This window comes from Shewanella phaeophyticola (assembly GCF_025398315.1).
GTDB classification, from domain to species: domain Bacteria; phylum Pseudomonadota; class Gammaproteobacteria; order Enterobacterales; family Shewanellaceae; genus Shewanella; species Shewanella phaeophyticola.
Genome location: NZ_JAODOQ010000001.1, coordinates 3575625 through 3690967 on the forward strand (window position 1 = coordinate 3575625; position 115343 = coordinate 3690967).

The 115343-nt window shown below is 42.6% G+C and carries 90 protein-coding genes and 21 pseudogenes (1 of these 111 only partly in view); 46 read left to right on the forward strand and 65 right to left on the reverse strand.

The window, feature by feature from the left end:
- Window positions 1-327: 327 nt before the first annotated feature.
- The 4 genes from N4T56_RS16570 to uvrD all read right to left on the reverse strand — a co-directional run bounded on the left by N4T56_RS16570 (window position 328) and on the right by uvrD (window position 5594).
- Complete coding sequence (locus N4T56_RS16570) at window positions 328-1347, reverse strand: hypothetical protein (RefSeq protein ID WP_261733994.1); 1020 nt, start codon at window positions 1345-1347, stop codon at window positions 328-330.
- Between the two features lie 204 nt (window positions 1348-1551).
- Complete coding sequence (locus N4T56_RS16575) at window positions 1552-2481, reverse strand: alpha/beta hydrolase (RefSeq protein WP_261733995.1); 930 nt, start codon at window positions 2479-2481, stop codon at window positions 1552-1554.
- A 33-nt stretch (window positions 2482-2514) separates the two neighbouring features.
- Window positions 2515-3336: a 4-hydroxybenzoate octaprenyltransferase gene (gene ubiA / locus N4T56_RS16580; RefSeq protein ID WP_261733996.1), complete on the reverse strand. Its 822-nt coding sequence runs from the start codon at window positions 3334-3336 to the stop codon at window positions 2515-2517.
- A gap of 74 nt (window positions 3337-3410) precedes the next feature.
- On the reverse strand, window positions 3411-5594 hold the full coding sequence (uvrD, locus tag N4T56_RS16585) for a DNA helicase II (RefSeq protein ID WP_261733997.1): 2184 nt from the start codon (window positions 5592-5594) through the stop codon (window positions 3411-3413).
- A 199-nt stretch (window positions 5595-5793) separates the two neighbouring features.
- On the opposite strand from uvrD, the gene N4T56_RS16590 reads away from it, so the two are divergent.
- A complete protein-coding gene (locus N4T56_RS16590; protein WP_261733998.1) occupies window positions 5794-6672 on the forward strand; it encodes a LysR family transcriptional regulator in 879 nt (292 codons plus the stop codon).
- 60 nt (window positions 6673-6732) lie between these two features.
- On the opposite strand, the gene N4T56_RS16595 is transcribed toward N4T56_RS16590, so the two are convergent.
- The 3 genes and pseudogenes from N4T56_RS16595 to N4T56_RS16605 all read right to left on the reverse strand — a co-directional run bounded on the left by N4T56_RS16595 (window position 6733) and on the right by N4T56_RS16605 (window position 9126).
- Window positions 6733-7686 (reverse strand): SPFH domain-containing protein, encoded by a 954-nt coding sequence (locus N4T56_RS16595; RefSeq protein WP_261733999.1) that lies wholly within the window; start codon window positions 7684-7686, stop codon window positions 6733-6735.
- Window positions 7686-8615: an SPFH domain-containing protein gene (locus tag N4T56_RS16600; RefSeq protein WP_188918226.1), complete on the reverse strand. Its 930-nt coding sequence runs from the start codon at window positions 8613-8615 to the stop codon at window positions 7686-7688. The genes N4T56_RS16595 and N4T56_RS16600 overlap by 1 nt, the downstream gene beginning before the upstream one ends.
- Window positions 8616-8665: 50 nt before the next feature.
- Window positions 8666-9126, reverse strand: a pseudogene (locus N4T56_RS16605) (NfeD family protein).
- Between the two features lie 375 nt (window positions 9127-9501).
- Here N4T56_RS16605 and N4T56_RS16610 point away from each other — a divergent pair.
- Window positions 9502-10253 (forward strand): annotated as a pseudogene (locus N4T56_RS16610) (ion channel protein Tsx).
- Window positions 10254-10328: 75 nt separating this feature from the next.
- Here N4T56_RS16610 and udp read toward each other — a convergent pair.
- From udp to N4T56_RS16630, 4 genes and pseudogenes are all read right to left on the reverse strand, one after another.
- A complete protein-coding gene (gene udp / locus N4T56_RS16615) occupies window positions 10329-11084 on the reverse strand; it encodes a uridine phosphorylase (protein WP_261734000.1) in 756 nt (251 codons plus the stop codon).
- Between the two features lie 315 nt (window positions 11085-11399).
- The gene (locus N4T56_RS16620) at window positions 11400-12575 is read right to left on the reverse strand and encodes a type III PLP-dependent enzyme (protein WP_261734001.1); all 1176 of its coding nucleotides are present in this window, start codon (window positions 12573-12575) and stop codon (window positions 11400-11402) included.
- A gap of 1511 nt (window positions 12576-14086) precedes the next feature.
- Window positions 14087-14742 (reverse strand): annotated as a pseudogene (locus N4T56_RS16625) (thiopurine S-methyltransferase).
- Window positions 14743-14809: 67 nt separating this feature from the next.
- Window positions 14810-15157 (reverse strand): hypothetical protein, encoded by a 348-nt coding sequence (locus tag N4T56_RS16630; protein ID WP_188918240.1) that lies wholly within the window; start codon window positions 15155-15157, stop codon window positions 14810-14812.
- A gap of 172 nt (window positions 15158-15329) precedes the next feature.
- Here N4T56_RS16630 and N4T56_RS16635 point away from each other — a divergent pair, with 172 nt between their 5' ends.
- On the forward strand, window positions 15330-17147 hold the full coding sequence (locus N4T56_RS16635) for a protein kinase domain-containing protein (RefSeq protein ID WP_261734002.1): 1818 nt from the start codon (window positions 15330-15332) through the stop codon (window positions 17145-17147).
- 64 nt (window positions 17148-17211) lie between these two features.
- Here the strand turns inward: N4T56_RS16635 and N4T56_RS16640 are convergent, their stop codons facing one another.
- The 3 genes and pseudogenes from N4T56_RS16640 to N4T56_RS16650 form a co-directional block, all read right to left on the reverse strand.
- On the reverse strand, window positions 17212-19608 hold the full coding sequence (locus N4T56_RS16640) for a zinc-dependent metalloprotease (RefSeq protein ID WP_261734003.1): 2397 nt from the start codon (window positions 19606-19608) through the stop codon (window positions 17212-17214).
- Window positions 19609-19657: 49 nt separating this feature from the next.
- Window positions 19658-23368 (reverse strand): annotated as a pseudogene (locus N4T56_RS16645) (response regulator).
- Window positions 23369-23617: 249 nt separating this feature from the next.
- Window positions 23618-25013: pseudogene (locus N4T56_RS16650) on the reverse strand (PhoH family protein).
- A 351-nt stretch (window positions 25014-25364) separates the two neighbouring features.
- On the opposite strand from N4T56_RS16650, the pseudogene rapA reads away from it, so the two are divergent.
- The 3 genes and pseudogenes from rapA to N4T56_RS16665 all read left to right on the forward strand — a co-directional run bounded on the left by rapA (window position 25365) and on the right by N4T56_RS16665 (window position 29248).
- Window positions 25365-28272 (forward strand): annotated as a pseudogene (rapA, locus tag N4T56_RS16655) (RNA polymerase-associated protein RapA).
- A 103-nt stretch (window positions 28273-28375) separates the two neighbouring features.
- Entirely contained in the window at window positions 28376-28585 is a 210-nt protein-coding gene (locus tag N4T56_RS16660) for an alpha/beta hydrolase family protein (protein ID WP_261734004.1), read from the forward strand.
- 45 nt (window positions 28586-28630) lie between these two features.
- Window positions 28631-29248 carry an alpha/beta hydrolase family protein gene (locus tag N4T56_RS16665; protein WP_261734858.1) on the forward strand — a complete coding sequence of 206 codons (618 nt, stop codon included), beginning with the start codon at window positions 28631-28633 and terminating at the stop codon, window positions 29246-29248.
- A gap of 39 nt (window positions 29249-29287) precedes the next feature.
- Here N4T56_RS16665 and N4T56_RS16670 read toward each other — a convergent pair whose 3' ends face one another.
- Complete coding sequence (locus N4T56_RS16670) at window positions 29288-30094, reverse strand: crotonase/enoyl-CoA hydratase family protein (protein ID WP_261734005.1); 807 nt, start codon at window positions 30092-30094, stop codon at window positions 29288-29290.
- Window positions 30095-30506: 412 nt separating this feature from the next.
- On the opposite strand from N4T56_RS16670, the gene N4T56_RS16675 reads away from it, so the two are divergent.
- Window positions 30507-31502: a response regulator gene (locus N4T56_RS16675; protein WP_261734006.1), complete on the forward strand. Its 996-nt coding sequence runs from the start codon at window positions 30507-30509 to the stop codon at window positions 31500-31502.
- A gap of 15 nt (window positions 31503-31517) precedes the next feature.
- A pseudogene (locus tag N4T56_RS16680) lies at window positions 31518-32475 on the forward strand (diguanylate cyclase).
- 74 nt (window positions 32476-32549) lie between these two features.
- Here the strand turns inward: N4T56_RS16680 and rraB are convergent.
- The 6 genes and pseudogenes from rraB to N4T56_RS16710 form a co-directional block, all read right to left on the reverse strand.
- Window positions 32550-32960, reverse strand: coding sequence for a ribonuclease E inhibitor RraB (gene rraB, locus N4T56_RS16685; protein WP_261734007.1), 411 nt, complete (start codon window positions 32958-32960; stop codon window positions 32550-32552).
- A gap of 69 nt (window positions 32961-33029) precedes the next feature.
- Window positions 33030-33773 (reverse strand): 1-acylglycerol-3-phosphate O-acyltransferase, encoded by a 744-nt coding sequence (locus N4T56_RS16690; protein WP_261734008.1) that lies wholly within the window; start codon window positions 33771-33773, stop codon window positions 33030-33032.
- Window positions 33774-33971: 198 nt separating this feature from the next.
- Window positions 33972-34739 carry a metal ABC transporter permease gene (locus N4T56_RS16695; RefSeq protein WP_261734009.1) on the reverse strand — a complete coding sequence of 256 codons (768 nt, stop codon included), beginning with the start codon at window positions 34737-34739 and terminating at the stop codon, window positions 33972-33974.
- A 4-nt stretch (window positions 34740-34743) separates the two neighbouring features.
- Complete coding sequence (locus tag N4T56_RS16700; protein ID WP_261734010.1) at window positions 34744-35649, reverse strand: metal ABC transporter solute-binding protein, Zn/Mn family; 906 nt, start codon at window positions 35647-35649, stop codon at window positions 34744-34746.
- Window positions 35633-36830 (reverse strand): annotated as a pseudogene (locus N4T56_RS16705) (hypothetical protein). The gene N4T56_RS16700 and the pseudogene N4T56_RS16705 overlap by 17 nt, the downstream one beginning before the upstream one ends.
- Window positions 36831-36917: 87 nt before the next feature.
- Window positions 36918-37208, reverse strand: coding sequence for an ABC-type zinc uptake system zinc chaperone (locus N4T56_RS16710; protein ID WP_261734011.1), 291 nt, complete (start codon window positions 37206-37208; stop codon window positions 36918-36920).
- A gap of 239 nt (window positions 37209-37447) precedes the next feature.
- Between N4T56_RS16710 and N4T56_RS16715 the strand changes: the two genes are divergently transcribed.
- Entirely contained in the window at window positions 37448-37573 is a 126-nt protein-coding gene (locus N4T56_RS16715; RefSeq protein WP_261734012.1) for a hypothetical protein, read from the forward strand.
- Window positions 37574-37584: 11 nt separating this feature from the next.
- Here N4T56_RS16715 and N4T56_RS16720 read toward each other — a convergent pair whose 3' ends face one another.
- Window positions 37585-37911, reverse strand: a complete 327-nt coding sequence (locus tag N4T56_RS16720) for a hypothetical protein (RefSeq protein ID WP_261734013.1) — start codon at window positions 37909-37911, stop codon at window positions 37585-37587.
- Window positions 37912-38129: 218 nt separating this feature from the next.
- Window positions 38130-38963 (reverse strand): MaoC family dehydratase, encoded by an 834-nt coding sequence (locus N4T56_RS16725; protein WP_390904134.1) that lies wholly within the window; start codon window positions 38961-38963, stop codon window positions 38130-38132.
- 286 nt (window positions 38964-39249) lie between these two features.
- Here N4T56_RS16725 and N4T56_RS16730 point away from each other — a divergent pair, with 286 nt between their 5' ends.
- On the forward strand, window positions 39250-40029 hold the full coding sequence (locus tag N4T56_RS16730; RefSeq protein WP_261734015.1) for a methyltransferase domain-containing protein: 780 nt from the start codon (window positions 39250-39252) through the stop codon (window positions 40027-40029).
- 19 nt (window positions 40030-40048) lie between these two features.
- Here N4T56_RS16730 and N4T56_RS16735 read toward each other — a convergent pair whose 3' ends face one another.
- Complete coding sequence (locus N4T56_RS16735) at window positions 40049-40957, reverse strand: TraB/GumN family protein (RefSeq protein ID WP_261734016.1); 909 nt, start codon at window positions 40955-40957, stop codon at window positions 40049-40051.
- Between the two features lie 52 nt (window positions 40958-41009).
- Between N4T56_RS16735 and N4T56_RS16740 the strand changes: the two genes are divergently transcribed.
- The 3 genes from N4T56_RS16740 (at window position 41010) to N4T56_RS16750 (ending at window position 43544) form a co-directional block, all read left to right on the forward strand.
- Entirely contained in the window at window positions 41010-41318 is a 309-nt protein-coding gene (locus N4T56_RS16740; protein ID WP_261734017.1) for a prephenate dehydrogenase, read from the forward strand.
- Window positions 41319-41557: 239 nt separating this feature from the next.
- Window positions 41558-42931 (forward strand): EAL domain-containing protein, encoded by a 1374-nt coding sequence (locus N4T56_RS16745; protein WP_390904076.1) that lies wholly within the window; start codon window positions 41558-41560, stop codon window positions 42929-42931.
- Window positions 42932-43121: 190 nt separating this feature from the next.
- Entirely contained in the window at window positions 43122-43544 is a 423-nt protein-coding gene (locus N4T56_RS16750; RefSeq protein ID WP_261734859.1) for a diguanylate cyclase domain-containing protein, read from the forward strand.
- Between the two features lie 50 nt (window positions 43545-43594).
- On the opposite strand, the gene N4T56_RS16755 is transcribed toward N4T56_RS16750, so the two are convergent.
- Window positions 43595-44119, reverse strand: a complete 525-nt coding sequence (locus N4T56_RS16755) for a DUF3016 domain-containing protein (protein ID WP_261734018.1) — start codon at window positions 44117-44119, stop codon at window positions 43595-43597.
- A gap of 150 nt (window positions 44120-44269) precedes the next feature.
- Complete coding sequence (locus N4T56_RS16760) at window positions 44270-44779, reverse strand: DUF4240 domain-containing protein (protein WP_261734019.1); 510 nt, start codon at window positions 44777-44779, stop codon at window positions 44270-44272.
- A gap of 66 nt (window positions 44780-44845) precedes the next feature.
- On the opposite strand from N4T56_RS16760, the gene N4T56_RS16765 reads away from it, so the two are divergent.
- The 6 genes from N4T56_RS16765 (at window position 44846) to N4T56_RS16790 (ending at window position 47998) form a co-directional block, all read left to right on the forward strand.
- A complete protein-coding gene (locus tag N4T56_RS16765; RefSeq protein ID WP_261734020.1) occupies window positions 44846-45073 on the forward strand; it encodes a hypothetical protein in 228 nt (75 codons plus the stop codon).
- Window positions 45070-45249 carry a hypothetical protein gene (locus N4T56_RS16770; RefSeq protein WP_261734021.1) on the forward strand — a complete coding sequence of 60 codons (180 nt, stop codon included), beginning with the start codon at window positions 45070-45072 and terminating at the stop codon, window positions 45247-45249. Before N4T56_RS16765 ends, N4T56_RS16770 begins: the two co-directional genes overlap by 4 nt.
- A 76-nt stretch (window positions 45250-45325) precedes the next feature.
- A complete protein-coding gene (locus N4T56_RS16775; RefSeq protein ID WP_261734022.1) occupies window positions 45326-46123 on the forward strand; it encodes a response regulator in 798 nt (265 codons plus the stop codon).
- A 155-nt stretch (window positions 46124-46278) separates the two neighbouring features.
- Complete coding sequence (locus N4T56_RS16780) at window positions 46279-46551, forward strand: HU family DNA-binding protein (RefSeq protein ID WP_011638950.1); 273 nt, start codon at window positions 46279-46281, stop codon at window positions 46549-46551.
- A 325-nt stretch (window positions 46552-46876) separates the two neighbouring features.
- The gene (locus tag N4T56_RS16785; protein ID WP_188918280.1) at window positions 46877-47563 is read left to right on the forward strand and encodes a TorF family putative porin; all 687 of its coding nucleotides are present in this window, start codon (window positions 46877-46879) and stop codon (window positions 47561-47563) included.
- Between the two features lie 258 nt (window positions 47564-47821).
- Window positions 47822-47998 carry a PA3496 family putative envelope integrity protein gene (locus N4T56_RS16790; protein WP_188918281.1) on the forward strand — a complete coding sequence of 59 codons (177 nt, stop codon included), beginning with the start codon at window positions 47822-47824 and terminating at the stop codon, window positions 47996-47998.
- A 40-nt stretch (window positions 47999-48038) separates the two neighbouring features.
- Here the strand turns inward: N4T56_RS16790 and N4T56_RS16795 are convergent, their stop codons facing one another.
- The gene (locus N4T56_RS16795) at window positions 48039-49016 is read right to left on the reverse strand and encodes a PDC sensor domain-containing protein (RefSeq protein WP_261734023.1); all 978 of its coding nucleotides are present in this window, start codon (window positions 49014-49016) and stop codon (window positions 48039-48041) included.
- A 226-nt stretch (window positions 49017-49242) separates the two neighbouring features.
- On the opposite strand from N4T56_RS16795, the gene N4T56_RS16800 reads away from it, so the two are divergent.
- The 4 genes from N4T56_RS16800 (at window position 49243) to N4T56_RS16815 (ending at window position 53725) form a co-directional block, all read left to right on the forward strand.
- Window positions 49243-50595 carry a flavohemoglobin expression-modulating QEGLA motif protein gene (locus N4T56_RS16800; RefSeq protein WP_261734024.1) on the forward strand — a complete coding sequence of 451 codons (1353 nt, stop codon included), beginning with the start codon at window positions 49243-49245 and terminating at the stop codon, window positions 50593-50595.
- 85 nt (window positions 50596-50680) lie between these two features.
- Window positions 50681-51634 carry an HlyD family secretion protein gene (locus N4T56_RS16805; RefSeq protein WP_261734025.1) on the forward strand — a complete coding sequence of 318 codons (954 nt, stop codon included), beginning with the start codon at window positions 50681-50683 and terminating at the stop codon, window positions 51632-51634.
- A 2-nt stretch (window positions 51635-51636) separates the two neighbouring features.
- A complete protein-coding gene (locus N4T56_RS16810) occupies window positions 51637-52611 on the forward strand; it encodes an ABC transporter ATP-binding protein (RefSeq protein WP_261734026.1) in 975 nt (324 codons plus the stop codon).
- Between the two features lie 4 nt (window positions 52612-52615).
- Window positions 52616-53725, forward strand: a complete 1110-nt coding sequence (locus tag N4T56_RS16815) for an ABC transporter permease (RefSeq protein ID WP_261734027.1) — start codon at window positions 52616-52618, stop codon at window positions 53723-53725.
- 68 nt (window positions 53726-53793) lie between these two features.
- Here N4T56_RS16815 and N4T56_RS16820 read toward each other — a convergent pair whose 3' ends face one another.
- The 11 genes and pseudogenes from N4T56_RS16820 to metB form a co-directional block, all read right to left on the reverse strand.
- Window positions 53794-54192, reverse strand: a complete 399-nt coding sequence (locus tag N4T56_RS16820; RefSeq protein WP_261734028.1) for a hypothetical protein — start codon at window positions 54190-54192, stop codon at window positions 53794-53796.
- Between the two features lie 125 nt (window positions 54193-54317).
- Window positions 54318-55682, reverse strand: a pseudogene (locus N4T56_RS16825) (alanine/glycine:cation symporter family protein).
- A 205-nt stretch (window positions 55683-55887) separates the two neighbouring features.
- Window positions 55888-56217: an SRPBCC family protein gene (locus tag N4T56_RS16830; protein WP_261734029.1), complete on the reverse strand. Its 330-nt coding sequence runs from the start codon at window positions 56215-56217 to the stop codon at window positions 55888-55890.
- 794 nt (window positions 56218-57011) lie between these two features.
- Window positions 57012-57275 (reverse strand): cysteine-rich CWC family protein, encoded by a 264-nt coding sequence (locus N4T56_RS16835; RefSeq protein ID WP_261734030.1) that lies wholly within the window; start codon window positions 57273-57275, stop codon window positions 57012-57014.
- A 220-nt stretch (window positions 57276-57495) separates the two neighbouring features.
- A pseudogene (locus N4T56_RS16845) lies at window positions 57496-58618 on the reverse strand (c-type cytochrome).
- Window positions 58619-58628: 10 nt separating this feature from the next.
- Window positions 58629-59201 (reverse strand): c-type cytochrome, encoded by a 573-nt coding sequence (locus N4T56_RS16850; protein ID WP_261734033.1) that lies wholly within the window; start codon window positions 59199-59201, stop codon window positions 58629-58631.
- A 261-nt stretch (window positions 59202-59462) separates the two neighbouring features.
- Window positions 59463-60347 carry a methylenetetrahydrofolate reductase gene (metF, locus tag N4T56_RS16855; RefSeq protein WP_261734034.1) on the reverse strand — a complete coding sequence of 295 codons (885 nt, stop codon included), beginning with the start codon at window positions 60345-60347 and terminating at the stop codon, window positions 59463-59465.
- A gap of 303 nt (window positions 60348-60650) precedes the next feature.
- A complete protein-coding gene (locus N4T56_RS16860; protein WP_261734860.1) occupies window positions 60651-61136 on the reverse strand; it encodes a VOC family protein in 486 nt (161 codons plus the stop codon).
- A 217-nt stretch (window positions 61137-61353) separates the two neighbouring features.
- Complete coding sequence (locus tag N4T56_RS16865; RefSeq protein WP_261734035.1) at window positions 61354-61944, reverse strand: 3'-5' exonuclease; 591 nt, start codon at window positions 61942-61944, stop codon at window positions 61354-61356.
- A 79-nt stretch (window positions 61945-62023) separates the two neighbouring features.
- Window positions 62024-64417: pseudogene (locus tag N4T56_RS16870) on the reverse strand (bifunctional aspartate kinase/homoserine dehydrogenase II).
- A 105-nt stretch (window positions 64418-64522) separates the two neighbouring features.
- Window positions 64523-65692, reverse strand: a complete 1170-nt coding sequence (metB, locus tag N4T56_RS16875) for a cystathionine gamma-synthase (RefSeq protein ID WP_261734036.1) — start codon at window positions 65690-65692, stop codon at window positions 64523-64525.
- Between the two features lie 212 nt (window positions 65693-65904).
- Between metB and metJ the strand changes: the two genes are divergently transcribed.
- The 5 genes and pseudogenes from metJ to N4T56_RS16900 all read left to right on the forward strand — a co-directional run bounded on the left by metJ (window position 65905) and on the right by N4T56_RS16900 (window position 71124).
- Complete coding sequence (gene metJ / locus N4T56_RS16880; protein ID WP_188918310.1) at window positions 65905-66219, forward strand: met regulon transcriptional regulator MetJ; 315 nt, start codon at window positions 65905-65907, stop codon at window positions 66217-66219.
- Between the two features lie 69 nt (window positions 66220-66288).
- Window positions 66289-67029, forward strand: a complete 741-nt coding sequence (locus tag N4T56_RS16885; protein ID WP_261734037.1) for a sulfite exporter TauE/SafE family protein — start codon at window positions 66289-66291, stop codon at window positions 67027-67029.
- 466 nt (window positions 67030-67495) lie between these two features.
- Window positions 67496-67825, forward strand: coding sequence for a c-type cytochrome (locus N4T56_RS16890; protein ID WP_261734038.1), 330 nt, complete (start codon window positions 67496-67498; stop codon window positions 67823-67825).
- A 149-nt stretch (window positions 67826-67974) separates the two neighbouring features.
- Window positions 67975-69686, forward strand: a pseudogene (locus N4T56_RS16895) (DUF3373 domain-containing protein).
- Between the two features lie 62 nt (window positions 69687-69748).
- A pseudogene (locus N4T56_RS16900) lies at window positions 69749-71124 on the forward strand (tetrathionate reductase family octaheme c-type cytochrome).
- A 76-nt stretch (window positions 71125-71200) separates the two neighbouring features.
- Here N4T56_RS16900 and N4T56_RS16905 read toward each other — a convergent pair.
- The 3 genes from N4T56_RS16905 to N4T56_RS16915 all read right to left on the reverse strand — a co-directional run bounded on the left by N4T56_RS16905 (window position 71201) and on the right by N4T56_RS16915 (window position 74112).
- Window positions 71201-72175, reverse strand: coding sequence for a pseudouridine synthase (locus N4T56_RS16905; protein ID WP_261734039.1), 975 nt, complete (start codon window positions 72173-72175; stop codon window positions 71201-71203).
- A gap of 74 nt (window positions 72176-72249) precedes the next feature.
- On the reverse strand, window positions 72250-72828 hold the full coding sequence (locus tag N4T56_RS16910; RefSeq protein ID WP_261734040.1) for an LON peptidase substrate-binding domain-containing protein: 579 nt from the start codon (window positions 72826-72828) through the stop codon (window positions 72250-72252).
- Window positions 72829-73056: 228 nt separating this feature from the next.
- Entirely contained in the window at window positions 73057-74112 is a 1056-nt protein-coding gene (locus tag N4T56_RS16915; RefSeq protein WP_261734041.1) for an alpha/beta hydrolase, read from the reverse strand.
- Window positions 74113-74216: 104 nt separating this feature from the next.
- Here N4T56_RS16915 and N4T56_RS16920 point away from each other — a divergent pair, with 104 nt between their 5' ends.
- Both N4T56_RS16920 and N4T56_RS16925 read left to right on the forward strand, forming a co-directional pair.
- Window positions 74217-74678, forward strand: coding sequence for a YhcH/YjgK/YiaL family protein (locus N4T56_RS16920; RefSeq protein ID WP_261734042.1), 462 nt, complete (start codon window positions 74217-74219; stop codon window positions 74676-74678).
- Between the two features lie 329 nt (window positions 74679-75007).
- Window positions 75008-75931: a manganese-dependent inorganic pyrophosphatase gene (locus N4T56_RS16925; RefSeq protein ID WP_261734043.1), complete on the forward strand. Its 924-nt coding sequence runs from the start codon at window positions 75008-75010 to the stop codon at window positions 75929-75931.
- A 112-nt stretch (window positions 75932-76043) separates the two neighbouring features.
- Here the strand turns inward: N4T56_RS16925 and N4T56_RS16930 are convergent, their stop codons facing one another.
- The 4 genes and pseudogenes from N4T56_RS16930 to N4T56_RS16945 all read right to left on the reverse strand — a co-directional run bounded on the left by N4T56_RS16930 (window position 76044) and on the right by N4T56_RS16945 (window position 81181).
- Window positions 76044-76448 carry a DUF1850 domain-containing protein gene (locus N4T56_RS16930; RefSeq protein WP_261734044.1) on the reverse strand — a complete coding sequence of 135 codons (405 nt, stop codon included), beginning with the start codon at window positions 76446-76448 and terminating at the stop codon, window positions 76044-76046.
- Window positions 76448-78505, reverse strand: a complete 2058-nt coding sequence (locus N4T56_RS16935) for a TRAP transporter permease (protein WP_261734045.1) — start codon at window positions 78503-78505, stop codon at window positions 76448-76450. Before N4T56_RS16935 ends, N4T56_RS16930 begins: the two co-directional genes overlap by 1 nt.
- Before the next feature lie 105 nt (window positions 78506-78610).
- Window positions 78611-79564 carry a TAXI family TRAP transporter solute-binding subunit gene (locus N4T56_RS16940; RefSeq protein WP_261734046.1) on the reverse strand — a complete coding sequence of 318 codons (954 nt, stop codon included), beginning with the start codon at window positions 79562-79564 and terminating at the stop codon, window positions 78611-78613.
- 338 nt (window positions 79565-79902) lie between these two features.
- Window positions 79903-81181 (reverse strand): annotated as a pseudogene (locus tag N4T56_RS16945) (glycerophosphodiester phosphodiesterase family protein).
- Window positions 81182-81324: 143 nt separating this feature from the next.
- On the opposite strand from N4T56_RS16945, the gene N4T56_RS16950 reads away from it, so the two are divergent.
- The 3 genes and pseudogenes from N4T56_RS16950 to N4T56_RS16965 all read left to right on the forward strand — a co-directional run bounded on the left by N4T56_RS16950 (window position 81325) and on the right by N4T56_RS16965 (window position 84986).
- On the forward strand, window positions 81325-81984 hold the full coding sequence (locus tag N4T56_RS16950; protein WP_315903066.1) for a DsbA family protein: 660 nt from the start codon (window positions 81325-81327) through the stop codon (window positions 81982-81984).
- Between the two features lie 206 nt (window positions 81985-82190).
- Window positions 82191-82823: a monofunctional biosynthetic peptidoglycan transglycosylase gene (mtgA, locus tag N4T56_RS16955; protein WP_261734047.1), complete on the forward strand. Its 633-nt coding sequence runs from the start codon at window positions 82191-82193 to the stop codon at window positions 82821-82823.
- A 227-nt stretch (window positions 82824-83050) separates the two neighbouring features.
- A pseudogene (locus tag N4T56_RS16965) lies at window positions 83051-84986 on the forward strand (B12-binding domain-containing radical SAM protein).
- A 1023-nt stretch (window positions 84987-86009) separates the two neighbouring features.
- Here N4T56_RS16965 and N4T56_RS16970 read toward each other — a convergent pair.
- From N4T56_RS16970 to N4T56_RS16980, 3 genes are all read right to left on the reverse strand, one after another.
- Entirely contained in the window at window positions 86010-86285 is a 276-nt protein-coding gene (locus N4T56_RS16970) for a helix-turn-helix domain-containing protein (protein WP_188736143.1), read from the reverse strand.
- A 1-nt stretch (window position 86286) separates the two neighbouring features.
- A complete protein-coding gene (locus N4T56_RS16975) occupies window positions 86287-86631 on the reverse strand; it encodes a type II toxin-antitoxin system RelE/ParE family toxin (protein ID WP_261734050.1) in 345 nt (114 codons plus the stop codon).
- Window positions 86632-86987: 356 nt separating this feature from the next.
- Window positions 86988-87746: a DUF4437 domain-containing protein gene (locus N4T56_RS16980; protein WP_261734862.1), complete on the reverse strand. Its 759-nt coding sequence runs from the start codon at window positions 87744-87746 to the stop codon at window positions 86988-86990.
- Window positions 87747-88082: 336 nt separating this feature from the next.
- Between N4T56_RS16980 and N4T56_RS16985 the strand changes: the two genes are divergently transcribed.
- The 4 genes and pseudogenes from N4T56_RS16985 to N4T56_RS17000 all read left to right on the forward strand — a co-directional run bounded on the left by N4T56_RS16985 (window position 88083) and on the right by N4T56_RS17000 (window position 90517).
- On the forward strand, window positions 88083-89048 hold the full coding sequence (locus N4T56_RS16985; RefSeq protein ID WP_261734051.1) for a LysR family transcriptional regulator: 966 nt from the start codon (window positions 88083-88085) through the stop codon (window positions 89046-89048).
- Window positions 89049-89154: 106 nt separating this feature from the next.
- Window positions 89155-89590, forward strand: a pseudogene (locus tag N4T56_RS16990) (dCMP deaminase family protein).
- Between the two features lie 418 nt (window positions 89591-90008).
- Entirely contained in the window at window positions 90009-90260 is a 252-nt protein-coding gene (locus N4T56_RS16995) for a type II toxin-antitoxin system Phd/YefM family antitoxin (protein ID WP_261734052.1), read from the forward strand.
- Window positions 90257-90517, forward strand: coding sequence for a Txe/YoeB family addiction module toxin (locus N4T56_RS17000; protein ID WP_261734053.1), 261 nt, complete (start codon window positions 90257-90259; stop codon window positions 90515-90517). The genes N4T56_RS16995 and N4T56_RS17000 overlap by 4 nt, the downstream gene beginning before the upstream one ends.
- A 52-nt stretch (window positions 90518-90569) precedes the next feature.
- On the opposite strand, the gene N4T56_RS17005 is transcribed toward N4T56_RS17000, so the two are convergent.
- From N4T56_RS17005 to N4T56_RS17015, 3 genes are all read right to left on the reverse strand, one after another.
- Complete coding sequence (locus N4T56_RS17005; protein WP_261734054.1) at window positions 90570-90884, reverse strand: hypothetical protein; 315 nt, start codon at window positions 90882-90884, stop codon at window positions 90570-90572.
- Window positions 90885-91143: 259 nt separating this feature from the next.
- Window positions 91144-91290 carry a hypothetical protein gene (locus N4T56_RS17010; RefSeq protein ID WP_261734055.1) on the reverse strand — a complete coding sequence of 49 codons (147 nt, stop codon included), beginning with the start codon at window positions 91288-91290 and terminating at the stop codon, window positions 91144-91146.
- A 98-nt stretch (window positions 91291-91388) separates the two neighbouring features.
- Window positions 91389-91985, reverse strand: a complete 597-nt coding sequence (locus N4T56_RS17015) for a hypothetical protein (RefSeq protein WP_261734056.1) — start codon at window positions 91983-91985, stop codon at window positions 91389-91391.
- Between the two features lie 333 nt (window positions 91986-92318).
- Here N4T56_RS17015 and N4T56_RS17020 point away from each other — a divergent pair, with 333 nt between their 5' ends.
- Entirely contained in the window at window positions 92319-92912 is a 594-nt protein-coding gene (locus N4T56_RS17020) for a protein tyrosine phosphatase family protein (protein ID WP_261734057.1), read from the forward strand.
- Window positions 92913-93159: 247 nt separating this feature from the next.
- Here N4T56_RS17020 and N4T56_RS17025 read toward each other — a convergent pair whose 3' ends face one another.
- From N4T56_RS17025 to N4T56_RS17045, 5 genes are all read right to left on the reverse strand, one after another.
- Window positions 93160-94119, reverse strand: a complete 960-nt coding sequence (locus N4T56_RS17025; RefSeq protein WP_261734058.1) for a hypothetical protein — start codon at window positions 94117-94119, stop codon at window positions 93160-93162.
- A 547-nt stretch (window positions 94120-94666) separates the two neighbouring features.
- The gene (locus N4T56_RS17030; protein WP_261734059.1) at window positions 94667-97351 is read right to left on the reverse strand and encodes a TonB-dependent receptor domain-containing protein; all 2685 of its coding nucleotides are present in this window, start codon (window positions 97349-97351) and stop codon (window positions 94667-94669) included.
- Window positions 97352-97435: 84 nt separating this feature from the next.
- Window positions 97436-98488 (reverse strand): hypothetical protein, encoded by a 1053-nt coding sequence (locus tag N4T56_RS17035; protein WP_261734060.1) that lies wholly within the window; start codon window positions 98486-98488, stop codon window positions 97436-97438.
- Window positions 98454-100253, reverse strand: coding sequence for a hypothetical protein (locus tag N4T56_RS17040; RefSeq protein WP_261734061.1), 1800 nt, complete (start codon window positions 100251-100253; stop codon window positions 98454-98456). Before N4T56_RS17040 ends, N4T56_RS17035 begins: the two co-directional genes overlap by 35 nt.
- A gap of 276 nt (window positions 100254-100529) precedes the next feature.
- On the reverse strand, window positions 100530-100904 hold the full coding sequence (locus N4T56_RS17045) for a hypothetical protein (protein ID WP_261734062.1): 375 nt from the start codon (window positions 100902-100904) through the stop codon (window positions 100530-100532).
- A gap of 294 nt (window positions 100905-101198) precedes the next feature.
- On the opposite strand from N4T56_RS17045, the gene N4T56_RS17050 reads away from it, so the two are divergent.
- A complete protein-coding gene (locus N4T56_RS17050) occupies window positions 101199-102407 on the forward strand; it encodes a potassium/proton antiporter (protein ID WP_261734063.1) in 1209 nt (402 codons plus the stop codon).
- An 86-nt stretch (window positions 102408-102493) separates the two neighbouring features.
- Here the strand turns inward: N4T56_RS17050 and N4T56_RS17055 are convergent, their stop codons facing one another.
- Both N4T56_RS17055 and N4T56_RS17060 read right to left on the reverse strand, forming a co-directional pair.
- A complete protein-coding gene (locus tag N4T56_RS17055) occupies window positions 102494-102670 on the reverse strand; it encodes a DUF3012 domain-containing protein (protein ID WP_160056019.1) in 177 nt (58 codons plus the stop codon).
- Between the two features lie 68 nt (window positions 102671-102738).
- Entirely contained in the window at window positions 102739-103104 is a 366-nt protein-coding gene (locus N4T56_RS17060) for a SpoIIAA family protein (RefSeq protein ID WP_261734064.1), read from the reverse strand.
- Window positions 103105-103367: 263 nt separating this feature from the next.
- Between N4T56_RS17060 and arfB the strand changes: the two are divergent.
- The 4 genes and pseudogenes from arfB to N4T56_RS17080 all read left to right on the forward strand — a co-directional run bounded on the left by arfB (window position 103368) and on the right by N4T56_RS17080 (window position 105830).
- Window positions 103368-103785: pseudogene (gene arfB / locus N4T56_RS17065) on the forward strand (alternative ribosome rescue aminoacyl-tRNA hydrolase ArfB).
- A gap of 101 nt (window positions 103786-103886) precedes the next feature.
- Window positions 103887-104338: pseudogene (gene aroQ / locus N4T56_RS17070) on the forward strand (type II 3-dehydroquinate dehydratase).
- Window positions 104339-104341: 3 nt separating this feature from the next.
- A complete protein-coding gene (locus N4T56_RS17075) occupies window positions 104342-104734 on the forward strand; it encodes a DUF3859 domain-containing protein (RefSeq protein WP_261734065.1) in 393 nt (130 codons plus the stop codon).
- Between the two features lie 89 nt (window positions 104735-104823).
- Window positions 104824-105830 (forward strand): annotated as a pseudogene (locus tag N4T56_RS17080) (class I SAM-dependent rRNA methyltransferase).
- A gap of 76 nt (window positions 105831-105906) precedes the next feature.
- On the opposite strand, the gene N4T56_RS17085 reads toward N4T56_RS17080, so the two are convergent.
- Complete coding sequence (locus tag N4T56_RS17085) at window positions 105907-107670, reverse strand: alkaline phosphatase D family protein (protein ID WP_261734066.1); 1764 nt, start codon at window positions 107668-107670, stop codon at window positions 105907-105909.
- 319 nt (window positions 107671-107989) lie between these two features.
- On the opposite strand from N4T56_RS17085, the gene N4T56_RS17090 reads away from it, so the two are divergent.
- A complete protein-coding gene (locus N4T56_RS17090) occupies window positions 107990-108412 on the forward strand; it encodes an organic hydroperoxide resistance protein (protein ID WP_261734067.1) in 423 nt (140 codons plus the stop codon).
- Between the two features lie 277 nt (window positions 108413-108689).
- Here the strand turns inward: N4T56_RS17090 and N4T56_RS17095 are convergent, their stop codons facing one another.
- The 5 genes and pseudogenes from N4T56_RS17095 to N4T56_RS17115 all read right to left on the reverse strand — a co-directional run bounded on the left by N4T56_RS17095 (window position 108690) and on the right by N4T56_RS17115 (window position 112689).
- Window positions 108690-109868, reverse strand: coding sequence for a tetratricopeptide repeat protein (locus tag N4T56_RS17095; RefSeq protein ID WP_261734068.1), 1179 nt, complete (start codon window positions 109866-109868; stop codon window positions 108690-108692).
- Between the two features lie 94 nt (window positions 109869-109962).
- Window positions 109963-110454 (reverse strand): annotated as a pseudogene (locus tag N4T56_RS17100) (LLM class flavin-dependent oxidoreductase); the annotation flags it as partial.
- 183 nt (window positions 110455-110637) lie between these two features.
- Window positions 110638-111174, reverse strand: a pseudogene (locus tag N4T56_RS17105) (MsnO8 family LLM class oxidoreductase); the annotation flags it as partial.
- A gap of 32 nt (window positions 111175-111206) precedes the next feature.
- Window positions 111207-111731 (reverse strand): DUF3087 domain-containing protein, encoded by a 525-nt coding sequence (locus tag N4T56_RS17110; protein ID WP_261734863.1) that lies wholly within the window; start codon window positions 111729-111731, stop codon window positions 111207-111209.
- A 190-nt stretch (window positions 111732-111921) separates the two neighbouring features.
- Window positions 111922-112689 carry an SDR family NAD(P)-dependent oxidoreductase gene (locus N4T56_RS17115; protein ID WP_188956222.1) on the reverse strand — a complete coding sequence of 256 codons (768 nt, stop codon included), beginning with the start codon at window positions 112687-112689 and terminating at the stop codon, window positions 111922-111924.
- A gap of 105 nt (window positions 112690-112794) precedes the next feature.
- Between N4T56_RS17115 and N4T56_RS17120 the strand changes: the two genes are divergently transcribed.
- Window positions 112795-113130 carry a winged helix-turn-helix transcriptional regulator gene (locus tag N4T56_RS17120; protein ID WP_188956224.1) on the forward strand — a complete coding sequence of 112 codons (336 nt, stop codon included), beginning with the start codon at window positions 112795-112797 and terminating at the stop codon, window positions 113128-113130.
- A gap of 45 nt (window positions 113131-113175) precedes the next feature.
- On the opposite strand, the gene N4T56_RS17125 is transcribed toward N4T56_RS17120, so the two are convergent.
- Entirely contained in the window at window positions 113176-114639 is a 1464-nt protein-coding gene (locus tag N4T56_RS17125; RefSeq protein ID WP_261734069.1) for an MBL fold metallo-hydrolase RNA specificity domain-containing protein, read from the reverse strand.
- Between the two features lie 354 nt (window positions 114640-114993).
- On the opposite strand from N4T56_RS17125, the gene N4T56_RS17130 reads away from it, so the two are divergent.
- Window positions 114994-115343, forward strand: partial view of a porin gene (locus tag N4T56_RS17130; protein WP_261734070.1) — the 5' end (the start) only. 859 nt of this gene lie beyond the right edge of the window; only the first 350 of its 1209 coding nucleotides appear in the window; the start codon lies at window positions 114994-114996; its stop codon lies beyond the right edge, outside the window.

Below are 115343 nucleotides of genomic sequence, written 5' to 3' on the forward strand. Positions count from 1 at the left end.
ATTATCTGGTCATTCAGCGGTAATTCTGTGCCTTCTAGGCAAGTAATAGGATTGTAGGCATAGTTGCTCTCGGCAACTGCTCCTGCGTTGCTCTACCTCCTGCATCCATGCAGTCGTCGGCAACTGCTCCTGCGTTGCTCTACCTCCTGCATCCATGCAGTCGTACGTCAAAATACTATTAAGCAGCATAGAAGGCACAGAAACCCGCCTTGCAGGAGGCGCTCAGACTGTCCATTTCTTTGTTGCATTGCCTTAGAAGGGAATAACCATTATTTCAACAATGCGCCTCAAACTGAACAGTCTGAGCGACTCTGATTGGTCACATAATTAATGGAAATGGTATAATCTAGCATTATTGAGTGTATTCATTAACTGCTGCGGCTCATCAACACTCAAATGTATCACTGTCATCGGTTCGGGTAACTGCCCCATGCCGCCATGGTAAATAACCGGGCGATTTAGCTTAATAGTGACGTTACTTTGCCCGCCACCAATGCTTATCGTCTCAGAATCCTCTTGATGTATTTCGGCTAAAGCCTGATTTGTGACATCGGCAATATCAGTAAGATTAATCACCATAAAGCCCCATAAAGAATTGTTAATCACCAAGTTATCTCTCATTAAATACAACGAGTAATCACGTGACAACCTATGATTTGCTACCATAGACATTAAGGTATAGCCGATAATGCTCGAGACAATAATCGCCACCCACTCGCTCCACGACACCAATAGAAAATAACTGCTACAAGATGCAACAATGCAGCCAGTTAACATCAACCACACATGCCAGCGCGCGGCACTCTTAAGGTTAATGTTGGCAATGGCTGGCGGATGATTGCGTGAAAACCACGGAATAGCATAAAACCAGTTTGTCGCTTCGCTCGCCATAATCAGCGCAATCGTTAAACTTTTATCATCGCCTTCACGGTAGGTTTCAACCGCGCCCACTCGGGGATCACCTTTCAGTTTACGCACCTTAAACAAGCCGCGTACCACGCTCACAACTAAATACAATTCGATGATGAGTAACACAGCTATGATGGGATAGCGTAACCAGGCAATAAACTCAAAATAGTGTGCAATTTCAGCAGGAAAACTCAGCCGTGCAACTAGGCTGCTTAAACTCAAAATAATAATTAACTTCCACAGCTTTTGAGCACCCTTTTTAATAATGCAATACCAATAACTCAATGGCAGTAATACAAAATACAATGCAGAAATAAGGTACAAAGCGCGTTTGTCAGCATCGCTAGCTAACGTCTCTGGCGTCCAGTGAACACCTATCACGAAACTGATTACCATTAAGGCTAAAAAAACTAACCGGTACTTTATTGTTGCTCTCATTCAATACTCATCCTTGGGCTATTTCAATCACATTAATACCGTGTGCTAAGTCACCTTAACTCTGGTTAGGTATTGATATTGGGGCAATATAAATTTAAACAAGTTGTTAACATAACAATAAACGTCAGCATTAACGAGAAGACTTCAAACTAAGTTGTTACAGGAAATAACCGATACGTATGAGTTCACTTTAACTAGCTTGAGCTAATCCGCGCGTTTAAATAACCACGATAAACCATGGATAGCTGTTGTTGGAAATGCCATTGAATGATCCGCTTCAGGGATCACCAATAATTTTAATTGTAATGCGCCCGTTTGAGCAGAAGGGTGAGAATGAAGGGTTTGATAAAATGTTTGCGCGTCGGCCACCATTTGATGTTTGTTGGTGGTATAAGGCGGTCTTTCTAATTCGCCTATACCAATAAACACCTTAGCGGACAAGGCTGGCATTTGGCTAAAATCTTGAATAAATTGCTGCAACAAGTGCTTGTTGTCAAACCACAGCGAAGGGCTGCCCAGCACATAATTGGTAAATAATGTCGGTTGCTCCAATAACACATATGCACCAAATAACCCGCCAAGAGAATTCCCTACAAAAGTATTTTGCAGGGCATCAACCCGATATTGGTGTTCAACAAAAGGCATTACTGTGTCGCGTATAAAGCGAAGATGCCGCTTTGCCTCTCCCGTGTTGAGCTTCCAACTCGGATCATGTCTTGGGGTGTAATCCCTAATACGACTTGACGCTCCTTTACTGCCCTTTTGATAACCAATAGCCACCACAATCGCCTGATGCATCACATTGCTATTCATTGGAAATCGCGTCGCACCTGACACAACTTGCAAACTGTACATGGCATCGGTCATGTAAATAACGGGGTAATGGTGCGTGCTATTTTGTTGATAATCTTTAGGTAATTTGACCATCACTGGGTAATCACGGCTAGCATCTTTAAGCATAAACTGCTGGGTACGAGGAATACTCACTGCCGTTGAGGAAGCATAAGCATCAGCCCATTGACTCGCACTTTTTGATTGTGTGTTGTGGCTGTTTTCAGCACAGACAACTGAACTATAAAGTGATAAATAACCACAACACAACAAGCCAACTAAGCGGTATACCCTATTCAACATGCTCAAGCATCCATGCCAATATCAGTAACAAGGCTAAACGAGGTAATCTAACGACAATGCGATAAACAGTATCATCCCAGCCCAGTTGTTATTTAAAAATGCCTTAAAGCAAAGTGCACGTTCTCGGCGGTAAATTAACCTTTGTTGATATACCGCAAAACCAATAAAGCTCAAAATACCTAAAGCGTAAATCACGCCACGCTCGGCCATCAATCCAGCCATCACAAAACAACCTAAAGCCGCTAATTGAAACAAGCCGATAATGTGTCGTTCAAATCGGCCAAATAAAATCGCGGTAGACTTAATCCCCACCTTTAAATCGTCATCTCGGTCAACCATTGCATACATGGTGTCGTACGCTACAGTCCAGCACCAATTGGCCATAAACAGCCACCAGGCTTCAACCGGTAATTCACCAAGTTGCGCGGCATAAGCCATCGGAATTGACCAACTCCATACAATGCCCAAAAACATTTGTGGCATGTTGGTTACCCGTTTCATAAACGGGTACATGACGGTCAAAATAATGCCCACAACCGATAGTTGTACCACCAGCATATTAAGCCAAAGCACCAAACTAAATGCAGCTAGACCAAGCACAACAAATAAGCTTAATGCCTCTTTTGTGCTCACCTCTCCTGACACAAGAGGGCGCATATTGGTACGCTCAACATGGGCATCTAAATTGCGATCAGCATAATCATTAATAATGCAGCCATTGGCGCGCATGATCACCACACCAATAATAAAGATAATCAGCACTTTAGTATCAGGCATACCTTGAGCAGCCAACACCAGTGCCATTAAACATGGCCAAAATAAAAGTAGTGTGCCAATGGGCCTATCAATGCGCATTAAGCGGGCGTAGGCCGTAATTTGTCAGATAATGACATCGATGTTGTCTCTCCGTGATATTGCACACTCACTCCTTAACAGCGCTCTAACTTAGCCAGTGACACTAACAACCATTTACTGCCAAAATCACTAAAATTAACTTGTACGCGGGCTTTTTCACCAGCCCCTTCAAAGTTAGTTACAACCCCTTCGCCAAACTTAAAGTGTTTCACTTTTGAACCCACTTTATAACCCGTTGAGTTGATCCCACTTGGCGCTTTAGACGCACTGCTTGAACGCGCAGGAAAACGTTGGCTTATTGACGGTGCAACCTGGGCTCGTAAGCGAATTTGCTCAACAAACTTTTCAGGGATTTCATTTATAAAACGTGACGGACTGGCATAATCTTCACGGCCATAAATACGCCGAGATTCGGCATAACTAATGTAAAGTTTCTGCATTGCGCGAGTCATGCCGACATAACAAAGACGGCGTTCTTCATCTAGGCGGTCACCTTCATCAAGAGCCATTTTGCTCGGAAAAATCCCTTCTTCAACACCGGCCATAAACACCATAGGAAACTCAAGACCTTTGGCCGAGTGCAACGTCATTAGCTGTACTGCATCGGTAAAAGCATCAGCTTGCCCTTCGCCAGCCTCTAATGCCGCGTGCGACAAAAAGGCATTCAACTCACCCATGTCTTCAAGCTCTTCTGGCATTTCAAAACTACGTGCAGCGGTGACTAATTCGTTTAAGTTTTCAATCCGTGCCTGGGCTTTTTCGCCTTTTTCTGCTTCATACATCGCCCGCAAACCGGAGCGTTCAATCACGCTATCAGCCATACGATACAGCAACATATCGGCAGTGTCGGTACGCATTGAGATAATGAGTTCTAAGAAACCATTCACGGCATTGGCAGCGCGGCCAGCAAGGACTTTTTCTTCTAACAAGCGAACACTGGCTTGCCATAAAGTTAACTGATTCTGTCTGGCGGTTGAGCGCACAATATCGAGCGTGCGATCGCCAATACCACGGGCTGGTGTGTTAACCACACGTTCAAATGCGGCATCATCATCTTTGTTATTAATCAGACGCATGTAACCCATGGCATCTTTGATTTCCTGGCGCTCGAAGAAACGAAGGCCACCGTATATACGATAAGCTAAGCCTTTATGTAAAAAGGCTTCCTCTAACACACGAGACTGCGCATTTGAGCGGTACAAAATCGCACATTCGCTTAAGCTGCCACCCTTTTCTTGCCAGTCGCTAATGCGGCCAACAATAAATTTAGCTTCATCCATTTCATTAAACGCGCAATATACCGAAATGGGTTCACCATCTTTATCTTCGGTCCAAAGCTCTTTGCCTAAACGGTCTGGGTTATTGGCAATTAAAGAGTTAGACGCATTAAGAATATTGGCACTTGAGCGGTAATTTTGCTCTAAACGGATTGTCGATGCACCGGGAAAATCTTTTAAAAAGCGGTGCAAGTTTTCAATTTGTGCACCACGCCAACCGTAAATAGATTGGTCATCATCACCCACAATCATCACATTGGCGGTATTACCGGCTAAAACGCGGATCCACGCATATTGAATGGCGTTAGTGTCTTGAAATTCGTCTACCAAAATATGACGAAAACGCTCTTGATAATGGGCTAACAAATGCGGTTTATTAAGCCATAACTCATGAGCGCGTAATAAGATTTCGGCAAAGTCGACTAAACCCGCACGGTCGCAAGACTCTTGATAAACCTTATAAATATTTAATAAATTTTGCTCAATCGGAAATCCACCCGCATCAATATGCTTAGGGCGTAAACCTTGGTCTTTTTTACCGTTAATATAACCTTGAGCTTGACGCGGAGGATATTGCTTTTCGTCTAAATTAAGGCTTTTTAAGATGCGTTTAAGTAAACGTAACTGGTCATCTGAATCGATAATCTGGAAGCTTTGCGGTAAGTTTGCGTCTTGATAATGAGTGCGCAATAACCGGTGAGCAAGGCCATGGAAAGTACCTATCCACATCCGCCCCATGTTAGTGCCAACCACTTTTTCCACACGTTCACGCATTTCTGCAGCCGCTTTGTTGGTAAAAGTCACCGCTAAAATAGAATACGGACTTTGTTGCTCCACTTGCATTAACCACGCAATACGGTGGGTTAACACTCGGGTCTTGCCACTGCCTGCACCCGCTAACACCAACATATTTGAAAGTGGCGCGCCGACTGCCTCACGCTGCTTGTCGTTTAGGCCGTCTAATAATGATGATACGTCCATTCTTCCTCCCAGAAATCTGCGAGGCATTATATATCAATTAGCCCATAAATGGCGTGCAATAGTTTGCCTATTTGCACATTGACTGCGCAGATACATTAATAACGACATCCCTTATAACAGCCATCAGCATTGCACTAAATTGACAATGACAGACACCAAAATTACTATACAAATGAATATACTGACTTAGGCAGACACATTGAACATCAAAGATTTAGAGCTGTTTATTGCCGTGGCAAAATTAGGCAGCTTTTCTAAGGCGGCACAATCACTTAACACCCGCCGTGCACTGGTCAGCCGCCGTATAGCAGATCTTGAAAAACAGCTCGGTGCCCCTTTATTTACCCGAACTACCCGGGTGATGACACTGACCGCATCGGGTAAACGCTATTTAGCCCAAATCACACCGCTGGTGCATCAACTCAATCATGCTGGCGAGGTATTTAAGCACCGTCATGATGAGGTTCAAGGTAAGTTAACTGTTGGTTTACAGCCATTTGTTGATAAGTTAATCGACCGACACATTGCCCACTTTATTCATACTTATCCGCAAGTGCAGTTAGAAATAATGATTGTGCCTGGCCATCATCAAGACATTAAACGCTTAAATTTAGACTGCATGATTAATACCGGCGATATCAGTTATGACAATATCAGTAAACAAAAGCTCATGACTTTTGAACGAAAAATGTATGCCAGCAGCGTGTATTTAGAAAAATCATCGGTTATTGAAACCATTGATGATTTGCACTATCACTCCTTACTGGGCTATCGTTCTGCCGAAGGTATTTTAGAGCATCAATGGCAGTTTCAGCATGCGCAAATCAGCGCAAATTACAAAGTCATATGCAGTGATTACAACTCCCTTTATCATTTTTGTTTAGGCGGCGCTGGCATTACTCTGCTGCCGAAAATCATTGCGGTTGATGCTGTAGAGAACCAACAACTAGTCAACGTATTACCTGAACTCAGTGCCGGCTTTACTGACATTAATATTCTGTATCTAAAAGACAGTCGCTTATCTGCTGTCGCCAAAGTGTTTACTGAGCACCTCACCGAAACCGTTAAACTACCCTAGGACCAACCAGTAGCCAAAAAAATGGGCCAGCAATGCTGACCCATTTGGTGTTTTATTGATTTACTTTTTAGCAGTTTGTTTTTTATCGTCTTTTAGCCCAATACTGTCCATCCAGTATTCAAAGTTGACCAAGTTACCTGGCAACACAATACGGCTGTCATTTTTACTTAAACCATCAAGTTGACGCATATATTGCTCGCCAAGTTGCATACGCAGTGCACTTTGGCCACCTTCAGCTGAAATCACCACAGCTAAACGCTCAATCGACTCAGAGGTGGCTTTTGCCAAGGTTAAAATCTCTTGCGCTTTACCTTCTGCTTCATTAATACGGCGCTGCATTTCACCTTCTGAGCGGTTAATGGTTTCAGCCATTACACCTTCAGAGCGATTAATTTTGCTTTGCTTATCACCTTCACTCTTAGCGAGTAATGCTCGGCGTTCACGCTCTGCATTCACCTGCATTTCCATGGCGTTTTTTACTGTTTCTGGCGGGGTAATATTTTTAATTTCATAACGGTGCACTCTCATGCCCCACATAGAACCAGCTTCATCGAGCACTTCTACGACTTTGGCTGAAATTAAATCACGCTCTTCAAAAGTACGGTCTAAATCTAAGGTGCCGATAACCGAACGCGTAGTGGTTTGAGCCAACTGAATCGCAGCGTAACGGTAGTCAGTAATACCATAACTGGCTTTAACCGGATCAGTAACCGAAATATAAATCACCCCATCAACTTCAACGTTAACCTCATCACTTGAAAAACATTCTTGTGGTGGCACATCGATGGTCTCTTCTTTTAAATCGTGAATGTAGGCTACCTTATCAATAAACGGGACAAGTGCATGAAAGCCCGCGTCTAAAGTACTGTGATATTTGCCTAAACGTTCAACAATATAAGCCGATTTAGTGGGTACAAGGCGGATAGATTGAAACAACTTAAGCACAAAAATAGCAAAAATTGCGCCCCAAATAATCATGACAACAAAGTCAGTATCTACTCCATTAATTGACATTAGCGTGCTCCTTTTGCTGATGGACTGCTTACCGCGTGGGTCACTTGTTCCATGCCTTCAAAAAAACCTTCAAGCTTGGCCATTTCAGCTGGCACTACCGACACTTGAGCCTCAGTTAAAATCTTGCCCACCTGACCAATAAATTGCTCTTTAAGCAACATGTTCATTGCATCATTACCGCCGTTGATGGCTAATGCCTTACAAATCATTTCCATGCCTTCTGCTTTTGCATTAGCCACAATTGAAATTTCTTGTCCGGTACCTAGTGCTTCATTGATGCGTCGCTGTTTTTGACCCTCAGATAAATTAATGGCTTCTTGACGCTCACCTTGCGACATATTAATCATCGCGGCTTTTTCAGCGTTAGCTAAGGTGATTTCGGCGCGCTTACTTCGCTCTGCTTCCATTTGTTTTTCAAGAGTATGAATAACATGACGTGAAGGGGTAATGTTTTTAATCTCGTAGCGTAAGACTTTAATCCCCCATGGGTCGGAGGCTTTATCGATTTCGCGTACAATCGATTCATTTAAACTGTCTCGTTCAGAGAAGGTTTGCGACAACGTCAGCTTACCGATTTCTGAACGCATGGTGGTTTGCGCCAAGTTAACAGCCGCGCGGCGATAGTTTTCAATCCCATAACTGGCAAGCTTACCATCCATGACTTTGAGGTAAACCAGGCCATCAACTTCAAGCTGGGTATTGTCTTTTGAAATACAGCTTTGAGGTGGCACATCTAATACCTCTTCACGGGTATCATGACGATAAGCTACCCGATCAACAAACGGCACTAAAAAGTGAAACCCAGGCTCTAATACGGTGCGAAACTTACCTAAACGTTCTATAACATGCACTTCGCGCATAGGCACGATGAGCATCAGCTTGTATAAAATGAACAAAATAAATAAAAACGCGATGGTTAACACGAACATACTCACTCCTTTATTAAAATGTGGTTTACGCTTCCCTAAACCCTGTAAACCTATATTGAGTCGATAATGGGCTCAACCACAAAACCGATGTTATCGCGGCATATAATTCTCACTTTAGCACCGACTTTAATTTCTGTTCCATCACCCAAAGCGACCCAATCAGAACCTAAACAATGAATTCTGCCTGTTTGCTGCCCAGGCCAATGGCTTCTTTTACGGTGGCGACTTGATTGTATAAATCGACTTCTTCATCGGTATTAGCAACATGAGCATCACCGCCAACCAAGCGCTGCGTGACATGTCTAAAGCTCAGCAACAACACCATTGAAGCCATAAACCAAAGCGTCATACTTTGCACAAACCCTTCGATGATCCCAAGCGCTAACGCTGAAGCAACAATCACACAGGCGGCGCCAAGTAAAATGACAATGCCTCCCGGAACAATAATTTCCGATAGCATTAATAACAGCCCTAGTACGAGCCAAGCCGCAATCGGATTAGAAAGCTCCATAAATCCTCCTCATAAAATGAGCATGCCTTGTATTCACTATATCAGCTGGTTTTTATTATTGCGACATATTATGTCAAATAATCATTGTATATAATGTAAACGGCTATCAATATTCGATAACATAACAGTATCAAGCAGTTATCCCAAGGTTTGATATCACATCATGATAAGTAGAATTTCAAAAGAGACTTTTCGGCACACAAAACACTGAAACCTCACGATTTATCATTGTTTTTATTGTGCTCACTATCAATTTTGAATATATTGCGCCCCATTGTGCACAATTGAGAATAATACCCGCTAAATTTAGTTCTTGATTGATGTAAAATTTGCCATACAGATGCATTACAACTGACTTTATAAACCGGACTTAACATGAAAAAAATCTGCTTTTTAGCTGCATTAATGGTCTCACCGACTGTTTTAGCCAATGATGTAATCCAATGGTGGGATGCCAGTGCGACCGTATTACACGGTGATGACTATGACTTGGCACCATCAGACAGACAAACCACCATCACATTAGAGGTTGCCGGCGGTTGGACTTACGGTGATGGATTTATTTTTCACGATTTTATTAACTTTAATGGCAATAACGGTGGTGACGATAACAGCCATTATGGTGAAATTTCACCGCGTTTTAGCGCCAGTAAAATACTTGGTCAGCCAGTTGAGTTTGGGGCAATTAAGGATATGTCTGTTGCCTTAACCTACGAGCACGGTGACGGCCTGTAGAAAGCATGCTGTACGGTGTGGGTTTAGATTTTGATATTCCATTTTTCAGTTACTTGCAACTGAACACATATCGTCGTGATGCCATCAGCAATGGCAACATCAGTGATGGTTGGCAGTTTACCCCAGTCTTTAGAATCGACATGCCTATCGGCAATGCCAATATTATTATTGACGGCTATATTGATTGGGTATTTATTGCCGATAACAATGGCTACGATGAAAACTTGCACTTTAATCCACAGATTAAATACGATTTAGGCAAAAGCTTATTTGGCGAGCACAAACAAAATAAATTACTAGTGGGTTTTGAATACGATTATTGGCAGAGCAAGTATGGTGTAAATGGTGTTGACCAAAATACTTACTCAATTATTGCTCAATATCATTTCTAATTAGCAAAAATGAATCAACAAAAAAGGTGCCGAGGCACCTTTTTTATTGGCTTGTCTTAACACCTACAAAGGTCATTAAAGTAGTTTTTTCGCCGCTGCGACAACAATAGATACTGCGCTAACTTCAGTTTTCTTCATTGTGGCTTCATCTGGTATTTCTTGCTGAGTGCGGTTTACAATCACACCCGCAACACATGCTGCGCGCCAACCTTGAGTTGCACACATAGTGAATAACGTTGCTGACTCCATTTCATAGTTCAGCACGCCCATTGACTGCCACTCTTTCATCGAACCGACATAGCGTTGAGTCACACGGCCAGATACGGTGTCATAACGCTCTTGACCTGGATAAAAAGTGTCTGAAGACGCGGTAATACCGATATGAGGCTCTAAACCTGCGTCACGACAAGCTGCAACCATCGCAGTTGTACAATCAAAGTTTGCTGCTGCAGGAAACTCAAGCGGTGCAAAATGTAAGCTAGCACCATCTAAACGGACTGAAGCTTGAGTCACAATCACATCACCAACATTAACATGCGGTTGAATTGCGCCTGTAGTACCAACGCGTAAGAAAGTTGTCACACCCAGCTGTGCTAACTCTTCTACGGCGATAGAGGTTGAAGGATCACCAATACCTGTTGAACACACTACTACGGGCTTACCATCGATGTAAGCTAAGTAACTAGTGTATTCACGATGGCTAGCAAGGAACGTTGCGTTGTCCATTAGCTCTGCAATACGCTTAACGCGTTCTGGATCACCAGGAACGATTGCTAAGGTTGCACCATCTAACATTTTTTTGGTTAATCCTAAGTGAAATACATCGGACATTTTGAAAACCCCTTTCATTTTTGAATATTAAATTCTTATTTCCCAGACTTTAACCTAGTCTTTAGGGGGATAAGGTTAACTTGATCACATATAAATTCATAATAGTTAATATTGTTTCGTTAAAATATTACCAATATATGACCAATTCCCACCAAATACATGTACTTGAGCATAGTTGAAAGCCGCTGAAAACAACAAACGATTTATCTATTTTAAAAAGCATTAACGTGATTTACATCAAGTTAATGCCAACTGACTAAAACCGAAAAACAAAAAAGGACGCTAAGCGTCCTTTTTGGGCACGATATTATCTAATTACAGGTAATAATCTTTTAACGGTGGGAAGCCATTAAAACACACCGCCGAATAGGTGGTGGTATAAGCACCTGCGGTTAACCAATACATGCGATCGCCAATGGCTAAATCGGTTGGTAAACCATAGCTGTAATGCTCATACATAATGTCAGCACTGTCACAGGTTGGATCGGCAATAACACACTTATCTAACTCACCTTTACGATCGGTATAGATAGGGAATTTAATTGCTTCGTCCATGGTTTCAATTAACCCTGAGAACTTACCCACATCAGTAAATACCCAACGTTCTAGTGCGGTATGTGATTTACGCGAAATCAATACCACCTCAGACACCAATACTCCGGCATTAGAAATTAATGAACGCCCTGGTTCAAGAATGATTTCTGGCAATTCATCACCAAAATCTTCTTCTAAAAAGTGCTTGATTTGCTGTGCGTAAACACCAAGCTCATTGGTTTTATCCATGTAGTTAGCAGGAAAGCCACCGCCTAAGTTGATCATCTTCAGTACTATGCCGTGCTCTTCTTTTAAACGGTCATAAATACTTTTTACTTTACCAATAGCGGAGTCCCACGCGCCAATATCGCGCTGCTGTGAACCAACATGGAACGAAATACCATGTGGTTGTAAGCCAAGCTCTTTTGCCAATACCAGTAGGTCATAAGCCATTTCATTTTGGCAACCAAACTTACGTGATAAAGGCCAATCAGCCGTGTGTGTGCCTTCAGTTAAAATACGCACATATACTTTTGCACCTGGTGCTTCCTCAGCAATCATACGTAAATCGGCTTCCGAATCAGAAGCAAACATGCGTACCCCTTGCTCATAAAAAGAGCGTACATCAACGCGCTTTTTAATGGTGTTGCCATAACTGACGCGATCGGTTGATACGCCAATAGAAGTTACCATTTCAAGTTCATAGATTGATGCGATATCAAAGTTCGATCCTTTGTCACGCAGCAAAGTCAAAATCTCTTTGGCCGGATTTGCCTTAACCGCATAATAAACGTTTGCGAAAGGAAAATTCTTAACCATGTCATCGTATTGTTTCGCAATGATTTGGGTGTCAATAACTACAAATGGCGTTGGCTTATCTTTAGCAAATGCCTCAATGCGGTCAAACGTGTCCTTGTCATAATAATCTGCAACATCAATCGATTGAAATTGGCTCATTAGGCCGGTGCCTCCTGTTAGTTGGGCAATATATAGTGCGTTTTGGGGTTTGTAAAAACATGCGCAGTAAACGATATTTTCAACCAATACGCAACGAATTTTTATGCAAAAATTATACTTTTTTATTCTTAAATAAATATCATTAAAACTCAATGACCTATTTAACCCTTGTGTCATTTGTATACAGAGTTAAAACACGTAAAAAGTATAGACGCTGTTCAAAAAAAAGAGCCTAAAACTTGTTGTGTTTTACCCTACCACTCTTAGCCGTTTACCTATCAGCAACTTTAGCGACATAGGCACGAGCAAGAGTTTGAGTCATTAACACTGTGAATGGTCTAAAAACGGAGGTAAATCAATTGATTTTGTTTAATTGAGGTTTGATAAGGTGAGCGCTTCGTTTGCAGCGATAAAACGGCAACGCTCAAACTCAGTGATAGGGTATATACCCAATGGGAAAATACTTAAAATAGAATATTTAACCGCTCAAAAAACCGATCGGCTATATGTATTTGTAACCTCAACCGTTGAAATTAGCATTTAGCAGGATCTGAAGCATAATACCCTCTCTTACTGTTATTGGTTGCTTTATCATCAATCAATATGGCTCATTTGAAGCAGTGTTGGGGGGTTGTGACACAGCCCCGAAGGGCGAATTTATCAGAGTGGTCTTCTTTCTTAGCTTTTCTTAACGTACGACTGCATGGATGCAGGAGGTAGAGCAACGCAGGAGCAGTTGCCGACGACTGCATGGATGCAGGAGGTAGAGCAACGCAGGAGCAGTTGCCGACGACTGCATGGATGCATGGATGCAGGAGGTAGAGCAACGCAGGAGCAGTTGCCGAGCACGACTATGTCTTCAAAAGGCTGCCTCGAATACCTCACTGATCATTTTCGCTAAAAGAGCACATTCTAATGCGGATTGGTATAAATGCTTAAAATCCCTAAAAATGTCATTACTTATGTGAGATTAAGCATATTTTTATCAAAAAATGCGATTTTTTATGCAAACAAAGCTTAAAAAACTATCATTCGAAAGTTTTATTGCTATAGTAGCTTTTGTGAATTTATAAATTAACGCTTGTAAGTTCTCAACTTTGGGCTCGTTAAGCTAAAATCTAATGAGGTAAATAGCTTAGCTACCATTTTCAGCAATCCAAATGACTTAGGTGAAAAGGATTATGACTCAGGTCGCATACCAGATAAACGATCGTCGTAACAAGGAAGTACTAAAAAATGATGAACACTGGGATTTAACGACAGCAGATCAAAAACTCGCATTGTATGATTTGCATCGATTTGGATATCGCCTACTGTTTGTTCGCAACATGCTCACATGGGCCTGTGGCCGTTATTAGTCAACAAGATGATATCGCTGCGATTTATGCCGATGGTGAAGTAGACCTTCGCCCTAAAATTACTCTGCGCGAATACCACTAAGCAGTTGCAACAAATAAAAAACCTACGATGAATTTATTGTAGGTTTTTTTGTGCCCTGTTGTTTGTCATTGTTATTTGCGAGTCAACTTATATACCGCTTCATTTAACCAAGGCACCTGCTTATTAACAAAGCGAGGGTTGTCGGCAAGCACATCGGTACACTCGAGTAATTCGACGGTAAAATAGGGGGCTAAGTGAGTTTCAACCCAATTTGGGCTGACAGCAAACGGGGGCGCTTTAAGGTATCTTGTGGATAATCGAGTGTAATCAGCAAACCACTCACATTCGCGGGGATCAGTCTTGCTAAGGCAACCGCATATTGTTGGCGCATCGCTTCTGGCCATGCAATCAATGCGGCTCGATCATAAAAACCACCGATATCAGCGGTTAACGATTCTGGTAATGTAAAAATATCGCCTTGATAAATCCTAACTTCGTCTGCACAAAAAACATTATGTTCTGCGATTTGCTCGACCTGACACGGTAAGTCGTTTTCGTTAAAAAACTGCTCAACCGCTAATGGATTTAATTCACAACCCAATACGCCATGACGTAGTTCAGCCAGATAACACATGTCTAGTGATTTACCACACAATGGTACAAACACACTGCTGGTTTCTGCTATTGCCAAACCTGGCCAGTATTTAACAAGAAACGGGTTAACCTGTTGTTGATGAAAACCAATTTGTTGTAATTGCCATTTTTGATGCCAAAAGCTCGGTTCCATGATGCTCTCTTTAGTCTATTAACCAATATTGCAGGCTACTTTAAAGACTAAAAAAAACAGATGCAACTTATGCCTTGCCATCCAAGGTCGATTGCACTTGTCTTAACCAGCGGCAATTTTCACACTGACATTTACGGCGCGACATATGATGAGGGCTCAAATTAGAATCAATAAAATCGACGGCTATCAACAATTGCTGTTTAAGCTCTTCTACAGATTTCATTTCTAATGCGACCATTTCATCATTATGATTAATCCATAGGCACTCTTCACCTTGATGGCAGGTAATGCATTCTTCATCACTGTGATTAAAAAACACAGCATGAGGGCAATGAGTCACTTCCATCGATTGTAAAATTCGAGAGCGCGGAAAATGAAATAGCGGAATAAGTTGTGCTTTATCAATATTAGGCATAGCAACCTCTGCTAAAAGCGTTAAGTGATCTTATTGTTAATACTACCGAGTGTTGATTAATTTTGATTTGACGTAGGTCAAGGTTTACATATCGTATTTTTTTAGATAGGAAGCGCTTGCCGCACGAGCGTTAATCAAGGTTTAATGGAGAGATAATTAAAAAGGGGTTACCTTGCAAACACCAGAGCTACAGCACTTTTACATTAACGAAGAACAGTCTATTTACTTACTAAGTGCCAATGATGCGCGCAAGCATAAGGCGTGGGTTCGCTTGTGTAAGCAGCAGCTGAGTAAGCTGGGATATCAGCAAATCGAATTTATTGGTAAAGGGGCTTACGGTTTTGTATTTGCCGGCGTTAACGAATACGGTCAGTCTCATGTATTTAAGTTTTCACGAGTTAACTTACCGCAAAGTGTTCAAGATAGGCTCGAAGAAGAAGCCTATATGCTCAGCCAGGTTAAACACCCCAATGTGCCTAGTGCCATCAAGTTTGAGCGTGTCGGTAGGCAAGGTATTCTCGTTATGGATCGAGCGCACGGTGAAGATTTAGATAAAATCTGCCTGCGTATAGGCGCATTACCGCCGGTGATGGTGGTGAGCATTGCAAGGCAATTAGCCAATATTTTGTATTATTTGCGCAAAGGCAAACCGCTGGTACACGGTGATATTAAGCCATCAAATTTAGTGTATGACATAGAAACAGACAAACTGTCGTTAATCGATTGGGGCTCGGCCGTATTTGCCCAGCGCGATGAACATAACCGTGCGGTAGATGATAATGTCATGTCGTTGTTGTCAAGCGACCAACAACACACCAATGCACGCATGGGCGATGTGTATTTTATTGGTGAAGAACAACTCAGTGGCGCATTATCAACCCCAAGGTTTGACGAGCAAGGTGCCGCTGCAACCTTATACGCTTTAGCCTCAGGGCAAATCAGTCGTTTTGGCACCAAAGTGATTCCGGCCACCAGCATAGGTTTGCCCATCGAACTCGCCAAAACCTTAGATGCAATGCTGAGCGATGATGAAGCGCGGCGCAAACTGGCTGGCGATTACTTTTTAACAAGCTTTCGTCACAGCTATCGCATGCATCTGCCTATTTTACCTGAACCGCCATTGGTTCCCGACATTCCTCTATGGGCACAGCCGCGCTCAAAAACAGTTGAAACAGTCAGTTACAGCTCACGTAAATCATTTTTAAAAGAGCACAATAGCCAAGACCCCGTAGCCAAAATGGATGACATACAATTAGAAAAGTATTATCGCAACTTTATGGTGGGCATGGCTGACACCGAAAAGGGCTTTATTGCCGCACTCAGTCGGCTGGCACAATACCCGATTGTGGGCGGCCTAGTCATCCACTGGCAAGAAACCGGGGTGTTTATTGACTCAAACCTGGCCTTTTACGACCCAGATTGTAAAGCACCATTAACCCTGGCGGTGAATAACATGGTGACCATGGCTCGGGGAATTAAACGCATTGGGGTATTTAAAGCCTGTTTTTTTAACGCCAAAGACACCTTGCATTTAGAGCGGAAAAGTACCGAACATGAATACACCATCACCGGGGAATTACAGTTACCATTTGAAGTCGGCGATGTGCCAACGTTAGAAGATAAATCTAGGCTTCATTCATATTTTGAAGACGGTAAAGATCCTGAAGAAAACCTCGAATTACCGCCCGAGATTATGACCGAATTGGCCGGCCTTAACCAAATTCACCACACGGGTTGTATTATTTTTGAAGCTCTGCCTAACCATCTAAAAATTCACAGCTATTTACGACTATTAAACCCACGAAAACAAGCAGCGTTTCGTGCATGCCTAGACAGAATTATTGCCCATGTGAATAAGATTCAGGGACACGGCATTGCAGGCTTTATGAAGCTACCTTATCGAAATACTCGTCAATTTAGCCATTTAGATCGCAAAGCAGATCGCTTTTACCCTAAAAATCCCAAAGCCTTTGATCAACACCAGCAATGACAACTATAAAAAACGCGATCATTAGGATCGCGTTTTATCTTTAACTTATGGCTATAGCTACAGGCTAAATTGGCGAGCCCGGTGGCATGGCAACAGGCTGACTAATCAAGCGAAACTCAGGCTGTTCTACACCTTTCATAATGCCTTTATATAACCAGTCATAATGGGCTGATTGATAGTCACTACCGCGGTTACTGCGGCGTTTTAACTGTTTGACAATATAGTCAAACCGGGCGACTAACTGGGCTTTGACTTCAGGGGCAGTCTTTTCATCATGATATGCCGCTAACATGGCATCAACCACCACAGTATTGACACGCATTTGGATTGCCAGCTCTGAACCATTCGGTAAATCTTGATACAAACTGGCCGCCGCAAGTTTATCGATAAGTTTAACCACCGACAGCTGCGTGCTATCTTCCATATAAGCCTGATTAACACGATTTAAACGCTCGGGCGTTAATATGACACTGACAATATGGCGACTTAACATTTCGGCCATGGTGGCCGGGTCGCTCACCACGCCAAGATTTGAGCCAAAGCTTTCGCGGGTTTTGCGGTAATTTCCTGCTTTGGGCACCAACGCCTGCACCACATTGGTGGGGATAACCAAGCTACGGCTTTGTAAGCTGTTAAGCAGTGTATCTAAAGCGGCAAGCTGCATTTTAGGAGGCACATAACTCCAGCGCACACCTGAGCCTACTTGTTGATAGCTATAATCAGCACCACCAATCCATTTTACGGCAGCTTCTATTTGATAACGCGTCAGTAAATAAATAGGCACAAATACATCAGCAAGCTCGCCTTTAGGCTCTGTGGCCAACAACGCATCTGAATTAAACTCAGCAATGGCTTTAAGACGCACGGTTTCTAGGCGCTTTAATTCAGCTACTGCATCATTACCCCTATCCCATAGACTTGCGTATGCATGGCTTGCGCTTGCTTGACGAGAGTCCGCTTCGCCAATATAACGAAAACCACTCTCTAATGTCGATGCCAATAAACTGTCTGTTTGAGTTGGCGAGCCATATCCAAAAGCAATAGTGTATTTGTCCCATTCGCCAATGCCTTCACGGTAAGGCTGGCTAATATCAATGTGGTCGCCTTCAATGCTGGCGTATGGATGAGGATAATCCATTACAGAGGCATTGTTATTAGTTGATGCGGCGAAGTTATGATCTAAGCCAAGCGTGTGGCCAATCTCATGTGCTGCTAACTGCCTAATACGTGCCAGTGATAAGGCCATTGCGGCTTCGCTTGCAGCTTGACGATCAGGCCAACCTGCGGTTAATCCGCGGGCAATAAGATGGTCTTGGCGAACCCGTAAACTGCCTAGCGTCACATTACCTTTAATGATTTCTCCGGTGCGTGGATCGGTCACCGCTGCACCATATGACCAGCCGCGAGTTGCACGATGCACCCATTGGATCATGTTATAACGCACATCTTGCGGATCTGCGCCTTCTGGCAATAATTCCACTTTAAAACCATCAATAAAGCCAGCTGCAGTAAATGCATCTTGCCACCAACGTGCTCCCGTTAATAACGCACCCCGTATAGGCTCAGGTACGCCTGGATCAACATAGTACACAATCGGTTCAACCACTTGGCTAGGTGCATCACCAGGGGTGACTTTTTGTAAACGGTGTTTACGTAAATGACGTTGTACGTGAGGTTGGTCAACTGCGGCAGAATAATCGATATATTGATCCGACAAATAACCACTCATTGGGTGATAGTTGCGAGGTTCAAATCCCTCATCTGGAAGTTGCACAAAGGAATAACGTAAACGCACAGATAAAAACTTTGCGTCTGGAGTCACTTCGGCAACCTGTTTGCCTGCCTTACTGGTGTTGAAGGTTAAATTAACGTCGACATCGGCATTGCGCTCGAACGATTTAATCCCCTCAGGTAAAATAACTGAACGTTGTGGATCTAAGTAATATTGGCCTTGTTTTCTGGCTTCAAGTACGTCGGCCACACCGTGTAAATCATTAATCACTAAGTCATTAATGGCAACAATGGCTTTTTTGCCTTCAACCAATTTGCCGCGCCATAAAATGGATTCAGCAAAGGCTTGAGTGACAGCTTGTTGCTCAGCGACATTATCACTTGAGGCACGATAATCGGTATTAAGCTGTTTGAGGATTAAATAAGGCTCATGTTGCTCAAACTGCACCATGCGTGTCCGTCCTAATTGGCCTCGGTCTAACCCAATATCATTAGAACCCACTCCATGGGGTAAGCTTGTGAGCATTAAAAAAGGCTGATTGAGTTTATTGGCCTCGAGATACAATTGACCCGCTTTGGCATCATAAAACAGGTTAATAAAACCTTCGGCGGTTTGTGCCTGCTTTATAATTTTTTGTGCTGGATCGCTAGCGGCAACCGCAACGTCTGAAAGGAATGTTGCTGGCGCGATGGCCAGCAAAAGTGCCAATGGAATACTGCGGCGGATCATAAATTATCTCCCTGTTGTGTTTATCCTGCTTTCATTAATATCAGTGTTTTTAATCGTTTTTATGACTATTTTTGTAAGCTATCCAATGCGATAACGTTTCAAACAACTCTGTTAATACAATTGGTTTAGTAATGTGTGCATTCATACCCGCACCGAGGCTTTTTTCGCGGTCACCCGACATAGCATGGGCTGTCATTGCGATAATTGGCATTTGCTCTTTGGTATAACGTTTGCGCAGCTCTATTGAAGCGGTTAACCCGTCCATCACCGGCATCTGAATATCCATCAACACCGCATCAAACGGCTGAGAATCAATCACATCAAGCGCAACTTGTCCGTTATCAGCAATGACCACTTCATAACCTGAGCTTTTAAGGAGTTCAGAGGCTACTTGTTGGTTAATAAAGTTATCTTCGACTAATAAAATTAATCCCGAGTCTTTACTTGGCTCGTCTGCTTCAGCCACTGGCATTGCATTGAGTTTAGGTTCTTGAGCAAAGGCACTGATAATTTCATCAAATAAATCAGAGGCTTTAAATGGTTTTTGTAACACAGCATACACGGTATTTTTAGCCAATTCTGCATCTAAAGGTTCAGCAGAATACGCCGTCATCAAGATAACAATCGGACGCTTGGCTATCTCGCCTTTACTCACCATATCATCTAATGCGCTAATCACGTCGTTGCCATTCATCTCTGGCATCATCCAGTCAAGTAGCAACAAGTCAATGGGCTTTTTACGCAAAATATCTAGGGCTTTCTGACCACTATCTGCGGTATCAACGCCAAAGCTAAAATCTTTCATTAACGTCGAATACATCTGTAATGCACTTGGATTGTCATCCACCACCAAGGTCGTAAGATTATTTAATTGCTCTGGCACCACTAATGGTTCAATAACCTGTTCTTCAGCAATTTCAAAACTGATGATAAAGCTAAACGTACTGCCGACATTCATTTCTGACTCGACCTGCATGGTGCCGCCCATCATTGACACCAAATGCTTACTGATTGATAACCCTAACCCTGTGCCGCCATATTTGCGAGTGGTGGAACCGTCGGCTTGTGAAAATGCATCAAATAACATGGCTTGCTGATCTTTACTGATCCCAATACCGGTATCACGCACCCAAAACTTCATGGTAATACGGTTATCGCGTTTGGCGATGTCTTCACAGCCCAGTTCAACTTCACCGTTTTGAGTAAATTTAACGGCATTAGACAATAAGTTAACCAATACCTGACCTAAACGCAGTGGGTCGCCATTTAAAATAAGCCCTGCTGTTACCGGGGCATAAAGTAATAGTTCAACGCCCTTTTCTTGTGCTTTTATCGCATTGATATCAATAACATGGTCGAGAACTTCATCAAGTGGGAACGCCACACGTTCTAACTCTAATTTACCGGCTTCAATCTTCGAGAAGTCTAAAATGTCGTTAATAATTCGCAGCAATGACTGCGCCGAGAATCCAGCTTTATTAAGATAATCTTGTTGTTGAGGGGTCAAATTTGTACGCTGCGCTAATTGCACCATACCAATAATGGCATTCATTGGCGTACGAATTTCATGACTCATATTCGCCAAGAATTCACTCTTATACATGTTGGCTAATTCAGCATCTTGCTTGGCCTCTAACAGAGCGACTTCGTTACTTTTTTGTTTAGTAATGTCTTTGTGAGTACCCAACATACGCTTACTGCGGCCACTATCTGTAAACTCGACCGCACGACCTCGTGATAACACCCAATAATATTGTTTATTTTTACCCAGCATTCTGAATTCAATTTCGTATGTACCTTTTGGGTATTCGACATATTCATTACGGTATTGCTGCACCCGTTCACGATCGTCTGGGTGAAATAACTGATCGATGGAGGCTAATAAAGGCGGAAACTCATTCGCTTGGTAGCCAAGCATCGAATAAAACGCGGGGTTACAAATAATTTGCTCTGAATCGATATACCAATCCCACAGTCCGTCTTCTACCGCGTCCATCGCTAAATGATAACGTTGCTCTGACATCCGCAGTTGCTCTGCGGCATCGTATTCTTTGGTAATGTCACGCCATACTGAAATTAACCCCAGTAAATCGCCACGGCGGTTGTAAAACGGTAACTTAAAGGTGTCGAGTAATACCGGTTTGCCTTCAATATTTACCCGCTCCTGGTAACGTAATGAGTGTTGCTGAGCGAGCACTTTTTTGTCTTCTTCACCAATACGTTCGCCCTGTTCAGGGCTCACGACTTCAGATGAGGTTAAGCCAATAATTTCGTTTTCGCTGTAACCCAGCATGCGCTCTGCTGATTTATTGCAACCTAAGTATTTACCTTCTTTATCTTTAAACACAATGGCTTCTGGGATCGAGTCAATGAGGGAACGCAGTAAAGCATATTCACGTTCACGTCGCTCAGTGGTTTCACGTAAACGTTGAGTACGCCTCGCAACTAAGTTATCTAAGCGTTTGTTTTGCTCAGCTAAGTGGTGCGTGTATTGGCGGTTTTCTTCAAAAATACGGCTTACCAGAGCAAACCAGGGCTCCCAGCCGTGGGTGATTTTTTCAGGTGGGCGGATGGGCTCTTGCGAACAGGCTTCAAGGTGAGTTAATAATCGCGATGCTGGGCTCACAAACGCACGGCGTGTTTGCCAATGCACAATGGTTACCAGCAACGATAATGCTAATACCACCAGTAAAAAGCTCAGTTGTAACTTGTCCCATGAATCTTTAAACAAGTCGTCTTCATCTTGTAGATACAATAAACGCCATGGGGCATTATGTAAGGCAACAGAGTGAATGTAGTAACCATTACGAATGATCCCTTCGTGGGCATCAAACAGTTCAGATTCAGACAAGGAGTGCAGCGCAGCGGGAATACGCTGGCTAATGTGGAACACCTTGTTCATTTGATTAGAATCAAAATCACTGTGCGACAAAATATTGTTTTGTTAGTCCAGCAAAATAACCGTACCAGGCATTTTAAAATAGGTGCGGATTTGCTTATCTAATGACGACAAGGTCATGTCGAGGTTAATTGAACCTAAAAAATCATCTTGTAAATATACCGGTAAACCTAAGGTGGTAATTAACCCTTGGTGAGCCGAGTCAATGTAAGCTTCGCTCCAAAACACGCTGCGCTGTGGATTCATCGAAGGTGTAGAAAGTTGAAATTGTTTTTTGTTGAGTAGCTCATCTCTAAAGCGCAGGTCATTATTTTCCCAAGGGTAAAATGACATCATCCGCCGTTTTGAAATATAATAAATTGATGAGGCTTTTGGGGCGGCTTCTTTCGCTACCGGAAACGATAACGACAGTTCAAACAACATTTCAAGTTCTTGATAAAAACTCTCGGAGCGATCATTAAGCGAGCCTGCACCGGTAATTCGGCCCATATTGGTAAAAGGCACATCACTTTTGCCATAGTTTGGCTCTAGGGTAAAAAATTGGCCATCTTCGTTGAATTTTTCATATTGTGGCAGCCTGTCTTTACGCACAAACTCCCCAAGCCGAAGGTGGTCAACCGCCACATCTCGCAAACTCTTAACCGCTCGAATACTCGACTCAAGTAATAAGTCTATTTGCAATACATGCCGAGCAACTTGTTCTTCTCGTTGATAAATTTGTTGTTCTTTTTGGCGTTCAAACATCATTCCGGCCGACAACAAGGCCATGACAATCACCCCAATATAGGTGTAAAACACCGCTTGGTTATAATTGCGTTGAATGGGAGATTTTAGTTGTAAATCTGGCTCAGTCGGTTTCATTAACAACCCTTGATACAGCGGAAAATAACGCGCTGGCGAACGAATAACACCAAAAAATAGGCAATACAAAAACGAATGATGATGATATCAGGAAGATAAGCTCAAGCACATGTAATAATGATCTATTAGTGACTTGTCCAACCTCAAAACAGCACTGTAATCATAGAATAAAATACAGATATAAAAAATAAGGTCACCTAGGCAACCTTATTTGTTTACAGTTCAATGAATAAACCAAGGCAAAGTAGATTATAAATGCTCTTCAGCAAACTCCGCTAAGCGTGAACGTACCACGCCATTTAAGTAAATATTAGCACTGCCCTCAAAGTCTTTAAAACGCTCCACCATGTAAGTTAACCCCGAGGTCACAGCGGTTAGATAGGTCGAGTCTATTTGTGCTAAGTTACCGCTACAAATCAGCTTAGTCCCTTCGCCCATGCGGGTTATCATGGTTTTAATTTGTGAGGCCGTCAGGTTTTGACACTCATCTAAAATAACCACGGAATTTTGAATCGAACGCCCACGCATAAAGTTAATCGACTTAAACTGAATGTTGGCTTTTTCCATAATGTAATTAACGCTGCCAGTGGGATTAACATCGTTTTTATGGAGCACTTCAAGCGTGTCAGTAATCGCCGCTAGCCAAGGCGCCATTTTTTCTTCTTCGGTGCCGGGTAAAAAACCAATGGACTCAGCAATTTCTGGGGTATTACGTGTGACAATCACCTTGTCGTACATTTTACGTTCAACCACTAATTCTAATGCGGCCGCCATGGCGAGTAAGGTTTTACCACATCCCGCAGGCTCCAGTTAAAATAATCAACTCAATGTCAGGGTCGAGCAGCGCATCAAGCGCCATTCCCTGATATATGTTTTTAGGTTTAACGCCCCATGCTTCATGATGCATTAAACGATCACGGCCACGGTCTATGATCTCAAGATGCTTGGTGGTTTTGCTGGCCACTCTGGCGCAAAAGTCAGAACCGTCATCAATTAAATACTCATTAAGGTAAAAGTTTTCACCACCTAAGTGATCAATCGGCACCTGATGAACAGTATGCCTGCCCTTACGGTCTGTCGACACTTTGTCGACATTTTGCCAAAAGTCCCCTGGAAACTGATAAAAGCCTTTGGTTAAAAAACGAATATCATCAATAAGTTGATCGGTTCGATAATCTTCAACGAGCTCAATACCAGCGCCTTTAGCCTTTAAGCGCATATTAATGTCTTTAGTGACAAGGACTACGGTGCGTGGAGAATGAATTTTTTGTAAGTGCAGTGCGGTATTGATAATGCGGTTATCGTTATTGTCACCGGGAAGTGAGCCGATAATAAATTCAATTTGATGGTCAGGAAATATGGATAAATGGCCAGAGACTTCTGTGTGTTCTTCGCGGGTGGGTAATGCAACGCCTTTTAAAATTTGCTCCGGGGTCGTCTAGCCGCCAAGAATATCCTCCAATGCTCGTATGGCGACTCGAGCATCGCGACTCACATCGCGCTTTCGATCCTTAATACTGTCAAGTTCCTCTAATACAGTCATCGGAATAATTACGTCATGTTCTTTAAACGAATATATCGCTAAAGGTTCATGCAGTAACACGTTGGTATCCAGTACAAACAACTTTTTGTCGTTTAGTTCCATGGCGCCTCCAGTGTGCTCTCAATCAATTGATTTCAATGTATCGACTTAAACGCTTAACATAAAAGGATAATTTACTTCATTATTGAAAACAGGCAGTCATCTTTAGCATTCGACTCACCTAAAATCACTATGACATTGGCTGCCCAATAACTCAATAAAATATTCACGCCTTATTACCCATAAAAGGTTAGCAGCCCCTAAACACTATGACGTCAATGTGACACTGAAATGTCAACTTGCACTAAAAACAACCAACTGGTAGATAAATCAATGCTAGAATTTCAATCTGGATGGGATTGGTTTAACATACGCCCCCTTTTTGTTTCCCCCGCTTCAAATAGAGAATAAAAGATGCCTTTTGCTTTAGGTCAACGCTGGATTAGTGATACCGAGTCAGAGCTCGGATTAGGAACCGTCGTTCAAATTGAAGGCCGCATGGTTACGCTGCTGTTCCCTGCCACTGGAGAAAACCGGATGTTTTCTCGCAGTGAAGCTCCCTTAACTCGGGTTATTTTTAATCCTGGTGACACCGTTGAAAGTGGTGAAGGCTGGAGTATCACCATTAACGAGGTTGAAGAAAAAAACCAACTGGTGATTTACCACGGTATTCACAGTGACACTCAAGAAAACGTTAGCCTGCGCGAAACAATGCTCAGCCATAATATTCGTTTTAACAAGCCACAAGACCGCCTGTTTGCTGGGCAAATTGATCGCTTAGAACGCTTTGGTGTACGTTACCAATGCCAATTATTGCGCCATAAATTAGCCACATCTGATTTATTGGGACAACAAGGCTCACGTGTTGGTTTGATTGCCCACCAACAGTGGATTGCCCACGAAGTCGGTCGTCGTTATGCACCGCGCGTATTACTTGCCGATGAAGTCGGTTTAGGTAAAACCATTGAAGCGGGTTTGATTATTCATCAGCAGTTACTCACTGGTCGTGCTGAGCGTATTTTAGTCATTGTGCCAGACACACTGCGCCATCAATGGTTAGTTGAAATGCTGCGTCGTTTTAACCTGCGCTTTTCAGTATTTGATGAAGACCGCTGCGTTGAAGCCTATGCCGACAATGACAACCCATTCTATACCGAACAGTTAATCATTTGCTCACTTGACCTACTTCGCAAGAAAAAGCGCCTAGAACAAGCCTTAGATGCAGATTGGGACTTAATGGTAGTCGACGAAGCACATCACTTAGAATGGTCTGAAGACGCACCAAGCCGTGCTTATCAAATCGTTGAAGCCTTAAGTGAAGTGGTACCAGGCGTATTGTTATTAACCGCAACGCCAGATCAGCTCGGCCATCAAAGCCACTTTGCGCGTTTGCGCTTGCTTGATCCCGATCGTTTTTACGATTACGACGCATTTTTAGCTGAAGAGTCAAGCTATAAAGACGTCGCCGAAGCGGCCGAAGCATTAAGTAAAGACAGCAAATTGCCCGACACCGCCATCAACAGCTTAACCGAATTGCTCAGCGAAAAAGACATTGAGCCAAGCATTCGCCTAATCCAGGCAAAAGACGTTGATAGCGAGCTACAACAAGCTGCGCGCCAAGACTTATTACAAGAATTGTTAGACCGTCACGGTACGGAGCCGCGTGCTTTACCGTAACAGCCGAGCCTCAGTAAAGGGTTTCCCTAAACGTTTCTTTAATGCCTACCCGCAAGAAATGCCAGAGCAATACGTTACCGCCGAGCGGGTTAATGCCATGATGGGCAGCGCGAAAACAGCTCAGGCTAAAGCAATACAAGCCCTTAGCCCTGAAAAGCTTTACCAAGCCTTTGAAAACGACAGTGCCAGTTGGTGGAAATTTGATCCTCGAGTAGATTGGCTCATCGATTTCTTAAAAAATCATCGCAGCAAAAAAGTGCTGATTATTGCCAGCCAAGCAGAAACAGCATTAAGCCTTGAAGAAGCTCTGCGTACCCGTGAAGGTATCCAGGCCACCGTATTCCATGAAGGAATGTCAATCATCGAGCGCGACAAAGCCGGTGCTTACTTTGCCCAAGAAGAAGGCGGTGCACAGGCATTAATTTGCTCTGAAATCGGCTCTGAAGGACGTAACTTCCAGTTTGCGAGCCACCTTGTGTTGTTCGACTTACCACTCAACCCTGACTTACTTGAGCAACGTATCGGCCGTTTAGACCGTATTGGTCAGCTTAATGATATTCAAATACATTTGCCGTATTTAAGTGACACTGCACAAGAGCGTTTAATGCGTTGGTATCACGAAGGTCTTAATGCGTTTGAGTTAACTTGCCCCAGTGGTCACGTGCTATTTGGCGAATTTGCCGACGAACTTATTGACGTACTCAGCAACGATGACGAAGATGCCATGGTGCAATTACTTAACCATACTCAACATCGTTATAAAGAACTCAAGCATGCCATGGAGCAAGGCCGCGATAAGCTACTCGAAATCAACTCTCATGGTGGCGAGCGTGCTAATGCGTTAATTCAACGTTTGTCAGACAGCGACAACGACACCCATTTAATTGGTTCGGTTATTCGCTTATGGGACATTATTGGTGTTGATCAAGAAGATCGCGGTGAAAACTCGATTATTTTGCGCCCAAGTGAGCACATGATGTTCCCGACATATCCAGGTTTACATGAAGATGGTGTCACAGTGACGTTTGACCGTAACACCGCCTTGTCGCGTGACGATATTGCGTTTATTTCGCAAGAACATCCGTTAGTGCAAACCGGCTTAGATTTAATTACAGGCTCAGAAACTGGTACCACTAGCGTAGCCATTCTTAAAAACAAAGCGCTACCAGCAGGCACATTGTTTTTAGAATTGATTTACATGGCAGATGCATCAGCTCCTAAATCTACTCAGCTTTACCGTTATTTACCGCCTACGCCTATCCGTATATTGCTAGACAAAAATGGCTTAAACATGTCCGATAAAGTCGACTATGCTAGCTTTGATAAACAGCTCAGTGCGGTTAACCGACACATTGCCAGTAAGTTGGTCAATGCATCACAGCCTATTTTGCACCCGTTATTTGCTAAAGGTGAAGAGCATGCTAAGCAAGCGCTTAACGATTTAGTCACGGATGCAAGGACTAAAATGACCCTACAATTAACCGGTGAGCTTGAACGACTTGAAGCCCTAAAAGCCGTTAACCCGAACATTCGCGAAGATGAGCTAGACTATATTCGCAATCAAATGGTCGAGTTAACAGATTACATGGACAACAGCCAGTTACAGCTTGATGCAATTCGCATGGTGTTAGTGAGTCACGTTTAATCCCGGTTGCCACAGGGAAAACATATAGTACTTTGATAATGCCCTGTTTTCAGGGCATTATTGTTTTTAGATTCTCTTTAGATTGTTTGCTGGTGAGGTTTTTGTGCAAGTAAGACATGTTTGCCACATATTAATTATCGCAGTTGGGCTGTGGGCACTGATCCCTAACGCAAGTGCGCAGCAAAAGTATGCCCACTTAAACCCCAATGAAATTAAATTTGTCACTATCGACGGCAAAAAAACCGAAATATTAGTCCGTTCATGGGAAAGTAAAAAGCAATTTGGCTCAATGGTCATTATTGGAGCCGTCTGATACCGATGCTGATGCCAACGGCCTGGTTAATTACTTACGACCCACATCAATACTCGCGGCTGGGCAAGTATTACTCTAACCCCAGCCAAAGGGCTTTATCGTCCTAATTATGCCACCAAACCTGAAGATATTAGCGAAGCCGGAGATGAGCAAATGACTCTAGGCACCAATAAAAGCACCCCAAAATACACTTCAGAGCAATTACTTGAGCTGCGTAATTTTCAACAAGCGGCACTCAGCGAAACCATTAATCAGCTTGGCTCAACGTTAGGTTTATTTCCTGGTGCCAATATTTTAATTGCCATTGATGACAGTGCAGGCATGGTGACTAATTTGTTGTATGACAAAAAGATCCCCAATCCAGATGTGTTTGTAGTCGTTAATCCATATCGTGAATTTGAGTATTTGATTGATCCGCAAAGTCAGCGAAAGTCTATTGCAGAACAATTAGTGACCATGTCATTACCCATTCTAGATCTTCAATCAGGCGATGCACATCCAATTTCAATTGCAGAGGCTTCAACTAGGCTCAACTACAACCAGGTCAAACCGCCACGTTATTACCGTCAATATCAAATGAGCTTAGATTTTAGCAACCAAAGCGGCTGGGAAGAGGCGCTCAATCAAATTGAAGGCTTCTCAAGAACGGCTATTGGCCGCTAACACTGGCCTCACTTTCCTTTATTAATCACGGCAAAAGCATTACCACCAAGGTTGTCTTGATTGATAAGCTTTGTCTGGCTTTTTAGCTTGTCTTATCGCAGCGATAACGCGATTTTTCCCCATTAATAAGCGAATTTGACTCAAAGATTCACGCGCCAATAAGCTCCTCACTGTGCCAGTCCAACTTTGGTTAATACTGCGCTTAATTGCAGCGTTGGCATCTGGCGAGGTCTGCATTATTTTTTGTGCTAAAGCGAGTGCTGTCTCAAAGGGAGTTTCACTGATTTCACTAATCAGTCCAAGTTCTAGGGCTTGTGGCGCGGTCAGTATATCAGCGGTGTAAGTGAGCATTAGCGCTTTGTCTTTGGCGATAATTTGGCGTAAAGCAACAAGCCCAGCCATATCAGGAACCAAGCCCCACTTAGCCTCCATAATCGACAACTTACATTCTGGGCTGGCAATACGAACATCTGCCCCTAAGGCTATTTGAGTGCCACCGCCATAACAACACCCTTGCAATACTGCAATCACAGGAATGGGCAAACGCTGCCAACCAATAGACACTCGCTGGGCTAAATTGGCGTTACCCGGTAGCCATTTAAACAGTAATTTTGCTGCTTTACTTGGCGAACTCGCCACACTTTTAACATCTAACCCAGAACAGAAATTACCTTCAGCACCCGACAAAATAACCGCATTGACGCGTTTATCTTTAGCCAGTTGTTTAATGACTTTATCTATCGCGTTAAACATCTCATAACTGAGTGCATTAATTTTACTGGGGCGGTTTAAGCAAACATGGGCAATGCCTTGCTCAATATTGAGCGTGACTAAATCCGTTTCCATAAATAGTTTCCGTTTATCTGGTCTGTCCAGTTTTTAGATTACCATATAAGACATTGCGCCTAGTAGGAATAATATTTATTGTCAAAATAGTTACATTGGTCAAATTATTGCCACAGTTTTACAGTGAAATGATATTGTTTATGCAGAAATGATTTAGAATGACATTCGGTACAAGCTGTTGTTGCGGTTGCTAATCAGCTTTTTGATAAACCAGAATGAGAGAAAACACATATTTTATGTTACATAATTGTTTTTAATTATCCTTGATCGCCATTTTTGTTAACAATTGAGTATAATAAACAATTAAACACAAAGTACTGTAAAACAGTCTTATAATAAAGATACGTCTCGTGTCGCTCACAGTTGATTTGATGAGTGTTTCCAAAAGGCGAATTAAGGAACCCTTGGCACAATGACCATACCGATATTGATATGTGATGATTCAGCATTAGCCAGAAAACAAATGGCACGCACCCTTCCCAAAGATTGGGATGTAGAAATCAGCTACGCTGCAAATGGTGCCGAAGGCCTCGAAGTAATCCGCGCAGGCAAAGGTGAAATTGTCTTCCTCGACCTTAACATGCCCGTCATGGACGGTTATGAAGTGCTCCAAGCTGTTCAACAACAAGACTTACCTGCATTAATTATTGTGGTCTCGGGCGACATTCAAATTAAAGCCCACGAGCGAGTCAAAGCCCTAGGTGCACTCGACTTTATTCAAAAGCCCGTCAGTGCTGATGCAATCAGCAATATTCTCCAAGAGTACGGTATCCTCACCCTGACCCAAGGCCAGCAAGCCGATGACACCCCAATGGTAAAAGTAGACATGCGCGATGCATGTCAAGAAATTGCCAACGTTGCCATGGGGCGCGCAGCAGACTTACTCGCCAAGCTTCTTGATGTGTTTGTATTACTCCCCATCCCTAATGTCAACGTGTTAGAAGTCAGTGAGCTCACCATGGCATTAAAAGCCACCGAGCGTAGCTCTACAGTCTCAGGGTTATGCCAGGGTTTTATTGGCGCGGGCATTGCCGGTGAAGCGTTATTGCTCTTCCATGATTCGAGTTTTGAAGACATGGCCAAGCTCATGGGGTTAGAAAACCCAGATGACATCAATACCGAAATTGAAGTCATGATGGACACGGGCAACGTGCTAATTGGCGCTTTTTTAAATGGTATTTCAGAACAACTTGATATGAAATTCAGTCAGGCGCATCCAGTGGTGCTTGGCAGGCATTGTAGTGTCAATGAGTTGATCCACGACAATTCAGAAAAGTGGCAGCGCACACTTGCGATGGAAATTAACTATCGCATTGAAGATTACAACATTCAGTGCGACTTGTTACTGCTGTTTACTGAAGACTCAATCCCTACGCTTAACTACAAGCTTGGCTACCTACTCGACTAACGCTGGATAAAAATTATGTCTAATGACCAAAGTGCGATGAATGAACTTCACTGGCTAATTGATATGGTACAAACCATTGAAGTGGGCGCTAGTAGTGCTTGATCGCGATTATAATATTCAGCTGTGGAACGGGTTTATGGAAAACCACAGTGGCGTGTCACCTAACTCAATTAAAGGCGCCAACCTGTTCGAAAAATTTCTAGATTTACCTAGTGATTGGCTTAAACAAAAATGGAATCGGTATTTTTATTAAAAAACCGAATCCTTTATCAGCTGGGAACAGCGGCCATACGTGTTTAAATTTAAAAACTATCGTCCGGTGACGGGTCGTGCAGACTTTATGTTTCAAAACGTTACGTTATTGCCGTTGGCATCGTTAACCGGAGAAATTACCCATATCAGTATTATTGTTTATGACGTGACCGACATTGCCATCAATAAATTGCAATTAAAGTCAGCCAACGAGCAATTAGAAGAGCTGAGCCAAACTGACGGCTTAACCCAACTACACAACCGCCGTTATTGGCAAATTTGCATGGAAAAAGAGTTTGAACGTCATTCGCGCTATGGTGACACTTCCACCTTGGTGATGATTGATATCGACCACTTTAAGCAAGTTAATGACAAATACGGCCACCCAGCAGGCGACAAAGTCATTCAGCACATTGCATATTTGTTAAAACAGTCTCTACGTGAAACCGATTGCGCCGGGCGTTATGGTGGTGAAGAATTTGCCGTCGTGCTCTCTAAAACCAACGCAGAAGAAGCTTTGCACTTTACTGAGCGGTTAAGAAAACGCATTGAAGAGTCAGAAATTGCGTTTGAAAATCGTTTAATCAAAGTCACTGTAAGCTTAGGCATTAACGATTTAAGTGAGCAACTCGACAACAGTTCAAACTGGTTATCGGGAGCCGATAAAGCACTCTATATCGCCAAACAACAAGGGCGTAATAAGAGCATTGTATTCAAATAGTTTTACATTGTTGGACATAATAAAAAACGCTCATCATTGATGAGCGTTTTTTATTAGTGCGTTAACGGTATCGATTAATGAAACGACTCTGCGCTATCTTCATCATCTTCTTCGTCATCCATATCAGCATCGTCGCCGACGAAATAAGTGCCCCAACCGTCATAATCAACTTTTTGCTTCACGGCAAGCTGTATCAACTGCTCACAGGCTTTATCAAGTAGTGGCGTTTCCAATTTGTGATAAGCAATCGCATCAAAACAGAAAATAACTGAACCATCTTCAAGTTCCATTTCTTCTGCATCGTTAACTTCAAAACCAAGCTTAAATGCATCAACAGCGGCTTTTTCTAAACGATCAAAGTTGGTCGCAGAAAAATGATGTTCAATTGTATATTCCGCATCAGGCTCTGAACCATCAGCAAGTAAGGCATCAACAATTTCGCGGTTTTCTGCAAATTGCTCTTTTAACTGACGCTCGACAGACATGGATTACTCCGTTAATAAACACAAAAATATTGGCCAATTATACTCAAACTCAACTGAGTTGCGAACTTATCACTCAGGTTTAGTCGTGACTTTTTGATTTAACGCTAGCGCTTCTTCGTTTATCTCAGCCAACTTAGCCGACATGGCTTGATGCACTTTCGCACTGAAGGCTTTTACATCACTTTTAGTCAAGCCTTCTGTCGGTATCGGCTCCATCATCTCAACAATCACCACGCCGTTATTCCAGCGATTTAACTTAATGTGATTTTGACAAGACGCCAATACGGGAACCACAGGCACCTGTGCACTAATGGCTGTATGAAACGCTCCCACTTTAAAAGGTAATAAACCACGACCTCGTGAGCGAGTGCCCTCTGGGAAAATCCATACAGATAACAGCTTGGTTTTCATTTTCTCAACGGTTTTGGCCATAGTGTCAAAAGCACTGTGACGATTTTTACGGTCAATCAGGATATTACCTGACAGCCAATAAATTTGACCAAACAATGGCATCCACGCCAAACTTTTCTTGCCCAGGCTGACTGTTCCCTTTGGCACTGCTGAAGTATGGGTAAATAAATCAAAGTTATTTTGATGATTAGCTAAATAGATACATGGCTGTTGTGTGTCATTTGCCGGGTTAGTTCGGGTGATCACTTTAATGCCAAGTACAGGGGCAACAGAGGCAAAAATCTTAGCGATCACATGTACGTTGTCGCGATGCATTGGTCTAATAAGACAAAAAACAATTGCAAATACAAAGGCTAAAAACAATAACACGGCGAGAATAATTGAACGAGCGATAAGCAGCACAGCATACTCCTGCAAAATAATTGGCGACAGTATAACGATGCAGGTCTAGGGACTCAATTATTTTGTTTACATATGTACGCTGAAATACTCTGCCCTGCAATACAGGGCAGAATAACACGATTTATGTGACAGCTATGCGACAACCTCAAAACAACCCTTGACCAGTCTAGTCGTTGATGTCATAGCAAAACTGACAGGTTAAGCGGTGGTAGAACGAAATTTAATTAACTGTCTAAACATTAAAGCACTGACGGCTAAGGTTGCCACAATGGCAGCACCACTGGGCAAATCGTAAGTTGCAGACAACAACAATCCTGCAATATAACCGATTATGCCGACAACATATGCCCAAGCGAGCTTAGATTTACCCGTATATTTATTTAACGCCAATGCCGGTAATATTAATGTGCTAAACACTAAATACACTCCAACCAGCTCTACCGACAAGGTAATGACGATGGCAAATAAAAAGTAAAAACTCGCACCATCAAGGAGCTTTGGCCTAAACGTAATTAGCGCTAAAATAACGGCGGACACCACTGCAGGTAACACAAGTTGCGACCAACTTACCCACAAAATCTGCCCTGACATTAATTGCTTTAACAGCTCAGCGCCATGAGGATCATTCGCCAGCAATAGCATGGCTGCCACAGCGCTAAGCACATAAAAGCAGCCAATCATCGCTTCCAACTCACCGGTTAACCTTTTTGCCATCCATGCAATCACGCCGGCACCTGCTAGCGCAAATAATGCCGGCATCCACATATGTACAAAAGGAATATCCTCAACACTATGATCCATGTGTGAGACTATTGCCCCTAGTGCTGCAACCTGAGCAATGGCTAAGTCGATAAAAATAATACCGCGCTTAAGCACTTGCTGCCCTAACAACACATGAGTCGATAACACCAGCAAACCAGCCACTAGCGCGGGCAGCAATATCGACAATAGCTCAGCATCAAACATAAGATTATTTCACCCCGTTAAGTAGAGCGAATAAACTGTCATATAAGCTAAATAAGTCTTTGCTTTGATCATTGCCACCCACGGACATAGGTAACATCAATACCGGTAAGTTAGCACGTTCACCTAACCATTTGGCACCACGTTCATCTTGATAAGACGCCACAATCACCGCCATAACATCACCTTGCTCAGCACGAGTCAGTAAGCTTGCTAGGTGACTACTTGTTGGCGCTAAACCTGGTTTTGGCTCAAGATCAGCCACTTGTTCAATCCCAGCCCAGTTAAATAAATAACGGAAACTCGAATGATAAGCGATGACCTTTTTACCGGCTAATCCTTTAGCTTGCTCTTGCCACTGAGGAATTTTGGCCTGCCAGCGTTGGCTAAAATCAGCGAGTGATTGCTGATATTCGCTACTGTTTTGCGGATCGAGTTCGATCATTTTTGCACTAAGAGCCTGAGCAATGGTCAGCATACGCTCTGGGTCTAAGTGTAAATGCGGGTTGCCTTTAGCGTGTACGTCCCCCATTGAACGCTCAACACTCGCCAATTTATCCAAAGTCTCAACTTGATCTGCTGCAAAAAACAACCCTTCATCGGTTGATTTAACCTTAGGGTTAGATGCTTTCATCTGCAGCATAGGCAGCCAGCCGATTTCTAAATCGGCGCCCGCACATACGACTAAATCAGCTTGGCGCATTTTAGCGATTAAGCTTGGACGCGCTTGCACTTGATGTGGATCTTGCATAGCCGTTGTTGCCGAGTATATGTCGGCCGAAGGGGCTAAAGTTTTGGCTAAAGAAGCATATTCAGCCTCACACGCAAACACGTTAAGTTCCGCTTTTGCTGTCGCGGTAAACAGCAGTGGCATTACTGCCACTGCTAAAAGCAATTTAGAATTGATGCGCACCGTGAGCTCCTAATGTCATTACGTACTGTAGAGTAAATACATTGTCATCTTCAACACCATCAAAGTTAGTGCCTTCTTGATGGGTAAACTGAAAACGAACTGCCGTGAAATGACTGCTATGCCAAGCAAGGCTGACTTCGGTTTCTTTCAGCTTTTGTGGATCTAAATGATCTTCATGGATTTCATAAGTATCCACTTCGCCATAACGCACACCGGCGGATACAGCTTGGAGAGAACTGATAAACGCTGCTTAAATACCAACCTTCATGGTAATCATCATCACTGATTTCATGATCATCTAGACCATCATCAATATGACCAGGCTCTTCACCAAAAATATCAGTCACTCTGAAGTATTCACCACTGAGGGTTAAGTTCTGATATTTGTAGTTACCATTTGGCGCCCACTTATAAACAAAGTCAGCAATGTAAGTGTTTTCACCGGTATAAGACGCACTGTGGCTATGCTCATGCTCATCAGCGACTTCCTCTTCTTCATCTTCATGCTCTTCGGCATAGGCTAAGCCATTTTCATTACGTAAATAACTTAAGCCTAGCTGCCATGAGCTCTCAACCCCAATATCACCACCAATTTTGGTTAGTGCAGTAAAGACACCGACATCGTCAAAATCGCGGTCGCCATGTTCATCAGCAGCGCGTAAGCTATCACCAGAAAAAGCTTCAACACCCATGGTCCAATACAGATCAGTTGGTGCAACATAACTTAAGCGAATACCATCGTCATAATAATGGTTACCTAAAAATGCACGGTATGCTGCTGGGCGCTCAGTGAACGAATCGGTATGCTTATGTTGATTATTTAAATAACCAATATCAGATAAAAAACGACCTGCACGAGCAGAAAGGCCACTTGGCAGTGCCAGTGTTTGGATAAAAGCTTCTTCCAAGTTTAATTCAGTTTCGCCATCAGCCGACTCAATAACGGTAGTGATTTTACCGTAAAAGTTGTCATCAATATTGGCACTTAACGCTAACTCAGTTTCGCCGAGCCCAAAGCCCTCTTCTCGCTCAGCCAAAGGGCGATCACCCGTTTGGTAATAACCATCTAAAACAGCACTAATATTAGGGTTAGTTAAGCTTGAATCTTCAGCCATTACCGAATAAGAACTAAACGCACATGCTAGTGCTAATAAAGAAACGCGAGTGTTTAACGCAGACATAATATCTCCAAAATACAACAAGTAGCCGCCATCTGGGTTTTCATAAACCGGTAAATAACGGAAAAAATAATTAATTATAGTGTTGGACTAACGAGATACAGGAGGGGCACGGCTTTGGTAGTAAGCTTGAAATGCGCTAACAAGACAAGGCAATATGAATTGCAGACGTTCAAAAGTTTGCTTAGTTGCTATAAAAACAAGTTCGCTGCTGTGAATAGTTTTATTAAGCTGATGTTGATGAAAACATAAGGTACAGTGATTTTGCACCCCATCATCAAGATGGCGAACTGAGTGCGCAGACGCAGCAATAGACAACACGATCAAAATGGCACTAAGCCAGATCGCAACGGTTTGTCTAATGTGAATGCGTGAACTCAAAGTCTGTCATCCATTAAGTTAATAAAATTAAGTGCAATTGTAAAATAGCGGTGCTGAAAAGCAACAGGTAGATTGTGACAAATCATGACGATGATTATCATTTTCATTTATAAACTATTATAAAGTGGTTGATATTTGATCAATCAAAGCAATTTTAAGATACCCTTAAGCTGTGGCTCATAACATAACGACTGACATTGTAGATAAGCATAAGTAAACAAGTATAAAGGACTCATTCCATGGCACAATTTATTCGCGAAAACATTGGCATTATCTTAATCATGGTTATTGTTGGTATCGTCGTACTTGGCGGAATTTACTATGTTGAGACGTCTTTAGAGAGCCAAGTGATTGTGGTCGATTAAACACTCATTGATTATGGCTTGTTAGCAACGCTGGCATCATCTGCTGGCGCTTCAACCATCTTTAAATGATCCATAATGTGCGACAAGCCGACGACAATCACAGCTAAAATAACCAGAGGTGTAGTTATCGTAGCGGTGCCATCAACAAAATAGCCTACTGCAGCCGCAATAACCCCACCATAAAACCCTGCTATTTTAGCCACAGCCAACGACTTATTATGCCCAAGCCATGCAGCACAATGTGGGCACTGCACTTCAACCGAAAGTCCTTTACCGCGGCTTTCAGTCACTTTAGCAATCGAAAAATGTTTATAGCAATGAGCACATTGCAGAGCCATGTTGAATATCCTAAATCAATAATGCGTGCAAGTTTATCAAATTAGCCCCCGAATAGCAGCGCCAACATAGCTACAGTTACGGTTTTCTATTATCATATTTGCAACTTAGCCTCAAAGGACGATCTTATACCATTTCCATTAATTATGTGACCAATCAGCTGCAACTAAACAAAAAAGCTCAAGTCAGTGACTTGAGCTTTTTGTTGTATTAGCAAAGGCTAAAGGTAAGTCACGCTACCGTGTAAATGCGGCCTGCGACCTTTCGCATCACGCATTTCAAAGCTTTTGCCATTATCGATACTTTCAAAGGCAAAGGTCACTTCCGATGGCATAAATACCGGCAATTTAAATTCAACATCAACCTGAAAAGCGCGTTCGCCAATGTGCGGCATCAATTGCGATAACGCCCGAGCTTTTGACCACATACCATGAGCGAGTACCCGTTCAAAACCAAAGCGTTTAGACAATAATGGATGCAAATGTATCAAATTATAATCACCCGATGCTTTAGCATAACGGCGGCCTAAGTCTTCGGTTAAACGCCATTGCTGAACGTTTTCCCAAGCCATTGCTGATGCCTTAGGTGGGCGAGTACGTCGACCCGTTGATTCAATACGATATAAATAGGTCGACAATGCTTGCCACACTAACTCATCAGCAACAAACACCTTAGACACTAAGTCAAACTCAAGCCCCGAATCAGTATGACGACTGTCGGTGAGTTCACATTGTACGGTTAAGGTTTCATCTGCACGCACCGGACGAAACGCACTAATGCTGTTTTTTAAATGGATCATCCCCAACAATGGGAAAGTTACCGCTTTATGCGTAAAAATAGTCGCATGTAACCGAAAAGCCCACACATATAAATAGGTGGGTGGCAGTATTGAACCATCAAAGTCAAAACCACACACTTCAGCATATTGACGAATTTTCTCTGGCGACGCTATCACGTTCGACGCTTGCACATAAATGTTAGGCAATGGCTTTTGATCCCAACCGGGTTTACGTCCGAACAAGATTTTGCGATACAGAGACAAAAGCGAAGGCATCGCTTTTAATTCAATAGCATAGTCGTGACTCACAATGATTTACCTTAACTAGGCAGCCCAAACTGATGCGCTGCAAAAAAGTGAATCGTTTATTATACCTTACAGAGTCTTAGTTACTAAACTGCTAATTGATTATTACGTTTAAATCTTAGTATGGCTAATCGTTATTTTGATGTAATCGACAAATTTCATTTACCTTATTAATACAATTACTGATTTTTCTTTACCTTTTTTCAGCCACAATGAGACAATTACTCTTTCAACCTGACGACAATTGTATTCCACAGTGCAAGATAAAAACTTCGATAAACTTAGCCTCAAATTTGCGAAAAACATATACGGCACCACTAAAGGTGAAATTCGCGCAGCAGTATTATGGCGTGACTTAGCGCCTGCATTAACAAGCCTTGAACAACCTCGTCTGCGCATATTAGATGCTGGCGGCGGCTTTGGTTTCTTAAGTCAAAAACTCGCAGCATTAGGCCATGATGTGGTGCTTTGTGATATTTCAGAGCAAATGCTCGCGTTAGCTAAACAGCAAATTGCCGAGTCTGACACCCCCTTATCGATTGAATTAGTCCATAGCCCTATTCAAGCATTAACTGTTGAACAGTATGGGCAATTTGACGTTATTTTATGCCATGCGGTTGCCGAATGGCTTATCGATGCGAAATCCACCTTGCAAGGGTTGTTGAAATTGCTAAAGCCTTGCGGCTTATTTTCATTGATGTTTTATAATAAAGAAGCACTGCGTTTTCACAGTTTAGTGTCGGGTAATTTTGATTATGTACAGCGTGATCTTGTGGTTAAAAAGAAGATTGGCTTAACCCCTACTCACCCTTTATACATCGAAGATGTGCGCCAATGGTTTAACGAATGGCAAATACACATCCAGACTCAATCTGGAGTAAGAGTTATAAACGATTATCTAAAACAGCATTTGCCGCCTCATTTTGACACTCAGCAGCTAATTGAAATGGAATTAGCCTATTCACAACGCGAGCCATATTTATCACTCGGTCGTTATGTACATTTTTTAGGACAATCATCAGTCACGTCAACGTAATAATTGCCACTTTTTGAGACTAGCATTGTAGTAAGGTGCAGCGCGTTACGGTGGCACCTTGTTGCCTCAACAGTTCAGGAATAGCTTGTTGACCAACAATATGCCCCGCACCTACCACAATAAATAATTGATCTTGCGCCTTAGCTTGTAACAGTCTGATAATTTTTTGGCTCATGGTGTGATTACGTTTCCAGAGTAATTTGTCTAAAAACTCATCCGACTCTCCGGCCTGCGACTCCATAATAGTGGCCAGCGCATCGACATCGCCTTGACGCCAAGCATGAATTAAATCGAGCATTTCTGCATCACTGGCATTAATGGCTTCATCGAGCATTTCCAGTTGAGTTTTATGTGAAAACGATGAAATCAGGTCAAATTGAAACTCAATACTTTCAAGCTCAATCAACGCTTTACCATTACGGTTTTCAGTAAAATAAGCATCAACGCCTTGCTCTGTACTATAACCTAGCTCAGCAAAGCGGCTGACGCTGATTTGAGTTGATTGAAGCCAAGGGGCATACGGTGCTAACGCTTGACACATCGCCTGATGACTTAAGCAATATTGCTGGCGCGTGGCATCAACCTCTGCGGCAATATCGGCAGACAAGGCACCATATTGTTGCAATAATGCCCCCGTATCACCTTGGGACACATCAGCCTCAATAGCCAAAGCATCTGACTGCTTAAAAGCCGACTCAATGTGTTGGCCTAATGGGTAAAAATCTGCACGCCCAATATGGATAGAGCCTAACAAGTATGCCTGCTGATCTTGATAATTAATTTTATAAAATACCGGCGAGTCTAATGCCGCTGCTGGCCATACCACGGCACATAAAAGCAAGGCGATAACACGACTACAATGTTGCAGTAAACGGCGATGAATCAAGCGGACATTCAAATTAAACCGACTTTTCCTTGTTGCCTGCATGGCAGCTCCTTATAATTAGTCATATTCTTTGCACAAGCACCATGGGGCAATTATGCCGTACACCAATGTTTTTCTACAGATAAAAGAAAACCTGCAAATAGCCTACCGACAAGCGATTGATTCTGACGCTCGTCTTGATGAATTACGTAAAGCCGGTCACGGTAAATTTGTCGCTATATTTACAGAAGATCAAGGTTTTACTGAAAGCAGCAATCGCTTTCTACCTTATGTTCAAGAACTGGTTGCCGAATTTGATGCCATGCAAAATAGCACTCATGTCACACCAGAAAAACTCGAGGCATTCGTTAAAAAGCTTGCCACTCTTCTGCAAACGCTACAAGTGTTTAAGCTCTCAAAATAAAGACCAACAAGAATACTAACCGCTGAAGTGCTCATCACTCATTGCGTTTATGATGTCATCATTGGGGCTGTTCCCTTCACTGAGGGGAACACTTATCACGTTTCACGTATTGCCGATCGATCCCACCGTAACTGAAATCTTTTTGTCATAATTTCGCCATAATATTGCCTACTTCAGTAATACTGTCGTGCACAAAGCTGCACGAAATTCAACATTGGCAATGCTAAGAGGCCTTAATCATGATCGCACCACACCTTGCCAAAGCGCTTGAAGACATTATTGAACAACAGTCGATCGAGGCAGTATTTCAACCCATCTTTAATGTATCAACCAACCAACTTCATGGCTTTGAAGCACTCAGTCGCGGACTAAAAGACACTGAATTACATTCGCCTTTTGCATTATTTTCAACCGCAGAAAAGCAAGGGAAACTAAGTGAACTTGAAACCTTATGCCGCAATATTTCAATACATGCGTTTGATGCGAGACAACTTAACGGTAAATTATTCATTAATATTTCACCTAAGGCATTATTAGATCCAAACCATCCTAAAGGCATCACATTACAGTTAATCAAACAACTCGGCATAGCCCCTAACAATGTAGTGATTGAACTGTCTGAGCAATATCCCGCAGACGACATTGATTTACTTAAATCATGCTTAAATCATTATCGTAATCAAGGTTTTTTAACAGCGATTGACGACCTTGGCGCCGGTTATTCTGGCCTACGTTTATGGTCCGAACTCGCACCTGATTATGTCAAAATTGATCGTCACTTTATTCATCAAATCGACATGACAGCGGTAAAACAAGAATTTGTACGCTCCATTGTCGAACTTTGTCAAAATCTAACATGTAAAGTGATTGCCGAAGGCATAGAAACCAATGAAGAACTCACAACCTTAAAACAATTAGGTGTGACCTATGGTCAAGGTTACTTTTTAGGCAAACCTGCTATTCAGCCTCAACAGCACTTTACCCATACCGAACCCAATTTGATTTATCAGCCACATACGCGATACTGCGACACAGCAGAAAGTTTATGCATAAATGCAGTAACCGCTTCATCAAATACTCGGCTAAAAAAGCTCAGCTTACAATTTTCAGAGCAACCCGCATTGCAGTCCATTGTAATTGTTGATAACGACCTTGTGCTAGGCCTTATCAATCGCAGTGCATTATTAGAATTGTTTAGCACCCCATATGGCCGCTCACTTCACGAAAATCACCCAGCTCATATCGTCATGGATACTGAAGTATTACAAATTGATGCTAATGAACCATTAATCAATGTCAGCCAATTACTGACGTCAGATAGCGTTAACAACGTCGCACAACAATTTATTATTTTGCGTCACCAAAAACTTATCGGCATAGGTCACACAAAAGACTTGTTACAGCGGATAACAGAACACAGAATAAAGATGGCACGGCATGCAAACCCACTCACAAACTTGCCTGGTAATGTCCCCATACAGGAAGAACTTAAACGCCTAAAACTGCAAAATAAATCGTATTATTTAGCCTATTTAGATTTAATACCAATTCCACTAATTATCTGGTCATTCAGCGGGAATTCTGTACCTTCTAAGCAAGTAATAGGATTGTAGGCATAGTTGCTCTACGTCAAAATACTATTAAGCAGCATAGAAGGTACAGAAACCCGCCTTGCAGGAGACGCTCAGACAGTCCATTTCTTTGTTGCATTGCCTTAGAAGGGAATAACCATTATTTCAACAATGCGCCTCAAACTGAACAGTCTGAGCGACTCTGATTGGTCACATAATTAATGGAAATGGTATAAGCCACTTTAAACCCTATAACGATGTTTATGGATTTTTTCGTGGAGATGAAGTCATTCAACTATTGGCTCATTTATTACTTCCACATCAAAGCGATCAATGCTTTGTAGGCCATATTGGTGGCGATGATTTTGTAATGATAAGCATGCAAGATGATACGTTATTAACATGCCAAAGTATTATTGAACAATTTGAACAACATAAAATAAGTTTTTACCAGCACACTCATTGGCAGGCTCAATCCATGTCAGCTCATGACCGTCAAGGTCTTCCTTTTCAATATCCTTTGGTCTCATTATCTATTGGGGTGTTACCGCCCCAAATTACTCAGCATGCTACCGAGTATGAAATATCAACGCTCAGTGCTCAAGCTAAAAAACTTGCCAAAAGCGCTAGCAATGGACTTTATCTATATGAATAAAAGGCAGGGTCTATCTAAAGTAAACATTGCCTAAAAAGAGTAACCATTGGTTATAATTTAGGTTCAACGCTCTTTTTCAACCAATCGGTAAACAAGGTCGTTTCATATTGGAATGGCCTGTCGTTTAAACGGTGCGAGTTAAACATAAAGCTCATGTCGGTAATCTTCTCATCACCAGCAAGAATCACCTTATCGCCCTCATTAACGGTGTAACTAAACGTCGCTCTTGGTGGGTATAAATCCTTTACAATACGTAAATCGCCAGGCGTCGCACCAAAAGTTGGCCGCATATCACCGGCTAAATCTAGGTTCGTCACTTGCATATGCAAGGTTTGCCCAGGCTTAAGTGATTTTTCAGCTTGTTTGTTAATGTTTTTAGTAAGGGTGTCAAATAGGCGAGTCTCAAAACGAGATTGGCGTTCGGTTGACGTTTTTATATCACGAAAATCCTTTGGACTTTGCCATTCAATTTTTACTACGCCAGCTTCAGTTATAGGATTAGGCTCAATGGCATCTTCAGCCATTGCGACTGGAGCCACAAATGCAGACGCTAACAGTAAATATTTTATATTCATAATTGATCTCCAATATGCCAACACGTTATCTCTATCAATGCCAATGCCGTAAATAGTGAAGTTGAAAAGCGATAGAATAACCTTGATATATCCACTTTAACGCCAACAAGCTGAACCAAGCCTTAACAGAATGGGGATTAAATGTGACACTTAAAATGGAAATCGATCGCTCAATAAAGGATAGGTTTGGCGCATTATTTTAGGTTTAGTACTGAATTTTTTACCCGCTGGAGTGTGTTGGCCTGACGGCACAAAAGGCAACTCTTGCCCTGTTCTGTCCTCATATATTTGCCCTGCGATAAGATCATAATCTTCCACAAAAGGATAGGCGTAATCGTCAACAAGAGGCCATAGGTCGAGTTCGCCCAAAATGTCAGGATTATCTACTATTTTATCGTACCATTGCTGCCCTAACGACAATAAAAAACATCTAAATTCAGCAAAACCATAATCCGAATCGCACCCAGTAATAATGTAGGCTGCGCCCCAAACCGACCACAAATAGCTGCGACGTAATTGTTGTCCCATCATTTTATCAAACGCGTTAAGTGACTCATCATCTAAAAGTTGTAATTTATCGCGTAATTGCTGTGCCACTTCATCAGAAGATAAGCTTGGTTGTTCGCGCGTTACCAGCGCCCAAAAATCGGTTTCTGTCATCAAAATATACCCACATAGTGTATTTGTGCGATATTCTACCTGAAATTTTCTACCCAGATGACCAATATGAACCAGATTGCGCAATCCACTATGCCATTACGAGTTAAAGCCTTGGTATGTTTGTATATTTTACTCACTCTTATCGCCTTGTGGCGCATGACCACCTTTTACGCGTTTGACTTACTCACGCTAGGTGTATTACCGCTGTTATTTGGTGTTCTTACCCGCGCGCCTTGGATCAAAGTTGTTCTGTTTGTGTATCTTGGTTTGCAAACGATGGCCTCGTCGCCATGAGCACCACCGCCATTATTGCTTACAAAATTACACCTGATGACGTCAATTTGATGTTCCAAGGTTACAACATTCCGTTAATTCCACTATGGTTAGTATTGGTATCGTTAATCGGCTTTCAATGGTGGGTGGGGCTATCTAAGGTCATGACGCAATATTTGAGCTCAAAAAACAGATAACTGTTACCCGAAATAGAAATAGAAATAGAAATAGAAATAGAAATGGAAATAGAAATGTCAAAACGGAAATCAATCTATGCCAAGTTTGTCACCTAATGAGTTGTCGATATTATTGCTTGAACCATCTGATACACAACGTAAAATTATTATGTCCCACTTGCAACAAGAAGGGGTAAGCAGCATCCAAACTGCGACAAGTATCGGTGAAGCTAAAGCAATGATTTCACGCCACAAACCTGACTTGATAGCCAGCGCACTTCACTTTACTGACGGCGAAGCGTCTGATTTATTGCAGTACATTAACAACACTCCAGCACTCAATGATATTCAATTTATGTTGGTATCAAGCGAATGCCGTCGTGAACAATTAGAGATTTATAGGCAATCTGGTGTCGTGGCTATTTTACCGAAACCCTTTAATGCAGAGCATTTAGTCACCGCGCTCCATTCAACCATTGATTTTTTGAGTCACGACGAGCTCGATTTAAGCCATTTTGATGTGCACAATATTAGAGTACTGGTGGTCGACGACAGCCGTATGGCTCGTAACATCATTAAACGTACTATTACCAATTTAGGCATGCACTTTATCACCGAAGCAGAAGACGGCGCACAAGCCATTAAACTGATGCAAGGCACAATGTTTGATTTGGTCATCACCGACTACAATATGCCCTCTGTTGATGGTTTAGCGCTTACCCAATATATTCGCAACCAAAGTCAGCAGTCACACATACCGATCCTCATGGTGTCATCAGAAGCGAACGACACACACTTAAGTAATGTGTTTAGTGCAGGCGTCAATGCCCTTTGCGACAAGCCATTTGAGCCACAACTGGTCAAGAAAATCCTTTACCAACTGCTCGAAGAGTAAATACGCTTACTTTTGCGGCATAATTTAGGCTTATTTTGCCCTAAAACCACTACAGATACTGAATTTATAGGATAAAGTGCTTTTAAACCGCCATAGCTTGTGGCATGTTAATGATGTTTTAAAAAACACTTCTATGGAAAGCAGAGAATATCAATATGAACAAAAGTGAATTAATTGCAAAAATCGCTGAAAATGCTGAACTAACTAAAGCTGAAGCTGGCCGCGCACTAAAATCTTTCGAAGAAGCGGTAACTGAAGCCATGAAAAATGGTGATAAAATTTCTATCGTTGGTTTTGGTTCATTTGAAACCACTCAACGTGCTGCACGTACTGGTCGCAATCCACAAACTGGCAAAGAAATTCAAATCGCAGCAGCGACAGTGCCTAAGTTTAAAGCCGGTAAAACATTAAAAGACAGCGTTAATTAATTTTCGCTTATGTCCTTTGACGAAAACCTCCTTATGGAGGTTTTTTTATGCGTAAAATTTAACGAATGGCAGAAATCAATTCAGTTTATGGTTTAATCTCAAGTCAATACCACAGATCTACAATTGCACAAAAAAAGTGCAATCCTGCATCATTAAGCAGCAAGCGGGTTGCTACAAAATGTGGCATCGCAAATTAAGATATTGATTAATATCAAATAATAAAAGTGGCATGCGATTAGCTAATTTATCATCAGACAAACCGACATTGAGTATGTTTAAACCATAAATAAATGGCTCAGTGACAATAAAACATTAAGGGATGAAGATGAAAAAATCACTATACCAAGCAATTGCATTATCAACAGGTTTACTATTGAGCGGCAGCGCCCTTGCTGAAGTCACTGGCAATATTGGCGCGACGTCAAACTACTTATGGCGCGGTACCACTCAAACCAGTAACGAAGCGGCTATTCAAGGTGGTCTTGATTACGCACACGATTCAGGCTTCTATGCCGGTACTTGGGCGTCTAATGTCGATTTTGGTGATGAAACAAGCTACGAGTTGGACTTTTATGGTGGTTACGGTGGTAACTTCACTGAAGATTTAACTTACGATGTAAGCTACCTTTATTATGCTTACCCAGATGCAGGAGCCAGCATTGATTTCGGTGAAATAGCAATTGCTCTTGGTTGGAAATGGTTAGACGTAGGTTACTCTCAAGTGGTTAATGCTGATTCAGATGTGTCTGGCGCATCAGACGAAAAAGATTGGAGCTACATCCAAGCTAATGCAAGCTTCCCGTTAACAGAAAAGCTTAGCCTTGCATTACACTACGGTTATTCACAAGGTGATGTTGTTGAAGATTTATTTGGCGACACTTACGCTGACTACAACGTGACATTAAGCGCAGAAACAGACATGGGTACAGTGTCGTTTATGGCTTCAGACACTGACTTACCAGACAGCGATGTTAAAATTGTTTTAGGCTACTCTTACGGCTTCACACTTTAAGCTATCACACTCTTTTTAATGAATAAAATGCCACTGTTTAATTCAGTGGCATTTTTGTATCTGTAGGAAAATTAGATCCATAACACAATTTTTGTTTAAGTCTGTAGCAAGAAAAAATTTTGCTGCTAAGCTCAAATTGAAAGGTAAAAATAGTTGTCCATATCAGACAAAAACTTTTACTTTTCTATTGGTATTTTTTAGTTAGAAAGTGCTCATTGAATTTGTTTTCGTTTTCCCATTCAACTTGAGGGTTTCGTTATGGCTAATCTTACAGATCGAGTGCCAGATGATACAGAAATTGACGCGATGACAACACCTAGAGGTGCTAAGTCAGCGGAGTCATTACAGCATAAGCGTCAAATTAAACGCAGATTAGAGGATTTTCTCGAACAAGCACAATTACGCAAAGCAATAGGTGATGACGACTTTTTCTAGCAAAAAGGGATAAACAACTGTTTATCCCTTTTTAATTGAATTAAACGATGTGTTTGCCTGTTTTACTGCCGCTTCTGTTTGTCTGAGTCTGGGTTAGCAGCAGCTCAGCTTTAGCACCTAAATAGACATACACACCTAACCCTACCAATAATCCAACCACTGCGAGCATCATCAAGATTGCAGGCTCTATATAGTGCTTTTCGCCTAATGATGCTTTAAACATGGTCAGCAGAGCCTCAATTGAAATCGCAATCAAAATCGTCGAGATAAATCGCGTGATCGTCCTGCGAGTCGAGCTATGCCTAAAAATATCTTTATGCATTAGCACTTCTTCTTCCAAAATGGTCTTACCCAAGTCAAAAATGGCCAGCGCCAAGGTTAAAAAAATGATAATCCCAAAAGGCTGCAAAGGATCATGTCTCGCTGAGGCTTGGCTAAAAAGATCATAAATATCCAAGGTCACCGTCCACATCAGTACACTCACTAACACAAACAAACATAAAACAATGGCCGCATAGATACTCTTAAAAAAAGGCGACATTTTGCGTCTTGCACTATCACCCATCATAAATTCAATTAAGCGGGTCAGATTTACGTCAATCACCACAATGCCGGTTTTCCCCTCCGACGACCTAAGAATTTGAGACGCCGACAAACACAAGCCGCCACCCGCATTAGACAAATATGGCCGCGTAATGTGTGCCGTATTTGCTTCAGAAAGCTGAGTAAAATACGGTCGCTGACTCCGATCGGCTTTTTTGCCATTATTTAACAGTTTAACTTGTTGATTAACGACACTGATATTGGGGCTAACTTGAATACCTTGCTCATCGAGCAAGTAGATAAGTTCAACAAACGGGTAGCTCACCGCCATATCTTCAAAGACTTTGGCTGATACCGGTTTATCAAATAAATTAACGTCACCCACCCCCACTAAAATAGACTCCAATAGTTCGTGCACTAGGTTTTCATATTCATGATAACGCTCTATCACGCTCAAATAGCTCATTGCTGCCATATGCTTTCCTTTTAATAGACACGACAATTAAACAAAGCAGTTTTAGTGCCAAAACAATAAATATTTATTTTCAGTAAGTTAACTTAAATTCTTAGCCATTTTTTGCGCCCCAAATATCCAATTTGCACCATACTGGGGCTAAGTGGCTTGCGTTTATTTCATTGCGTTTTTGTGAGTAACCTCTGCTAATATAAGTCAAACATCATGATTCAGGTTTTCTAAGACAATGTCTGATTCTTTATTGCGTTATCAGCAAGATATTCGTCGTTTTTCTGATGAATTAATTCGCATCCAAGCACCGATTAAAATTTTAGATTCAATAAAATGGCTCAAGCAAATCGAAGATGATTTTCTAGCAAAACAAACTAAACAACTGCCTAATATCAGTAATGATTTTTACCAAACTATTCCGTTAACATTTAACGCTGCACAAACTCAAACCGACTTACAGGGTTTAAAAAATGCCATTGAGCGTGGTCTAGGTAAACATGACAAACTCGGTAAGATTTTATTAGCCAATATCGATCAATATCGAATCGTCATCGACATGCTGCACAACCGCGGCAACCCTACGTTTGGTAAACTCAGCCAAGAACTCTATGGCAGTGCAAGTCATAAATTGCATGGCGATCGACACACTCTTCGCCAACTGGGCGATCGTTTAAGCCATATATTTTCATTACCCGCAGCGCGTCATATGAGCCAACGCCACCCTAAAATTGTCAGCGCACCTGAAGCGGTAGAGATATTAAGCGAACGCTTGGTTAAATATTTTCATCATGATGAAATCCACGTTAAATTAAGCGACGGTATTGCCTCAGATGCTGCGGTAGGTGGTGATACCGTTAAGCTTAATACCCGAGCCATGTTCAGTGAGTCTGATTTAAATGTCTATGAAGTCCACGAAGGTTGGGTGCATGTTGGCACGACTCTCAATGGTCGCGCTCAACCTCACGCCACATGGTTAAGTGTGGGCTCACCACGGGTAACCGCATCGCAAGAAGGCTTAGCGGTATTAATGGAAATGCTCACATTAAGCTCTAATCCAGGGCGTGCTCGTCGTATTAGCGATAGGGTTTCTGCGGTTGATATGGCCGAGCAAGGAGCCGATTTTATTGAAGTCTATCGCTACTTTAGAAACCTTAATTTAAGTTCAAAAGACAGTTATCGAGTCACTCAACGTGTATTTCGTGGTGGCATGGTTGGCGGCGGCAGCTTTTTGACCAAAGATATCTCCTATGTGCGCGGTTATGTTGAAAACATTAACTTTATCCGCAGTGCTATCAGCAGCGGCTTGCCTGAACTCATCCCTATGTTATTTTTGGGTAAATTGGCCATTGAAGACATTCCAGTTCTGTACCAAGCCTACCAAGAAGGGGTGATTGCTCAGCCCAAGTATTTACCGCCAATGTTTACCGATATTAGTGGTCTTTATGCTTGGTTTGGCTTTGCTTCTGGCATAGGTAACATTGACCTAAAAGGAGTTCAGCGTTATTTTGCCAACCAATTTAAGCATGTTATTCCAACCTCTGCGGTCGACTTATTTGAAGACTCAGAATTTGATAACAACTTCGAATAACTGACATTGCTAAGTGTGGCATTGGTCACACTTAGCGCAGTAAACAAGTGCAATAGTGTTTGTATGTCTATGTTTGAGACCCACCATGAAGCACTTACTCAGTTCAGCATTACTCTGCAGTTTTATCCTCATAAGTGGTTGCACACCCGCGCCCCCAGACCAAGCGTTGGGCACCTTAGAGCGCGACCGGGTTTTATTACGCTCAACTGCGGCTGAAATCATTACCGCTCAACCAATTAGAAAAGGCATGCAAGTAAATGCAGGTGATTTACTTGTGCAATTTGATACCCATAAACAAGCTGCGCGCCTTGCGGTAATGCAAGCGGATGTCGTTAAAGCCGAAGCTTACCTGCTTAAACTCACCAATGGTGAACGCCCAGAGGATATTGCCAGTGCCAGCTCGGCGCTAAAAATTGCTAATGCAGCAAAAATTGAGGCACAAAAGTCGTATCAACGTAGTGCCAGTTTGCTTACTAAACGTTTAGTGAGTGAAGCTGAACTCGACCACGCTCTAGCGCTTAGGGATCAAGCCAATGCCGAATATGATGCTGCCAATGATTTACTTACAAAAATGGTTAAAGGGGTTCGCCAAGAAGATATTTTTCAAGCTCAAGCTGCGCTTGATGCCGCTAATGCCAATTTACGTTATGAACAACAGGTGTATAGCGACCTCAGCATCCGGGCAACCCGCGCAGGTAAGCTAGATAACTTGCCCTATAACGTTGGAGAACGCGTGCCACTGGGCGCTGTTGTTGCGGTAATTCAAGCTGATGAGACGCCCTATGCCCGGGTATATATACCAGAACCTTACGCCGCCAAATTACAAATAGGCCAAACGCTTAAGGTGAGTGTTGATGGTATCGACACTCACTATAATGGCACATTACGCTGGTTCAGCAGTGAGCCCGCTTTCACGCCCTACTATGCCCTTAACCAAGCTGACCGCTCAAGGCTGGCGTTTTTAGCCGAGTTCACACTGGACAGTTCGGCCAATGCATTACCGACAGGCATACCTGTTCAAGTAATATTAGCGGAGTAACAATGAGCGCGTTTAGCGACCCGCAATGGGTTATTCAAGCACAAGGGATTAGCAAACAATTTGGCGATTTTACTGCAGTAAACCAAATCGACCTTAATATCCCTAAAGGCCATATATACGGTTTTTTAGGCTCAAATGGTTGTGGTAAATCCACAACAATACGAATGTTAACCGGACTGCTAACCCCAACAACTGGCGACATTAATGTGTTGGGGTTAACCATTCCTAAACAAGCTGAAGCATTGCGCCAACACATTGGTTATATGACCCAAAAGTTTTCGCTATATGACGACTTAACCGTTAAAGAAAACCTGCAATTTATTGCGCGTATTTACGGCATGAAACGCGACCTATCACGCGCCCGAATCGATCAACTACAAAGTACCTATAAACTCAGCCAATACCAGCATCAATTAACAGCCACCCTCAGTGGCGGACAACGCCAACGACTTGCCCTTGCCTGTGCCTGTTTAAACCAGCCCAAATTATTGTTTTTAGACGAGCCAACTTCAGCCGTTGACCCACAAAATCGCCGCGACTTTTGGGAACAATTATTCGACTTATCAGAGCAAGGCACCAGCATTTTAGTGTCAACCCATTATATGGATGAAGCCGAGCGCTGCCATAAAATTGCCATTATGGAAAAAGGCACAATCAAAGCAGATGACACACCTAAAGCATTAATGGATAACATCAATGCTCATGTTATTGAAATTAACGCATCAGAGTTAAGACCGCTAAAACAGGCATTAATTACTCACGCAGAAGTGAGTTCAGCAGCACAATTAGGCCATCGTTTACGGGTGTTAATTGATAAACAAATTGCCGATCCTATTGCCTGGGTGTTACAACAATGTCAGCAATATCAACGCCAAATCAATCCGCAAGATATTGCAATTGTGAGTGCTAATCTTGAAGATGTGTTTGTAAGCCATACCGGCAAAATGAGCACACCACCCGATACGGCTAAGGCGTAACGCTATGATGCACTCAATTAGCAACAGTTTAATGCGCGTATACGCCATCACCACCAAAGAAATCAAACAGCTCAGCCGTGATCGAATTACCTTTGCGATGGTGATTATGATCCCGCTAATCCAGCTATTACTATTTGGCTATGCCATTAATACCGATGTACGCCAAATACCCGTGGCAATAGTGGACCAAAGCGACTCAGCTGCAGGCCGCTGGATAGTTGAAGCAATAAAAGTCACCCAAGTGGTTGATGTTAAAATGCACTTAACCACAGCCAAACAAGCCCAAGAGGCGATTCGGCGCGGCGACATAAAAGCCGCCTTAATTTTACCGCCCACATTGACGCAAAAAATCACCCATGACGAGCCGATAGGCCAATGGATTGTTGACGGTTCAGATACCATGATTGCCGGGGCAATCAAACAACTGCAAAACCTGTCGCTAAATGATGTACTGCCAGAGCCAACCAGCAGCCAGTCATTATTTGAGGTCAGCTTGTTTTATAACCCAGAGCAGCGCTCTGCGGTGAATATCGTCCCCGGTTTAATCGCGGTCATTCTCACCATGACCATGGTGCTTTTTACCTCATCGGCTATTGTGCGTGAGCGTGAGCGAGGCAACCTTGAATTACTCATTACTACGCCGATTAAATCCCTTGAACTGATGATAGGTAAAATTCTACCGTACATCGTTATCGGTTTAGTGCAAATGGCCATTATTTTGGGTTTGGGTCATGTTATTTTTGCCGTACCCATTGATGGCACCATCAGCCATTTGCTCATAGCAACCTTACTGTTTATTACCGCTAGCCTCACCCTAGGTTTAATTATTTCAACCATTGCCCAAACTCAACTTCAAGCCATGCAAATGACCATTTTTATTTTACTGCCCACGATATTACTGTCAGGGTTTATCACTCCATTAGAAGCCATGCCAAACGCAGCGCAGTGGATAGCAGAAATGTTACCCGGCACTCACTTTATGCGAGTCATTAGAGCTATTGTGTTAAAAGGTGCGACCTTAATGGAGCTCATTGACGATATTATCTGGCTCATTGGATTTACGTTGATAGGGCTAGGGGTGGCCGCCAAACGCTTTAACAAACGATTAGATTAACCTCCTAATATATTGATGTGTAAGAGGTTAACAAAGTAAAACAATGATTGAGTTTAGAAAGGGGTTATTTAAAAATCTCTATTAACAAAATAAGCATCGCCGTTACATTCTATATAAACGTTACAAGAAAAATCTGAAAGGCGGCCGCATTGCTTCACCACGATGCCATTACCGCCACGCTGCAACACTTGTAATTTGAGCGTTTTAACCATCGATGACAAACTGGGTAAATGATCTAACTTAGCTGGGTCTAATGAGTTTTCACAATAAGATGTTGTCACATCACCTAAGAATTGAGCTCTCAATCGCGACAACTCTTCTAAAGTATATGTGTCCACTTTACCCGCTTTGACACTATCCAATGCAACCTCGCCAGCATTGGTTTTAATAGACAAATTAGCGCAACCAGATACAAGTAAAACCGCTAACACTGATGTACCTAAGGCGGTTAAAAAACCCTTATTCATGTTAAATCCTTTTAAAAAAGCATGCTCATCACTGTAATGAACATGCTTAACACTTACATCGAGCCTGTTGATGTTTTAAGATGCGTTTCACCTTTATAAGTTTAACAGGCTCTAGCCTCTTAAAATTAGCTTTGTGCTTTTAATGCCCGCTGCTTAATAAAGTACTCACGGGTTAAGCCAAATACTACAGGGCTAAGTAATACCAGCGCGATTAAGTTTGGAATCGCCATCATTGCATTTAATGTATCGGCCAATAACCAAATAAACTCTAACGAGCTCACTGCGCCAATAGGCACAACTAAGGTAAAAACAAGACGAAATGGTTTAATGGCTTTATCGCCAAATAAGTACTGAATACATTTTTCACTGTAAAAGCTCCAACCTAATATCGTGGTAAACGCAAATACAGCTAAAGCAATGGCAACAATGTAGTTACCCATGGGCAGTGCATGCGAAAAGGCAAAGGATGTTAATGCCGCGCCGTTTTCACCAGAGGTCCAAGAGCCGGTAACCACAATAGCTAAACCGGTAATAGAACATACAATTAAAGTATCAATAAATGTACCTAGCATTGCCACCAGGCTATGCTTAACTGGATTATTAGTTTGCGCTGCGGCATGTGCAATCGGTGCACTCCCTAAACCCGCTTCATTTGAAAACACACCACGTGCAACACCAAAACGAATTGCAGCCCATACCGCTGCACCGGCAAAACCACCTTGAGCAGCAACAGGGTTAAAGGCACTTTCAACAATTAGCATAAACGCTGCTGGTACATCAGCGGCGTATACCACTAATACCGATATACCGGCAGTGATATAAAATACCGTCATTAATGGCACCAGTTTGCCAGCAACTTCAGCAATACGTTTAATGCCGCCCATCAGTACCGCGCCCACAAGCACCATTAACACCACGCCAGTGACCCAACTCGGTATATCAAAATTGCTGCTCATAGCATCAGCTACAGAGTTAGCCTGTACCGTATTACCAATACCAAAACCGGCAATCGATCCAAAAATCGCAAAGGCCGTACCTAACCAGGCCACTTGCTGCCTAAGCCATTTTTAATGTAATACATCGGTCCGCCAACATGGTTACCATTGGCATCAGTTTCACGATATTTAACTGCTAATACCGCCTCTGAAAACTTGGTCGCCATACCCACAAGAGCAGTGCACCACATCCAAAAAAGTGCACCAGAGTCACCAATAAAGATAGCTGTTGCAACCCCGGCAATATTACCCGTACCAATGGTGGCTGATAGCGATGTCATCAATGCATTGAAGGGGCTCACATCGCCTTTTTCACTGTCGTCATCGACCTGACGGCTCAGACCATAATAATTTAAATCCTCTTCCTAATTTTAAAATCGGCATTAATTTAAGGCCAATAGACAGGAATAACCCTACCCCTAAAATCATCACCAGCATGGGGACACCCCAAACAATGCTGTTGACTGTATTAATAAAACTTGTGATTGCTTCCATGTAAAACCTCATAATGAGTAAAGACGTCAGTCGAAAATTATTTTTTATTAGTATTATTGTTTTATTAGCTATTGTTATTATGGTTTCAACGGCTCAAACCCGTCACCATTATGATGTAATTTTTTAGGTTACCCTGATTACGCCAACCAAGGCAACCTAAGAAAAGATACGATGAATCATCTTCACAATAAAATCGCTTTTTCAGTTATTCTTTTTCGAGTATCACTTTTAAAGTCTCTAAACCTTGCTGTAAGTCATCGCCAATTATGGTTTCAAAATCAACAAATAAAAACATGAGGTTCATTGGGTAATTTAAATGGCCATTGAAGCCCCAATCCACTTTAGTTTGATGAGTATTTACAGCCTCGGTTGTCATAAAAGCTGGTTCTGTGGCTTCAAATGGCGACATAAAACGTAACTCGAAGTCGATACGTTTACCTTCGTCAATAGCGATGATCTCCTGCTCGCCAACCCCAACATCAGGGTTTTCACTGGCTACAAGCCGACACAAAACCGACAGTAGCATCGGTGCCACGATAGGTTTTATCCATATCAGGGTTCATTTGTGCCCACTTACTAAAGTTATCTTGGTTTTTAAGCTGCTTAACATAGTCAAACACCTCAGAGATGGGTTTATTGATGGTGACCGAGCGAATGACCGAATAATCGGATTGAATAAAAAGTGCAGCAACAAATGGAATTGCGGTGATAACAGCAAGCCCTAGGAGAATTTTTTTAACATTATTATTATCCTCAGTGATACAAAGCGTTACCTAAGTATACTAACTAACAGCAGGCTAACAATAAAGATTAACATTGCGATAACAAAAACACCGTTATGCCAAGCGAGTTAACCGCTGCGAGTATAATACCAATTCCATTAATTATCTGGTCATTCAGCGGGAGTTCTGTGTCTTCTAGGCAAGGAATAGAATTGTAGGCATAGTTGTTCTCGGCAACTGCTCCTGCGTTGCTCTACCTCCTGCGTCCATGCAGTCGTCGGCAACTGCTCCTGCGTTGCTCTACCTCCTGCGTCCATGCAGTCGTCGGCAACTGCTCCTGCGTTGCTCTACATCCTGCGTCCATGCAGTCGTCGGCAACTGCTCCTGCGTTGCTCTACATCCTGCATCCATGCAGTTGTACGTCAAAATGCTATTAAACAGCATAGAAAGCACAAAAAACCGCCTTGCAGGAGATAATCAGACCGTTCATTTCTTTGTTGCATTGCCTTAAAAGGAAATATTATTTCAACAATGCGCGTCAAACTGAACAATCTGAGTGACTCTGAATGGTCACATAATTAATGGAATGGGTATAACTAACGGTTAATCAATGGTCATCAGGCCTGTATTGCTGCACGTCATTAATGCTCATTGCTGTCAGGATTTTTTCAATGCATTGTTGGCAGATGCATTGGTTATCAGGCAAATCAGCCATAAGATTTGCTGTATTAAGTTGTTTAATGACAGATGGCTTGTCTAAGGTTTGTTTTGCACACCAACACGCATTGATGTCTAACCCTTGCGCAATGGCACAAGCATTAGCGTGTTGGCACAATGGGCAAATTTGTGTGGAAGAGAGTAATGATGTCATAGCTCGGCCTTATAGGAATGTCGTAAATATGAGTCAATATCGTCAAGATATATATGCTCATTAAGGGATGAAGGAGCAAAGACAGCATTCACATTTAGTGCATATGGAGTTTTTATCGTATTGATTTAGCAAATTACGTTAAATCAAAATAACGTTAAAAATGCCCATCAAGCCTAAACTTAATGGACAATATTTATCGTGTATTTTTATAGAGAAAAAATCACTGCTTATCACTCTTTTTAAGTGGGAAAACCGGATAAGACTCAGAACCTAAAATAGGGTTACCCGTAACTGACTGTCCATAATACCCTTGATGTTGATGATAAGTTTCTTTTGTTTCACTGACATCACCTTTAAAACGAGGATCTTGTGGGCGCTCAAACGAATTAATGTATGCCGCCACATCCCAAGCTTGCTGAACCGTAAGCTGGATACTTTTACCTAAAGGCATATTTTCATAGATAAAATCAGTAGCAGTATTCACTCTGTGCATACCAGCCCCCCAATTAAAACTTTGTGGCCCCCATAGTGGGGGAAGTGCAGCAATACCGGCAATCATTTGTCCTTGGCCATCTTCACCATGACACACTTGACAATGCGCTTTGTACACAGTCATACCGCGAGACAGGTGAATAGGCTAGCTCAGGTTGTGGCGTTTTAGGAAAACCTCGTCCAGGTAGTTGGCTTAGTGCTGCGATATCTAGATGATCACTGATGCCCTTAGGCATAGGGAAATCATCCCGCTTAGCACCTTTGACTAACTCAAGATCTGACAGTTCAGGCACTGTGCCCGCCACATTATATTGCGCCATTAATCCACTCATGCCCAACCAATATGAATAGGCAGATATTGCCACTAATTCTGGTGCCCCTGATACAGGTGCTTTGCCGTTCATCGAATAGCTAAAGCAGCCCTGGATCCTTTCTTGGAAAGAATTAACTTTATCGTTTTTCTTGCGATAAGCAGGATAAGCAAAATAAGCTGCCCAAAGTGGCGATGCATTGGCTTTTATTCCGGCATTCATATGGCAATTAACGCAGTTAAGCTCATTACCAACATACTTATTCCTAAGTTGTTGAGTATTTACAAACAGTTGATATCCCAAACGTACCTTGTCGCCAAACGCCCCTGTAGGAATATCGGCTAATGGTGCCGGCTGTAAATATTCATCAGTCGCTTTTTTCTCGACAGCGGGCAATGCTGCTTGACGATCGAGCAGTGTCGTTAAAGGATCTGATGATGTTGCAGTCGTAGCATTAGGCGCAAGTTCTGTTAATAATTCATTGGCTTGCAAAGGCAAACTAAATAGGACACCCATGCACAATATCGATAATAATTTCATAGCGATATCCTTATTTTATATTGGCAAAAAATTCAGATAAACCATCAATTTCAGCAGCCGTTAATTTCACAGCTATATTGCCCATCATATTATCTACGTCGCCTTTACGAGTCCCATTTTGCCATGATAGTAATTGCGTTTTAAGGTAACTAACCTCTTGACCAGCTAAACGAGGAAATTGACCTCCACCCACTCCAGATGAATCATGACAACTAGTACAAGCAGGAATGACTCGCGACCAATCACCTTGAAAAGCGAGTGCTTCAAAAGGATCACTAATGACAACCTTATCTCCACGGAATTGTAGCGGAATATCAGCAACAGGTTGTTGGCTAAAATATTCTGATACCACGGCAATATTATCTCCTTGCACCGTAGCTGCCATCGCTAACATCGTTGGGTTTTGACGTTTACCAGTTTGGAATAACGTGAGTTGATTATTTATATACTCGGCTGATAATCCTGCTAAACGCGGATCGATAACCCCCATACCTTGGCCTTGAGCACCATGGCAAGATGTACACAGTTGCGCGGCTGCTGGGATAGCCTGTTGTGAAGAAGTCTCTGCAGCATTGACAAGCATAACATTGCACATTGGTAGACTAAGCAAAATGCCGAACAGATAAAAGGATGTTTTCATCATCACACCTCTTTATTGAGCAATTATTGTTCTGTCACCATAAACCTAAAATGTTATAAAAAGAATACTAAAAAGGTCAAATATTAAAACAAAAACACCATTAACAATGTATTAATGATGTTAGGGACAATGACTTATTTGAGGTGTCTGTAAAAAAATAAATGTAAATAATCAACGCTAGGGCATTAGCGTTAAGTCATTTTTTTACTTTGGGCGCACACCTAACGTGTGGCAAATAGCATAAGTTAATTCTGCGCGGTTAAGGGTGTAAAAGTGGAAATCTTTAACGCCTTCACGTGCCAATACTTTCACCATATCAATGGCCACGTTCGCACCCACTAATTGGCGAGTGCCAGGATCATCATCTAAGCCATCAAACTGACGGTGTAACCAGTTTGGAATCGCCACATTGGTCATATCAGCAAAACGTTTCGTCTGCTTAAAGTTGGTCACAGGTAAGATACCAGGGATAATTTCAACATCAATACCAGCAGTAACACAGCGATCGCGAAAACGTAAGTATGATTCAACATCATAGAAAAACTGCGTAATAGCGCGGTTAGCACCTGCATCAATTTTCTTTTTAAGGTTAATCAAATCGGCTTGGGCATTACGCGCATCTGGATGCACCTCTGGATATGCTGCAACTGAAATATCAAAGTCAGCAACAGAGCGAAGTAAACGCACTAAGTCATTAGCAAAACGCGTTGGTTTTGGGCTGCCTGCAGGTAAGTCACCACGCAGGGCGACAATGTCTCTAATACCTGAGTTCCAATATTGTTTTGCTAACTCAATTAACTCTTCATCGCTGGCATCAACCAAGGTTAAATGTGGTGCAGCAACTAGATCGGTTTCTTTTTGGATACGTTCAATTACGCCATGAGTACGGTCACGGACACCCGAATTAGCACCATAAGTTACTGACACAAACTTAGGATTTAGCGGTTCTAAACGACGAATAGAGTTCCACAAAATCTCTTCCATTGCCGGTGTTGAAGGCGGGAAAAACTCAAAAGACACATTAATATCATTCAGCTCAGACAAGCTCTGATTTAACGACTGGGCATGTTGCGCATGATGAAAAGCCATAATGTATTCCTTCAACTTCTGTAAAACTTCGGAGTCTATACCAAGCGGTTAACTTCACTATATTAACTTGAACTATTTAGCCGTTTGGACGTCTATATGTCCATATACTAGTTTAACTGCATCTTAAGTCAAGCTAAAAAAACAGCAATAGAACAAATTAACTTAGCGCATAGTGTTACGGCTAAAAAGTCTTTAAAAATGGCAACAGTGTTTAAGGTTATCAATCGGCCAATCGAATTTTGCAACACAGACAAAAAAAGCGACCCTGGGTCGCTTATAAACGCTACAAATAAGATTTTGATATTACTCGTAATCTGAAGCGTAAGTTTCTTCATAAGTATGCGAGTAAAACTCAAATAAGTTTCCAAATGGATCTTCTAGGTACACCATTTTTGCAGGCTTGTTATCATCTTCTGGGTGGTAGCGCATAATGTCCATACGCACCTTGCCGCCATACTGTTCAGTGCGTGCAATGGCCCCTTCAAAGTCATCTGTTTGCAAACAAAAGTGGAAGATACCAAGACGCGTAAAGTCAACGTTGTGTCGTTCTTGACGATCGATCATTTCAAATAATTCAACACCAATACCGTCTGTTGTCACTAAATGCGCAATGTTAAAGCCTTTAAAACCTTCACCAAACACGGCAACACACATTTTACCAATGGCCGTTTTGCGCTCTTCTAGCACCTTGGTATTACCCATGACCACTCGCAACCCTAGCGCTTTGGTATAAAACTCAACGGCTTTATCCATATCGCCAACCATCAAACCTACGTGATTCATTTTCATCATTCGCTCCTAAAAAACATTAGTGATTAATTCGTCATTTGTTTCGATGGAATAATCTTACGGCGAACAAGTTATCAATAAAAATTATCAAATTTTATTGTATTAATAACTATGGGTTATTATTGAGCTTTATTCTGCTGCTAAGCTCAGCAATAAAGAGAGAATGTGAACGACAATAAAGCGTACACAAGCTATTAAGTGGTGACGTGTGGAAAGGTTATTCATGACTCCGTCTTTCAATGTCGAGCTCAATTAATAATGCACAATGAGCGTCATTTGCCGCATACTTTTTCTGGTGATCATGTAGAGGGAATATTGACCAATTTGATTGTTGTGCACTTTTAGATAGCCGTTGATTAAAAAACATCGCGACCGCAACTCTAGCGCCAACACGTTGCTTAACTTGGGCAAAACGCATCACTTTTGACGAAAGCTCCTCTGTATTAACTAACGTAATACCAAATTTTCTCAAGAGTATTTTTCTATCTTCTTTTAAACCAAAGCCCACCTTTTTTATCATAGGATCCGATAGTATTTGAGCAATGTCAGTAAAGTGTTCATAAAACTGAGTAGGAAATAAAAACACTTTGGATTGAGTGGCGATTTGAATTAAATGAGGTCCATTACTGACCTCACCTTTTATAAAACAGGGTTTGCTCTCGGTATCAAAGCCTAAACAGGAGTGCTTTTTTAACTCAGCTATGGCACTAATTGCGTCAGCTTTGTTTGTAATAACGATGATATTCTCAAGCGCAATACCGTCATAAAGCGGTAAATCTCGAATTTGCGCCTTTGTTGGCCGTTGCATTGGATATCCTTTAAATACAAAACTGCACTAATAATAAAAGACAAAAAAAAGACCATGTAACATGGTCTTTTCAGTCAACTTACTCTTGCAGTAAGTCTTTACAAATATGCACTAGGTCAGACTGAACCGCTGCTGCGGTCACCTCACGTCCAGCACCTGGACCGCGAATAATCAACGGGTTACCTTGATAAAACGCGCTGCGAATAACAAACACATTATCGCCTGGCGTTAAATTGGCATAAGGATGATTATTGTCTACCCATTGTAACCCGACTTCGGCTTGCAGTTTACCCTCAACGTTGTCTAACGAGGCGACGTAACGCAGCACCTTATCTTGTTCAGCGGCGGCAGTAAATTGCTGTAATAAATCATCATCTAATTCACTGATACGCCCTAAAAAGTCATTTAACGACAACTCTGCTAACGCTTTAGGCACCAATGAATTAAGCGCAATGTCATCTAACTCAACGGCTAGGCCAATTTCACGGGCTAAAATAAGCAACTTACGTTGCATATCACGGCCAGATAAATCATCACGAGGATCGGGTTCTGTAATCCCTAATCCACGCGCTTCAAGCACTAATTCAGAAAACGGTTTAGTGCCATCATAGTTTTCAAATAACCAACATAAGGTGCCAGAAAAAATCCCGCCCACAGCTTCAATGGTATCACCGCTGTTACGTAAATCGTTTAATGCATGTTGAATCGGCAAGCCTGCACCGCAGCTGGCATTATAACGCCAAAATAGCCGACGGTTACTCAGCTGCTGCTTTAACTCTCGGTAAAATGGCAATGGTCAGAGCCTGCTAGTTTATTGGCGCTCACTACATGAATACCGCGGGCAAATAACTCAGGGTACTGCAAAGTTAAGCTGGCACTAGCACTAATATCTAACGCCACTATTTCATCGCAAGCTAACAGGGCTAGTTGTTCAAATAACGACTCATAATCCCAAGCAGTGGCATGTGATTGATAATCTTGCTGCCAGTTATTGAGGTCGATACCATCGTTGGCAATCAGGGCTTTTTGCGAGCCGACCACCCCAATAAGCTCAACTGATGCTTCTAATTCACGGTCAAGTGTTGGGCTTGCACGTTTAAATAAATCTATCCATGCTTCGCCAATATTGCCCGCCCCCAATAACAACACGCCAATGCGCATTCTTGGACTCAGCACAACGGCGATGCACCTTTTGCGTTAATAAACTGACTTGGGCTTGTGGCACTAATGTCACTAAGCTAAGAGAATCTTGATAAACCGGTTTAGCATCGCGACTTAATAACCGTGCAAAACTGCGTCTAAAATGATGCGCATCAGCACTGACTAACGCCACTAACCCCAAATCAGATTGTATGGTTAATTCTTCGATTGCCCATTCATCGCGATATTGATTTAACACCGCTTGAACCTGCTTTTGGCTTTCTAAAGTAAAGGCCAGCTCAACTTTATGTTGAGCAAGTTCCCAATATGCCAATGGGGTTAAACCTGCCGCACGTAATACCTCAAATAGTGGCGCTATGTTGCTGTTCATTTTAAAGCTAAATAGCAGCACTTCATTTAAGTTGGTCACTACTGGCGCACTGGCAGATGAGCTCAAAGGCGCAATCAAGGTAAAGTCGGTGTGTGATGCATAGCTTGAACGCACCGCCAGACTGACTTCGGTATTAAACAAAGGCTGTAAAGTACGAGAGTGCAAAACAGGTGAACCTAAACGCGCAAGACGATCGGCTTCAGCTAAAGACATGCTTTTAAGTAATTTGGCGTCATTGATTTTATTAGGGTCGGCGTTAAATACCCCTTCAACATCGGTCCAAATCGTAACGCGATCAATGTCGGCTAGGCTAGCGATTAAAGTGGCACTAAAGTCAGAGCCATTACGGCCTAACAATAAGGTATCACCATGACGGTTAGCGCAAATAAATCCTGTTATCACTAAACGCTCTTGTGGGTGAAGCGCCAGTATAGCTTGCACTTTCTCGCGCGACTCTGGCACTAAAATATTCGGAACTGCGCCCTCTTCGGCAACTAAAATAGAACAGGCATCGACATGAGATGCCGCTACGCCTGTTTCACGCAATAGCGCGGCCATTAAACGTGCTGACCAACGTTCACCAAAACTCACAACCTGATTTAATTGATATTCGTTGTGGTGTTGTAACGACAATAAGCTGACTAATTGAGAGCGATCTGTCGACAAACGCTCACGTAAATCACGCGCTTGCTCATTCGACAATAACTGCTCAATCAGGGTTTGCTGGTAACTAATTAATACTTGCAGTTCTTCCTGCCAAAGTTGGCCGCTGTCACGCAAACTGAGTAATTTATATAAGAAGTTAGTGGTTTTACCGGCAGCCGACACCACCACAAGATCATCACTGTTACCGTGGGTCAATAAAATATGGGCAACACGGCGATAACAATCAGCATCCGCTAAACTAGAACCACCAAACTTATGTAAATGACCTCGCGCCATTACGCACTCCTTAAAACAACTACGACTTTTTTGCGGCTGCTATTTTACTTTATTTAACGAAAACTACAGCTAACATAAACGTAAATTAAGCTAATTAAACCCAGATTAAGATGATTTAATTGCTGCTACTGCGGCTAAACCTGCTTTAATATCAGTAACTAAATCATCAGCATCTTCAATACCGACAGATAGTCTCAATAAAGTGTCTTTAATACCAGCCTCTTGGCGTGCTTTAGCATCCATTGCTCTGTGAGTCATGGTGGCCGGAACGGCGACTAAACTTTCCACTCCGCCTAAACTTTCAGCAACACTGAATAAAGACAAGGCTTGTAAAAATGCCACAACTTCAGCCTCGCCGCCTTTTAACTCAAAACTTAACATAGCGCCAAAGCCTTGTTGCTGTTTTGCAGCGATTTCGTGACCTGGATGGTCTTTTAAACCTGGGTAATACACTTTGGCCACTAGGTCGCTAGTGTTAAGTAACTCAACGATTTTTTGTGCATTACGTTGATGTTCACGGATGCGTACAGCCAGGGTGCGTAAACCACGCAAGGTTAAATAGCTGTCAAATGCCGAACCAGTTAATCCAAGGGTGTTTGACCACCAATGTAATAGTTCACCTAATTCAGGGTCTTTAGCCACCACCGCACCACCTACCACATCACTATGGCCGTTAATGTATTTGGTGGTTGAATGAATAACGATATCAGCACCTAACAATAAAGGTTGCTGTAAAATTGGCGATAAAAAGGTGTTATCAACTGTCACTAGCGCACCAGCAGCTTGGCAAGCACGGCTCACGGCTTCAATATCAACCACGCGTAATAACGGATTAGAGGGTGTCTCTAACCACACCATTTTGGGCTTTTGCGCAATGGCTTTATTTAAAGCCTCTGCATCTGTTTGATCGACAACCAATAATTTAAATTGGCCTTTTTTGGCTAAATTGGTAAATAAACGGTAACTGCCGCCGTAACAATCGTGCGGCACAACCAATAAATCATCAGGCCCAAGTAAACTGGTCGCCAGTGTAATGGCAGCCATACCCGTGCATGTCACCACACCAGTGGTACCTTGTTCTAGCTGAGACAGCGCGTCACCTAAAATGTTACGTGTAGGATTACCCGAACGGCTATAGTCAAATTCACGCGGATTTTTATGGCCATCAAATGAATAATTGGTTGATAAATAAATCGGTGGTACCACAGCTCCGTGTTGTGTGTCTGATTCAATACCTTGGCGAACGGCCAATGTGGCGCTTTGATGCTTAGTCATAATGACTCCTAAAAAATTTCACAAACACACAAAGTAGATGTCTAGACGTCCAAATTTACCTAAGACACTGGCATTCGTCAACCAATATCAGCCGTTTAGACGTCTAAACATAAAGAAATCTATTTGCATTCATCACTAAATAGTAGCAATAATTTGACTAGAGATTGTAAGGGGTTAAAATCTGCCCCGTATTTATCGTTAAGGGTAAGTTAATGACTGAGTGGAATGGCGAATATATTAGCCCATATGCCGAGCATGGCAAAAAAAATGAGCAAGTAAAAAAGATTACGGTTTCTATCCCTTTAAAAGTATTAAAAGTACTAACCGATGAGCGCACTCGTCGTCAGATAAACAATCTGCGACATGCAACTAACAGTGAACTGCTATGCGAAGCTTTTTTGCATGCATACACAGGACAACCATTACCTAATGACGGCGACTTATCAAAAGATGAGCCTGACAGCATTCCAAGTGAAGCGAAAAAGTTAATGGATGAAATGGGTATCGAGTGGGAAGACATGGAATAACTCACTGGCTTAATCAATAGACTTTGAAACGACCCTTTTAAGAAGTCGTGATGTTTTTATAGAGAAATTATGATGTCACTTATCGATCCATCTACTTTGATATTGGCATCAGTTATCGTGTTTTTTGGCGCGCTAACCCAAAGCTTAATTGGCTTTGGGTTAGCCGTTGTTGCCAGCCCCCTTCTGTATATCGTTAGCCCCCAACTTGTGCCTGTTCCTATTGTGGTGATGGGTTTTGTTATTTCAGCCATGACGTTGTTTAGAGAACGCGGTCATCTGCAATTTAATGGTTTGCAATATGCGTTACTCGGACGGATCCCTGGTGGATTTGTAGGTGCGGGGTTATTAGTGTTTGCCCCGCAAGCCGTACTTGGATTGATAATCGCGGCGATTGTATATATTGCTGTTATCCTCAGCGTTTACAAAATTACCGCTCCCATTAACCGCATCAGCTTATTTATTGCCGGCATATTTTCCGGTATTTTTGGTAATATCGCTGCGATTGGTGGTGCACCAATGGCCATTTTACTCGCCGGACAAGATGTCAATCAATTTAGGGCGGCATTGTCAGCCTTCTTTTTAATTAGTTCACTGATTGCTTTAGCTATTTTGGCGATTTTCGGTTTGGTTGAAGCACAACACCTATGGTTATCACTGATGCTAATCCCGTCGATTGTTGGCGGCTATCTTGTATCAAGTTTGTTAATTAATCATATTGATAAAAATAAAACCCGCATTATTACTTTAGTGCTATGCAGCGTGAGCGCAACAGTCCTAGTGATAAAATCGTTGATGGCATTAATAAGTTAACCCCAAATTCATCTCTTTTTACACCTCAAAAAATATACGTTATACCTCTCTTACTGTTGTTGGTTGCTTTTTCATCAATCAATATGGCTCATTTGAAGCCGATTTGGTAGAGAGGGTGCATTCCATTAATCAGGATAAATAAGTGATCAGAAATTGCAGCAAGCTAGTTGTTCTGCCTTCAAAATTTCTAATGACGTTATAAGCGATTTTAGCCAATAAGAATGATCACATTCTTGTGCTGATTGGTATTAATCCGACCTATCAAGTATTCAGCCCGATTTGCAATAGATCTGTGTCACACAAGTTCATTAGATTTTTTCAATTAACTTTTTTTCAATTAGATTTTTCTCATGAATATGATCTACTTCAAGTTAACACTACCTACTTTTAGGTAACATTATTTACAGCAAAGACATAACTCCATATTGCTAAAGCACTACCTATAAAAAGCCCATAGAGGATAAACATGATGAAGACATATACAAAAGTTGGTATCGCAATCGCCATCGCATTATCTTTCGGTAGCCAGGCCATGGCAGCCGATGGTGGTAACCCGAAAAAAGGTAAACACCTATATAAAAAAGAATGTAAAGCCTGCCACAGTGCCGATAGTGAAGGTCCTGAACTGACTCCAATGGCAAAAACCATGAGCCAATGGGATCGTTTCTTCTCTCGTGACAAGCACAAAGCCAAACCAGCCATTTTTGAGGCGCTGTCAGAACAAGAATTGAAAGACATTCAACAATTTTTGTATGACCACGCAGCCGATTCTGACCAGCCAGCCACCTGCGGCTAAGTCAGTCAAACTGATCAACGTTTCGTCGTAAACGCCAGCATCAGCCAATAATCAATGAAAAAAAACCAATGGGGCTTAGCCTCAGGGGATCTGACAACAAAAATTTGCCAAATTGATGATTTTTTTGGCAAATATGGGGGAGAAAAACCATGAGAACACTTATCTCAATTCTCGTTGCCAACGCACTCTTTATGAGTGGTGCGAGTTTAGCTGCAGATAGCGATGTGCAAAAAATTGCCGAATTAGAAAAACAGCTTGCCGAAATTACAGATGATTTAGATTACTTAAACTCACGAGTAGACAAAACCGAACGTCATAGCGCATTAGACCGAATCGAAATTACCGGTGACTTTAGAACCAAAATGCATTCATTGCATTATCAAAACGTCACCTGGAACCCAGCAATGAACGTTAACTTTAGCGACTTTGCCAGCAAAGCAATGGCCGGTGACTTTGGTGACCCAAGCAGCGCAAGCTCACCTTTAGGGCAAATGATGGCCGCAAATCCTGACTTAGCCACAGCATTTCAAAGCGGCATGCTTCAAGGCGTAATGCCAATGGTGCTCGCACCAAAAACGCAACAAGATATCGATAATGATATTTTTTATACCACTCGCCTTCGCTTAAACATCAACGCAAAAGTATGGGACAACGTCAGCTTTGCAGGACGCTTAACCATGTTTAAAAGCTGGGGAGACTCTACCGGCGTTAAAGTTTTTGACTCTTGGAACTCGTTCACCATGGACGGTACCAGCAGCGGAAGCACCAGTGGTGACGAACTCAAAGTTGAGCGCGCCTACTTTAACTGGAAAGACATCAACGGCAGCGGCGCTTATCTTTCTATCGGTCGTCGCCCATCAACCTACGGCCTACCAAGCCATTACCGTGAAAACGAACTCCGTGGCGGCACCCCATCAGGCCACTTAGTTAACTTTAACTTCGACGGTGCAACTTTAGGTTACAACCTAAGCGACATCACAGGTATTGAAGGCCAAACCGTTCGTTTTTGTTACGGTCAAGGCTTTGAATCACAATACGGCAATGGCGAATTGTTTGGTGATATTGTCACCAAGGACACTCACTTAGGTGGATTTAACATCGACGTATTGAACGACGGTAACCACTTTGTGCAGTTAACGTTATTTGGTGCTAAAGATGTCAATGATGGGTTTACTGGCACCATGGCATTCCCATCACAGTTGGCAGGTATTTTTGCCCCAACCATGTACCAGGATATGCAAAAGTTTGACAACTTTAACTTTGTCACCAGAGTCCAACCTAGTGATGTGATTGGTGACATGTATTTAGGCGGTTTAGGTTATGCCTATGAATCTGACGAAGACATGAAGTTTTTGCTTCTTTAGGTTGGACCCGTGCAGAGCCAAGCGGTAATGCAGGTATGTTTGGGGGTATGTTAAGCGATGCAGTGTTTGAAGCCGAGCTTAACAGCACAGGAACTGAAATCATGATGGTTGCAGCTGAGGCAACCGACACGGATACCAAAGACGGTTACGGCGTGTATGTTGGAATGCAAATTCCAGCACCCTACGGCAAATTTGGTTTGGAATATAACTATGGTTCTAAATACTGGAGCCCGTTCACCCAAGCACAAGATGACCCAATCGGCAGTAAGTTAGCCACCCGCGGCCATGTTGCCGAGGCGTACTACATCTTTGACATTAACCCAAGAATGTTCATCAAGTTAGCCGGTTTATATTACGACTATGAATACACAGGCAGTGGCTCACCCGTAGGTGCCCCGCAAAAAGTAGATGACGTAATGGCTGGCACTGCATACTCAATGTTGCCCGTAATCGACACCGCCTACGACCTTAATGCTTCATTGACTATTAACTTCTAAACTTGGTCCCCCTGAGTGCAAGCTCAGGGGTAAGGACACTGATAATGAGAATATTAACCTCAATGGCGGTATTACTGTTGTTAAGCAGTAGCGCACAAGCCGCCTTTAATCACAAAGACGTGTTGCAAGTGCCATTTGAAAATGGCCAGAAGTCACCACTCAATGTTTAACCTGCCATAAAGAACACGCCGAAGACTTTATGAAATCATCTCACTGGACATGGGAGCTAGAACAAGAATTACCCGGCCGTACCGTTAAGCGTGGTAAAAAGAACAGTATTAATAACTTTTGCGTGTCGATATCGGGTAACGAACCACGCTGTACCAGTTGTCATGCTGGCTACGGTTGGAAAGACTCAAATTTTGACTTTAACGACATGACCAAAGTGGACTGCCTAGTGTGCCACGACACCACAGGGACATATGTTAAAGATCCTGGTGGCGCGGGGGAAGTGTTTGGAAAGGTCAACTTGCTCAGAGTGGCACAAAATGTTGGAAGCCCCGTACGCGATAACTGCGGCAGTTGCCATTTTTACGGCGGCGGCGGTGATGCGGTTAAACATGGCGACTTAGACTCGTCAATGTCTTACCCTGATCGCGAAACCGATGTACACATGGACACCGACGGCAATGATTTTCAGTGCCAAGATTGCCACGTGACTGAAAAACATCAAATTAGCGGTAATGCCATGGGCGTCTCACCAGGAGGCGAAACCAAAATTGGTTGTGTAAATTGTCATGACGGCGCACCGCATCAAAACAAAAAGCTCAACACCCATACCGCCACAGTGGCATGTCAAACGTGTCATATTCCATCATTTGCAAAAGTGGAACCCACCAAAATGCATTGGGACTGGTCGGCAGCAGGTCAAGACCTTGAAGATACTACTGATGAAAATGGCAAGCACACCTTTAACAAAAAGAAAGGCAGCTTTGTATGGCAAAAGGATGTTCCACCACAATATGCCTGGTTTAATGGTAACGCCGATGCCTACATGGCAGGCGATAAAATTGACCCAACTAAAACGGTAAAACTGGCTTACCCATTAGGCGACATTAACGACCCTAAAGCCAAGATTTATCCTTTTAAAGTGCATACTGGTAAGCAAATTTACGACTCAGAGTTGAATATTTTACTGACACCAAAAACTTATGGTGAAGGTGGATATTGGGATAAATTTGACTGGGACCTAGCTGCCAGATTAGGGATGGAAGCCAACCCAACTATGGTAGAAAAAGGCCTTAAATACAGCGGTAAACATGGCTTTGTTTCTACTGAAATGTGGTGGCGTATCAACCATATGGTTACGCCAAAAGACAAAGCATTACAATGTAATGACTGTCATAACAAAGGCGAGCGCTTAGACTGGAAAGCCCTAGGTTACGATGGCGACCCCATGAAAAACCGCAAAGGAGCTAAACACGCTAAAGCTGAGTAACTGATAAAATAGCGATTATTAGAAACCAAACCGCCATCGACTTATCGATGGCGGTTTTTTTGTACATATATCGCGTTTAACTCATGGCCAGTAAATCTAATCCCTGGCACTCAACATCTTGTTCAATGCCTGAAATCGGATCACAAAACCGTAAACGTTTAGCCAATAACTGTAAAGGTTTGTCAAAGTTATCAGGTCCTTTAGGCTGCAATGTAGGGTAAAAACGATCATGTAATATTGGCATACCTAAACTTTGCATGTGCACACGCAATTGATGCGTTTTTCCCGTAATAGGGCTTAACTCAAACAAGCCAACACCATTATTGACCGCCACTAAACTAATTTCAGAATGGCTATTTGCCTCGCCCTCAACCACCAGCATCGTAAAACTAGGTTTGCCTGCCTCAATACGATTTTTAACCGTCCAGCTAAGGGGTAACTCGCAAGTGTTATTGGCTAATTGCGTCAATATCTCAGGCGTTACTTTGGCAATAGCTTGATAATCTTTGCGGATATTGTCGTCTAAAAAAAGTTGATGATAAGCATGACGCGTTTGCGGATTGATGGTCATTAACATCACCCCTGCGGTATCTTTATCGAGCCGATGAGCCGGAGCCACTGTGTCTATTTGGGTGGCAATGCGTAACCGATGCACTAAACATTCGTTTACGTAGTTTCCGCCTGGGGTAACCGGTAAAAAATGCGGTTTGTAGACAATAATCGTGTCATTGTCTTGATGGAGTATCTGCTCATTAAACGGCACTTTGGTTTCAGCCTGCACCTCACGATAGTAATACACGCGCGCGGTGGCTTGGTAAGCGGTGTCAGCGTTAACCAGTTCGCCATTTTGCCAATGCACTTTGCCATCGTTAATCCGTTGCTGCCAAACACTAGCATCGATTTGCTTAAAATGATCCACCAAAAACGCCAACACAGTCGGGTATGGCTTACCTGCTAATTCGCTGTCACGGGGTAGCACAATATAGGAAGGCTGCGCCGCAATGGCAGAGGTGGAATGTGAAGCTGAATCGTTTGGGGCTAGATTTGACATAAAATAGACTATATACAAACATAGGAAAAGATTAATCACACTATGTTATCAGTGTATCGCCCATGATGCACCGCTTACACATCAACATGAGACTTAAGCAACTGCAACACGAAGTCCATGGTTTTATGGCAATTGGGCTGCTCAACTAACACTAACTTATCGCGGTTATACATAGGTAACACTTCAAGCCAGCGCTGGCTTACCCATGTGGCATCTTCTAAATGCACCTGCGAATACAGTTCAAGCAAGTCAGGATTCACCTGATAAAACTGCTCTAGCGCCGCGCTGATAATCTCAAATTCACCCGCGATTGGCTCTTGAATCCAATTTTGGCAAGGTAATGCACGGGCAATCCAACTACCGTCACGTTGTTGTGCTGCCGATAAGATTTTCACCCGTTGCGATCCTTCAATGACGATACTTAAGGTGTTGTCGGCCAATTGATTAAAATCGATGATATTACAACGAGTTGCTGTTATGTAACACGGCAAATCACTGCCCGCTTTTTGCGCGGCAAAGGCAAGCTGGTAATGGCCTTTCAACACTTCAGCGATCATACGCAGATCGCAAGGCGACGCGATACGAATTTCGAGTCTGCCACCCGGCAATAACACCGCATCTTGAATTAATAATGCCATCTCTTGTGTTTTCATAACCGCCTCCCACACCAAAGGTGAAGTTACTGAACCAAAATCAAAGTCAGTATAATAAGTGTAGCAGCGGTCAATTTTTCAACAACATAAGCACTGTAAATAATGCTTACTAACGACATCGACCACGATTATTTGCTACTTTATTTATACCCACACAACTTAATAAGACCTGATCCAGTACGGCTATATTTCATACCTACCACAAAAATGAACATATTTTAATCAGCGTTATAAACGCTCAATGCGATCCATAATGTTGCCTTTTGCGACAATCTCAGCAAATTCATCAGCTAACATTTGGCTTTGTTGCACACTTTGCTGCCAATAAGCAATGCGCGTATCACTATCTAGGTGTTTAAAGTCTTCCCTGTCTGGAATTTTAGCAAATGGTAAACTGGCAATAAATTGCTTACTCGGTGCCAAAATCAATCCATTGTGGTAGTTCGCTTTGGCTTTACGCCATAATAACGATTTATCAAACCAGCCTGGGCTCATATAAGGATAAAAATGTGGGTATAAACTTAATCCTGTTGCTGCTGGTAGCGGCATATCAAAATGGTAATCAGTAATCCCCCCATCGTAATAATGGCCTTTAGGCGATCCTTGCAGATCTTTAACCGGATCGAGCAATAAAGGAATGGATCCCGTGGCTAATAATCCATGACGTATATTATTTTCAGTCAGCTCAACATGTTTTGTCGGTAAATCTTTTAAGCGTCGAAAAGGTGATGCATCGTCTTTATGACTTAAAATCACTCGCTCAAAATGCCAACCTAAACTTTTGCGGTTAACAATATTACTCACTGCCGCCATCGACAAACCCACCATTAAGCCAAATTTGGCATGGATACGGTTTAAATGGCGAGCCCGACACGCCACCATATGATGACGAATAAGTGGATTAGCAAGAATATCTGTGCCGTGTTGTTCACCCAAAATACCGTCAACAATGTTAAGCACTTGCGCGCTCACTTGTTCACGATTTGGCTTTTGCTCGTAGCGCTGATTAATATAGAAATGTTCAAAGCGCTCATAAGCGGCTAACGGGTTTTGTTGTGCCATACAGGCTAAACGCCAGGCACCAGATGAGGCTCCCATGGTATAAAGTGGGTCTTGGCGATCTTTAAAAAATTCACTGAATAAGTACTTATCCAACCCTGCTACAGCAATCCACTTAGGCTCACCAGATGCAGCAAACAATTGTGTAAATAATGATTGTTCTAAGCCATTCGCCTCTATTTGTTCATAAGCGGTTGGTCCAGCAAGTAAACGTAATGCAGGCAATATACAATCCTTCTTAATTTGTAATGCTGATATCTCTTTAACACTGTAAGCTTTTGCGTTATCAAGCTATCATGTTTTTATCGTTTATATCTTACGGAATTTTTATGATTGTCGATACCTTAGTAAATCGTCACCTTTATACTCAGCTTAATCCTCGTTTAGCCACAGCACTTGCCCACCTTGCAGACACTGATTTTAGCCAACTCGAAATCGGTAACTACCCGCTAGAGGGCAAAGATATTTTTGTTATCGTACATGACTATCAAACAGTGCCTAAACATACTGCACCCTTTGAAGTGCATCAACAATACATTGATGTGCAATATGTAGTGAGTGGTGAAGAAGAGTTTGGCTATTTACCTTTGGCAGATCAAACACCGTCGAAGGCATATTTTGCAGACCATGACTATGCCAATTACGATTATGAGTCTAACAAGCAAGACGCTGCGTTTATTCCGTTAAAAGCCGGCATGTTTGCACTGTTTTTCCCGGGAGACATTCACATGCCGGGTACCAGTGATACTCCGCAACAAGTGCGTAAAGTGGTCATTAAAGTCAGAGTATAAGTGTTTATCGCGTTTTTTACTTGCGCAACAGTAACTCAACATCTGGTCTGACTCCTTTATCGCTAAAACTCTGCTACACTGATTTTAACGATGTGAGCAAGGTTAACATTTCGCTAACTTCTTTTGACTGAATGATTTTAGCGACATAAATTGTTATCAAAATAATATCGAACAAGCACAAATATCCTGAGTAACATTAAAGAAGGCCCGAGACTCTCCGCTTGGGGCTTTTTTTATGGTTTTTATCGAATAACCGCAAGTGGTATTTTTTAATGCGATGACCTTTAAACCTTGTTAAAATCAGTACAACTTTATAGGAGAGTCTTTCAATGGCAATGTATGTAGTGGGTCACAAGATCCCTGATTCTGATTCAATTTGTGGTGCTATCGCATTAGCATATTTAAAAAACCAAATCGACGAGCCAGCTATTGCGGCACGTTTAGGTGAATTATCACCAGAAACCGCTTTTATTTTAGACAAGTTTGGTTTTGAAGCCCCAGAATACAAAACCAGCTATGCTGGCGAAGATGTGTATATTGTCGACCACTCAGAAATTACCCAAGCACCAGACGATATTGCTCAAGCTACTATCGTCGGTATTGTTGATCACCATAAATTGGGCGACTTAACCACTTCTACTCCACTAGAATGTTGGATCCGTCCAGTAGGTTGTAGTAACACCGTCATTAAAATGATGTACGATTTTTATCAGGTAGAAATCCCAGCTAACATCGCAGGCATCATGATGTGCGCTATTTTAAGCGACACGGTTATTTTCAAATCACCTACTTGTACCACTGCTGATATTCGTTGCGTTGAAGCCTTAGCTGAAATCGCCGGTATTGAAGACTTTAAAGCCGTTGGAATGGAAATGTTTAAAGTAAAATCAGCCGTTGAAGGCACGCCAGCGCGTGACCTTGTAATGCGTGATTTTAAAGACTTCAACATGAACGGTAACCTAGTGGGAATTGGTCAATTAGAAGTCATCGACTTATCTGTATTTGACGACATTAAAGCTGAGCTAGAAGCTGACATCGCCAAATTAAAAGTCGAAGGTAACCGTCACAGCGTATTATTACTGCTTACCGACATCATGAAAGAAGGTTCAGAAATGTTAGTGGTTTCTGACTCAGCTGATTTAACTGAACGAGCCTATGGCAAACCAACGGTTGATGGCCGTGTATGGTTAGATGGCGTGCTAAGTCGTAAAAAACAGGTCGTGCCTGCACTGCAAGACGCATTTGCAAGCTAAGTCGCGCAAGATTAACTGCGTGTTAATCTATCCCGTGATGAAAAACAAAAAGCTGAATCAATTGATTCAGCTTTTTTATGTGTCACTTATCGGCTCTTAATAGCCCAAAGGCCTAATTGGGAATATCACATGCCCACAACTCTATCGACGGCTGCGCGGTGGTTGGCTCGCCCACCCAGTAACTCATTGGCTGACACTGTTGGCTCATACCAGATGATGATACACACAACTGATAATCTCCCGCTTCTGGCGTGCGCCCCAGCTTCAGCATAGGCAGCACTGGCAACTTTGGCTTATATTGCCAACTGCCGTTAACCAACACAGCATCTGCGGGGATTTCCATCCCTGCACCACTGCCCTTCACTCTGGCTTGCTCAAGAATAAACCCTTCAGGCAAAATGCGATAATCTTCTGCCCAACGAATTTTCTCAATAGTATGAGTCCACGACAAGGTCATTTGCTCAGCAGGCACCTGTGCCCAAATGCTGCCTGCTAACCCCAAACATAGCCCTAGCATTAATCTTCCTGCGCCAAACGCTTTAACTTACGAGCACGCCATGTATGCTGCAAAATAAATACTAATGCTAAGCCAAAGCCAATTTCATCACTTAATGGCGTGGCTAAAATTAAGCAGCCACCTGCGATAAAGCCTAAAACTCGCTCCCACATATGCAGTTTTTGTAATAAGAAGCCGGTAAACACCACGCCCCAAATACCAATGGCAACCGCGGCTTTTAACACGATAAATATAGTAGCAAGCACGCCGCCACCTTGAAGCATTAATGCAGGGTCATACACCGCCATAAACGGAATAATAAACCCGGCAATGGCAATACGAATAGCCCATAAACTGATTTTTAAGCCTTTCTCTTTGGCGATGGGCGCTGCGGCAAAACAGGCCAATGCCACTGGCGGAGTTAAATCGGACATGATGCCAAAATAAAACACAAACATGTGCGACACAATTAACGGCACGCCTAAATCTAATAATGCAGGTGCGGCAATTGAACTGGTAATAATGTAGTTAGGAATAGAGGGAATACCCATACCTAACACCAAACACGTTACCATGGTTAACACTAACGACAAGAATAAATTGTCCTGTCCCACAGCCAATATATAGCCAGCAAAGGTCGACGCAATACCGGTTAACGACACAATACCAATAATCACCCCAACGAGCGCACAGGCAATACCCACTGGTACCGAGTGACGCGCACCTTCAACTAATGCATGCACACATAATGAGAGGGTTTCTTTACCCCCTTTAACAAACCAGCTCACCGCAACCAATAAACCAATAACACAAAACACCACGCCTATACCTAATTGAAAAAAGCCAGCGCACAACACACCTAAGGCTATCCAAAAAACAATGCGCATAACCTTTGATGACACATTTAAAATAATCGCTGAACCTAAAATCACAATCGCGGTTAACGCCAAACCCACCATGCCAGAAAACAATGGTGTACGGCCCGAAAACAGCAAACCAATTAAAATAAACAACGGGATTAATAAGTACCAACGCAGTTTAATTGCCGCCCAGGGATCAGGACATTGATCTTTTGGTAAGCCCGACAGTTTTGCGCGCTTAGCTTCTAAATGCACCATCCAAAACACTGAAGAGAAATACAATACAGCAGGGATCATCGCCGCTTTAGCGATTTCAATAAACGGCACGTTAATGGTTTCAGCCATAATAAACGCCACCGCCCCCATAATAGGCGGCATAATTTGACTGCCCATACTGGACGTGGCTTCAACTCCCCCAGCAAAAGCAGGGCGATAACCAAAGCGCTTCATTAACGGAATGGTAAATTGCCCAGTTGTCACAACGTTGGCCACCCCAGAACCGGTAATGGTGCCCATTAATGCTGACGACACCACCGACACTTTTGCCGACCCGCCAACTTTATGACCAAATAATCCCATGGCAAAGTCGGTAAATAAGCGGATCATCCCAGCTTGTTCTAAAAATGCACCAAATAAAATAAATAAGAAAATATACGTTGCCGACACATAGGTAGGTGTGCCATATAAGCCTTCTGTACCAAAAGATAATTGGTTAATAATTTGGTCAACGCCATACCCCCGGTGCATTAAGTCTCCGGGCAAAAATTCCCCAAATAAACCATAGGCCAAAAATAAACCACAAATAATAGGTAAGGCTATCCCCATCACACGTCTTGCAGCTTCAAACACCAATACCACCAGTAAGGTACCAATAATCATATCGGCCTGAGTTAAATCACCAGATCGTTGAATTAAGTCAGCCTCAAACACCCACTGATAAGCTGCGGTTGCCATACCCGCTAAACCTAATACCCAGGCTAAAGGTTGCCATGGTTTGCTTTTACCCCACCCTGGATAACTGATAAACACCACTAATAATAAAAAGCCCACGTGCACAGCACGCAATACTTGTGTTGAAACAGGATGAAACGCCGCGGTGGTTATTTGAAAAATGGAAAAAACCAATGCCACAAAAAATAAGGCTTTTGGCCAATCACGAGTGTTGGCACTTAAGCCTTGCTCAGACGCCGTACCTGGGTTAATGGATGGATCGCTCATGATATGCCTCTATACAGATTACAGCTAAAAATCGGTATGTCTAAAAAACAACTTAGCGCTTGCAGGGTCTTAATCCAAACAAGCGCTAATAAAGTGAACTAGGCGTTATAGCGCATTCACTTCTTTGTAGTAGCGCTCAGCACCTGGGTGCATCGGAATCGGTAAGTTTTTAGTGGCTTTGTCTAAACTGATGTCTTTTGCTGCAGAGTGTGCATTGCCTAAGCGTTCAAGGTTGTCGAACATTAACTTAGTCATTTGATATGCCACGTCATCAGACACTTTACTGTGGCTTACCAGTAAGTTTTGAATCGCAACCGTACTCACATCTTCAGTTTGACCTTCGTAAGTGTTAGCCGTGATCACCCCAACTTGATAAGCCGGGTTATTGATTTTAGCCACAACCGCTTCAGGGATAGCGACAAAGTTGATATCCATGGTCGCTGCTAAGTCACGAATAGCGGCCATACCTAGACCAGATGATTGAAGCGTGGCATCAAGTTGGCGGTTTTTAATTAGCTCAACAGATTCAGCATAAGGTAAGAATTCCACTTTCCCCATGTCGTCATAACTCAAGCCTGCGGCAGCAAAAATAGCGCGGGCATTAAGCTCTGTACCTGATTTAGGTGCGCCAACAGAAATACGTTTTCCTTTTAAATCTTCTAACGACTTGATGCCAGCATCTTTATTGGCAACGATTTGAATAAAGTTTGGATATGTTGCAGCAATGACACGTAGCTTCTTCAAAGGTGCTTTAAAGCCAGCCTCAGTATCGCCTTCCCAAGCAGCAGAAACTGAATCACCCAGTGCGAGCGCTAATTCACCACGGCCAGCTTGCAATAAGTTTAGGTTTTCTACTGAGGCTTTAGTGGCTTGTACTGAAGTTTTAGAGCCCTCAATGCCATTGCTATAAAGCTGAGACAGTGCAACACCGATAGGATAATAAACCCCGCTGGTACCACCGGTGAGAATGTTAATAAAAGTAGGGACCGCCATGACCGCAGTACTGATTGATAGCGCAGCCGCAGCGCCGATCATACAAAAGCGTTTGGTTAGTTTCATCTGCAATATCCTTATTTCTTATATGGTTATGTATATTATTGTGCTGATACCGTAACACCGACCCTAAACGTGATCTATATAGACTAAAGGCTAACACCATAATCGTTGATATTATTTATTTCACAATTTCAGTGACTTCGCTAACAATTTAGAAAACATCAATGAGTGAAAGCAGCTCGAAAGCCTGTTTTTTATTCAATTTGACCAGCGAAAAATGGCCGAATATTGAGTATAGTCGGCTTATTAAAAAGCAATAAAAAAGGTGCCAACAAAATGGGCACCTTGTTAACTGTAAACCCGCAAGCTAAACCGGTTTTATAAAAGACCATCGCGTGTCATTACATGCCCATACAATTCGCGTAGTAAGTGACCGTTGCAGGCCAATCTGAAAATATCCCGATAACCCCAACATCTTTGGCCAACACATCAACTAACTCATACGTGTCACCTTCATTATCAATTGCATCTGCAATACTTTGATAATACCAACCACCGTTACCTTCGCTGAGTAATCCAGATCGCTCCAGCGACCATGCGATAATTTTTAGTCCTGCGGCATTAGCGGCATTGGCGTATTCAGACGGTACAATGGCGTTATTGTCATCTAAGGTGACTAACATCCACAATGGCGGTGCAATAATCTTCACGCCATCGGCGACCAGCGCGTCCATGCTCGGAGTCCAAGTCGCACTGTTTTGTGGGTCAAAACCTGCCATATCATAGCGATCGTCTAAGTATACGGATTGTTCGGCAAACTCTGGTGCATTGGCTATCCAGTACTTCACATCATCTAAATTAAATGATTGTGGGAAAACCTGCGATGCATCAACACCCGCAGCGGTGTATTCATCAAGCATTTTTTGCGCATAGTCTTGTTGGCTAAAACCATCAAACGGCATGCTTACACTGGCAGACTTAAGCTCTGGGGTCATTTTTACGCCAGCAGATTTAAATAATTCGATACTTTCAGCATGAGTCATTAAAGTGCCGGTACCTGCATATAAGTCCGTGCGCCAACTTGGGGTGCCATCCATAAACTCAGCCACTGTAGTCGCATTAGAATTAAAGCCATCCATCTTGCCCTTTAAGGTTTTAAATTCTGCAAGGCTAATATCGCTGGTACAACAGGTCGCGGTTGCACTAACACCGTTTGCAACATCGGCTGGCGTAAATGGCACCGAGCACTTATTGGCAAGTTCTGGTATTGCTAAAATATTAGTGGTGGTAGCTAAGTCGCATTGTGAATGACGACACACTAAGGCTTTGTCATTGGTAAAGGTCACATCACATTCAACAATCCCCGCGCCAGAATCAATGGCAGCTTGATACGCTTCTTTAGTGTGCTCAGGAAACTGCATTGAGGCACCACGATGACCAATAGAAAAGTCGCTACGATAAAATGGTGCATGACTCGCATTGCGCTAATTGGGTTTTAAGCTCACCCTCTTGCATCTGATCAATTAAAAACAGCGGTCTAGTGCCCACTTGTGCGCTGACACTTTTATCAACATCGGTTGTTGATGTGTTATCACTGTCGTTGCTGTTACACGCTGACAAACACACTACACTACTCAATATTGCCAACGCGCCCAATGCCGTCTTGTTATTCCTTGTCATTTCATCACTCCTTTACTGTACTCGTTAATCTAACGTTACTGACGATGTGTTGCATCACTTATATCTAACCACTTATTTGAATGGCATAGATGGTTGAGATGGCTTAGTCTATTGATTAGATGTTAATGAATTAATGAAGTTATATGACAATTAATACTCTTGAGGTCACCATGGCTAAAGCAACACTGTATTATGTTCACGACCCTATGTGTAGTTGGTGCTGGGGGTATCGCCCTGCATGGGATCCCCTGCAACAACAACTGCAACAAGAGTTTGCTGAGCAACTTGATGTTACCTATCTTGTTGGCGGCTTAGCGCCTGACTCATCAGAGCCAATGCCTGAGTCGATGCAGCAAATGCTTGAACAAACCTGGCGTAATATCAACGAAAAACTATCTACTGAATTTAATCACGATTTTTGGCGCAACGGTAAGCCACGGCGCTCAACCTACCCCGCTTGCCGTGCCACTCTGGTCGCGCGCCAATACGGTCAAGAGCAAGCCATGGTCAATGCCATACAACATGCTTATTATCTGCACGCCCAAAATCCATCAGATGTTGAGGTGTTATCGACATTAGCAGCATCATTAGGTATCAATGCAGAGCAATTTAAACTGCAATTATTAAGTGAGCAAACTGAACAACAACTGCAAAAAGAGATTCATTTTGCCCGCCAATTACCCATCCAGGGGTTCCCCTCTTTAGTGCTCGTCGCCAACAATCATGCTTATCCCATAAAGCTTGATTATCAGCACTGGCAAACCAGTTTCGCAGACATTCAAGCCGTGTTGGCTAAGGTTTAGGTGATGCTAGAGGGATTAGATTCTAGAGGTTGGGTATGGGATTCTAGGTGTTAGAGTCTTAGTGCTAGGCCTAAACTTGTGCAGGCGTTTCGTTTTAATTTGTGATATCCGCTACTGTTGCGCATTAAAGGCAACGATTAAAGTTAACATGAGGTAATGAATGGCAAATCGTAAGCGTGGTTTTTTGGGATGAATCATGGTATGTAATGTGGCGATTATTGCTGTTGATGACGCTATTGTTACTGTTGCTCAGGTTTGTCCCGCCGCCGACAACGTCATTTATGTTACAAAGCGACTACCCTGTGTCACAACATTGGGTCAATATTGATGAACTACCAGTGCACATTCCACTTGCCATGGTCGCCTCTGAAGATCAGCTTTTCCCTGAGCACTTTGGTGTGGACTTTAGCGCTATCAGTAAGGCTCTTCAACAGTACGATGACGGTCAGAGCCTGCGCGGTGCCAGCACGATTACTCAACAAACAGCCAAAAACCTCTTATTATGGCCAGGGCAAAGCTTTGTGCGCAAAGGATTAGAAGCCGTGTTAGCGTTAGGCCTTGAAGCCATTTGGGGTAAAAAACGTATTTTAGAAGTGTACGTAAACGTGGCTGAATTTGGCAAAGGTATTTATGGCGTAGAAGCTGCCAGCCAGCATTATTTTAATAAGTCTGCCAAATACCTTAGCAACAAAGAAGCGGCAAAGCTGGCGGTATTATTACCCAGTCCGCGCAATCGTAACCCAAACCATTTAACCCCGTATCTTAGCCAACGTGTGGTATGGGTTGAGCGGCAAATGAAACAATTAGGCACCGCTTATTTAACCCCTATTCTTCAATAGCCTGAGCTTAGAGAGCTTCCTATTAAAAAATGGAAAGAGAGCAGCATATTACTCATCATTATGGTCCTAGCCGTAAACTGCGCAATATTTTGCACAAAAGGCACGGTTCTTCCGAGTCGCTAACGCTGCAGACCATTCAAGATGAAAGCCTTAATTAACAGGATTTGAGCCATATTTGCTGCTAGAATGCAGCCTTATTTCTGTAGGCTTTACGATAAAGGCAGGCTATGACCGTTCTTCTGATGACCCCTCCAATGACCCAATTGAATACGCCCTATCCGGCAACGGCGTATTTAACGGGTTTTTTACGCTCACGCGGCTATGAGGCGGTACAACGAGATCCTGCCATTGAGTTGTTTCTTGAAATGATGACTGCGCCTGCATTGGAGGTGATCCGTCAACATGTAGAAGAAAACTTTGAGCAATTTGAAGACGATGAATTGCCAGATGTTATTTTTAATTTTTTAGCCGAATTTGATCGTTACCACCTCACCGTTGAGCCTGCTATTCGCTTTTTGCAAGGCAAAGACCCAAGCCTAGCCATGCGCATTAACACCCGTCGTTTTTTACCCGAAGGCTACAGCCTTTGACGCCATAGCACAAATGGAAGCCGTGTCGGGCGACGTACTGCAAGCCGCTTTTGGTAACCTTGGCGTGCAAGATAAAGCTAAATACTTGGCAACGTTATTTATTAACGATCTGTCGAACGTGATCACCCAAGGTGTCGACCCTTACTTTGAGGTCAGCCGTTATGGTGAGCGCCTCGCCGCAGCTAACCCAACATTTGACGACCTTTACAACACCTTAACGGGTGAACCAAGCTTTAGTTCGGATATTTTAGAGCAACTCGTTGAGCAATATTTAGAAGAAACCCAGCCAAGTGTGGTCGCCTTAACCGTGCCTTTCCCTGGTAATATGCTTGGCGCATTACGCATTGCGCAAACCTGTAAAGCCATTAATCCTGAGCTGCCTGTGGTAATGGGTGGCGGCTTTGTTAATACTGAGCTTCGGGCATTAAAAGACCCACGCATATTCGAATTTGTCGACTTTATTTGTTTAGACGACGGCGAACGCCCATTAATTACCTTACTAGAATACTTTGAGGGCAAGCGCGGTATCGAAGAGCTAGTACGTACTTACTTTTTAGCAGAAGATGAAAACGGCGAGCCTTACGTTCATCTTAATCAAAATACTGAGCTACACGACATTCCACAATCTGAGGTCGGTGCACCAATATACGATGGCCTGCCATTAACCGAATACTTGTCGTTATGCGAAATGCTCAACCCAATGCACCGCATATGGAGTGACGGTCGCTGGAACAAATTAACCATCGCCCATGGTTGCTACTGGCGTAAATGCAGCTTTTGCGATGTCAGCCTAGATTATATCGACCGCTACGATACCGCAGGCGCAGATGTTCTAGTCGACCGCATCGAGGCCTTGATTGCTGAAACCGGACAAACTGGTTTTCATTTTGTTGATGAAGCCTTGCCACCCAAAACCTTATTTGCTTTTGCAAAACGATTAATTGAACGCAACGTAGTGATCAGTTGGTGGGGCAATATTCGCTTTGAGCGCACCTTTAGCCCAGCACGTTGCCAGCTATTGGCAGACTCTGGTTGTATCGCCGTCAGCGGCGGCCTTGAAGTCGCGTCAGACCGATTATTAAAGCTGATGAAAAAAGGCGTCAGTGTTGAACGCGTCGCTCAGGTTACCAAAGCATTCAGCGACGCGGGCATTTTGGTACACGCATATTTAATGTATGGCTTCCCGACTCAAACTGAGCAAGAAACCGTTGATGCATTAGAAATGGTGCGTCAGTTGATGCAACAAGGTTGTTTTCAGTCGGCCTACTGGCATCGTTTTGTTGCCACCGCCCATAGCCCAATCGGCATGAACCCGGAAGAGTTTGGCATCACCCTAGATCCACGCCCAGAAGTATTTTTTGCTGAAAACGATGTCGACTTTACCGACCCAACCGGCACCGATCACGACATGCTCGGCGAAGGCCTGCGCAAAGCACTTTACAACTACATGCACGGTATCGGTTTCGACCAACCCATGAGCTTTTGGTTTGACCAGCGTGTGTCACGCACCACGATGAAGAAAGACATGATTTCAAAAGCCATTAGTAATTTTATTTTGAGTCAAGAAGAGTAAATAGGCAGGCTTGGGTTAACCCCAGCAGTCATCTAGCTTGTGTGGGCAAATCATTGCCGCAAAGGTAAGTTAAGTCTACCTTATTTGCGGCAATGCATTTAAGCCGAAATCCAGCTCCACGCCGCCATCCTCGAATGCTTTTATCGGAGATCCAGGTGTTTATGCTTCGTCAAAATAAAAGCAGGAACAGTCAAATTCATTAGATTGGCAAACCATGACATTCACTCAACGACACGCTGCACTTTTTTTAAAATATAAAGTCCTTGTAGCTCAGCCGCCCCGTCCATGGGGCGGACGGTCGCCTCGTAAATCAATCATGATTCACCTTATCGGCATTATCTTAATCTGCAGAAACTACAAAACTCGGTCAAAAATTAACAATGGGTGATGTTAAATCATGTTTCTTTTTCAACCAAAGGTACTGCGAACATTAATAAAAGAATTAATAATACAAAAGTAATACCGATAAAAATTGGAGTTAATGTACCCAATTGCACTTTAAAGTGAAGAATACCTTTTAAAGCTATAAACTCCAAAAAAATAACAAACAGCGAAATAGGTGTGCTTAAAGCTAAATTGCACCCACACCTATTGCACTCTCTATTACTAAAATTATTAATCAAAAGTACATTAAATGGATTTTGTCGAGAATAACATTTTGGACATTTACTCAAACTCTATCCTTAGAAATATAAAATTTACAATCGATGACACGATTAAATTCAATCGACAAACTTACGGCTCATTACCTAACGCTGAAAAATAATAAGGATAATGGCTTAATCAATACGATGAAAGAGTTAATTTAAGATACTGAAATATAGTGTTAAAAAAATTAGCAAAGAGGCTAAGAGGGCTTGCTGGCTACAGAAAATTAGCACATCAAAACCGCGCATTTTCTAGCGCTGTTATTTACATAATAAAGAGCCATTCTCACGTGTTCGGGCTATTCGCGTTACAAAAGTACACTTGGAATAAGGACGCAGCTTCACACGGCCGAGCCTTATTAGTTAACTGTATTCCTTACACCAAGCGAATTTCTAATTTTTTACCTAATGCTGAGGCAAACCGTTCAAGGGTTGATAATTTAACATCATCTGAATGGTTTTCTATTCGTGATATAGCACTTTTTTGTGTCTGGAGCTTTGTTGCTAGATCGACCTGAGTTAATCCTGCATCTTTACGCGCTTCTTTCAACAAGGCACCAAATTTAAATGATTGATAACCTTCTTCATATCCGTCAGAAAAATCGATGTCACTTGCTTTACGGTTAGCTAAATATTTTTTTAAGTCACTCATATTATTTCCTCGCTAAATAGTCTTTACGACGGCTTTCTGCAATTTTGATTTCTTTTGGTGGCGTTTTTTGTGTTTTCTTTTGAAAACCATGATTAAGAACAACTAAGTTATCACCATCAAAAAAGCCTAATAAACGAAATATATTCCCACCAACTTGTACTCTCACTTCCCAGATATTGTCAGTATTAACCAGTTTTTTAAGGTATGTTGTTGGAATATTGTCCAATTCTTCAATTAACTGAAGTACCCAAGCTACTTTCTGCGCTTGCTTACCCGAAAGTGAATCTAAACATTCAGCTATCGGACATTTACCGTCTTCGGTAGTATAAAAGTCAATATTTCTCATACACAAATGTTAACACCAATGTGAACTTTTGCAAGCTGGAATTTTTCGCTTTGTACAGTTAACACCTTAATCAGCCGACACGCTAGCGGTCGGCTGGATTGAATTGTGTACGCCCATCATGGGCATGAACGAATGAGGTGAAAGTCCTCTGTAGGGAGATCACCGTTTAAATAAGATGCTGTTATTAAACGTTAACTACTAGCAAATGAAAATTAACAATGGGTGGCACGGTTTTACTAAGTTTCTAGCAGTAGGCAATCAAGAGCTGCCCCACAGCTAACAACCATTACTGCGAAACAATAAAAAAGCTTAATCACCACAACATTCGTGATGATTAGGCCATTACTAACAAAAAGCTATTTTACGTTAAACGATCCTGTCGAATTGACATACAGCACCACTTCCGTTTTAGCATTAATCACATGTTTACCCTGTGTATCTGAGCTAAAAAAGCTGCTTGGCGTTAATGCTGTTAACGTTTTTTGATTATCCCATTGATAGGTTGCACTGCCTTTTACTACCACGGCTTTAAGTGCATTGTCGCTTTCAATCGTGCCTTTAAAACCAGCAGGGAGTTTAACAAAACTGCCATTGGCGGCGTCTGGTTTGCCCCATAGGTAACTGATTTGGGCATTACCCGCTTTAAGCCAGGTTGCGTCATCTGCATTTAACCAAAACAAGTTGTTTTCAGAAATGTTAATCGGACGTTCACCATTATCAAATGCCTGGTCAGCTGGTTTAACCAAATAAGAGCTACTGTCAATTTCGAGGTAAATAAGGTTCTCTTGCGCATTGGCTGACGTGATATGGTTTTCACCCGCTGGCTGAATCCAAAATGAACCGCTTGGCATCCACATATTATCGGCACTTGGGTCATCGTTATGCATTAAGCCTTCAATCACGATACCGCGGTAAGTGATGTTATGAATATGAGGCGGAGATGAAAAGCCTTTATTAAACTTCACCAGCATTCCGGTCGCCACGTCTTTAGTACGGTCACCCCAAAGATCTGCCGCTTTCGGGCTGGCGTCACCGCGTGCAGGATTAAGCATTCCCCAATCAATATTGTCGGTAGAAATAACAGTATGGTCATTTGCCATCACGGGTAAAGTCATCGCACCTAAAAAGCCTGCAATAGCAGTCATTGTTAATCTATTCATGAGTTACATTCCATCATATTAAAAGAAAAATTGGTCTTGCTTTCATCGATGCATAAACAAAAATCAATTCATAGCGCCTCAGCGATATTGGTATCTTAGAGGTAAATCGATATGTACATCGAAATAATGTAGTCATGATAGTCTTTTATATTTATTCGATAAACGGGGTAATGTTTAATATACTTTCGCAAAAACGTGGATAATCAGATAGGGTTTTGTATTAACATTACGTTGCAAAACTGATGCTCGTTAAGCTGGTTCAGGAATAATAGACATACAACAGGAAGATACATGAAGATTGCTGATTTACGGGTTCTGTTAAAAATCGCAGAACTTAAATCTATCACCGCTGCCGCAGATCAACTCGATATCAGCTCTTCTGCTGCAAGTATTGCGTTAAAGCGTATTGAAAAAGAAGTCGGGGCGCAGTTATTTGTGCGCACCACGAGGCAATTGCGCTTGTCTGCTGAGGGCGAGCGTTATCTTCCGTTATGTCAGCAAGCACTGGATTTATTGCAACAAGGCCAGTTCGTCATTAACGACGAACGCCAATCTATCAATGGCGAAGTGCGCATGGCGATGTCGTCTGAAATGGTACGCAATCTTATGCGCGACTTGTTAAATGATGTATTAGCGCACCATCCAGATGTGACTTTACGTCTGCATGTTAGTGATACCCAAGTTGATTTTTATCGTGATGGTGTTGATGTGGCGCTACGAGCAATGATCGCAGGCGCGGCAGTTGAGTCGAATTTTTATGGTTTTAAAATCTGTAACATCCCACATCTTTTGTGTGCTTCGCCTCAATACCTCGCCAAACACGGCACACCCACTAATGCAAGCGAACTCATGGAACACAATGCATTACTTTATAAGTTGTATAAAGTGACCCATGACAGCTGGTTATTACTTCATGGCGACCAAGAGCATAAAATTAAGATGACCAGTAATCGGGCATGTAACGATGGCGACCTGGTGCGCCGCTGGTGTGTTGACGGTGTTGGCATTGCAAAAAAATCAGCTATTGATGTCGCCCAAGACATGCTGGCCGGTCGATTACAAAGAGTGATGCCAGACTACCAAATCCCAGTGACAGAATTATGGTTAGTATTACCAAGCAGGCAGATGATCACACCCGCTATCCGTTTGATCCGCGATGAGCTAAAACAAAAAATTAATGGGTTGAGAGCTGAACTCGTTGAAAACCATATTCTAGCCGAACACGAGTGGCCAACAGATGAATCAATTGAAGGTTGATTTATCACTGTTCTGCATAGAAAATAGCGCCTAGTTAAAGTAATAGTTAAAGCAATTGTTAACGTGATCGTTAACGTAATAAATAACGCATAGGAACGGCAAAAAGATGATGACAAAATGGGCGATACGTTTTTTACAAATGGCCGAACTCGTAGCATCTTGGAGTAAAGATCCCTCCACCCGAGTCGGTGCGGTCATCACCGAAAACAATCGCATCGTCTCGCTAGGCTTTAATGGTTATCCTCACGGAATATCTGACAGCGCTGAAACCGATAACCGCGAGAATGAAACTGCTAAAAACACTCCATGCAGAAGAAAATGCCATATTACATGCCAAACGAGATCTTAGTAGTTGTGAGATTTGGGTAACTCACTTCCCCTGCCCTAACTGCGCCGCCAAGATTATCCAAACTGGATTACGCGCAGTACATAGCCCAAAACCCAACGACGATTTTCTGTCACGTTGGGGCGACAAAATTAAAGTCAGCGAAGATATGTTTGAGCAAGCCGGCGTTAAAGTCGATTGGATGCAAGTCGATTAACCCTATTTTTTCAGCGTCGTTCCGGCTATGCCGTTAATATCAATCAGCACAAAATGGTTAATTGGGTGCAAGTCGACTAACCCTATTTTTCAACGTCGTTCCGGCAATGCAGTTAAGCCGGAATCCAGGTGTTTGCTTTTTGCATTATTGACCATTGCCAATTCCTAACGCTTCGCCATAACTAAGCAATAAAGCGTCTAACTTCATTACAGGTTAATCCTGACATAAACTCTGCGACTCTCTGCAATAACTTACAGGGCTTCATCTGAGGTAAATCCTAACGTCGTTCCCGTTAGAGCAACAGACTTTCAATAAAATAGGGCAAATTTCAACCACAAAAGTTCGTAATTTAATTGATTGTCATGTGCCCTCGCGTTAACATGTACAAATAAACGTACATGAACAGTTTGGAGTTAACATGGATGCGATAAGCTATACATCAGCTAGAGCAAATTTAGCAAATACAATGGCGAATGTTTGTAATGATCACACCCCGATTATTATTACTCGTAAAAGTGAGGCACCTGTCGTTATGATCTCTTTAGAAGACTATAACGCAATGCAAGAAACGACCTATTTACTTCGTTCACCAACTAATGCGCGCGAACTTTTAGAATCTATTGCCGAACTTGAAGCAGGTAATGGAACTGAACGAAAGCTAATAGAATGAAGTTAACTTTTTCAACCAACGCCTGGGAGCAATATCTATATTGGCAAACGACAGATAAAAAGGTACTTAAACGTATTAATCTGTTAATTAAAGATATTCAACAGACTCCAACAGAAGGTATTGGAAAACCAGAACCACTTAAACACGGTTTGTCTGGTTACTGGTCTAGACGAATTAATGATGAACACAGAATCGTATACAAACCCCAAAATGATACCATCCTGATTGCACAACTACGTTACCATTACGGCACATAGATGCTTTAGCGCTGGATTAGTAATTCGAATGCTCAATGGATACCATTAATGGTTAACTATTGCCAGTAAACTTGTTTTCCATTGAAATTAACGCGGCAAGAATACCACTAACAATAAATGCAACAATGCCAAAGCTAAATATCATTCCAGCAAAGGCATAGAAACCGGGTGAATGATCAGCCCCTAAGATCATTAGTCCATTTTCTAGTGGTATTGGTTCTGTTGTTTTTCCAAAAAAGAAACCATAACCAGCAGAAAACAAGGAAACGACGATGGCTAAACAACCACAAATAGCAATCAGCCTAGCGGCAAAAAGTAACAAGCCTAAGTTATTAGTTTGAATGTTTGAAAATGGGTAGAATTTCATACAAGTCCTTTGTAATTTAATCGCTTACCGAAGTCTATACTCAGTAAAGCCAATCCGTTAACTTATTCATTAGTGTCATTCTACATCTGCTATCTTATTGTTGTAAAGTAATGAAATGGCAGGGTTAGAACAAACCGAATTTACATTATTATTTTAACAATAACTGCTCGGTAAATGATTATTGGCGGAATAATTTCATTTTATTGATGGTTCTAACTAACCCAGATACACCGCAAATACCTGAACAAATTAGCCCGATTTACAATGGACTAACAGAGTCGAATCTAAAATCATTTGAATAGGCTGCAAGCCCCAATAAATGACCAGACTGAAAAAGACCTACCAGTGCTGCGGTTGAAAAAACGCCTAACCAAAACCAATTATAAAAACTTTCTTGAAGTACCATAACGCTTCCTTGCCGCTTTAAAACTAACGATTAAATATCGTTGGCTATCATGTTTGTAATCCATTATGTCAACAATGGGTGTCAAGGTTAACGTTTAGTTAAACCTGTATAGATTTCCGTACCAAGTGGCGAACTTGGATTGGAGCATCTTCTTTCATCGGAGAGATCACGTGAATGAGCTCGCGTGATTCGGCAAGCTCCACTAGATGCTCAGACAATAAGGTCTCAATTCTATCCAAATATTCAGGCACCTTTTTATGAAAAGCCAATGAACTCTTTCCTTTAGAAAACGGATTTTGAGAGTGAAGCATAGTTCCACATTTATCGTATAACCGTTCGAACTGTTTTCTCGTCAGGTATCCACCTTGCAATTTATGCCAGCCATTTCTATCGAATCCGTCTATCGGAACTGGATAGAACTCGGGGTTAATACTCTGAATCTTGCGCAGGATCCTAACAGCATGCCAATCTTTCGTAATATCGCTCCTAACGGAATAGTAAGCCTCTTTGTATGACACAAGCGAGGAAAACGCAATCAACTCAAGCAATTTGCGCAACTGTAGGGCTTCCGACTCAATTGTAGTCTGGAGATAAGTACAATGAGTTTTACCGGATGTGAAATCACGCAGTGTTTCTACCCTATAACGGCACTCCAACATCATCGAAGCGTATTTTCTGCGAGCTCTGCTTTCCATGCTTTACCGTTTAACGGCTTATTAAACAACTCGCCCAATAAAGCCGTCCGTTTACGTTATTGATTAATACCATCCTACATTCGCTATCTTATTGTTGTAAAGTAATAAAAATGCACTACACCTCACATCACAACGTTAGTTGCCATGGGCGCAGAACATAAAAACAGGGCTGAATTCTGGCTCTACAGCATGACTTAAATAACGGTAGGCTTTGCCTGCTCAAGCTGTCACTTTAAGCAGGTCACTTTTATCTGAAAACATAACAATGATATGGTTAAATTAAATACTACAAAGTTCATCGCACACGATGACGTATCAACCCAAGGAAGCCACATGAATACACCGCAAGGTTTTAACCTACTGTCCACCAGCATATTAATGTGCAGTTTATTTTTCAGCGTGGAAGTGTTCAGTGCGGAGGTGTTGGGTGCGGAGGAGTTAGGTGCTGGGAGTACGGCAATTATCGACACCAGCAAACTGGGTGATATAAAAGCGGTTAAATTTAATAACCCACAAGTAATGACCTCAGGTTTACCCACAGAGCAGCAATTTGCACAACTTGCTCAAGCGGGTATCAAAACTGTGATAAACCTCATTCCTAACGACAACCCAAATGCCTTGCTAAATGAGCAGCAGATCGTTACGCAACTGGGCATGAATTATCACAATATCAGTGTTGATTGGCAAAACCCAACCCAAGAGAATCTAGCGCAATTTTTTAGCCTAATGCAGCAAAATGGCGATGCACCAGTGTTGATCCATTGCGCAGCTAATTACCGAGCCTCTGCCTTTTATTATTTGTATCAGACCAGTCAAAATACCGCGCCGTCTATGGCCGAGGCACTGACACCCTGGGGCGACTTACAACAAAGCTTTGCAGAATACCCGCAATGGCAAAAGCTTATTGAAGAAGCAACTCAGCAATAGCTAACTCAATCGTCAGAGGGTAAATAAGGCCACCGTTTTAGCCTAAATTTTCGTTAACAATAGCTTATCTGTCGTCTATAGCTCTTAAAACAGAGCCGGATCCCCGATAACAACATTCGAGGATGACAGATTGGCGCCAAATATCTCACTGCAATGCTTAAAAAACCAGGTTTCAGCACTCAATGATAGCGGCTTAAAGTTATTCCCAGCCTGTAACTGTATCTAGGGTCTGTGCAAATACCGTTATCTACTGCTGCATACCAGCACTGTTCAAGTCCATTTTATACAAAGGCGCTGGGATTTTCTCTGAGGTAATATAAATACTCTGACCATCCTGGCTAAACCCAACAGCTTCGGCTTGTTTTAGTGCGGGCAGTGCAATCTGTTGTGGTGTGGTTGAAAACAAGCTTAACCAGTCACCTTGTGTGGTTTGAGTAAAATAAAACGCGTGGGTATAGGTTAATATCACCGCTGATAAACCATCTGCCGAGACATCCATCGCGGTGGGTTTTCCAGCAAATCCTGCCCAGGTATAAATACTGACATAATCAAGCATGGCTGTAGGCAATGGTGTTATCTCGCCTAGCCTTTGGGCTTGCTGCTTAATTTTTTCAGTAGATGAATTATTTGATCCACTTTGCTGCGTGGGTGCGATTAATGGCAACGCATATAATATCGGCAGCGTGTCACGTTTGGTCAGTAACAGTATTTTACCCTTGATGACATCGACTGCGACTGACTCACAATCACGAGCCCCATCTGGGTAAGTAAATGCCATGCTCCAAATCGGAGTTGCCGACAGATTTTTTTGGCCATTGAGCAGGCTTAAATCGGGCTCTTTGATCAAATGTAACTGATATTGCGATCGCCTTGCCTGGTTATCACCCACATCGGCAATCAATAGGTACGACTCGCCCTGGTAAACAAACGAGGCAATGTCTTCCCAATCGGTATTGTTTACACCGGTAATATTAACTGTGGCTAACTGCTGCCCCTGGGTATCGATAGCAAAAATTCTAGCCGTGTCACCGCTGTCGTTGTGCACCCACAATATTTGGTCATTAATCCGCGATACTGCTAGGCCGCTGGCTTCGTCAATAGATGGGGCAGTAATGTTGCCCGCTTGGCTCATACCCGTTGGCATCGCGCAGGCACTGGTTGATAAGGCTAAGATTAAATATAAAAATACAGTAAGGCGGTTAAACATAATAATGACTGACTCAGGCTGCGACTGACAAAAAGTAACGGTATTCTAACAAATATGTATTGCAAAAGATTGCTTATACCATTTCCATTAATTATGTGACCAATCAGAGTCGCTCAGACTGTTCAGTTTGAGGCGCATTGTTGAAATAATGGTTATTCCCTTCTAAGGCAATGCAACAAAGAAATGGACTGTCTGAGCCTCTCCTGCAAGGCGGGTTTCTGTGCCTTCTATGCTGCTTAATCGTATTTTGACGTACGACTGCATGGATGCAGGAGGTAGAGCAACGCAGGAGCAGTTGCCGAGAGCAACTATGCCTACAATCCTATTACTTGCCTAGAAGGTACAGAATTACCGCTGAATGACCAGATAATTAGTGGAATTGGTATTAAACGTATCGATCAATCGTTAATTGAATGGCATTAAAATAAACAAAAAAGGCCACTTTCTTTGTTCCGAAGAAAGTGGCCATGCACGTTTTTAGTGATTGAAATGATGAGTAAAAACCACTAAAAACCAGTACTTATTTTAACCTTAGCTTACTAACACATTAATACTCATAGCTAAACTGTAACGTGTATTCTGTGCCAGGGTCTTTGGCATACACTTGATAGTCTTGCTGCTCGTACTCGGTGGTTTCACCTAAAATATTCTTCGCTTTTAACTTCACCGTGGTGCTGGTTGTTGGGAAGAAAGTATAGGTAAAGTCAAGGCTATGGAATGGCTTTTCATATACATCATCTAAACCGCCACGCCCACCATAAGCAATACGTTCGCCAAACACGTTATACACCAATGTTGCGCTGTGATAACTGTCTGATGAATCGTAACTGAGTTGCAAGTTAGCCACCCATTGCGAGTGCCCTGTCATACGGCGCGATTGGTTAGTTGGGTCGATTTCGCCATTGGCTTCGATGTCAATTTCTGAATCACCTAGGGTTAAGTTACCCGCAATAAAGAAGTCTTCCCAAATGCTGCCATCACTGCCTAAAAACTCAAGCTCTTGTAAAAACTCAGTTTCAACACCGTAAATATGACCTGACTGAGCGTTATAAAACTTAAGCTGACGGCTCGCTTCTGAAATACGTTGAATGGGCTCAATCGGCGCGTCCACATCTTTGTAGAATGCACCTACACTGAAGTTATTGCCAGAGTCTGAGTAGTATTCCCAACGTAAATCAAGGTTAAGAATGTCTGAGCTTTTTAACTCTGGATTACCAAAAAAGTCAAAGCCTGTTGCTGGGTCTTGGAAACGCACTGGTGACACTTCGCGCAAGTCTGGGCGCACGATGGTTTTACTTGCACCAAATCGCCATTGCGTGGTGTAGGTTTGTTTCCAGGTAATTGATAATGAAGGGAACCAGCCGTCTTCAGCTATAGCATAATCTTCAAGATCATAACGGCCACCTTCGTCTGAAATCTCACCATCAGGGTCAATTGGCAATGTTACGCGGCGAAAGTCTTCGTAACGCAAACCGGCATACACACGCCAAACGTCGTCAAAGTCGATGTCCATACTAACAAACGCTGCATCATTTTTTTCGGCGGCGATGTAATCTTCAGTGTCGGTAGATGCATCTTTTAGCTCAAGATCTAACACGTCGTTGCTGATGTTACTGTCTGAGAAAATCTCATCAAAGTCACCGGCTAAAATGTCACCGTTAACATCGGTAGGGCTTAAATCAACATCTAAGCCTAAACGCGTGGCAAAGCTTTCGCGGGTGCGCTCAAAGTATTCATAACCTGTGGTGATCTTGACCACCGCACCGTCTAAATTAATAGGGTAAGTAAAATCCCAACCGTAGTTTTGAGTATCATCATTTAAACGGCTATAAACGTATTTTGGCGCATCTTGAGTATTGAGGTTACGTGACAACAAGTCTTGATTGTCATCTAATACTACGTTGTATGTGTATGAGACTTCATTAGGTGCATAACGCTCAGAACGTGCATCAGAGAACTTCCAGCTAAATTCAGCATCATTAAGGTCTTCAATAAAGTGATGCCCTTTGATTTGATTACTGATTAAAGTACGTTCTTCATAATCAATATTATACACTTGCAGCGCGTTTGGTTCGGCTAAGGTATCGATGGTTTCTTCAATGCCCACAGAGACATCGTCTGAGGTGTCTTGCAAATAGGTGGTGAAGGTCTCAATTTTATGGTTGTAGCCAATTTCTAGCCCGAGGTTAAGCATGCCCGACACTTGCACGATTGAATCTGTACCCACAACATCTTTTTGGTTTTCAATCTGAATTTGGCTGCTGTCGCCGTCTAACTCAACTTCGCGCTTAGTGTAGTTTTCAGCTTGTTTTTTGTACGAAACTGCAGACAAGGCACCAAATACGATATCGTCGCTAATGTCCCAACGGTCACCAATGGCCACATCACCACGAACCGCAGGCTCTGTGCTTTGAGTAAACACTGTCATGTCACGGTACATGTCTAACGATAATTCGCGGTTAATTTTTTGCGCACCGGCAAAATCTACTGCACCATTTGAGCCACTAAAAATATCAATTGGGCTAATACCACCATATTGATTAATCGTGTCATTTATATTGCTCGGCATGCTGCGGGTACCGTCATCTTGACCGATCCAATCATTACCACCACCGTTATAGGTGTAGCTGTTGTCTGAGTCGTTAGTATTGTAGCGACCACCTACTGAGGCTTTAAAAAAGAAATCAGACGGAATTGATTTAGTACGAATATCAACGTGTCCGCCACCAAATGCAGCAGGAGAGTTAGCAGACGCAGACTTTTGCACCGATAGCGATTCAATGATCGAGGCAGGGAACATATCGAGCGGTACAACATTACGCGTTGGATCGGGCGATGGTACTGTCGAGCCGTTAAGCGAGGTGCTTGAATATCGCTCTCCTAGGCCACGCACGTAAATGAATTTACCATCTTTTAAAGTTAAACCTGTCACACGACGAAGCGCTGCGGCAGCGTCACCGTCACCGGTTCTTGAAATTTGTTCTGAGCCCATAATATCGGCTACAGCAATTTGTTCGCGACGTTCTTCTGTGGCTTCTGACGCTGAGCTACGTAAACGTCCTGTGACTGAAATCACTTCAATTGGCTCAATCGGAATCACTTCGCCTGGGTCACGAGCAGGCTCTGGTTCTTGCGAGTATACTGGGGTAGCAGTTAATAAGGTCGCCGCAGAAATCACAGAGATAATGGCAAGACTTAATTTATTAACGGTAAAACTCGGCTTGGTTTTCATACTTATACTATCCTGTATGCGGTTCAGAGATAGCCGCCCTTGCGAGCGGCTATTAATAGGTCACTGATTACTTAATCAAGGGGATTACTGTGGGTCAAAAGCCCAACCTTGACGCCAGTCAGTCTGGCCATCGAATGCACCAATGTAATCGGTTGATTCGAAGAAGCTGTCATCAGTGCTTAAGTCTTTACCTGTACCAAGTAGCGTTGTATCCGTTGCTGCTGGCATGCCGTCGGTAATACTCACTACTGAGGTTGAGTTACCTTCTTGACCCATAAACCAGGTCTCTGTATCAATGTCGGTAGTACCAGATGTCTTAAATGGCTCGTTACAATCAATGATTGAGTGAGTCATCACTAGCGAACCGTCATTGACGTTATCCACTAGGCTCGACACCGAACCGTCAAGCTCTAAACATTCGCCAGATTCCGTTTCTGCAGTGCTACCTTTACGGCCTTGTACCAGCACGTTATAAAGCTCACCGGCAGTACCAACACGTAACAAGATACCTTCGCCGTTGTCGCCACTCGCATTTGGCGAATCAACACCCGGTAAAATCGTGAAGTTAGCCAACTTTGGTGCTGACACCGGAGTTACCGCTGCGCCAGAGCTATTGCTGTCGGCTTCGATACCACGGTTTGCATTGCCATCTTCATGGGTGATGTACACAAACTGTGCTTTACCTGTCCAACCGTTAGTCCAGTCTAATGAGTCATCAAAGTTTTCAGTTAAGTAAACGTATTTCAGGTTGACTGCGCCACCCCAAAACTCTACGCCATCGTCGCCGTTAGCATGCACTTGAATATGGTCAACTTGCGTACCACTACCCACTGCGGCAAACGAGATACCGTTCATTTCTTGTGTGTCATTAACTTTAAAGCCAGCATACTTAACCACTACATAGCTGATTTGACCGCTGTTATCTGCATTGTCGTTACCACCGTATGGGAAGTCGCCTACTTCGAACGATGCGTCACACGCATTTGCATCAGAACAGGTGTTAACTAAACCATTACCTAGGATAACTAATCCGCCCCATTGACCGCGCTCACCTTCAGCACCATCAATCACATCTTCTTCAGACGTCATTTCAATTGGGTAGTCAGCACTGCCTTGTAGCCATAATTTTAGAACCACGGCTTACGGCTAAATAGCTGTTTGAGGTTGCAAACATTTTTACACCAGCTTGAATCGCTAAGGTTGCTGATGTGCCTTTATCTTCACCGACAAGTACCGCACCGCCATCTAACTTGTACATCACGTTTTGACCGGCAAGCAGTGTGGTGTTGCTTAACACGTTGCCTTCAAGCGTACAGATTAGGGTGACAGATGAATCTTTATATAAACCCGCAACCGCGTCAGATGCGGTAGTACCTACAGGACAAGATGTCATGACAGGTAGTTCTGCTGGCGTGGTATCGACATCATCATGAATGGCTGTAGTCCAACCTGTAGTCCAGTCATTGGTGCCATCAAATGCGCCAATATATTCAGCATCATCTAAACGTGCATCAAGGTTGCTTAAGTCAGCTTTACCGCCAGTTAACGCAACAGATGATGAGTTAGGCATGTAACCGTCTAGGTCAGATGCGCCAACGAGGTTGCCATCTTGACCTGTGTACCAAGCTTCAACATCTAGTGCTAAGGTTGTACCTGCTTCGGCATCAACTTTGGCATCTTTAAATGGCTCAACACAATCCACTAAGCTGTTTTGCATAGTTAACGCTGCAGTATTGGCGTTATTAACCGTTGCATCGTCGTTCACTTCTAAACATTCGCCAGAGTCAACATCACCCTTAACTAGCATGTTATAAGCATAAGCACCGGTACCTTTACGGAACAAAATACCTTCAGCATCGTCACCGCCACTATTTGTGCCGTTAGCCACCTCAATGGTGATGTTAGCTAATGCAGGCTGTGACATGGGTGTTGCATTGGCATCGCTATTGCTGTCGGCTTCGATACCACGGTTTGAACCGTTGTCAGCTAAACGAATATAAACGTGCTGCGCACTACCTTGCCAACCGTTAGTCCAATCTAACGAGTCATCAAAGTTTTCAGTCAGTACGATGTTTGAAACAGAAACGTTACCGCCCCAGAACTCTAGGCCGTCATCGTTATTTAAATGTACTTGTACATGATCCACTTCAGTGCCCGCACCGACACCGGCAAAACTAATACCGTTCATTTCTTGGGTGTCGTTGATTTTAAAACCACCAAACTCAACACGAACATATTTGATTGAACCAGAGTTATCTTCTGTGTCATCACCGCCGTAGCTGTAGCTGCCTACTTCAAATGATGCGTCACAGTTTGTTAAATCAGGACAGGTATTTACAGGCGCGTTACCCAGTAACACTAAACCGCCCCATTGGCCTGCCTCACCTTCTTCACCTAAACCAGCTTCAACTGAAGTGAATACAATTGGTTCAGCGGCAGTACCTTCAGCCATGATTTTTGAACCGCGGCTAATCACTAGGTAAGAATCGCTACCACCTAAAATTTTAGTGCCAGGTAAAATAGATAACTCAACAGAATTTTCATTGTCGCCACCAGCAACCACTGCGCCATCTAATTGCCATACAACATCATCACCTAATACGATTAAGTCGCCATCTTGGCCACCGGTGCTGATTGTTGAAGCCGCTGTAGAAGGAGCTAATGTCCCCTTTAATACCCAAACCTCTTTACCATCAACTGTGGTCGTGCTTTTTGTCGCAAAGCCACTGTATGATAATTCTTGATCGCTCTCGGTTGGCGTTGTAGGTGTGGTTGGCGTTGTTGGTGTTGTGGTTTCAGTGCCAGTGCTGATATTGATATCACCACCACAACCAGCGAGACCTAAAGTAGCAGCAAGGGCTGTAGAAAGTGCTGTCAGTTTAAAAATGTTTTTCAGTTCCATTGTCATCTCCGAAGACGGATGTAAGCGTGTGAGTAAATCGGCTGGATGACAAGGTAGCGAGTAAAAATGACAAAAAGACTGCGACAAAATGACAGTAACATGTCATCAACATGACAATAAGATGTAAACCTGATGTTACTGCGGGTTAGAGGGCAACTTAAAGCAACATAAAATTTTAACAGTAGAGATAAAAAAGTAACCAAAAGCCAAATTTAATAACAACACACTTCATTAAATCGCTTCTCTGGTGTGCATTAATCACTATATCGGTGAAGGTTAATTAAGAGTTACGTAAATTGTCCATATACCAAATAATAATGCCGCAAGGCCTGCAGGCCTAAACCAAGCAAGGCCTTGTTTAGCGGCCTTTACGGCAAATATTTTGTGGTGTTTTTCTGTCATAAAAACTAATAAAATAGCCACCATAAACAACAGATTGCCTATAAACTCAAACACTAATGGGTAGCGAGTTTGATCCGCGCCCAATAACAACACTGCGCCAATGGCGAGTCGAGAAATGATTTCAAAATAATGAAAGTAGCGTTGGTGGCTAAAAGTGACAATTGCACTTGAAAACGCCTCAGGCTTAAACAACATAAACAGCCCGAAACAACAGATACTCACACCCCAAAGACTGATTAATATGGCCATATTGATTTCACAAAATGCAACAGTTGAACTATTTTACCACTGAAGTAATGTAATAAAAATGTTAGAAAACAATAAATAACGGCGCTTCAGGTACAATGTAAGTGAAGGGGTAAACAATCGCTTTAATAGGCAGTAATGTATTGTCACAAGATAATATTAAATTGAGTAAAAACTGAATGCCAACCCACTACATCAGTATAAAAAATATTAATAAACGCTCATAAAACCAGTTTTAGGCTTATTTAGTGTTAAAGTAGTCAGAAAGTACAATTTAAGTAGCAAGGGAGCGTCAATATGCCAGCAGATATTATTATTTTAGGAATATCGATCCTTATTGCTATCGGCATTTTACTCCACCACCCATCAAAAACATTGGGCTTACCGTCATTATTGATCTTTATGGGTGTAGGCTTAGCTTTTGGTAATGGTGAATTTGGCTTTGTTTACGACAACCTTCAGCTCACATCGACCATTGGTACTGTCGCGCTAAACACCATCGTCTTTGTGGGCGGCCTCAATACCCCGCTAAAACACATTCGCTTTGCTTGGAAAGAAGGTGGCATGCTGTCTAGCGCAGGCGTTATCTTTACCACGATTATTTTTGGCTTTATATTGAATGCGTTACTCGATTTCAATCTCATTACGTGTATGCTGTTTGCAGCAGTAGTCTCATCTACAGACGCGGCAGCGGTGTTTTCAATTCTAGAATCTAAAAAGCTTAAATTAAAACACGGTACTGGCACTATTTTAGAATTCGAATCAGCCACCAACGACCCCATCGCCTTGCTTATGGTTATCATGTTAACCGACTTTATTATTAACAGCGCAAGCGGCACACCAACCGCAATGTCTATCGCCACTAGCTTAGGTCAGCAAATTGGTGTCGGTGCGGTTATTGGCCTCATTATGGGTAAATTGTCGGTTTGGGCACTAAACAATATCAAACTGCCTGAATTTGGACTTATCCCAGTGTTTATTCTGGCTGCATTTGCCATTACGGTTTCTAGCACTGAAATTTTAGGCGGTAACGAGTTAATTGCGGTGTACATCGCAGGTGTCATCATTGGTAATTATTTAAAGAAAGGTGCAGAGGTCAGTAAGCACTTTTTTAATGGTATATCGTGGTTGGCGCAGTCGCTAATGTTTATTATTTTAGGGCTACAGATCTTCCCGCAACAACTTGCGCCAGTATTTTTTGCATCTCTCTTGCCCGCCATTTTACTGATTGTGGTCGCTAGACCGCTTGCGGTGCAATTGTGCTACCTCCCCTTTAGGCAAGCTAATTGGCGTAAACGCCTATTTGTGTCTGCAATAGGCCTCAAAGGCGCTACCCCAATTGTATTTGCGCTCATACCCGCCGCGGCCGGGGTTGAAGGCTCACGAGAAATGATCCACATGGTGTTTTTTATTGTGCTGATTTCGGTCATTATTCAAGGTGCAGCAATTGAACCATTAGCCAATAAACTAAAGTTAAATGTAAAACCTAAAAAGCCTCCTCAATAATCATTGACGACAAAAAAAGCCAATAGGGAGTACCCATTGGCTTAATAAAAATCGTTTATCTATTTTAAGGTTAGACTCACTAACGCTTATTTAAATACGCAGTGCTTCGCGTAATCAGCGGCTTCATTTGCAGTCCAATCGCCGCTTTCTTTTTCTTTCATTTGCTTACACCAAGCATCGCTGCCTACTTCAGGTGCACAAGCCGTTAAGCTAAGGGTTAATAACAATGCGCTTGAAGCAGCAACTAATTTTGATAAAGACATAAATAAGCTATCCTTTTCTATTAAATTTCGGAGTTTGTTGACCCTTTTCGGTATCAGCAAACCATAAACTAACACTTTGAACGTTTAGCAATCCACGCAATAGCATCTTGTTTTTGCGATAACGGAAACCATGCTACCTCACCTTGCATAAATGGTCCCATTAAACGTACAGCATTACCCACCCAATCAGAGCCGCCAACAAACACTAGCGCATCAAATTCTGGTAACTGTACTTCACCACTGCCCGTTAATGAACCAAAGTCCCACCCTTCGAGCAATACGTCGGCTTCGATATACAAACATACTTGGTCCCAATCTTTACGATAGGCACGAATAGCTGGCTGCAAACGGGTACGGTAATCTGGCGCAGATAAACGGCCACTGACAAATAAACTAATGACACCCTTGGAAATATCGGGGATTTGACACAACATAATGCTAACTCCAGCCTTATTATCAGGCGATAGAACAGGCTTTATACGGTGATGCTATCGTGTAAAGCAATAATGGCGCTCATAATAGCAAAACTCTGCAATTGATTTCATTAAATATGTAATAACTCAGAGCACAGTCAGATTTTTACTGGTGTCGCGCCGAGTTAACACTCAAGCTCATAAATACCCAGCGCTGAAATACGTGTCCAATTACGGTATAATAACCTGATATTGAATAAATTTAAGGGGACTTCCTCAACAGAATGATACAAATAACTCAACGAGTCATATTGCAAGATAACGAAATTGAATGGCAGTTTGTTCGCTCAAGCGGCGCTGGCGGTCAAAACGTTAATAAAGTATCAACAGCGGCTACAGCTTAGCTTTGATATTGCTACATCGTCTTTGCCTGAATTTTATCAACAAAAGCTATTAGCCAAAGCAGATCACCGCATTACCAAAAGCGGAAAAATCATCATTAAGTGTCAGCAATCAAGAAGCCAAGATTTTAATCGCCAAACCGCGTTAGAGCAATTTATTGAATTGGTAAAAAGTGTCGGCATTGTACAAAAGAAACGGATACCGACCAAAGCCACCAAAGGCAGCCAAACCCGCCGAATTGAAGCGAAAAAACAACGCGGTGCCACTAAAGCCATGCGCCAAAATAAAACCGGCTATTAATGCATTTTTAACCTTTAGATGAACATTTTTAGGTTTACCACGCGCGCATCTTCAGTAAGAATGGACTCACACGTTTTATTGCCCACACCACAGGAAGTAACATGAGCAGCACAGCCAAAGTTTTAGTGATTAATGGCCAAATCTAAATTTGCTTGGCCGTCGCGAGCCGGGGCACTATGGCCACCAAACCTTAGCCACCATTGTGAGCGATTTAACCGAAAGTGCTAATCAGCTTGGCGTTGAGTTAGCGCACATCCAATCAAACGCTGAATACCAACTTATTGATGCCATTCATGCAACTGATGCCCAGTTTATTATTATCAATCCAGCAGCTTTTACCCATACCAGTGTTGCTCTGCGTGACGCGATACTCGGCGTTGCCATTCCGTTTATTGAAGTGCATTTATCAAATGTGCATGCGCGCGAGCCGTTTAGACATCATTCGTATTTTTCTGATAAAGCCCAAGGGGTTATTTGCGGCCTAGGCGCACAAGGCTACGATTTTGCCCTGCAAGCGGCGATAAAATACCTAAAAGAGCACAACAAAGGATAAGGTTTGAGTAAGCTAAAGGCCGATGTCAGCATTATTTATAGCGGCATATTCAGCCAGTGGGACAGCCAGAGTGATGATTTGCCACGTTTTTTAGAGGCGACTGTTCACGTCCCCGCCGTTATTGATACTGAGTTTGGTTTTATTGTTCGAATCAAAAAAGCCAAAAACCAAGTATTAACCTACTGCATATATCATCCAGGTATTCCAGACGACAATGGCGATATTCGCCCACCGTTTGATGGAGAGGTTTTCATTAAAGAAAACGATTGGCGCTTTTACTTAGGCGATTGCATTTGGGCACCTGTGAGTAATAAGCTTGGTAACTGGCGAATGACACTTGAGCTCAATGGCAAAATTGTTGCCGATAAAACCTTTAAGGTATATCTCCCCGAATAAAGTGAAGCCTTATCGATAATCACGCTGCCACATTCAAGGTGATTGTTTGCTATACTCCGCGCAAATTGCCCCGCCATTATCGAGTGTCCATGTCTATTCAAGCTGTTTTAACTGATGCGTTAGCGAAACGCGCTGCTTTTTTTGAGCACGCTAAGCAACATAACACCGATTGTTATCGGGTATTTCATGGCACTGTAGAAGGTGAAAATGGCCTTAATATTGACCGTTACGGCGATGCTTGGTTAATCCAAACCTTTCATCAAACTTTAACAGAACAACAACTTGAAACTATATCAAGCGTGCTGACCGCTCATGCGGACTTTCATATTGTTTACAATGATCGCTCAGGCAGTCACTCACGAGTAGCAAATGTTAGTGTGAATGAAGCTCAAGATTACGCCCAAACAGAACAAGTTATCCGCGAAAACGGCATAAACTTTACCTCTAAGCTACGCCACGAAGGCCAGGATCCGCTGTTGTTTTTAGATATGCGCATTGGTCGTGAATATGTGTGCGATAACAGCAAAGATAAAACGGTACTCAACCTGTTTTCGTACACTTGCGGTATTGGTATTGCCGCAGCTATGGGCGGCGCGCGTAAAGTAATGAATGTCGACTTTTCATCATTTGCATTAGCCGCCGGGCAAAAAAATGCCGAGTTAAATAAGGTTACCGATGTATGTGAGTTTGTGCAAAGCGATGCGTTTCCGGCGCTGCGTCAATTAGCGGGTTTACCGGTTGGCGGACGTCGTAATCAAAAACTGCCTAAATACCCAAAACTGCGGTCATGCAATTTGATTTAGTGTTTTTAGACCCACCACGTTTTGCCAAAAGTGCTTTTGGTATTGTCGATTTAGTCAATGATTACCAAGGTTTATTTAAACCTGCAGTGTTAACCACTAAAGCAGGCGGTAAAATTGTGTGTTGTAACAATGTCGCTAAAGTGGATCGCCAGGCATGGTATGACAGCCTAGTACGCTGCGTTGAAAAACAAGGCCGTAAAGTCACGGCAACACAGTGGTTAGAATGCCATCAAGACTTCCCTGCATTTGATGATAATCATCCACTAAAAATTGTCGTGCTTACTATAGATTAATCGACACTTCATCGATCATTTATAATCATTCAGCCACCCAAAAGGTGGCTGAATAGTTTTGGTTAATCAAAAGTGCTTACGACATTGCCACGATTTGTGGGTTACCCGCAGCGCTCGTCGCGCTGTAATTACGCGCATCTAAACTGGCAAAGGTTGTGTCTAAAATGGTATCGACGTATTGCCAATCGCCGCGTACTTCATCGGCCGTAAAGGTCAGGAGTAAATAACCACGGTCTTTTAAGTTGGCATATTTAAGATCGCTCACTAAGTCCACAATTGCCGCTTCGGTTGCTGGCATCTCAGCATCAGACAAACCTAAGTAATATTCAAGCCCTGGTGATGACACGGAGCTAGTAGCAAATTCAACGCCTACGTTATCGCCATTGGTGTCTGTTAGCTCATTAGCCCACGCATTATGAGTGTCTCCAGCAATAACCACTAAATTGTGATTTAACGATTTCGCTGTAGCGAATATGACTTCGCGCTCGTAGGCGTAACCATCCCAAGCATCAAGATTGTATGGAATCGATGGCAATTGTAGTAACGCCATCACCTCTGGGGTCAACTTGTCTTGGTTAGCTTGCAGGTAAGCCAATTGTTCAGCGGTTAACGTGGTATCGCCTGCTTGTGCACGAGCAGCTAACACCGCAATACCCGCGAGCTCAGCAAATTGAGGAATACTCATTTGCTGAGTCGCAATAGCAGCAGGTAATAACATTTTACCCATTAACACTTGCTGCCCCAGTACCTGCCACTTAGCAGTAGACTGCAACAAGGTTTGCTGTAGCCATAACAATTGGGTTTGCCCCAATAAAGTACGATTGGTGTCAGTGACTGCGGCTAAAAAATTATCACTATCAAAGCTGCCCGTTGTTGCGTCAATGTAGTCGCTGTACTCTAATTGTTTGTCGCGACCCAGCACACGAGTATCGAGCATGTGCAAATCAACCAAGTTACCGTAATTAAAACTTCTGTAGATTTCTTCATTATTATCTTCGCTCCAAGGCCTAATGGGTAGCCACTCAAAGTAGGCTTGCAGTGCAGCAGCTTTACGTTGATCAAAATCACCTTCATCGTCGTTATGATTTTCAGCGCCGTCTTTCCAGGTGTCGTTAGCCACTTCATGGTCGTCCCACACGGTAATAAACGGCACTTTGCCATGCAGCTTTTGTAAACTGCTGTCACTGCGGTACTGGCTGTAACGTGTACGATAATCGGCTAATAGAAACAGCTCACCTTCAGGCAAGACTTCACGGCCTAATGCTGCGGCATTTTCGCTGGCGTATTCACCACGAGCATACTCATAAAGATAATCCCCTAAATGCACCACAGCATCTAAATCATCTCGCTGAGCAGCCATTTCGTACACATTAAAATAACCCGCTGGGAAATTAGCGCACGACATCACCGCAAGCTTAACTGAATCGACACTGCCCTCTGGTAACGTGCGGGTTTGACCAATCTCAGATACGTTTTCACCTGCTTTAAAACGATAAAAATATTGCTGGCCTGCGACTAATCCCACCGCATCAACTTTAACGGTATAGTCACGACTATCATTGGTGACAGTTTGCCCATTAGTCACCAAATCAGTAAAGTTACTGTCGGTGGCGACTTCCCATGACACCGTTATATCTCCTTGCGTATCAGGCGTAACCCGCGTCCATAAAATCACGGCATCAGCTGCAGGGTCGCCACTGGCAATACCTTGTAAAAACTGACCAGAAATAACCTCATCGTCATCACTATTGCAGCCCATTAGTCCGTAAGACACCACAACAGCACCAACACCTTTAGCTGACATAGCCAAAAAATCACGACGAGTGACAAACCGTTTCATATCATATCCTTATTTTTATCGTTAACGCGTGGCCATGATTCGCACGGCCTAAGAGCTCTAATGAGCGGTTATTGTGAGAGTGTTGAATGACATTACAGTGACAAAAGCATGACAACCCCGACTTACCTGCAACCTTAATAATTTTCAAACCGAGCCTGCTGGTGCAACACCTTTTTAGGCGAAACAAACTAGCCGAAATTAAATTGCACACAATGTAGTTGCATTTTATTTTCCGCCTAGTTATAGTGAACACAATTAGATTGCGCGCAACCCAAACTGTACGCAACTTAGAATAGTTTACTTTTACACGAGGTTTATTATGTCAACGTTATACACCACTTCAGCAACCGCATTAGCCGGCCGTAATGGTCAAGTTTCTACCGACGACAAAAAAGTCGACTTACAATTAAGCTACCCAAAAGAAATGGGCGGCAGCGGCGAGTTTACTAACCCTGAACAATTATTTGCCGCAGGTTATGCAGCCTGTTTCTCAAACGCAATATTGCACGTTGCGAGCCAAGGTAAAGTGGCCATCAAAGCAGCACCCACCACAGCAATAGTAGGCATTGGCTCTAACGATAATAGCGGCTTTTCCCTCACAGTCGCCCTTGCGGTTGAACTTGATTTAGACCAGGAAGCAGCAGAAAAGCTGGTTAAAACCGCGCACCAAGTTTGCCCATATTCAAATGCAGTACGTGGCAACATTGATGTAAAATTAACTGTAAATGGCCAAGCGATTTAACCCAAAAGATTGCGACATTAGCCAACAAAAAAACCAAGACGCGAGTCTTGGTTTTTTGCTGTTATTTATCGTTTAGGTTATTTAACCTGAGTTCGGGATAAGGAATGAACTTATGTTATTTAAAATCAACACGTTACCCCTTCTCACTTTCAAACTTGTCATTTGTTCTGCTAACAAGGCGAATTGACGCGTCAATAGCTAGCCTATTGCAAGTCGATTCAACGCAGTTAGCAGGGCAAAGGACTGTTTGAAAGGCGTTTATTATCCCGATCTCAGGTTATTTATCTTTAAGCATATTAAGCTTAGCTAAATAGTTGCGCTTACTGGCGGGCATGTCAGTTAACGCTATCGCCTGTTGTAAAATATCTTGTGCTTTTTTATGCTGCCCTAAACCCACGTGAGCGCGGGCAAGTGCATAGTATGCAGGATGAAAATACGGTGCACTGTCGATAAATTTTTCTAAAAATATCACGGTAGTTTTATAGTCTTTAAACTCGAGCGCTTCAATGCCCAAACTGTAATAGCTGTATGGATTACTCGACTCTATTGCTAACAAATGTTGATTAATGTTCTGTGCTTCCGCGGTTCTATTTTGCAATTCCAACAACAAACGATAATTGCTTAAAACACTAATCGAATTTGTATTATTGGCTAAAGCGTAGCGATACAGTTTTTCAGCCGTGTGCTCATCGCCTAAACGACGGTGAGTAATGGCCATCATATTGATTAATGCCTCGTAATCTGGGGCCAGCGTTAACCCTTTATTCAGCAGTAAAAACGCTTGTTGATATTGTTTCTCAAGCATGGCATCTGCCGCTAAATTACGATAAAACATCGCTAAAAATTGTTTTTCCGATACGATTGCGCCCGTTCTATCAAAGCGATCTGGGAAATAATCAATCACCGTCGCCACGCCACCACTCAAAAAGTGCCCATCAGGTTTTTCATCGTACAAATATGTACGAACATGATCCGAGGTCACTAAAATATCAGACGTAATATTGGTCAATATTGGCGCGGCATGCACTACTTGAAACACCGTATGCACGTTAAGCTCTTTTGCTACCGAATAGGTTAATAGTGCCAATGCCATACAATTACCAGACTGATTTTTCCAAGATTCTGTACTGGTATAATTTTGCCCTTCGTAATTAAAATTCATCATTTTATGATTGATAAATTCGGCTACTTTTAATCGGTTTGGTAATGCTTTAATGCTGTCCCTCAATACAAAAGCCGCTAATTCATCTCGCTGCGATAAGGTTAAATACGTTAAGCTCGAAATGGCTGGTACGTCATTAACCTGCTCAGCTGACACTAGTGAATAATTAAACGAAGGCAAAGCCGTTGATTGTTGTTTTTTGGCAGGATGCAGTGAGCAAGCACTTAATAAACCCATCAGTAGGCACAACATGATATTGTGCCTACTGAATAGCAGATGACTTGATAAGGGCATTAACAACATTCCATGTAGTTGATTCGTTGCTCAAATATGCAACAGATATCCCTCTATGGCAAGGTTGTCTATCTTAGCCCCTATAAAAGCGGCTCTACGATTTTATGCTCATTAAAATATCTAACGCGCGTAAACGATGTTCATTGCTGTATAAATCGTTAGTGAACATCACCTCATCCACGCCAAGCTGTTCAACAAACACCTCTAAACGATGCTTAATGGTCGCAGAGCCGCCGCAAATAGATAAGCTTAAGAAACTATCGACATAGCTTTTTTCTTGCTCACTCCACAACCCATCCATACTATCGACAGGCGGTTTTAGCCACATTTCTTGACCACGAATAAGCGCTAAAATGCGTTGTTTTGATGTGGTGCTAAGGTATTGCGCTTCAGCATCGGTAGGCGCTGCCACTAACGGTAGCCCAACCATCACATAAGGTTTGCCGAGCACTGCCGACGGGACAAACTCACGGCGATATAACGCAATAGCCTCAGATAAAAACCGTGGTGCAAAATGACCCGCAAACACATACGGCAAACCACGTTGAGCCGCGAGTTGCGCACTGAATAAACTTGAGCCTAATAAACCTCAGCTCTGGATAACAAACGCCTTTCAAGCAGTCCTTTGCCTTCCTCACTGCGTTGAATTAACTTGCAATAGGCTAGCTATTGACGCGTTAATTCGCCTTGTTAGCAAAACAAATCACAAGCTTGACAGTGGATTTTAGTCAATCTATTGATTTATATCATTATCAATACATCTCTTATCCAGAGTTGAGGTTAATAACCAAATCGGCACATTGGTATTTTCGCCCGGAATAGCTCTTACCGCTTTAGCTTGCCCTATTTGGCGGGCTTCACGTGAGCCAAGCAATGATTGCAGCTCACTGACTTCATTCGGAAAATGCTCCGCCCGCTGGGTATCACGATTAAGCGCTAAGCTGGTTACCGGATCACTGCCCGGCGCACGGCCTAGGCCTAAATCAATTCGGCCTGGATACAAACTGGCTAGGGTGCCAAATTGCTCTGCCACCACCAGCGGTGCATGATTAGGCAACATAATGCCACCCGCGCCCACTCTAATGCGCTCAGTGCCACCCGCAATATAACCGATTAAAATCGATGTTGCAGAGCAAATAATGCCCGGCATATTGTGGTGTTCGGCTAACCAAAACCGATTCACCCCTACACGCTCAGCATATTGAGCATAAGCTAAACTTCCTTTTAGGGTATCGGTGATGGTCGAGTCTTCGCGCATTGGCGCAAGTTCAAGTAACGAAAAAGGAATATCTGCCAATATTGACATCATGGCTCCTTATTTGAGGAATAAATACCAGCTTAAAAAGCTTGTAGCATCTCGGGAGTGAATTCGTCGGTGTCAACTGTAAAACCTGCGGCTTCAATCGCTTGTTGTAGTTTATCCAGTTCATTATTGACGTTTGACATGGTTAAGGTGTTGTTATCTAACTCGTAAACTATCGCTAAACTTTGATAATAAAAACTCAATATCACCAAAGCATCACGATTATTGTCTTTGGCCGCTTGTTGTACCGCTTTGAGTTTACGGAAAATTTTGTTTTGCAGCTGCTTAAGTTGCCACACGTAATACACTTCATAAAACTTGGGCTTTTCACGCAAGTTACGCACCAGCAGGCTGCACACCATTAATGCCAAAATAACCCCAGTAAAATTAAGATGAAAATTCCCAGTAGACTCGGCACCAGGTAATGGCTTAACGCCAAAGAAATAAATCATTAACTGACCAAACACCAACGACAATATGGCCAGTATCACCACTAAGCCAATCTGCACCTGATTGTTAACCGAACGGTACTGGCTTTTATCTATTTTAACTAACTTCATCACTCTACTCGCCAAAACACACAACAAATTAATGCATAGCTTAACGCGCCCTAATGGGAGAACAAAAGAGTAAATCGCTTTATATCAGAATAAAAAGACACAAGCCCTTAAATCATCAATCATTTAAGGGCTTACAGTAATTACTACAATGAGCTTATCAATCGACTTGTAACCCGATTAAAGGTTTAACTTAATTACGGCCAGCCATTACGCCGCCATCAACATCCCAAATTGCGCCTGTCACCCAGCCCGCTTGTGAAGACAATAAAAACGTTACGCTGTTTGCAACATCAACAGGACTACCAATGCGGCCGATAGGGTGGAATCCATTAAAGCCTGCCAATGCGCTTTCAACATCTTTTGGCTCAATAAAGGCTTCATAAATTGGGGTGTGCACTACCGCTGGTGACACGGCATTCACGCGAATATTATGCTCCGCTAATTCCATTGCCATATGCTGAGTCAGTGCATGTAAACCGGCTTTTGCCATAGAATACGCACTTGATGGTGTGGCTTTAATTGCTTGCTTAGCCCACATAGAGCCAATATTAACAATGCTGCCACCGCCATGCTTAATCATGTTTTTGGCGACAGCTTGCGAAATCACAAAAATCGCTTTGTTAAGCTCCATGTAAATGTCGTAATCACTCAATTGATGATCTAGAAATGGCTTAGGATTAAAGTAACCTGCCGCATTGACTAAATGATCGATACCGCTCTCCATTGCATCAATCATCTCAACCACACGTTGCAGATCTTGCGCATTGTATAAGTTTGCTTGAACGCCACTGACTTTGCCTAGTATTGACAATTGATCAACCGCTGCGTCGAGCTTTTGAGCATTGTTACCCACGATAATGGTAGCGACACCTTGAGTAATTAATTGCTTAGCGGTTTCAAAACCAATACCACTACTGCCACCAATAATTAATGCCGTTTTTGGGGTTAAAGTTGTCATTTGTTCACACCTAATTTACGAGTAAGTGTGATAAGCTTATTGATAAACTATCCGATTGAATAGTAAGTACAATTTAGTTCCATAGGTACTTTTAGGTACATATTGATGAATACAAAAGAAAAATTATTTGCACGAAAGTCTGCACCCGAAAAGTCAGCCAGAATGGTCGAAACGATTTACGGCTGCAAATGGTCGTTAACGGTATATCAGTTACTCGCTAATAATATTAATCGTCCCGGTGAGATGGTTAAATCGGTTGATGGACTCAGCACTAAAGTACTGAATCAGTGTTTAAAGAAAAACATTGAATTTGGTATTTTGAATAAAATTAACTATCCCGAAATTCCGCCAAGGGTAGAGTATGAGGTGACAGAGTTTGGTCAAAAATTCATGCGGATTTTAGACGACATTGAAAAGCTGCAAAATGAAATTGATGCTTAGCCCCCAGGCTAAGCACCATTAGTTGAGTTCAAGTTAATTAACCTATTAAGTTTCAGATGTGTCACTGGCGGCATTAAGCCATACAAACTCTGGCAATGCGGTTAAATCTAAACAATCTCCTCGTTGAGCAATGGCACTACTTTTGGGTTGAGTTGCCTCATCTTGATTAAGCGCTTCCATTAACACTTGCTGTGACTCGGGCTCACCATGCACCAATATAATGGCAGGTGAATCTTCAAAGTGATGATACCAACGCAACAGCTCAGCTTGGTCTGCATGGGCAGACAAACCGCCTACGGTGTGAATACTCGCAGCCACTTTGACACTTTGCCCATGAATGGTCAGCTCTTCTGCGCCATCCACCAATAAGCGCCCCGGAGTGCCTAACGCTTGATAACCACAAATAATAATGTTGGCTTCTTTACGCCATAAATTATGCACAAAATGGTTACGAATTCGGCCACCATTACACATGCCGCTGCCCGCAATCACAATTAACCCTTCGTGAATGTCGTTAAGCGCTATCGACTCTTCTGTGCTGCTTATAAACTCAGCACACGATAGTAATGGATGTTTGCCGGGCGACATCCGAGTAAAGCGCTTAAAGTCATCGTCCAGTATGGGGTAATTGTTGACGTAAACCTCAGTAGCTTTAATCGCCATTGGGCTGTCTAAACAAATACGCCAACCTGATAAGTCCCACTCTTTGGCATATAAATGGAACAAATACAGTAACTCTTGCGCACGACCCACTGAAAAAGCGGGGATTAAAATATTGCCACGACTTTGGTTAATGGTCGCTTTAAATATCGATTTAAGCTCCACCAGTGTTTCATGCCAGCTGCGGTGTAAACGGTTGCCGTAGGTGCTTTCCATTAGCACTAAATCGGCTTTGTCGATAAAGGTTGGATCATCTAAAATAGGCATACCTGCACGGCCTAAGTCACCGCTAAAGACCAATTTTTTCTGTTCAGGCTGCTGTCCCAGCCACAACTCAACTATCGCCGAACCGAGAATATGTCCCGCATCCGACAACCGGATTTCAATTGAATCGGCAATTTGAACCCGCTGGTCATAATCAACCACCACAAACTGAGCCATGACCTGATTTACCTCTTCTTCGGTAAATAATGGTTCGAGCGCTTCTAAATCATGTTTAGCCCGTTTTTTGTTTTTTCTGTCGGTGTCTCGCTCTTGCAACATGGCCGCGTCACGCAACATGATGCTACATAGCTGTGCGGTTGCACGTTGGGTGTAAATAGAGCCAGTAAACCCTTGCTTAATTAAATAAGGTAATCGACCAGAATGGTCAATGTGAGCATGGCTTAATACGACGGCATGGATCTGTTCTGCATGGAAAGGAAAAGGATCATGATTGCGCAATTCATCGGCTTTGCCACCTTGAATTAATCCACAATCTAATAGTACCTGCTTGCCATCAACCGTGAGTAAATGGCATGAACCAGTAACCTCTTCTGTCGCTCCAAAAAACTGTAAAGTCATTTGCATAAAATCACCTTTAACGTATTGAGCTATAAATTAAGCGTATGCCATTTTCAGAATAAAATAGCGATCCACATCAAATAAACCTCCAAAAAACGCCTCCATCTTAACAAGCAAATAAAAATTCACATTTAATGCATATATAACCAGCGATTAACATTTGCTTACACGTGTTAACCAGCTGTTAACAGTGTTTTTTTATAAGTCATTGATGAATGCATTTTTTGAACAATATCGCCTTTTTTTAGTATATTTCACTATGTAAATTGACAATGTATTTGCTACTCTCCATCGCCTCAATGGACAGATATATTAATGGACTAAACAGTGCTTACTCAAACAACAAGACAAGAGATGAAAATGAACAAGACGTTAGTAGCAGCATTAGTTTCAGCATTGCTAATTACACCTTCGGTTTCAGCTACCGAAATTTTTAAAGATGATGTGAATGCCGTTCAAATTGGTGGTTTTGTTGACGCTCGTGTGATCAACACTCAAGGTGAAACTGAAGTGGTTAACGGCGCATCACGCATTAATTTTGGCTTTGAACGTCAGCTACAAGATGGCTGGAAAGCGTATGCAAAGTTAGAGTGGGGTGTTAACCCGGTTGGCAGTACTGACATTGTTTACAACAACCGTTTTGAGTCGATTCAAGATGAGTTTTTTTACAACCGCTTAGGTTATGCCGGTCTTGCACATGACACCTACGG

Excerpts from the sequence above, each read along its gene's own strand:
- N4T56_RS16935 (WP_261734045.1), bottom strand. The coding sequence starts at position 78,505 with ATGAGCGATCCATCCATTAACCCAGGTACGGCGTCTGAGCAAGGCTTA.
- N4T56_RS16755 (WP_261734018.1), bottom strand. The coding sequence starts at position 44,119 with ATGAATATAAAATATTTACTGTTAGCGTCTGCATTTGTGGCTCCAGTC.
- N4T56_RS16800 (WP_261734024.1), top strand. The coding sequence starts at position 49,243 with ATGTCTGATTCTTTATTGCGTTATCAGCAAGATATTCGTCGTTTTTCT.
- N4T56_RS16860 (WP_261734860.1), bottom strand. The coding sequence starts at position 61,136 with ATGAAAATGAATCACGTAGGTTTGATGGTTGGCGATATGGATAAAGCC.
- N4T56_RS16940 (WP_261734046.1), bottom strand. The coding sequence starts at position 79,564 with ATGAAACTAACCAAACGCTTTTGTATGATCGGCGCTGCGGCTGCGCTA.
- N4T56_RS17000 (WP_261734053.1), top strand. The coding sequence starts at position 90,257 with ATGAAGTTAACTTTTTCAACCAACGCCTGGGAGCAATATCTATATTGG.
- N4T56_RS16770 (WP_261734021.1), top strand. The coding sequence starts at position 45,070 with ATGAGCACCACCGCCATTATTGCTTACAAAATTACACCTGATGACGTC.
- N4T56_RS16780 (WP_011638950.1), top strand. The coding sequence starts at position 46,279 with ATGAACAAAAGTGAATTAATTGCAAAAATCGCTGAAAATGCTGAACTA.
- N4T56_RS16810 (WP_261734026.1), top strand. The coding sequence starts at position 51,637 with ATGAGCGCGTTTAGCGACCCGCAATGGGTTATTCAAGCACAAGGGATT.
- udp (WP_261734000.1), bottom strand. The coding sequence starts at position 11,084 with ATGTCCGATGTATTTCACTTAGGATTAACCAAAAAAATGTTAGATGGT.
- N4T56_RS16630 (WP_188918240.1), bottom strand. The coding sequence starts at position 15,157 with ATGCCTAATATTGATAAAGCACAACTTATTCCGCTATTTCATTTTCCG.
- rraB (WP_261734007.1), bottom strand. The coding sequence starts at position 32,960 with ATGTCTGTCGAGCGTCAGTTAAAAGAGCAATTTGCAGAAAACCGCGAA.
- N4T56_RS17115 (WP_188956222.1), bottom strand. The coding sequence starts at position 112,689 with ATGACAACTTTAACCCCAAAAACGGCATTAATTATTGGTGGCAGTAGT.
- N4T56_RS16970 (WP_188736143.1), bottom strand. The coding sequence starts at position 86,285 with ATGAGTGACTTAAAAAAATATTTAGCTAACCGTAAAGCAAGTGACATC.
- N4T56_RS17025 (WP_261734058.1), bottom strand. The coding sequence starts at position 94,119 with ATGTTTAACCGCCTTACTGTATTTTTATATTTAATCTTAGCCTTATCA.
- N4T56_RS16905 (WP_261734039.1), bottom strand. The coding sequence starts at position 72,175 with ATGTCAAATCTAGCCCCAAACGATTCAGCTTCACATTCCACCTCTGCC.
- N4T56_RS17015 (WP_261734056.1), bottom strand. The coding sequence starts at position 91,985 with ATGGAAAGCAGAGCTCGCAGAAAATACGCTTCGATGATGTTGGAGTGC.
- metJ (WP_188918310.1), top strand. The coding sequence starts at position 65,905 with ATGACTGAGTGGAATGGCGAATATATTAGCCCATATGCCGAGCATGGC.
- N4T56_RS16925 (WP_261734043.1), top strand. The coding sequence starts at position 75,008 with ATGGCAATGTATGTAGTGGGTCACAAGATCCCTGATTCTGATTCAATT.
- N4T56_RS16740 (WP_261734017.1), top strand. The coding sequence starts at position 41,010 with ATGCCGTACACCAATGTTTTTCTACAGATAAAAGAAAACCTGCAAATA.
- N4T56_RS16640 (WP_261734003.1), bottom strand. The coding sequence starts at position 19,608 with ATGATCCGCCGCAGTATTCCATTGGCACTTTTGCTGGCCATCGCGCCA.
- N4T56_RS16735 (WP_261734016.1), bottom strand. The coding sequence starts at position 40,957 with ATGCAGGCAACAAGGAAAAGTCGGTTTAATTTGAATGTCCGCTTGATT.
- N4T56_RS16720 (WP_261734013.1), bottom strand. The coding sequence starts at position 37,911 with ATGGCTCTGCAATGTGCTCATTGCTATAAACATTTTTCGATTGCTAAA.
- N4T56_RS16930 (WP_261734044.1), bottom strand. The coding sequence starts at position 76,448 with ATGCTAGGGCTATGTTTGGGGTTAGCAGGCAGCATTTGGGCACAGGTG.
- N4T56_RS17045 (WP_261734062.1), bottom strand. The coding sequence starts at position 100,904 with ATGGCCATATTAATCAGTCTTTGGGGTGTGAGTATCTGTTGTTTCGGG.
- N4T56_RS16815 (WP_261734027.1), top strand. The coding sequence starts at position 52,616 with ATGATGCACTCAATTAGCAACAGTTTAATGCGCGTATACGCCATCACC.
- N4T56_RS16995 (WP_261734052.1), top strand. The coding sequence starts at position 90,009 with ATGGATGCGATAAGCTATACATCAGCTAGAGCAAATTTAGCAAATACA.
- N4T56_RS16595 (WP_261733999.1), bottom strand. The coding sequence starts at position 7,686 with ATGTCAATTAATGGAGTAGATACTGACTTTGTTGTCATGATTATTTGG.
- N4T56_RS17090 (WP_261734067.1), top strand. The coding sequence starts at position 107,990 with ATGTCAACGTTATACACCACTTCAGCAACCGCATTAGCCGGCCGTAAT.
- N4T56_RS16785 (WP_188918280.1), top strand. The coding sequence starts at position 46,877 with ATGAAAAAATCACTATACCAAGCAATTGCATTATCAACAGGTTTACTA.
- metB (WP_261734036.1), bottom strand. The coding sequence starts at position 65,692 with ATGACTAAGCATCAAAGCGCCACATTGGCCGTTCGCCAAGGTATTGAA.
- N4T56_RS17125 (WP_261734069.1), bottom strand. The coding sequence starts at position 114,639 with ATGCAAATGACTTTACAGTTTTTTGGAGCGACAGAAGAGGTTACTGGT.
- N4T56_RS16850 (WP_261734033.1), bottom strand. The coding sequence starts at position 59,201 with ATGCTTGTCAATGCTGCAGAGACTTCTTCACAACAGGCTATCCCAGCA.
- N4T56_RS17020 (WP_261734057.1), top strand. The coding sequence starts at position 92,319 with ATGAATACACCGCAAGGTTTTAACCTACTGTCCACCAGCATATTAATG.
- N4T56_RS16890 (WP_261734038.1), top strand. The coding sequence starts at position 67,496 with ATGATGAAGACATATACAAAAGTTGGTATCGCAATCGCCATCGCATTA.
- N4T56_RS17050 (WP_261734063.1), top strand. The coding sequence starts at position 101,199 with ATGCCAGCAGATATTATTATTTTAGGAATATCGATCCTTATTGCTATC.
- N4T56_RS17005 (WP_261734054.1), bottom strand. The coding sequence starts at position 90,884 with ATGAAATTCTACCCATTTTCAAACATTCAAACTAATAACTTAGGCTTG.
- N4T56_RS16885 (WP_261734037.1), top strand. The coding sequence starts at position 66,289 with ATGATGTCACTTATCGATCCATCTACTTTGATATTGGCATCAGTTATC.
- N4T56_RS16745 (WP_390904076.1), top strand. The coding sequence starts at position 41,558 with ATGATCGCACCACACCTTGCCAAAGCGCTTGAAGACATTATTGAACAA.
- N4T56_RS16950 (WP_315903066.1), top strand. The coding sequence starts at position 81,325 with ATGACAATTAATACTCTTGAGGTCACCATGGCTAAAGCAACACTGTAT.
- N4T56_RS16765 (WP_261734020.1), top strand. The coding sequence starts at position 44,846 with ATGAACCAGATTGCGCAATCCACTATGCCATTACGAGTTAAAGCCTTG.
- N4T56_RS17030 (WP_261734059.1), bottom strand. The coding sequence starts at position 97,351 with ATGAAAACCAAGCCGAGTTTTACCGTTAATAAATTAAGTCTTGCCATT.
- metF (WP_261734034.1), bottom strand. The coding sequence starts at position 60,347 with ATGGCTTTTCATCATGCGCAACATGCCCAGTCGTTAAATCAGAGCTTG.
- N4T56_RS16620 (WP_261734001.1), bottom strand. The coding sequence starts at position 12,575 with ATGAGCCAATTTCAATCGATTGATGTTGCAGATTATTATGACAAGGAC.
- N4T56_RS16820 (WP_261734028.1), bottom strand. The coding sequence starts at position 54,192 with ATGAATAAGGGTTTTTTAACCGCCTTAGGTACATCAGTGTTAGCGGTT.
- N4T56_RS17060 (WP_261734064.1), bottom strand. The coding sequence starts at position 103,104 with ATGTTGTGTCAAATCCCCGATATTTCCAAGGGTGTCATTAGTTTATTT.
- N4T56_RS16795 (WP_261734023.1), bottom strand. The coding sequence starts at position 49,016 with ATGGCAGCAATGAGCTATTTGAGCGTGATAGAGCGTTATCATGAATAT.
- N4T56_RS16675 (WP_261734006.1), top strand. The coding sequence starts at position 30,507 with ATGACCATACCGATATTGATATGTGATGATTCAGCATTAGCCAGAAAA.
- uvrD (WP_261733997.1), bottom strand. The coding sequence starts at position 5,594 with ATGGACGTATCATCATTATTAGACGGCCTAAACGACAAGCAGCGTGAG.
- N4T56_RS17010 (WP_261734055.1), bottom strand. The coding sequence starts at position 91,290 with ATGGTACTTCAAGAAAGTTTTTATAATTGGTTTTGGTTAGGCGTTTTT.
- N4T56_RS16760 (WP_261734019.1), bottom strand. The coding sequence starts at position 44,779 with ATGACAGAAACCGATTTTTGGGCGCTGGTAACGCGCGAACAACCAAGC.
- N4T56_RS16920 (WP_261734042.1), top strand. The coding sequence starts at position 74,217 with ATGATTGTCGATACCTTAGTAAATCGTCACCTTTATACTCAGCTTAAT.
- mtgA (WP_261734047.1), top strand. The coding sequence starts at position 82,191 with ATGTGGCGATTATTGCTGTTGATGACGCTATTGTTACTGTTGCTCAGG.
- N4T56_RS17085 (WP_261734066.1), bottom strand. The coding sequence starts at position 107,670 with ATGAAACGGTTTGTCACTCGTCGTGATTTTTTGGCTATGTCAGCTAAA.
- N4T56_RS16805 (WP_261734025.1), top strand. The coding sequence starts at position 50,681 with ATGAAGCACTTACTCAGTTCAGCATTACTCTGCAGTTTTATCCTCATA.
- N4T56_RS16670 (WP_261734005.1), bottom strand. The coding sequence starts at position 30,094 with ATGGAAACGGATTTAGTCACGCTCAATATTGAGCAAGGCATTGCCCAT.
- N4T56_RS16790 (WP_188918281.1), top strand. The coding sequence starts at position 47,822 with ATGGCTAATCTTACAGATCGAGTGCCAGATGATACAGAAATTGACGCG.
- N4T56_RS16835 (WP_261734030.1), bottom strand. The coding sequence starts at position 57,275 with ATGACATCATTACTCTCTTCCACACAAATTTGCCCATTGTGCCAACAC.
- N4T56_RS16865 (WP_261734035.1), bottom strand. The coding sequence starts at position 61,944 with ATGCAACGGCCAACAAAGGCGCAAATTCGAGATTTACCGCTTTATGAC.
- N4T56_RS17095 (WP_261734068.1), bottom strand. The coding sequence starts at position 109,868 with ATGCCCTTATCAAGTCATCTGCTATTCAGTAGGCACAATATCATGTTG.
- N4T56_RS16715 (WP_261734012.1), top strand. The coding sequence starts at position 37,448 with ATGGCACAATTTATTCGCGAAAACATTGGCATTATCTTAATCATGGTT.
- N4T56_RS17055 (WP_160056019.1), bottom strand. The coding sequence starts at position 102,670 with ATGTCTTTATCAAAATTAGTTGCTGCTTCAAGCGCATTGTTATTAACC.
- N4T56_RS16575 (WP_261733995.1), bottom strand. The coding sequence starts at position 2,481 with ATGTTGAATAGGGTATACCGCTTAGTTGGCTTGTTGTGTTGTGGTTAT.
- N4T56_RS16975 (WP_261734050.1), bottom strand. The coding sequence starts at position 86,631 with ATGAGAAATATTGACTTTTATACTACCGAAGACGGTAAATGTCCGATA.
- N4T56_RS17120 (WP_188956224.1), top strand. The coding sequence starts at position 112,795 with ATGAATACAAAAGAAAAATTATTTGCACGAAAGTCTGCACCCGAAAAG.
- N4T56_RS16570 (WP_261733994.1), bottom strand. The coding sequence starts at position 1,347 with ATGAGAGCAACAATAAAGTACCGGTTAGTTTTTTTAGCCTTAATGGTA.
- N4T56_RS16600 (WP_188918226.1), bottom strand. The coding sequence starts at position 8,615 with ATGTTCGTGTTAACCATCGCGTTTTTATTTATTTTGTTCATTTTATAC.
- ubiA (WP_261733996.1), bottom strand. The coding sequence starts at position 3,336 with ATGCGCATTGATAGGCCCATTGGCACACTACTTTTATTTTGGCCATGT.
- N4T56_RS17040 (WP_261734061.1), bottom strand. The coding sequence starts at position 100,253 with ATGGAACTGAAAAACATTTTTAAACTGACAGCACTTTCTACAGCCCTT.
- N4T56_RS16985 (WP_261734051.1), top strand. The coding sequence starts at position 88,083 with ATGAAGATTGCTGATTTACGGGTTCTGTTAAAAATCGCAGAACTTAAA.
- N4T56_RS16695 (WP_261734009.1), bottom strand. The coding sequence starts at position 34,739 with ATGTTTGATGCTGAGCTATTGTCGATATTGCTGCCCGCGCTAGTGGCT.
- N4T56_RS16910 (WP_261734040.1), bottom strand. The coding sequence starts at position 72,828 with ATGAAAACACAAGAGATGGCATTATTAATTCAAGATGCGGTGTTATTG.
- N4T56_RS16980 (WP_261734862.1), bottom strand. The coding sequence starts at position 87,746 with ATGACTTTACCCGTGATGGCAAATGACCATACTGTTATTTCTACCGAC.
- N4T56_RS16775 (WP_261734022.1), top strand. The coding sequence starts at position 45,326 with ATGCCAAGTTTGTCACCTAATGAGTTGTCGATATTATTGCTTGAACCA.
- N4T56_RS17110 (WP_261734863.1), bottom strand. The coding sequence starts at position 111,731 with ATGAAGTTAGTTAAAATAGATAAAAGCCAGTACCGTTCGGTTAACAAT.
- N4T56_RS16725 (WP_390904134.1), bottom strand. The coding sequence starts at position 38,963 with ATGCCTTCGCTTTTGTCTCTGTATCGCAAAATCTTGTTCGGACGTAAA.